The organism is Phytohabitans flavus, from assembly GCF_011764545.1.
Taxonomy (GTDB): Bacteria; Actinomycetota; Actinomycetes; order Mycobacteriales; family Micromonosporaceae; genus Phytohabitans; species Phytohabitans flavus.
In genome coordinates, this window is record NZ_AP022870.1 from 3,081,386 (window position 1) to 3,194,527 (window position 113,142).

Consider the following 113,142-nt stretch of genomic DNA (forward strand, 5'->3'; position numbering starts at 1 on the left):
GCGCTTCAGGATCTGGTACACGCAACGCGGATCCCGCAGCGTCTCGTCGCGGCGGTGGTCGCCCGCGGCCAACGGTGGTCCGTGCGACTCGTGCAGCAGCGGGCCCGCCGTCGCCCGCTGGTTGTTCGTGTCCGCCCCACCGGCGGTCAGCGTCGGCTGGCCCTCGTACTGCCACGTCGTCGAGTCGTAGGCGTGCCGGTCCGGCTTGAACCCGGAGAACAGCCCGTCGATGTCCTCCGCGTCCCGGAAGTCCTCGCTGATGATCGTGGCCGCGTTGGTGTACGCCAGCACGTACTCCCGGAAGTCGAGCTCGTTGGCGAGGATGTAGTTGACGATCCCGCCGAGGAACGCGATGTCGGTACCGGCCCGGATCGGCACGTACCGGTCCGCCAGGGCACTCGTCCGGGTAAACCGAGGGTCGACGTGGATGACCGTGGCGCCGCGGTCCTTGGCCTCCATGACCCACTGGAAGCCGACCGGGTGGCACTCGGCCATGTTCGAGCCCTGGATGATGATGCAGTCCGCGTTGGCGAGATCCTGCTGGAACGTCGTGGCGCCGCCGCGACCGAAGCTGGTCCCCAGACCGGGGACGGTGGCGGAGTGTCAAATCCGCGCCTGGTTCTCGATCTGTAGCGCCCCCAGCGCCGTGAAAAGCTTCTTGATCAGGTAGTTCTCTTCGTTGTCCAGCGTGGCGCCGCCGAGGCTGGCGAAGCCCAGGGTGCGATGGAGGGGACGGCCGTCGGAGTCGACGTCCTCCCAGGTCGCGTCGCGGGCCGCGATGACCCGGTCGGCGATCATGTCCATCGCGGTGGCGAGGTCGAGGTCCTCCCACTCGGTGCCATACGGCCGGCGGTACCGCACCTTCTGCTGCCGCAGCTCGCTGGTAACGAGGTTCTTGCTCGCCGCGCCCTTCGGGCACAGCCGGCCCCGCGAAATCGGGCTGTCCGGATCGCCCTCGATCTGGGTGACCTGGCCGTCCTTCACGTATACGCGCTGGCCGCAGCCGACCGCGCAGTACGGGCAGATGGACCGGGCCACCGAATCCGCCGTCTCGGTCCGCGCGGTCAGCTCCTTCGACCTGGCGGACTTCGCCGCGGCGCCGAGGCCGAGCGGGTCGCTGCCGGTGAGCTGTCGATAGACCGGCCAGCTCCCAAGCCAGGTGCGGACGCCCACGCAGATGACCGTACGCCGACCTGGGCATGGTTCAGGGTGATTTGCCGGCTAAACGATCTGGCGGCTACTGGCCGACCTTGACGCCCGGTTCGCCGGCCGGGAACTGGATCATCTGGCGCGTCTGGTGGCCCGGCACGTTCACGCCCCGCACGATGCCCATCGGCAGGATCACCCGGCCGAACGACGACTCCAGCAGCAGTGCGGTCGCGACGTACCAGGCGATCACCGCGGAGGCGATGAAGAGCCAGGCACCGGCGGTACGCCACGCCGAGATGTCCGCGAGCTGCCCGATCCCCTGGCACGTCGCGCCGGCCGCCAGCGCTATCAGTACCCCTGCGAGGCCGATATTCTTGCCCAGCGCGGCGAGCGACCCGGACCAGGTGATGGCGGCCAGCGCGACGAACCAGTAGCCGAGCGGGACGTTGGGCGTCGGCAGGGTCAGCTGACCGAGCGCGACAAGGAGGAAGAGCAGTCCGTAGGACAGCCAGAAGGCGCCCCAGATGCCGTGCATCGCCGTCGCCAGGCCGTCGCGGGCCCGGTAGGCCCACATCGTGGCGAGGATCTGCGCGAGCCCGCCGCTGAACGCGGCGAACGGGAACAGGAAGTTGGGCGTGTTGGTGTCGCCATACCAGCCCGCGAGGTTGGTGGCGACGGCGAACGTGGCCGCGGCGAAGCCGAACAGCCCCAGGATCGAGGGCGCGGCGACCGGCTGCAAGAAGATCTGCGAGCGGTTGCGCCAGAATTCGAACTCTCCGTTGTGGGTCATGGGATCAGCGAACTGGTGCGTCATGTGAGCTCCCCTCCGGCTGCGTTTCCGCCGGTCCGCCGGGCAGTAGACCCTGGCTACCCCTCCTCGCGGGCCCTACACAACGGCCCGGCGGTCGTCGGGCAGCCGCCGCGTCAGCCGCCGCCGGTCGAGCAGTTCGAGCAGCGGTACCGCCACCCGGCGGGTGGTACGCAACGCCTGGCGCGCCTCGCTCAGGGTGAAGGGTTGTGGGAGCGCGGCGAGCAGCTCGGCCGCCCGCTCTTCGGCCCCGGGCAGCAGCACCACCCCTTCGGTCACCCGCAGCAGCGTCCCGGCGCGCTCGGCCGCGGCGAGTTCGCGACGGCCCAGCCCGAGCGCCGCGAGCCGGGTGGCGTCGGGCGCCTGGAACGGCCGCGCGGCAAGCTCACGGGCGAGCGTGACGACCGCCGCCGCGACAGGTGCCGGCAGCGGTGGCGGTGCCGTCACGTCGACAACCCGCCCGTCCCGCACCGCGAGCGGGGCCGCCACCAGGGCCGATACGATCGCCCGATCGGGTACGCCGAGCAGGGCGCGCAGCGACTCGACGGTCGGGCCGGCCTCGATCGACACGTCCCGGCGGTGCTCGGCGACGGCCCCGGCGAGCCGGGCCCGGAGCCGCTCGGCAAGCGCCGGATCGACAAGCCAGTCGCCGGCGACGACCGCCTCGGCCGGCCCGCCGGCCCCGGTGGCGCGCAGCTCCACGACCCGCACGAAGCCCCGGCGACGCAGCACCGCCGCCGCGTCCGGTGGCCCGTCCGCGGCCCGGGCCAGCTCGCGGGCACGGGCGGCGGCCGCGAGCTGGCCCGGGCCAATGGCATCGGGTCGGTGTCCAGCACGGTGACCCGGCCGACCCCCTGGTGCCGTCCGGGGTCGCGGAGCAACGCCACGTCGCCGGCCGCGACAGGTACCGGATGGTCGAGGGTCAGCCGCGCCATGGCGCCGCCGAGCGGCCGGACCCGCACCGGCACCGCCGCCGATCCGAGGTGCAGCACAAGCGCGGAGGCCGCGCCGGCCAGGTCGCCGTCGACCCGGACGTCGACAAGTGCGCTGGCCGTCCACCCGGACGGGGTGAGCAGCGCGTCGCCGCGCCGCACCGCGGCCCGGTCCACGCCGCGCAGGTTCACCGCGACCCGGGCGACCGCCGGCACCTGGTCAGCGGGACGGCCGAGCGACTGAAGCCCGCGGATCCGCACCGGCCGGTCGCCGTGCCCCGCGGTGTGCAGGAGGAGCGTGTCACCGGTGCGCAGCACGCCGGCGCCGAGCGTGCCGGTGACGACAGTCCCGCTGCCCCGGATGGCGAACGACCTGTCCACCCAGAGCCGTACCGGCGCGCTGGTGTCCGGCACGGGTAGGCCACCGACCAGGTCCGAGAGCGCGGCGCGCAGCTCGTCGAGTCCCTGGCCGGTCGGCGCGCTCACAGGTACCCCCGCCAACCCGGCCAGCGTGGTCCCGGCCAGCCGGTCCCGTACGGCGCGCAGCACGGGCCCCGGGTCGGCCAGGTCGCTACGGGTGACGGCGAGCACCGCGTACCGCACGCCGAGCGCGTCGAGCGCGGCGACGTGTTCCGCGGTCTGCGGCATCCAGCCCTCGTCGGCGGCGACCACGAGCAGGGCGGCCGGTACCGGCCCGACGCCGGCCAGCATGTTCGGCACGAACCGCTCGTGGCCCGGCACGTCCACGAACGCGAGCTGGTCGCCAGCGGGCAGGGTGGTCCACGCGAAGCCGAGGTCGATCGTCATGCCCCGCCGGCGCTCCTCGGCCCACCGGTCCGGCTCCATCCCGGTCAGGGCCCGGACCAGCGTCGACTTGCCGTGGTCGACGTGTCCGGCGGTGGCGACCACGTACATCAGGCGAACCCGGCGGCAACGACGACCGCGGCGTACAGGGCGTCGTCGTCGGCCGGCCGTACGCAGCGCAGGTCGAGCAGGAGCGCGCCGTGCTCGACGCGTCCGACGACGGCCGGGGTACCGGTGCGCAGCGCCGCCGCGAGCTGCGGGGGCAACCGGACGGCGACGGACGGCAGGACCACCCCCGGCGCTCCCCCGCCCCCGACCACGCTGGCGCTTTCCCCGGTCACGGCCGCGACGCCGGCCTCGCGCAGCCGGTCGGCCAGCAGCTCGGCGCGGTCCCGCAACCCGGCGAGGTTGGCGTGCAGGGCGAGCGCGGTCGGTGTCGGCGGCCCGGTCAGGGTCGCCTCCAGAGCGGCCAGGGTCAGCTTGTCCACCCGCAGCGCGCGGGCCAGCGGATGGCGGCGCAGCGCCTCGACCGCGTCCCGCCGGCCGAGCAGCAGTCCGGCCTGCGGCCCGCCGAGCAGCTTGTCACCGCTGGCCGTGACGAGGGTCGCGCCGGCGGCGAGGGTGGTGGCCGCGTCCGGCTCGTCGGGCAGCAGCGGCTCGGGGGCCAGCAGCCCGGAGCCGATGTCCACCACGAGCGGTACACCGAGGCCGGCCAGCGCGCCGGCCGGTACCGCCGAGGTGAAGCCCTGTACCACGAAGTTCGACGGGTGGACCTTGAGCACGAAGCCCGTCTCCGGCCCCAGCGCCTCGGCGTAGTCGCGCGGCGTGGTCCGGTTGGTGGTACCGACCTCGCGCAACCGGGCACCTGTCGACCGGATGAGGTCCGGCAGCCGGAAGCCGTCGCCGATCTCGACAAGCTCCCCCCGGCTGACCACGATCTCGCGGCCGGCGGCTAGCGCGGTCGCGGCGAGCAGCAGTGCGGCGGCACCGTTGTTGACCACATGTACCGCCTCGGCGGCCGGTACCGCGCCGGCCAGCGCGGCGATCGCACCCCGCCCACGCCCGGCCCGCAGCCCGGTGGCCAGATCGAGCTCCACATCGGTGTGACCGGCGGCGGTACGCAGCGCGCCGACCGCCGCGGCGGAAAGCGCGGCCCGGCCGAGGTTCGTATGCAGCACCACGCCGGTCGCGTTGATCACCGGCCGCATCGACGCGGCCCCGTCCGGAAGCGCGGCGACGGCGGCGTCCGGCACCAGATCCGGTGCCAGCTCGCCGCGCCGGGCCTGCTCCTGGGCGGCGACCACCGCCGCCTTCACAGTGGAGCGGCCCAGCCGCTCGGCGGCGGCGACGAGCCGGGCGTCGGCGAGCACGAGATCGGTACGCGGCACCCTCCGCCGCGCGTCGCCGGCCTCCACCGCGTCAAGCACGCAGCGTACTCTAACCGCAACTCAGCGGAGGCGGACGGGAATCGAACCCGCCTGACCGAGGTCCTCGGCCACTACGGTTTTGAAGACCGCGGGGCGCACCAGCTACCCGAACGCCTCCCAGGCGCCGCGACAAGTCCTACCCTTTTCGGGGTGACTGTCGTAACACGTACCCGACTGACCCAGTATGCGCACGGCGGCGGATGTGCGTGCAAAATTCCGCCTTCTGAGCTGGAAGCCCTGGTCGCGGGCCTGACCACCGGCGGGCCGCTCGGGATCGGCGCGACCGGCACGGTGCTCGTCGGCCTGGACGACGGCGACGACGCGGCGGTGGTGCTCACCGAGGCGGGGGCCCTCGTCGCGACCACCGACTTCTTCACGCCGGTCGTGGACGACCCGTACGACTGGGGTCGGATCGCGGCCACCAACGCACTCTCCGATGTGTACGCGATGGGCGGCCGCCCGGTCGTGGCGCTCAACCTGCTGTGCTGGCCCCGGGATGTGCTCCCCGTCGAGCTCGCGCGGGAGGTGCTGCGCGGCGGCCTCGACGTCGCCGCCTCGGCCGGCTGCCACGTGGCCGGCGGCCACAGTGTGGACGATCCAGAGCCCAAGTACGGCATGGCGGTCACCGGTTTGGCCGACCCCGATCGGCTGCTGCGCAACGATGCCGGGCAGGCCGGCGTACCGCTGACGCTCACCAAGCCGCTCGGCATCGGCGTGCTCAACAGCCGGCACAAGGGCACCGGGGAGGTGTTCCCGCAGGCGGTCGACGCGATGACGACGCTGAACGCGGAAGCCTCCCGGGCGGCGCTCGACGCCGGCGCGGTCTGCGCGACCGACGTCACCGGCTTCGGGCTGCTCGGCCACCTCCACAAGCTCGCGAGGGCCAGCGGCGTCACCGCCGAGATCGAAGCGGCCGCGGTGCCCTATTTGGAGGGAGCCCGCGAGGCCCTGGCGGACGGGTACGTCAGCGGGGGTACGCGCCGCAACCTCGACTGGGTACGCCCGCACGCCGACCTCTACGCCATCGACGAGAACGAAGCGTTGCTACTCGCCGACGCGCAGACCTCCGGCGGGCTGCTGGTAGCCGGCGAACTGCCCGGCCACCCGGTGATCGGCCACCTGCTCCCGGCCCGCCCCGGAATCACGATCGCGGTCCGCTAGCGGGGCGATTGACAGACGCCGTTACTTGCCGCATCGTCGTCGTCATTGTCGGTGGCGCGGGAGGGGCACACCCTATGGCGGAACGGACGCACCAGTTTGTCATCGTCGGCGCCGGGCCGGCCGGCCTACAAGTCAGCTATTACCTCCATCGCGCCGGCGCCGACTACGTCACGCTGGAGCGCGAATCCTCCCCCGGCCAGTTCTTCGCCCGGTTTCCCCGGCATCGCAAGCTGATCTCGCTCAACAAGGTGCACACGACCAGCACCGACCCGGAGATCAAGCTGCGGTGGGACTGGAACTCGCTGCTCAACGACTCGCCCGACCTCCTGTTTCCCAAGTTCAGCAGCGACTACTTTCCCTTGGCCGACGACATGGTCCGCTATCTGGCCGAGTTCCAGCGGATCCACGGGCTGGACGTGCGCTACGACACGGACGTGCGGCGGATCGAGCGGGTCGACGGTGGTTTCGTGGTGCACACCGCCGACGGCGAGTGGCGCGCCCGGTGCCTTGTCGTGGCGACCGGCTGGGGACTGCCGTACGTGCCGCCCATCCGGGGCATCGAGCACGCGGTCGGGTACGAGGACATGTCCGTCGAGCCGAAGGACTACGCCGGTCAGCGGGTCCTCATCCTCGGCAAGGGAAACTCGGCGTTCGAGGCCGCCTCGTCGATGATCGGGCACGCCGCGATGGTGCATCTGGCCAGCCGGAAGCCGCTGCGCCTGGCCTGGAACACAAAGCACCCCGGCGACGTGCGCGGGCAGTATGGCGCACTGCTGGACAGCTACCAGTTCAAGACGCTGCACTCGGTGCTCGACTGCACGGTCGACGAGATCCGGCGGGTGGGCGATCTTTTCGAGGTCGACATCACGTACACCCACGCCCAGGGCGAGCGGGCGACGCTCGTGTACGAGTCCGTGTTGCGCTGCACCGGCTTCCGCATGGACACCTCGATCTTCGACGAGGCGTGCCGGCCGGAGCTCGTCCGCGACGACCGCATCCCGGGCTGCGCCCGAACTGGGAGTCGTCCAATGTGGACGACCTGTTCTTCGCCGGTACCATCGCGCAGGCGCGGGACGTGCGGCACGCCTCGTCGCCATTCATCGACGGCTTCCGGTACAACCTGCGCACGTTCACCGAGCTGCTGCGCGAGCGGTACGACGGGGTGTCGTTGCCGTACGAGCTCGTGCCGGCCGACGCGGGGGCGCTCACCACGCGGGTGCTCGACCGGGTCAACTGGAGCTCCGCGCTGTGGACGCAGTTCGAGTACCTCTGCGACGTCTACGTCCTGGACCCCGCCACCGGGCAGCTCCGCCTCTACAAGGACCTGCCGGAGGACTACGCGGTGTCCCGGTTCGCGGCGGAGCCGCACTACTACACGGTGGCGCTGCGCTGGGGCCGCGACGACTACGGCGACGTCTTCGCCATCGAGCGGCATCCGACGCCCGACCGGGCGCGGGAGAGCGCCTTCATCCACCCGGTGATCCGGCGGTACAAGGGCGCGGAGCTCGTCGAGGAGCAGCACCTGCTGGAGGACCTGCTGGCCGAGTGGCGCCGCCCGGACCGGCATATCGAGCCCTTGCGCGCGCTCTTCGACCGCGACCTGCCGTAACGCATCGCGGCTCAGCAGCGCAGCATCACCTCCGCCAAGGGCTTGCGCCGCAGGTCCGGGACCCGTGCGTCGTCGGCGGGGTAGCCCACCGGTATCACCAGGTTGGGCCGCTCCTCCGGTGGCCGCTCGCAGACCTCGTTGAGGAAGCGCATCGGGCTCGGCGTGTGCGTGAGCGTCGCCAGGCCGGCGTGGTGCAACGCGGCGAGCAGCAGACCGACCGCGATGCCCACCGACTCCTTGACGTAGTACGGCTTGGGGCTGTGCGGGCCCTGGTGCACCTCGAAGACGACGATCACGAGCGGGGCGGTCTCCAGGAACGGCTTGCGCCAGTCGGTGCCGATCGGTGCGATCGCGTCGAGCCACTCGGCGGTGGCACGGCGGTCGTAGAACTCGCGCTCCTCGGCCTCGGCGGCCTCGCGGAGCCGGCGTTTGCGCTCCGGGCTGCTGACCACGACGAACCGCCACGGCTGCACGTTGGCGCCGCTCGGCGCCGAGGCGGCCGCCCGGATGGCCGCGTCGATCACCGCGTCCGGCACCGGGTCGGGCGAGAAGTCGCGCACCGACCGGCGCTGGGCCATCCGCTCGGCGAACAGCTCGGTGGCCTGTACGGCCTCGACGGGCGGCATCCGGTCGGAGCGGACCGGGATCGTGGGCAGTGGCGCGACACCGGACACGGGACCCACCTCCACAAAGTGGTTGGGGTCCCATCATCGCCCCGGCCGGTCCGCCCTTTTTCCTCGTTCGTGCGGATCGACTTACGCGTTCGTGCGCTGTGCCGGGCTACCTCGGCGAGGTGTGCGCGACCAGGTGGTCCACCACGTCGGTGAGGCGGCCACGCTGCTCAGCGGCCCGGCGCTGCCGGGTCGCGCCGTCGCCGTCGGTGGCCAGCCGGCGCCGCCAGTCGGCGACCAGGTCGAGCTCGCCCAGGTCGGCCAGGACCGGCTCGGCGAGGCGCAGCAACTCGTCGGCCAGCTCGCCGGCGGGTCGCAGCTGTCCACTGTGTACGTCCACGCCGTGGCCGCCCAGCCCGTCGCGCGCGGCCCGCCAGTAGGCCAGCCGCATCAGCTCGGCCGCCACCACCGGACCCGGGTCGCCCCCGTCGACCGCCTGTCCGGCGACCACCACCAGGGCGCGCACCAGCGCCGCGAGCGCCGCCGACTCCTCTGCCGTGGTCGGCATGTCGGCGACGCGAACCTCCAATGTGGGCTGATGCGCGGAGAGCCGGATGTCCCAGAAGATCGTGCCCCGGTCGACGAGCGCGCCGGCGTCGAGCAACGTGCCGACAAACGCGTCGTACTGCTCGGCCGAGGAGAAGTACGGCGGCGGGCCGGCCACCGGCCAGCGCTGCCAGGTGACCGTGCGCCAGCTCGAATACCCGGTGTCCCGCTCGGCCCAGTACGGCGAGTTGGCGGCCAGCGCGATCAGCACCGGCAGGTGCGGCCGCAGGTGGTTACTGATCAGCACCGCCCGGTCCCGGTCGGGCATGTTCACGTGTACGTGCACCGCGCAGATGCCCAGCTCGTCGTGGAGCCCCCGGAACGTGGCCGTGCCGCGGTCCTGGCGGGGCCCCTCCGTGATCGGCGGCGGGATCACCTTGCCGAGCACCGGCGTGCCACTGGCGACCACCCGCAGGCCCTGCGCCTCCGCCGCCTCGGCCACCGCCACCCGCCCCTCCACTAGCTGGGCGTACAGGTCGGCGGCGGTGTCGCAGGGCTCCGACCGGGCCTCCAACTGAAGCTTGGTGATCTCGCCGCACACCCGCGAGCCGAGCCGCCCCTCGGCGCCACGCACCACGGCGGCCGCCGCCGGGACGGCCTCCCGGGTCGCCGCGTCGACGACGAAGAACTCCTCCTCGACGCCGAAGCGGATCGCTGATCCGGCGCCACCGCCCACACTGGACGGTGATTCGCCGGAGCGGATCGACAGTTCGGTGCCGCCCTCGATGCGCATGCGCGCGCCCTCCCGGTAGCCGTACCGGCCGCCGGAGCGCGGCCCACCGCTAGGGTATGCGGCGCCACTGCCGTGCCGGCTCGCGGCTGCCGGCTACCTGCCGGGCCCCGGCACCGGCTCGGCCAGCAGCCGTTCGATCAAGGCGGCGAGCAGGGCGGTACGGTCGGGCATCAGGCCCACGTCCACGTACTCGCCGCGGGCGTGCGCGCCGCCACCGACCCCGCCGAGCCCGTCCAATGTGGGCACTCCGAGCGCGGCGGTGAAGTTGGCGTCCGAGGCGCCAGGCGCGGGTACCCCGTCCGGCGGGGTGAGGCCGAGATCCTTCGCCGCGGCCTGGGCCAGCTCCAGCAGCGGAAGCGCGACGTCGGGGCTCATCGGGTAGCGGTTGACGCCGCCGTCGACGCTCAGCGTGGCACCCGGCGTCCGCGGCGCCAGCGCCCGGATCGCCGCGTCGACCCGGTCCAGCTCGGCCCGGGTCCAGGCGCGCACGTCGACGGCGAGGCTCGCGCTCTCGGGACGGTGTTCGTCGTCGTACCGGCGGCGAGCAGGGTCGGTGTCACGGTGGTACCGGCCGGTGCGCCGGCGCCCGACGCCCCGCCCAGCGCCGCCAGCGCGAGCACCTGGTGGGCAGCCTCCACTGTGGCGTTGACCCCGCGATGCGGCTCCACCCCGGCGTGGGCGGCGCGGCCATGCGCGGTGAGCCGGTACACCGAGCCGCCTTTGCGGGCCACCTTCAGGTGCCCCTCGGGCGTGCTCGGCTCGCCGACCAGCACCGCGCCGGAGCGGCGGGCCTGCTCCTCGATGAGCGACCGGGACGTGCCCGAGCCGCTCTCCTCGTCGCAGGTGAGCAGCAGGCCGACCCGCGAGGTGTCGGCGAGCAGGCCGAGCGCGGCCAGCATCTGCACGATGCCCGCCTTCATGTCGCAGACCCCGGGCCGGTCGCCACCGCGCCGGTCACCTGGAACGGCCACGACTCGATCGTGTGGGCCGGCCACACCGTGTCGAAGTGCGCGAGCAGCAGTACCGTCTGGTCGGTCGCCGGCCAGAGCAGGTGCGGCAGGCCATCGTGGACGATCCGCCGCGGCGGCCGGCCGAGCACCGCCTCGCCCCAGCCGGCGAGCAGTTCGGCGCAGGCGGCCAGGCGCCGGCGGTCACCCGGTGGCGACTCGTACGAGACAAGCTCCCGTAACCGTTCGACCATCGCGTCCGCACCGCTCTGAGCGGCCCGCCTCATCGCCAGATGTCGGCTCATATCGCGCCTCATTCACATCACGATCGCAGTCCGGGCCGGGGATCGGCGTCCGTGAACGTGCTGTCCACTGTGGACGATGCGCCGAACAAGAGAGCACGTTCGAAGTTGGACGGTGGCCGCGTGGCGCATAGATTGCGCATGCACGCGCGGACCTACTGGAGAGGGTGACCGATGGCGCACATCGATCTGGGTGTCGACGAGCGCGAGTTTCCCGGCATCACCGGGCCGATGACGTTCCGGCCGGAGACCGCGAAACCGCTCAACGAGCTGGCCGAGGTGCTGCTGCGCGGGCCGCACACGCTCAGCCCCGGCGAGCGTGAGCTGATCGCGGCGTACGTGTCCGGCCTGAACGAGTGCCGGTTCTGCTGCGCGTCGCACTCGGCGTTCGCCGCGGCGCAGCTCGACGGCGGGGCGAGCCTTGTCGACCACGTGCGCGCCGACCCGGACGGTGCGCCGATCTCCGCGAAGCTGAGGGCGCTGCTGCGGATCGCCGAGGCGGTACAGCAGGACGGCCGCAAGGTGACCACCGACCTCGTCGACGCCGCCCGTGCCGAGGGCGCCACCGACCTGGAGATCCACGACACGGTGCTGATCGCGGCCGCGTTCTGCATGTACAACCGGTACGTGGACGGGCTCGGCACGCTGGCCCCCGACAACGCCGAGCGGTACGAGCAGAGCGCCCGCCGCATCGTCGCGGTCGGCTACGTCAACTCCCTCACCGCCGCCTGACCCCCTCCGCGCGCCGCTGCTCTACCTCCCGGGGTGAGGACGCAGTCGGCGCAGGTGCCGCCGCCCGGGATGCGGTAGTAGAGGCAGCAGCTGCGGCGGACCAGGAAGCGGCGTGCGCGCGCCGGGTCGGGCTGGACAAGCGTGCCCGTCCCGGCCAGCGGTGGCTGGGCGAAGGCGTGCTCGACGATCGCGCCAGCCCGCTCGGCGTACGGACGGTCGGCGCCGGCGAGCACGCCCGCGGCTCCCGCCAGCGCGGAGGCGACGTTGCCCCACAGCACCTGCGGCGAGAGCCGGAAGCGGTCCCGGAAGACCGCGAGCAGGTCGCTGACCGGGCCGGCGACCGCGGAACGCACGAGCGCTTCGGCGACCGTCCGCGCGTCCAGCCCGCCGCACGGCAGCGCTTGGCCGCCTCGGTACGCGACCGGCAACGGTCCGGACGGCACCGGACGCCACCACAGGTCGTCGCGGCCGGCCAGCGGGAGCACGCCACCGGCGACCGCGGCCCCCAGCGGCGGCGACACGAGGCGCGAGACGATACCCAGGAACGTGATCGACGCGACCACCCGGACCGGCACGGCGTCCTCGCTGAGCCGGTATGTGGTCACGAGCGTGGACCGGGCCCCGGCGACCCGGCTGCCGGCGACGTCGCCGTCGAGCAGGTCGGCGAACGGTCGCCAGCCGGTTTCGCCGGCCCAGGCATCCCAGGCGAAGTACGGCCCGACCGCCCCGGCCGCCGCGAGCGCGGATCCGGCGGTGGCTGACGACACCGGGCGAGCCTAGCTCGCCATTCATCCGGTCGAGCCGGCCGGCCCGCGCGGGCCGGCCGGCTCCGGTCAGGGGTCAGCCCCGGGCGTGCCGCGCCGCCATCTGGGCGGCGGCGTTCTCGAACTCGGCCATCGCCGCCTTCTTCCAGGGCAGCGGCACCGGCTCGACCAAGGCCCGCTGCATCAGCCCGAGCCCGTCGGCGATGTCCACGCCCGCCGCCTGGAGCCACGGGAGCGGCATCGGCTCCAGCCGGTTGTTCTTGATGTCGGGGATGCCGACCTGGCGCAGCGTCACCCTCGACCCGCCGAGCTGGCGGGCCGCTCCCAGGAACGACTCCTCCGCTCGGGCGCGCAGCACCGCCGCCGTGCGGGGGTCGGCCCCGGCCGCCTGGACGAGCAGGCTGATGCCGGTGGTCGCCTGCTGGAGGTAGCCACGCTGGATGTCCTGCGGCAGCACCGGGTTGACGCCGTAGTCGATCGCGAGGTCGGTGAGGCAGCAGGGGTTCGGGTCGTACTCGACCGGGATGTCGAAGCAGTGCCACTCGATGATGTACCAGCCACCCGGCATCTGCTTGTAGAGCGGGAAGCAGTACGTGAGGTGGAGGCTGCTGGCCTGCGCCGGGCTCGGGGCCGCGACGGTGACCGAGCCGAGGCAGGCCACGAGGGCGACCAGCAGCAGCGCCATCCGGCGTGTCCAGCTGCGGCGTCGCGGCGTGGTGGCCGTGGTCGATTCCATTGATGTCCTTTCCGAAGTGGAGGCGGCCGGACGGCCGGGTGCCCCCTAGGCTCCGGATCGGGGTTCGGCTGGCGTCAAAACGGGATCAAAATCGAACTGTCGCTATGCCGACCGTCCGGTTCCTGGACGCTCCCGCTCTGCCTCAATATGCGCATGGCCCTAGCGACCCTTCCGGCGCTGCGCGACCGGCGCCGCCTCTTCGTGGCGGCCGCACCGGGTTTCGGCAAGTCCTGGCTGGTCCGGTCCTGGCTCGCCGACCAGCCGGTGACCTGGGCCGGCGCCGACTTCGACCCAGGATCGGTCGAGGGCTGGCTCGTCGTCGACGACCTGCCGGACCTGGACACGGCGGCCGCGCGGGCGCTGGCCGGCCGGATCGACACGCTCCACCCGGCCGTACGGGTGATCCTGCTGTCCCGGGCGCCGTGGCCGGGCCGGCTGCCGGCCGGCAGCGCGGCGCTCGACGCGCACGACCTGGCGCTGCCCGAGCCCGAGGTGGTCCAGCTCCTCTCGGCGGATTACGGAGTGGACGACCCGGACCTGGCCGCTGGCGTACACCGGCTCACGGCTGGCTGGCCGTCGCTTGTCCACCTCGCCGGCCGGCACCTGCGCGGCGGCGACCTGGCGAGCCTCTGCGCCCCGGGTGCCGCGCTGGACGCGTTCGTCGCCGAGCACGTGCTCGCGCACCTGCCCGTGGCGTCGCGGCGGCTGCTGCGCCGGCTCGCCGAGCTCGGCACCGCCTGTGAGGACCTGGTCGGCCGGCGGGACCACCGTACGCTGCGGGTGCTGGCGCAGACCGGCCTCGTGGTGCCGGCGCAGGCCCCGCCCGGCGCGTACGGGACGGCGCCGATGCCGCACTGGCTGCGTCCCGTGCCGGCGATCGCCGCGGTGATCGGGCGGCGTGATCCGCTGTCCGAGCCGATGCGCCGGCGGCTGCACGCCGACGCCGCCGACTGGTACACCGAGCGGCGGGTCTGGGGGCAGGCGGCGCGGTCGCGGTCGCTGGCCGCGGATCCGGCGGGCACGCTGGCGCTGCTGCGCGAGCACGGGTCGGCGATCGTCGCGGCCGGCGGCGCGGAGCTGGTCGTCGAGGCGTGCGCCGGGTTGGCGGCCACGGACGGCGACCTCGGCCTGCTGCGCGGCGAGGCACTCGCGGTCACCGGGCGCCTGGACGAGGCGCTGGCCGAGCTGACCCCGCTCGTGGCCGGCCGCTCCACTGTGGAACCGGGGCTGGCCTGGCGCCTCGGCATGGTCTACTACGCCCGCGCCGAGCACCGGGCGGCCTTCGAGGCGCTCGGGCGGGGGCGGATCGACCGCGCCGACACGGCCGACGAGGCGTTGCTGCTGTCCTGGACGGCGACGGCGCACTGGAGTGTTGGCGACGACGACGCCTGCCGGCAGTACGCGTGCCGTGCGCTGGCCGCCGCGTCCGCCGCCGGGGACGGCCGCGCGCTGGCCGCCGCGCACGTCGCGCTGGCACTGCGCGCCGCGCTCGCCGGGGACCGCGCCGGAAACGTCGAGCAGTACACGAAGGCGCTCGGGCACGCCGAGGCGGCGCGGGACGCGGTACAGGCCGCGCGGATCCGCGCCAACCTCGTGTCCCAGCTGCTGGAGGAGGCGCGCTATCCGGAGGCCCTCGCCGAGTCGGCCGAGGCGGTGGCCGCCGCCGAGGCCGCCGGCAATGGCACCGCCCTGCACGTCGCGCTGGTCAACCGCGCCGAGGCGCTGGCCCGCCTGGGCCGGCTCGACGAGGCCGAGCGCTGCGGCGAGCGGGCGCTCGCCATCAGCCAGCGCGCGGGTTCCGGCAAGGCGGCGTATGCGCTCACCGTCCTCGGCGACGTCCGCGCCTGTCGTGGACAGCGCAGCATGGCGCGCGCCGCGTACGAGGAGGCGGTGCGGGCGGCCGGCGCGGACGGGGTACGGCAGTGCTTCGTACCCGCCCTGTCCGGACTGGCCCGGCTCGTGGCGGTCGACGATCCACCCGCCGCACGGGTCCACGCCGAGAAGGCCGTTTCCCTCGCCAGCGGTCCGCTGGCCACCCGCGCGCTGCTCGCGGTGGGGTGGGTCGCCGTGGCCGCCGGCGACCGGGCCGCCGCCACCGACGCGGCCGACCGCGCCGAGCACTCGGCCCGGCTGCACCGCGACCGCGCCGGCCTCGCCGAGGCGCTGGAGCTGCGCGCGGGTACCACCGAACGGCCGTCCGCCCAGCGGATCGCCCTGGTCGAGGCGGCCAGGACCTGGCGTACCACCGGCGCCCGGCTCGACGCGGACCGCGTGGCGTACCAGCTCGGCCTGCTGCCGGGCGCGAGCGCCGAGGAGCGGCTCGCCGCGCGGGTGGCCCGGGGTGCGCTGGAGGCCGCCGGTGTCGTCGTCGCGCCGGCGGGCCTCGCCGCGCGGGCGCCGCATCTGGCGATCCGGGTGCTCGGGCGGTTCGAGGTGATCGTCAACGAGGTCCCGGTGCCGGCCTCGGCGTGGCGGTCGCGCAAGGCCCGGGACCTGCTGCGCATCCTCGTCGCACGCCGCGGGCGCCGGGTCGCGCGCGAGGAGCTCGCCGCCCTGCTGTGGCCCGACGATGACGACGACCTGCGCATCGCCCACCGGCTGTCGGTGGCCCTGTCCACACTGCGGTCCGTACTCGATCCGGACCGGCACTTCCCCGCGGACCACTACGTGTTCGCCGCGCCGGCGGCGCTCGCCGCCGACACCGCGCACCTGGACATCGACCTCGATGCCTTCCTTGGCGAGGCCGAGGTCGGGCACCGGCTGCACGAGCAGCGCCGGCCGGCCGAGGCGCGCGAGGTGCTGGCGGCGGCCGAGCGCCGCTACTCGGGCGACGTCTTCGAGGACGAACCGTATGACGACTGGGCCGTACCGGTGCGGGAGGAGGCGCGGGCGACGTACCTGCGGGTCACCCGGCTGCTGGCCACGCTGGCCGCCGAGCGGGGCGCCACCGACGAGGCGGTCGGCTACCTGCTGAAGATCCTGGCCCGGGACCCGTACGACGAGTCGTGCCACCTCGACGTGACCGACCTTCTCGAGCTGGCCGGCCGCCACGGCGAGGCGATGCGCGCCCGGGCACGGTACGAGGCGGCGATGCGCGAGCTCGGCCGCCCCACCGCCGCGGCCGGCTGAGCCCGTCTCACTTCGCGTCCGTGGCGAAGCCGACGATGTCGTCCAGCTGTGGCCGGTAGCCGTCGGAGGTGTCCACGACGAGCGTCGGCGCGTCCAGCGTTATCCACTCGAAGGAGTCGAGCGTCTGGCGACCCGAGGCGAGCGCGTCCAGCAGCTCCCGATCCGCGTGCGCGGCCCGGTGCGGGTCATGCGCGAGGCGCCAACGGATGCGGTCGTACGCGACGTAGGGCCGCGCCGTGCACTTGATGATCCGTAGCTCGGCCGACTCGCCCAGCTCGGTGAGCCCGGGCCGCCAGAGACGGTCCTGGTAGGCGGCTTCGGCCACAACGGTCACGCCCGCTTTGAGCAGCACGGACAGCATGCGGAAGAACACGTCGAGGGTGGCGTAGTCGAACGGATCCCCGGCCATGACGGTGTGGTGACCAGCGGCCAAGACCATGCCCTGCTTGATCTCGTCGCGCACCACGACCGGGCAGCCAAGGCGCCGCCCCAGGTCGTGGGCGAGCGTGGTCTTCCCGGTGCCGGGCGGCCCGCTCACCGCGACCAACTTAGGCAATCTCACCAGGATTCACGGAGTGCGGCGCTGGATCGTACGGCTGATGTCGCGGGACGAGACGATCCCGACGAGGTCGTTGTCCCTCATCACCAGCGCCCGCCCTTCCGCACACTCGTTCAGCCGGGGAAGCAGCTCGCTGACCGACTCGTCCGGTGTCGTGAGCGTGAGCTGGTCCTCGGGGCAGGCTACCTCCCGCAGGCTCGTGTCGCCGCGCCGTTCGGGCGGCACCTGCCGGACGCGGTCCAGGGACACCAACCCGACCGGACGGCCGTCCTCGGCGAGCGGGAAGGCGCTGTATCCGCGGCGCATCAGGTAGTGGTCGAGGAAGTCGGCGACGGACGTGTCCGGCGGTACGGTCTCGGGCTTCGGGGTCATCACGTCGCTCACCGGCACCTCGGACAGCGATTCGAGGGACCGAATCCGGTACTCCTCGATGCCGGCCGAGGCGACCATGAACCAGCCGAGCAACGCGACCCACAACCCGCTGAAGCCGAAACCCCTGAGCAGCTCGACAAGGCCGAGGGCGATCACCACGGTGCCCAGCCCCCGGCCGACCCAGGCAACGGTGAGCGTGGCCCCGGTCGGGTCACCGCGGTACTTCCACAGGGCCGCGTGGAGGATGCGGCCGCCGTCCAGCGGTGCCACCGGTACGAGGTTGAGGGCCGCTATGCCCAGGTTGATGACGGCGAGCCAGGTCAGGACGCCGGCCACCAACCCGGTCGAGCCGGCGAGCCGTAAGAGGGCCGCCGCGCCACCGAAGAGCGCGCCTACCGCCAGGCTCACCAGCGGGCCGGCGGCGGAGATCCGGGCCTCGGCACGCGGACTGGGCGTGCCGCCGGTTATGTTCGCCACGCCACCAAGCGCCCACAACGTGATCTGCCGGACCTCGAAACCCGCCCGCTTGGCGGCGAACACGTGCGACACCTCGTGCGTCACGAGGCCGGCAAGGAAGATCAGGGCGACGATGACGCCCGACGCGTCATATACCCAGTTCGCGTAGCCCGGATAGACGTCCGGCAGGGTGCCCTCAGCCAGTACCCCGGCGATGACCAGGACCAGGACCAGGACACTCCAGTTGACCCGGACCTGGACACCAGCGATGGTCCCGACCCGGGCACTAGCCATCGGCGATTTGCGCATCTCACCCTTCTCCGGTCGGCAGTGTCTACCCGCTCCGGATCGCACCAAACCGGACCGACCAGGCCGCCCGCCCGGCGGGCCGGCGGTTCAGCGCGAGCCGCCGCCGTCGAAGTGGGCGCGGGCGCGCTCCACGTCGGGCAGCGTGACGGTCGTCCAATGCAGTAATGCGTCGATGAGGTCTTGCAGCGACTTTCCCAGCAGCGTGATCCGGTACTCCACGGCGACCGGCCGCGTGCTTGTCACGACGCGCTCGACCATCCCATTGCGCTCCAGCCGCCGCAGGGTCGCCACGAGCGACTTCTGTGTCACGACGGGGATCGCGCGGCGAAGCTCGTTGAAGCGCGACGGCCTCTCGCACAGGGCGTCGAGTACCTGTAGCGACCACTTGTCCAGCACCTGGTCGAGCAGCTCACGGTGCCGCTCGGTGAGCGCGGTTTCGTTCATGACACCTAGTCTCGTTGAAGTTTCCTTCGGGCACCAGGTAGATGTTGGATACCTACTTCGCCGATGAAGGGACACCCCATGGCAGTGCAGCTGCTGACCCCGGAGGGCATGTTCGCCCCCGTTCCGTACCACCACGTCTCGATCAGCACAGGTACCCGTCACGTGCACGTGGCCGGCCAGATCGCACGCGACGCCGACGGCAAGCCCGTCGCGACGGGCGACCTCGCCGGCCAGGTCGCCCACGCGCTGCGCAACACGGCGCGCGGCCTAGCCGGCGCCGGGGCGAGCTTCGCCGACGTCGTACGCCTCCGGTTCTTCGTCACGCACTGGAGCCCGGACAAGTACCACGACTTCATCGCGGGCATCGAACGCGTCGCGGACGAGCTGGGCCTCCCGCAGCCGTTGCCGCCGCTGTCCGCGATCGGCGTCGACTACCTCTTCGAACCCGACGTGCTCGTCGAGGTCGAGGCCTACGCCGTGCTCGACTGACCCCCAGCCACCAACCGGCGCTTTAGCTGGTTTGTCCGCATGCCAGTCGGAGCACGCCAGCGATCGTGGTATTTAGCTGTCGCTATAACCACAGCTAAATACCACGATCTGCTGGATCGTGGCCGGGTGCGGCGCCGGTCGAGCGTTCACGATTCGACCGGCTCTGGTCGGTGCGCGGATGGGTGGGTCGCGGGCTCGCCGCCGGCCTTGCCGGCCGAGTTTGGTTGTGAAGCGCGGAGGGTGAGGCCGCGGGAGCAGCGGTCTGGACCACCGCGGACGTCGCGGTAGCTCAAGTCTCCATCATGGACGGAGAGACCGGCCCGGACTAGGCGGCGGCGGCGCTGGTGCTCTGGCGGACGACTAGCTGCGTGGCGAGCTCGATCCGGGGACGTCCGGTCGTTGCCCTTCGACGAGGCGCAGTAGGGTGCGGACCGCGGCGGCGCCCATCTCGTGCAGTGGTTGGCGGACCGTTGTCAGTGGCGGCGCGGTCCACTGGGCGAAGCTCCGGTCGTCGAAGCCGACGACGCTGATGTCGCCGGGCACCCGCAGCTCGCGCTGCCGCACCGCCTCCAGGACGCCGGTGGCCTGCTCGTCATTGCCGGCGAATACGGCCGTCGGCGGGTCGGCCAGCTCTAGCAGGGACCGCGCCGCCTCCAGGCCGCCGTCGTGCCGGAACTCCGCGTACCGCACCAGCTCGCCGTCGAGCGGAAGGCCGGCTGCCCGGAGGGCCGCGCGGTAGCCGGCGACGCGGGCGCGGGTGCACAGCAGCTGCTCGGGCCCGCCGATCGCGGCGATCCGGCGGTGGCCCAGCTCGATCAGGTGCTGGGTGGCGCTGTACCCGCCGGCCCAGTCGGTGACGCCGACCGACGGGACGTCGACCGGTGGATGGCTGACCCCGTCGACCACGACGTACGGCACCTTGCGGCGATCCAGCTCGGCGCGTTGCTCTCCGGTCAGCCCGCAGACCACGAGGATCACGCCCTGCGAGCCGCTGACCGGGAGCGAGTCGCTGCGCTGCTGGACCGTGGACAGGACCACGCCGTAGCCAGCGGTCGCGGCTATCTCCTCCACGCCGGCCATGACGCCCAGGCACCAGCCGCAGTCCACCTCGCTGATCACCAGCTCGATGAGCCCGCGCTGGTCGCGGCGATGGGTGGTACGCCGCCGGTAGCCTTGCTCCTCCAGCAGGCGCTGGACGACGACGCGGGTGCTCTCCGACACCTCGGTGTGGCCGTTCAGCACCCTCGACACGGTCGCGATGGAGACCCCGGCCGTACGAGCGATCTCGGCCAGGGTCACTCGCTCCCGTTGTGGCACTTTGGCAGCATACGCAGCCCGGCGACGACCACCCAACAGATTTCAGCCGTCCAGGTGGCTGACCAGGGCGGCCAGGAACTCCTCCGGCTGGTCCAGGTGCGGCGAGTGGGCCGCCTCCGTCAGCACCATCTCCTGGTACCGGCCGCCGGCCGCCGCGTACCGGTCGAGCACGGCCCGGGTCTGCCCGACCATCGGCTGCGGCGGGCAGGACTCGATACCGGGCCAACCCGGGATCGCGCCGATCGAGCCCAGGTACGCCAGGTCGTACAGGGAGGTGTCGGAGACGATGACGTCCTCCGCGCCGCGGATCCACAGCACGGGCGGCTTGGGGTCCACTTCGGACAGTCCGTCCAGCCGCAGGTGGGTCGGGGCCATGGTGTTGAGCACGCCGCGGTCGCCCGGCGCGAAGCCCGGCCAGATGTCGCTCGTCTTACCGGTACCGGGATAGTTGTCGTCACCCACCACAGTGGACAGCATCGACTCGACGTAGACGTCGATGAGGTCGGGTACCAGCGGTGGCTTGACGTAGTGCGCGAGCAGCACCTGGCGGGGCGAGAGCGGCGAGTCCTCGCCGCGGTCGCCGTCGGCCAGCCGGCTGACAAAGTCCGGGTTTGCCGCACCGCCACCGGAGCCCGCACCGTCCGGCGAGATCAGCTCGCCGTCGAGGCCGCGCGTACCGCCGAAGCCGTACGGCGACACCGGGTTGACCAGGATGAGCGAGGCCACCTGCTCCGGCCGGTCCAGCAGGTACTGCTCGACCACGCCACCGCCCATGCTCCAGCCCACGAGGTGTACCGGCGCCAGGTCGAGGGCCTGGACCAGCGCGGCCACGTCGTCCGCGAAGTCACGCAGCCCGCGGGTGGCGTCCACCGGCGCCTGGTCCGTGTCGCCGAAGCCGCGCAGGTCCAGCGCGAGCGGCCGGTACCGGTCCGGCAGCGCGAGCATCGTCTGCTGCCAGAACAGGCTGGACGAGACGTTGCCGTGTACGAACAGCACGGGCGGGCCGCTGCGGCCGTCGACCTCGAGGACGTTGACGGTCAGGCGCTCAGTCCGCACCCGCCGGGCGGACAGGCCAGGTAGCAATGTGGACACTTCAGATCACCCCAGGTTTTATGATGGCGGCGGCGACCTCGGTGGCGCCCGGGTCGTCGAGGACGATGGTGTAGTGGTTGGCGCCGGGGATCGTGCGGAGCGGGATCCGGTCCGCGATCGGTTCCGGGTCGCGGTAGAGGGCCGTCGGCTCGTCGAACATGCCACGTTCGGCCCGGAGGAAGACGGCGGGACGGCGTAACCGCTGCCACGCCTTGGCGGGCGCGTCGCCGAAGTTCAGGTCGATGTAGTCCTGCCGCATCGCGTCCGGCGACACGCGGCTGCGCAGCTCGGGCTCCATGCCGGTCAGATCGTAGTCCACATAGGACTCGATGGTGGCGGACCAGGTGTGGAAGGCGGGATGCGCCCGCCAGAAGTCGTGGTACGCGGCACGGTCGGCGAACCGCATGGTGAGCCGCCGAGCGGCCGCACCGAGCGCGGCGTCCAGCTGCTCCTCCGGTGTACCTTCCCCCGGTGCGGGCAGCGGCGGGCCACCGTCCACAAGCACCAGTCGGCTGACCCGGTCGGGGTAGAGGTCCGCGAGCACGAGTGCCACGAAGCCGCCCATCGAGTGTCCAGTGACGACGGTGCTCGACAGGCCGAGCGTGTCCAGCACCGCGAGGCAGTCGGCCGCGTGCCGCTCCATGCCGTACGGCCCGGGCAGCTCGGCACTACCACCCCGGCCGCGCAGGTCCACCGCGGCCAGCGTCCCGGCGCCGCCGAGCCGCTCGGCCACCACGGCCCACGACAGGTGGGAGGCGGTGATGCCGTGCACGGCCAGGACGACGGGAGCGCCGTCGCCCCACAGGCCGACCGTCAGGTCACCGCCGTCGACAGGTACCGAGATGCGGCGGTACCCGCTCATCGGGCGGTCCAGCCGCCGTCGAGCACCAGCGAGCTGCCGTTGACGAACGAGGCGGCGTCGGAGCACAGGTACAGGACCGCCTCGGCGACCTCGGCCGGCTCGATCAGCCGCTTGATGGCCGGCTCGGTCAGCATGATCTTCTCCACGACCTCGGACGGCGGGATGCCGTGCGTCGCCGCCTGGGCCGCGATCTGGTTCTCCACGAGCGGCGTGCGCACGTACGCGGGGCAGACGGTGTTGGACGTGACCCCGCGCGGGCCGCCCTCCAGCGCGAGCACCTTGGACAGCCCTTCGATGCCGTGCTTGGCGGTCACGTACGCGCTTTTGAACGCGGAGGCACGCAGCCCGTGCACGGACGAGATGTGGACGATGCGTCCCCAGCCCTTCTCGTACATGCCCGGCAGCAGCCGCTGGATGAGCAGGAACGGCGCCTCCACCATCAGGGTGAGCATGCGGTGGAACGTCTCCGGTGGGAACTGCTCGACCGGCGCCACGTGCTGGATGCCCGCGTTGTTCACCAGGATGTCCGCGGACACGTCCAGCTCGGCGAGCCGCGCCAGGTCCGTCAGGTCCACCACCAGGCCCTCGCCCGACCCGCCCAGGTCGGCCGCGACGTCGTGCACCCGCTCGTCGCGATCCACCAGCACGACCCGCGCACCCGCCGCGGCGAACGCCCGGGCACACGCGGCACCGATGCCGGAGGCGGCGCCGGTCACCAGCGCGGTCCGCCCGGACAGATCAACTTGCGCCATGAGCGGATCTTACGACCAGCCGCTGTGAACGCCCGGCGCCCAGGGACGGGTGCCGCGGTGCGATGACTTTCGGCCCTCGCCGGGGTTGTAGGTGTGACGAACCATCAACCCCAGGAGGACCGGACCACCATGCCGACCGACGAAGACCTGATCCGCGAGCTGATCGAGCGCTGGGCGGCCGCCGTACACGACGGCGACCTCGACGCGGTGACCGCCCACCACGCCGAGGACATCGTCATGTACGACGTGCCACCGCCGTACGAGGGTCTGCGTGGCCTGGACGCCTACCGGAAGGTGTGGCCGCCGTTCTTCGGCTGGCAGGCCGGGGGCGCGTCGTTCGAGATCGAGTCGCTGCACGTCACCGCCGGGCAGGACGTCGCCTTCGCGTACGCCCTGCTGCGCTGCGGCACCCCTGCCGACCTCGCGGCCAACCCCGGCAACCGCCTGCGGCTGACCCTCGGGCTACGCAAGCTCGGCGGCCAGTGGGTCGTCACCCACGAACACCACTCGTTCCCCACATCTGACCAGCTCAGCTCGCGGGGGCGCCGAACCACCGGGGCAGGTGGTCGAGCAGGTCCTGCTGATCGTCACCGGCCCACGCCACGTGGCCGTCGGGCCGCAGCAGCACGGCGGGTACGTCCAGCTCCTCGCTGACGTCGACGACGTGGTCGACGCGGTCCGCCCAGCCCGCCACCGAAAGCTGGCCGGTCTGGTCGAGCAGCAGGCCCCGGCCGGCGTGCGTCAGCTCGTACAGGCGTCCCCGCTTGAGCCGCACGTCCCGCATCCGCCGGCCGAGCAGCTCGTGGCCCTCGCCGAAGTCGTAACGGACCGCGAGCGCGGTGATCTTCTCGATCAGGTGCCGGTTCACGTCCTCGAAGTCCATCAGCTCCGACAACAGCCGGCGCACCGCCTGCGCCCCCGGCTCGGTGGATATCAGCTCCGCCTGCGCGCGAGTGTTGTCCAGCACATCGGCGGCGACCGGGTGCCGCTCGGTGTGGTAGCTGTCCAGCAGCCCTCCGGCGCCCAGCCGGCGATCTCGGCGGCGAGCTTCCAGCCGAGGTTGAACGCGTCCTGGATGCCGAGGTTCATCCCCTGCCCGCCCATCGGCGGGTGGATGTGCGCCGCGTCGCCCGCCAGCAGCACCCGGCCGACCCGGTAGCGCTCGGCCTGCCGGGTGGCGTCGCCGAAGCGGGACAGATGGCGAGGCGAGTGCACGCCGAAGTCGGTGCCGGCGTACACCCGTAGCTGTTGCTTGAACTCCTCGATGGTCGGCGGCGCCGTGCGATCCTCGGCCACCCCCTCGGCGGGAACGAGGACCCGGTACACCCCTCCCCTCCCCGAACGGCCCGAGGCCGAACCGCTTCTGGGTTTTGCGGACCTCGGCCACCACCGCGGCCACCGTCTCCTGTGGCGCGGTCACCTCCATCTCGCCCAGGAGCGTGTCGGCCGTGCTGGGCTCGCCGGGGAAGGCGACGCCGAGCAGCTTGCGTACCGTGCTGCGGCCGCCGTCGCACCCGACGAGGTAGCGCGAGCGCAGCCGCGTACCGTCGGCCAGCTCGGCGGTCACCCCGTCGCCGTCCTGGCTCAGCCCCACCAGCTCGCAGCCGCGCCGGATCTCGGTACCGAGCTCGGCGGCATGCTCGGCCAGCAGTCGGTCGCTGGTGGGCTGCGGCATGCCGAGGACGTAGCCGTGCGCGGTGTCCAGCCGCTCGGGCGCGGGCTTCTGGATCCCGGCGAAGAAACCGTGGAGCGGGTGCCGCTTGCCGTTCGCGAGGAACCGCTCCAGCAGACCGCGCTGGTCCATCACCTCGATGCTGCGCACGTGCAGGCCGAGCGAGCGGACGAACGCGGCCGGCTCCGCCTCCTTCTCCAGCACGAGCACCCCCACGCCGTGCAGCCGCAACTCGCTGGCCAACATCAGTCCGGTCGGTCCCCCGCCAGCGATGATCACGTCAAACATGAAACCCCATTGTTCGGCCGCCTGCGCCGCGCGATCCGGCGGTATTTCCGCAGGCTCCGGCTCCGGCCGACGATTCTGCGCCACGACCCGGGTCTTGCCGCAAGACCCGGGGTGCGGTATACGTTAGAAGTGGCGGGGAGTGCGTTCCCGCCTTTCGCGTCTCAGGCGCGTGAGGATGCGGAATGTGGGTTCGGCTCAGCACTGACAGCGTGCCGAAGACCGACCGGTTCGGCTGGTGGCACCAGATGACCACCACCACCCTGATCCCCACGATTCTGGCTACCGCGGACGCGACAAGCTTCGACGCCGACGCCGATGTCTTGGACCTGGGCGCGGGTCAACAAATAACCCGCATGACGTACCGGCCCGTCACCAGCCGGCGTACGCCCAGACTGATCCAGTGCAGCGACCCGGAGTACTACCAGCTGTCGCTCACCGTGTGCGGGCGAATGGGCCTGTCCCAGTCCCGCCGCGACACCACTCTGGCGGCCGGCGACCTGGCCTTCTACGACTCCTCCCGGCCTTTTCACGGGTGGACAGCCGCCGAGGACGGCAAGGTGGTCCACACCGTTGCCCATTTCCCCAGAAGTGCCGTGCCCGCGCGGCGGGATCTGCTGGAGGGCCTGACCGCCACGCGCATTCCTGGCGACACCGGCTTCGGTGGCCTCCTCGCCCACCTGCTCATGCAAGTCACGACTGACCCGGGCCAGTACCAGGCAGCAGATGCCGTCCGGCTCTCCGCCCTGCTGCTGGACCTGGTCGCCGCCACCGCGGCCCAACGCGCGGGCCGCGCCGAGTACGTCGGCGCGGAGACCCGCTGGCGTGCCTTGGCGGTGGGCATCGATGCCTTCATCCGTCGCCACCTGGGCGATCCCCACCTGACGCCCGCGCAGGTGGCCGCGGCGCACCACATCTCCGTCCGCACCCTCCACCGCCTCTTTCGGCAGCGCGGCACCACAGTGGCCGCGCACATCCGCCGCCAGCGCCTGGAGGCCGCCCGCCGCGATCTCACCGACCCCGCCCTGGGCGCCCTGCCCGTGCACGCCATCGGCGCCCGCTGGGGCTTTCCCCGCCCAGCTGATTTCGCCCGCGCATTTCGCACCGCCTACGGCATCCCGCCCGCGACTACCGCGAGCAGCAGCACTGACACACCGGTCGACGAAGGGGCGGTCGCGGGCGGGCGGTCGGGTGTACGAAGTGGACGGTAGGCTGCGCGTGGCGGTCCGCGCCAACCCCTCAAGAAGGATGTCACCCATGACCGACAGATCGTCGACCGACAGTGGGGCCTATCCCAAGATTGACGTTTCCGTGCCGCACTCGGCCCGGATCTGGAATTACTGGATGGGCGGCAAGGACAACTATGCCGCGGACCGCGCTGCCGGAGACGCCTACAAGGCGCAGTTTCCTGGCATCGTTCCTTTGGCGAAGCAGTCCCGGCAGTTTCTCATCCGCGCCGTCCGTCACCTGGCCGCGGAGGCGGGCGTCCGCCAGTTCCTCGATATCGGCACCGGCCTGCCCACCATGGAAAACACCCATGAGGTCGCCCAGCGCGCGGCCCCGGACTCCCGGATCGTCTACGTCGACAACGACCCGGCGGTGCTGGCGCACGCCCGCGCGCTGCTCGCCAACACCACCGACGAGGGCGTGACCGGCTACGTCGACGCCGACTTCCACAACCCGGACCAGATCGTGGCCGACGCCCATCACATTCTGAACTTCACCAGGCCGATCGCGGTCATGTTCATGGGGGTCCTGGGCCACGTCGCCGACTACGACGAGGTGCGCTCCATCGTGGCCCGGGTGATGGACGCCGTCCCCTCCGGCAGCTACCTCGTGCTGTGGGACAGCACCAACACGAGCGAGGGGTTCGACGAGGCGCAGGAGGGCTACGACGATACGGGGGCCGTCCCCTACGTGCTGCGCAGCCCGGACGAGGTGGCCGGCTGCTTCGAGGGCCTGGAGATGGTGGATCCGGGACTCGTGTCGATCTCGCTGTGGCGGCCGGACCCGGCCAACGGCGACGCCGTCGAGGCGGTAGACGGGTACGGCGCGGTGGCGCGCAAGCCCTGACGCCAGCCACCCCCACGCACAGGCCGCGCCCGCCCCAGTCCAGGTGACCGGGTGCGGGCGCATCGGCCTTTACCGCACGAGGTCGTAGCGCCAGTCGTTGCTGCGCATGAACTGCCCAGGCGGGTACTCGAAGTCTGTCTCGCCCATGAGCGCGAAGCCGGCCTTGCGGCAGACCGCGTTGGACGCCGCGTTCGCGACGCTGGGAAACGCGTGGAGCCACCGGTGGCGGGCATCCCCTGGGCCGCCGCGATGACCGCTCGCACGGCGGCGGTCGCGACGCCCCGACCCTGGAACTCCGGCAGCACGTTCCAGCCCGACTCGTACACCGGCTCTCCGTGCCACAGCCGGCTCCAGAACGCGACGCTGCCGGCGGCCTCGCCGCTGGCCAGCTCGATCCGGAACATCCGGCCGTCCTCCAGCGCGAGGTAGCGCTGATGCCGCGCCACAACCTCCTCGTCTGTCTCCGGACCCCCGACGTGCTCACGCATCCGCGGTGTGTTGATCCGGCGCAGTAGTGACAGGTCGTCAGCGGACCACGGCACAAGCCGGACGGTAGCTTCCCCATCGGATCACCGTCTCTCGCGTATGCCAGCGCGGCAACCCGAGCCGCGACGGTCGCTCCGCGGGAATTTTCGAAATTCGTCTCGCGGAGCTGTCGATTTCGCGGTGACCCGCTCGTGGGGAGTGCGTAGGAGCGATTTTCGACGGATGGAGCGCCACCCATGGAAACGACGACTGCCACCGCCGCCCCGGCCCGTGCCGGCCGCCGCGAGTGGATAGGGCTGGCCGTGCTGGCCCTCCCCACGCTACTGCTCGCGCTCGACACGAGCGTCCTCTACCTTGCCCTCCCCCAGGTCAGCGCCGATCTCGGCGCGGACGGCAACCAGACGCTGTGGATCCTGGACATCTACTCGTTCGTGCTGGCCGGCTTCCTGGTCACCATGGGCACGCTCGGCGACCGGATCGGGCGCCGCCGGCTGCTGCTGATCGGGGCGGCCGCGTTCGGCGGGGCGTCGATCCTCGCCGCGTACTCGACCAGCGCCGAGATGCTCATCGCCACCCGCGCGCTGCTCGGCCTGGCCGGCGCGACGCTGATGCCCTCGACGATGGCGCTGATCCGCAACATGTTCCCCGACCCGAAGCAGATGGGCACCGCGATCGGGGTCTGGTTCAGCTGCTTCATGGGCGGGATGGCGATCGGCCCGCTGGTGGGCGGCGCGATGCTGGAGCACTTCTGGTGGGGCTCGGCGTTCCTGCTCGGCGTGCCGTTCATGGCGTTGCTGCTGGTCGTCGGCCCGGTGCTGCTGCCGGAGTACCGCACGTCCGGCGCGGGCCGCCTCGACCTGGCCAGCGTCGGCCTGTCGCTGGCCGCGATCCTGCCGGCGATCTACGGCTTGAAGGAGCTGGCCCGGGGCGGCTGGGACCCGGTCGCCGCCGGCGCCGTCGTGGTCGGCCTCGCCGTCGGCGTCGTCTTCGTACGGCGCCAGGGCACCCTCGCCGACCCGCTGCTGGACCTGCGCCTCTTCGGGTACCGGGTGTTCCGCTCGGCGCTGAGCGTCTACCTGCTCACCGGTGTGGTGATGGCCGGCGTGTCGCTGATGTCGACCGTGTACCTCCAGTCGGTGCTGGAGCTGTCCACCCTGCGCGCCGGGCTCTGGCTGCTGCCGCACAACGTGGCCCTCGTCGCCGGCTTCCTGCTCGCGCCGCGGCTGGCCGCCCGCTTCCGGCAGGCGTACGTGATGGCGGCCGGCATGGTGTTCGCGGCCGCCGGGCTGGCGCTGCTCCTTCTGGTCGAGCCGGGCGACACCGCGCTGCTGGTGACCGGTCTGGTGCTCGCGCACGCCGGCATCTCGCTGCCGATGGCCCTGTCCGCCAACATCATCATCGGCGCGGCGCCGGCGGAGAAGGCCGGATCGGCGGCCTCGCTGATGGAGACCAGCGCCGAGTTCGGCATCGCGATGGGCGTGGCGACGCTGGGCACGCTCGGTACCGCGATGTACCGCGGCAGCTTCGAGGCCCCGGCGGCCGTGCCGGCGGATGCGGCCGAGGCGGCACGGGAGAGCATCACGGCGGCGGGTGGCGCGGCGGCGGGGCTGCCCCCGGCGCCGGCCGCCGAGCTGCTGCACGCGGCGCAGGCGGCGTTCACCTCCGGCCTGAACGTGGTGGGCGCGGTCGGTGCGGCCGTCTTCCTGGTCCTCGCCGTGATCGTGTACCGGGGCTCGCGCCCGGCCTGAGCGCGCGTGACCCGGTGGGACCGGCACCACACCCGAATAGAGTGCGGGTGTGGTGTCGGATCGGGGCAGAGGCGTTCGTAGAAGAAGTGAGCGGCCGCCCACGAGGGGCGCCCAAACCACAGGAGATGATCCGAGATGCAGTACCTGGTTTCCGTGATCTTCGACCAGCCTGGCCTCGCCACCCCGGACGAGGCGGCTGCGATCGACGTGTTCAACGACCAGCTTGTGGCCGAGGGCCACTGGGTCTTCGCCGGCGGCCTCGCGTCGCCCAGCACGGCCACCGTCATCGACAACCGGGGTGGTGAGGCGATGTTCACCGACGGGCCCTTCGTGGAGACGAAGGAGTTCATCGCCGGCTTTTGGATCATCGAGGCCGCTGACCTCGACGTGGCGCTCAAGCTCGCCGCGGAGGGCTCCAAGGCCTGCAACCGGAAGGTCGAGGTGCGGCCGTTCCTGTGAGCGCGGTCGACGTCCGGGAGGCGATCACCCAGGCACACACGCGGGAGTGGGCACGGGTGGTCGCCGCCCTGACCCGGCGTTTCGGTGACCTCGACATCGCCGAGGAGGCAGCGGCCGAGGCGTTCGCGACCGCCGTCGAGCGATGGCCGGCCGACGGGGTACCCCCCAACCCCGGCGCCTGGCTGACCACCACCGCAAGCCGCAAGGCCATCGACCGGATCCGGCGCGAGGACAAGCGTGACGACAAGCAGAAGGAGGCTCAGATGTTGTACGACGACGAGCCGCCCGAGCCGCTCGGCGCGATCGAGGACGAGCGGCTCCGGCTGATCTTCATCTGCTGTCACCCGGCGCTCGCGATGGAGACCCGCGTGGCGCTGACGCTGCGCATGGTCGGCGGTCTGACCGTGCCCGAGATCGCCCGTGCCTTCCTGGTGCAGGAGACCGCCATGGGGCAGCGGATCACCCGCGCGAAAGCCAAGATCAAGGCGGCTCGCATCCCTTACCGGGTGCCGTCCGCGGAAGACCTCCCGGGACGCGTCTCCGGCGTACTCTCCGTCCTCTTCCTGGTCTTCAACGAGGGCTACCTGGCGACCGGCCCGGACACCGATCCCGTACGTCCCGACCTGACCGGCGAGGCGATCCGGCTCACTCGCCTGATCCGTGCCCTCATGCCGCAGGACGGCGAGGTGGCCGGGCTGCTGGCGCTGATGCTCCTCACGGAGGCCCGCCGCGCCGCCCGGGTCTCGGCGAGCGGCGAGCTTGTCGCCCTCGCCGAGCAGGACCGCGGGGCCTGGGACGCGGCGCTGGTCGCCGAGGGTCATCGGCTGGTGCGCGAGCGCCTGGCCACGAAGGTGGCGCCGGGTCGCTACCAGATCCTCGCGGCGATCAACGCCGTGCACACCTCCGCCCGCGACGTGCGCGACACCGACTGGTCACAGGTCGTCGCCCTCTACGACCAGCTCGTCCGCCTCGACCGCTCGCCGATCGTCGCCCTCAACCGGGCCGTCGCGGTCGCCGAGCTCGACGGCCCGCAGGTGGCACTGTCGGCCGTCGACCGGCTCGAGGGCACGCTTGCCGGCTATCACGCCTACCACGCGACCCGCGCCGACCTGCTGCGCCGGCTGGGCCGCGGTCAGCAGGCGCGCGCGGCGTACGACAAAGCCATCGAGCTGGCGGGCAACACCGCCGAGACCGCCTACCTGAAACGCCGCCGCGACCAGCTCGGCTAGCGTTCGCAGCACGCGCACTCGAAGTGCTCACGGCTAACCGGTGACGTACTTGCCGATCGCGTCGACGTACTGCTGGGCGCTGGGCTCGGTGTAGACGTGGGGGGCTCCGATCGGCAGGCGTTCGGGGCACTCGGTGACCTCGCCGGCGATCTGCGCCTGGTGGATGAGCCGGCCGGTGCGCGTCTCATACACCTTCACGGTGAACTCGCCCCGGTACATCGGCAGCGGAATCGGGACCTTGACCAGCCCGGGCTGGCGCGGGTCGGTGTACTCGCAGGTGTCCACTGTGTTGTGCGCCCGCTCGTCCGCCTCCACGCAGGCGACGGCCTGCACCTCGGCTGGGTCGTTGGATCTCCACGCGCCGGAGAAAACGGCCTTGTTCTTCTCGTCGTGGATCACCTGCGGCTGGGCCCACCTGCCGCCTTGCCGCAGGTTGTAGTCCCTGGCGAACACCAATGTCGGACGCGGAGGTGTCTGTCCGTAGGACGGCGCGTCCGGAAACACCGTCCCGTCGCAGGCGGCCGAGAGTCCACTCACGGTCACCGGCAGGTCGCTCTTGGGCGGGCCGAGCGAGCGGACCACCTGCCAGGTCACCAGCGCGATCACCACCAAGCCTGCGCCGACGAACAGCACCCACTGCGTCGTGCGCCGGGGCTCTGCCGGCGGCCGCGCCGCGGCGAACGGCGCCTGCGGGGCCGCGGCCGCCTGGGCGGTGGCCCTCGTGTACACCTGCTGCGCCAGCGGGTCCAGCGTCGCCGGTCCGACGCCGGCCACAAGACTCGCCAGTGGCGGCGGCAGCTCGCGACCGGAGGCGAGCCGGCGCTCGATCAGCCCGGTCCAGTCCAGCGCGGCCGCGGCGAGGTTCGGATCGTTGCGGGCCAGCCGGCGCAACACGTCGCGTACCTCGTTGAACTCGTCCGCGCCGACATCGCTCAGGTATGCCCGCACCCCGTCGACCAAGCGGCCATCCGGGGTCCCGTCGTTCGGCTTCGCACCCCGCGCCAAAGCCTCGACGAGCCGGCAGGCGATGGTTGCGGACCAGGCCAACCGGACAGCTGGCTCCATAGAGAGAACCCCGCGTAGGTATCGACTCCCATGACACTATCGCGGCCAGCGGTGCGTATCCTTCCCGCGTGGGGCTGCGGTTCGAGACGCGTGTGTCCGACTCGCCGTGGGTCGACACGGTGTGGACCGCCGTACGGCAGATCGAACGCGCACGCGGTGCGATCGCCCTGGGCCTGGATCAGCCGACGACGTCGTAGATCAGCTTCACGATGCCGTTCGGGTAGGCCGCGGACTCCCGGAGGCTCAGCACCTGCTTGTCCTTGTCCGCCTGGCTGAACAGGCTCTTCCCGCCGCCGAGCAGCACGGGGAAGACGAGCAGGTTGTACCGGTCGATCAGGCGCGCGTGGGCAGTTCCTTGTAGGCGGCGTGGTCGTCCGAGTCGCGCCAGACCGGCGCGAACAGCTCGTAGCTCCGCCGGCCGAACAGCAGCGCCGTCGTCTCCTCGAGCTCCTCGCCCTTGAGCGCGAAGGCCTCCGGCAGGAACTCGACGTCATTGACCACCCAGCCGCCGCCGCGGTGCTCCTCACCGGGCCCACCGCCGGGTGAGTCCAGAACGCCGTCGAGCGAGACGAACCCGGTGTAGACCAGTTCACGCATGTGCTGTACTCCTGCTAGTCAGGCGACGAGATCGCTGCCCATGTTAGGGAGCGGTCACCGCGGCCGTCTTGTACAGAAACGACAGCGGTCTGGGTCATGGCTGCCGCTCCGGTGGGTGGGACAGTTCCTCGCGCCGCCGGCCGATCTCGATCCGGCCGCCACTGATCCGGGTGATGTCGGACCAGCGGACGATCAGCGAGCGCCCGGTCAGGCGACGCAGCAGCGGCGTCAACGGCCACGGGCCGCGCAGGTCCTCCCGCCGGGCGTAGCCGAGACGGTGGGCGATGCCGATGGGGCCGCACTCCAGGGCGGTGAGGCGATACCGCACCTTCGCGCCGGGCCGGTCGCCTGGCCGGGCCTCGAATCGCAGATCGCGGACCGTGCCGACCGGCTGCCCGTCGATGGCGTACACGGTCGCGCCGAGCAGGTCGGTGGCCCTCACGAGCCCGCTCCCGGTATCCGGCGGATGATGTGGTCCCGCGTCCAGTCCCGGAGCCGGTCGGCGTCGAGCTTGTCCCGGGAGACCTTGAGCCGCAACTGTAGGCGGTCGACGAAGTCGACGTGCTCGACGGGAATCCGGTTCGGGTAGGCGTCGTTGTTCGGCCGCAACCGCCGCCCGATCGCGGCCCACCACTCGCCGAGCCGGCCGCCGATGCGGGGGCCCAGGGCGGTCGGCCCGCACAGGAGCGCGGAAAGGTACGGCTCGCCGCCGTCGCCCGGCTCGGTCAGCTCCAGATCGTCGACCCGGCCCACCGTCGAGCCGTCGACGTCGAAGATCTGCCGGTCGAGCAGCAGTTCGTCGGCGGTGAACTCGCTCGGCGCCCGCATCACCGGCCAGCCTTCGCGACGAAGATCAGCGCGCGCATCACCGGCCGGCCTTCGCGACGAAGATCGGCGCCCGCGTCACTGGCCGGCCTTCGTGACGAAGATCAGCGGTAGCGCGGCGACCGAGATGACCGTCATGGCGAGGAGGAACACCACCGCGAGGCCGTTGATCCAGCGTCGGTTGACCCACCGGCCCATGTAGTTGCGGTCGTTCGCCACGATCAGGACCGGGAAGTAGGTCAGCGGGACGGCGGCGGCGCCGAGCACGACGGAGACGATCGTGACGGTGATCGGATCGATGCCGCTCAGGATGAACGCCGTGGCGACGACCACCCCGCACAGGCAGACAAGGTGAAACCGGGGGCGTACAGGGGCGGCCGGTCCTTGCCCCACCCCACCCGAAGTACTGGGCGACGCTGTAGCCGACGGAGAGCGTGCACTCCACACCGGCGGCGAATACCGCGGCGGCGAAGCCGATCAGGGCGAGCACCAGGCCGACCGGCCCGAGTGCCTGGGCGACCGGCAGGGCCACCTGGCCGAGGTGGTTGACGTCGATCTGCGCCGGTTGCAGCACCACGAACGCGGCCGCCATGATCGCGAGGGTCAGCAGGCCGCCGAGGGGAAGCCGATCAGGGCGTTCAGCCGCATCTCGCGGACGTTCTTCGCGGTCCAGTGTTCCTCCCGGCCGCCGGTGGCGAAGAACACCACCTGGTAGGGGACGATGCAGGCGCCGACCAGCGATATCGCGTAGAAGAAGTACATCGGGTGCCCTTCCTTCGGGGGTACCCAGGGATGCGTGATGCCACCTCCGAGTGCGCGCCAGTCGGTGGGCAGGGCGAAGATGGCCACGACGAAAACGAGGAGGGTAAGCCCGAGCAGCCCGAACACGTTCTCGATCAGCGAGAACCGCCATCGCCACACAACAAGCCAGATCGACAGGCCGACGAACGGCACCCACACCAGGTAGTTCACTCCGGTCACAAGTTGGAGGACGAGCGCCAGCCCGCCGATCTCGGCCGCCAGGGTCAAAACGGCCAGCAGTACGAACGCGACGAGGTTGAGCAACGCCGTACGCACCCCGAGGCGTTCGCGGATGGCGTGGAAGACAGGTCGCCGGGCCACCGCCGCCACCCGGCCGGCCATCTCGCCGTACAGCGTCATGCCGATCGTCCCGACGATGATCGCCCAGGTCAGTGACATGCCGAACCGCGCCCCGGTGATTCCGCTGGTGACCAGGTTTCCGATGTCGACGAAGCCACCGATGGACGTCATGATGCCCAGGCTCAGCAGGAAGACTCGCCTCATCCGGCGGCCTGCTGGATCTCACTTACCTGTTGAGCCGGCCCTGCCAGACCGGCGAGCCCCGCCCGTAGGGCCTCGCGATCCTCGCGCCGGACCGCGATCCGCACGGCCCGCAGGGCGTCGACGGCGTCCTGGAAGGGTTGCCGCACCCGCTCGTACAGCGCGAGCGAGTCCGAGGTGGGCGGCTGGCGGGTGAAGAGGGCGGTCGTGGCGTCGTCCGCGTCCGACTCGGCCTGGCTCACGACCACGTTCGTCAGAGCGAGGATCGCCTTGTGGTCGAGTTGCAGCCGCCCGGCGAGATCGGTCGTGGCGATGGCGGAGGACAACTGCCCGGCCGTGTAGACCACCCTGTCGCGGTACCCGTGAGCGGTCAGGGTCGGACCGACGCACCCGCTGGTCACGACCAAGACCAGGGCGAGCACCGCCAGGGGGCCCGCGCGGCTACGGACCGTATCCACCACCACATCGGTACGCTACTGATCCAGGAGTCCGCCCGAAGTCGTTTCGCCCCGCCCCACCCCGCGCGGGCGAGGCCTAGCCGCGCTCGGCGCTCAGCTGCTGCCACTCTCTGGGGCTCACGCCGTAGGCGGCCCTGAACCGGCGGGCGAAGTGCCTCGCGTCCTTGAAGCCCCAGGTATGGGCGACCTTGCCGACGGATCCGGCGCTGGAGGGTATCCGGGCGAGCTCCGTGCGCGCGCCCTCGAGGCGTCCTCGCATGACCCACTCCGCCAGGTGCTCGCCGTGTTGGGCGAATGCCGCGTACACCGTGCGTTCCGAGACCGCGTGCGCCGCCGCGAGCCGTGCCGCGCTCAGATCGCGGTCGCGCTGGTGCTGCCGGATGAAGGCGGTCAGCCGCAGGAAGAGGGTCCCGTTGCCGGCTTCGGTGGTCCACTGGCCCTGCTGGGTGGCGGTGGAGGCGATCAACGCGCGGACCAGGTCCGTCGTGGCGGACCCGAGCATGGAAAGCGCGGGGCCGGGCGGCATCGCGTCGATGATCGCCGGCAGGTCCTGGAGGTGGCGTCGCGTCATCGCGTACAACGGGCTGGCCGGCAGCCGCGGGATGGCCGAGCGCACCGTATCCACGCTGAGCCCGAGCTGCGCGTAGTCGATGACGACGGCCTGGAGCACGGACGGTGCGGCGACGAGGAAGTCGTACGGCGAGGTCAGGTCGACGAGCTGGAGGTCGCCGATGCGATCCCCGCCCGGCAGGTCACGGTGCTTGAGGCGCACCGAGCCGGCGCGCGGCAGTCCCAGCGATATCCGCTCGGGGTTGTCCGAACGAAGGTGCTTGCCGGTCCTTGTCAACCGATGCCCGCCCGACACATGCTGGAGAAGGTCGGCACCGGGGCCGAGGTCCCACCGGCTGATGCGCGACCGGGCGCCGGGCGACGCCGACACGCTGGCGGGCGCCAAGGCGGTGGAGAGCGCCGCGCAGACCGCGTCGGCCCGCTCACCCCACGGCAGCTCGGTGGTGTCGAGGAGAACGGCCATGTCGCGCCTCCATCCATGCCGCCTTGAGCCTAGGGCAGGGCGGGAAGCCTGCACACTGGGACCCATATCCGCACGCTCAGACCCGCGGGAGCGCGCCCGCGGGAATTAGATTCCGGGCACCGGACCTTCAAGGGGGTCGCCGTGCTGGTTCTCGACACGCATTCACTGCCCGAGGGCGAGCGGGCCGAGGCATTCCAGGCCACGGTCAGCGCCAACTGTTCCATCAGCATGGCCTCGTTCGAGGACGCCGGCACGATCCAGGCGCGGATGACCGTCTCCGACTTCGGTCCGGCGAAGGTGTTCAACATCGACGCGTCGGGCACGACGCTGCGGCGTACGCCCCGCATAGCCAGGGCGGTGACCGAGTCGTCGATCGTGCTGGCCCTTCCGATGCGCACGGACAACCACATGACGTGGGCGCGCGAAGAGCGCTTGTTCGGGCCGCGCGACCTCATCCTGGTCGACCTCTCGCAGCCGTACGTGTACGGCTGGACGGGCAACGGCGCCTCCTACGCCCTCCACGTCGACGTGGACCACCTGGGCCTGCCCCGGGACATGATCCACGCCGCCGCCCGGGAGCTGCGGGGCAGCCCGCTCTACGACCTCGTACGCGACCACGTCGCGCGAGTGACGGCGCAGGCGGAGACGCTGGCCGGCAGTCCGGGAGCGGCTGAGCTGGGCGCCGCCTCGGCCGAGCTGATGCGTGCCCTGGTCGTCTCAGCGGCGAGCGACGGCCGCCGGCTGCGCGAGGCCATGGAGTCCTCGCTACAAGCGCGGGTCCAGGCCTACGTCCGCAACAACCTGCGGGATCCGAGCCTGACCCCGGCGAGCATCGCCGCGGCGAACGCCATCTCCGTGCGGGCGCTCTACAAGATGTACGAGGCGATGGGCCAGAGTCTGGAACAGTCGATCATCGAGCAGCGCCTCCAGGGTGCCCGTACCGACCTCACCGCCTCCCGCCAGCGCTACAGCTCCATCGCCGCGGTCGCCCGCGCCTGGGGCTTCTCCAACCCGAGCTTCTTCTCCAGCAGGTTCCGCACGGCCTTCGGCGTCACGCCCCGGCAGCTGGTGGCGATGCGGTCGGTCACAGCCGACTGAGACCGGCGTCGCGGTGCACGCAGGCGGCAGAACTGTGCGCCCGCAGCACACTTCCGCCCCCGTAGCGGTGCGACAGTGCTCGCCGTACGGGCCGTGAAGGAGGGTCGGTGTGATGGTGCGGGTGGATGGCCAGCCGCCGGTGATGCACGGCCGTGACCGCGAGCTCGCCGTGGTGGCGGATCTCCTGAGCGATGCCCGCGCCGCCCGGGGCGCCGCGCTTGTCGTACGCGGGCATGCCGGGATGGGCAAGACGATGCTGCTCTCCGCGACCCGGCGCATCGCCGCCGACGCCGGCATGATGGTGCTCCAGACGAACGGCGCCGAAGCCGAGGCGGCGCTCCCGTTCGCCGGGCTGCACCAGCTCCTGGTCCCGCTGCTGGGCGACCTGCCGGCCCTGACGCCACGGCTGCAACGCACGCTGCGCGGCGCCTTCGGCGAGGAGGACGCCCGCCCGGACCTGTTCTCCGTCGGCCTCGCGGTGCTGGAGCTGCTCGGCGACCGCGCCGCGCGTACGCCGCTGCTCATCCTGGCCGAGGACGCGCACTGGCTGGACCCGGAGACCTTGGACGTGCTGGTCTTCGTGGCCCGGCGGCTGACGGTGGAGCCGATCGCGGCGGTGATGGCGGTCCGGGCCCAGCACACCGGCGTCCTGGCCCGCACCGGCCTGAGCCAGCTGTACCTCGGCGAGCTCGACGACGAGTCCGCGCTGCGCGTGCTCGGCGACCACGCGCCCGAGCTGCCCCCGGTCCTGCGCGGACGGATCCTGGCGGAGGCGGCCGGAAACCCACTCGCACTCGTGGAACTCCCCCGCCTTGTCACAGCCGACGCCGGCACCGGCCTGCCGGAGCTGCTGCCGCTCAACGAGCGCCTGGAGACGGCGTTCACCGACCGGTTCGCGCAGCTGCCGGCCGCGACCCGGGCGGTCATGGCGGTGTTCTCCGCCGACGCCGGCTGCCCACTGCCGGCGCTGCTGTCCGTCGCGGGCGCGCTGACCGGCACCGAGGTCACCGCCGCCGCCATCCAGCCGGCCATCGACGCCGGACTGCTACAGGTCCAGGCACAGCGGCTGCGCTTCCGCCACCCGCTCGTGCGTTCCGGGGTGTACCGCTCGGTCGGCGACATCGCCCGGCTCACCATCCACTCCGCGCTCGCCGGCGCCCTCCCCGGCGACCCGGACCGGCAGGCCTGGCACCGCAGCGCGGCGACCCTCGGCGCCGACGAGACAGTCAGCGGCGAGCTGGAGGCGACGGCCGGACGAGCCCTGGAGCGCGGCGCCCTCGGGGCCGCCGTCACCGGCCTCGACCGCGCGGCGGAGCTCACCGGTGACCCGGCCCGGCGCTCGTCGCTGTTGCTGCGCGCCGCCGACCTGGCCGCGCAGCTGCACGACCGGCGCATCGCCGCGCAACTGATCGCGAAGACCGACCCCGAGCAGGGCGACGCCGCCGGCCGTGGGCGGCTCGCGCTGGTCCGCGACATCGTGGAGCCCGGCGACGTACGCGACACCGCCCGGATCGAGATGCTCTGCGACCTCGCGCTGGATGCCCACGTGGCGGGCGCTACCGATCTGGCCGCGGCGCTGTGCTGGCGGGCCGCGTCACGCTGCTGGTGGGCCTGCCTGCCGCCGGAGATCGGGGCCCAGGTCACCACCGTCCTCGGCAAGCTCGACCTCGCCGACGACGACCCCCGGACACTCGCGATCGGGGCGTACGCCCAACCGGACGTGTTCGGCCCGGATGTCCTGCGGCAGCTCCCCACGCTGATCCCGGACCGCACCGACATCGACGGCATGCGGTACCTGGGCGAGGCGGCCCTGATTCTCGGCGACTTCGTCACCGGCTCGTCGTTCATGGCCACCGTGGCCGCCGGGTACCGCGCCCAGGGACGCGGGGCGCTGCTGGCGCGCACCCTCTCGTCCGCCGGCTTCGTCCGGCTCTGGCTCGGCTACTGGCCGGCGGTGCGGGCGGACACGGAGGAGGCCGAGGCGCTCGCGGAGGAGACCGGCGAGCACTTCTGGGTCGTCGCCGCCCGGGCCAGCCGGGCGCTGCACGAGGCGATGAGCGGCAACAGCGACGCGGCGATCCGGCTCGCCGACGCGGTGCTCGCCAGCCCGCTGGTAGCCGGCGTGCGGTTCGCCGCCGAGGCCGCCCAGCACGCCCGTGGTGTCGCGGCGAACGCCGCCGGACGCCACGACGAGGCCCTCGACACCCTGCTGCGCGTCTTCGACCCGGCGGACCCGACCCACCACCTCGACATGTCCGGGTGGGCGCTGCCCGACCTGGCGGACGCGGCGGTCCGCTCGGGCCGGCAGCGGGACATCGAGGAGATCGTCAGCCGGGCCCGGGAGCGGGCCGCGCGCTTCCCCTCGCCGATGTTGCACCGCTCGCTCGCCTACACGACCGCCGTTTTAGCCGCCGACGAGGACGCCGGTACAGCGTTCGAGCACGCCTTCGCCATGGACCTCACCGACTGGCCGGTGCATCGAGCCCGGTTGCACCTGGCGTACGGCACATGGCTGCGCCGGCGCAAGCACATCCTCGACTCCCGGGGGCCGCTGCGCATGGCCCGGGACGGCTTCGACGCGCTCGGCGCGCACGCCTGGGGCCAGCTCGCCCGGGAAGAGCTACGCGCCGCCGGTGAGGACAGCGCCGGCCGGACCGTGACCTCGGGTGACCGGCTGACCGCCCAGGAACTCCAGACGGCGATACTGGCGGCGGCCGGACTCAGCAACCGCGAGATCGGCCAGCGGCTGTTCCTGTCACACCGTACGGTCAGCTCGCATCTCTACCGCATCTATCCGAAATTGGGTATCAGCGGTCGTGCCCAGCTCCGTACGGCGCTCGACGCACTGCGGCAACGGCAGTAAACCTACGGATGCGCTCCAGGAGCGGGGCCGCACATCCTGACCTACGCCCCGCCCCGCGTACCTGAGGACAAGCCCTGTGAAGGACGTACGAGTAACGCACATCGGCGGCCCCACCACGCTCATCGAGGTGGCCGGCTGGCGGATTCTCACCGATCCGACCTTTGACCCGCCTGGCCACCGCTACGCGTTCGGCTGGGGAACCAGCTCACGCAAGCTGAGCGGCCCCGCGCTCGCCGCCGCCGACGTCGAACCCGTCGACGCGGTCCTGCTCAGCCACGAACACCACGCCGACAACCTGGACGGCGCCGGCAGGAAGCTCCTCGCCAGGGCACCGGTGGTCGTCACCACCCGGGCGGGAGCGCGTCGCCTCGACGGCCGGGCACGCGGGCTCCGCCCGTGGGCGACGACCGAGCTCACCGCACCCGGCAAGCCCAGCATCACGGTCACCGCGACCCCGTGCCGGCACGGTCCGCCGCTGAGCCGGCCGGTCGCCGGACCGGTCATCGGCTTCGCGCTCCGCTGGGAGACGCAGGAGCACGGCGTCTTCTGGATCACCGGTGACACGGTGCTCTTCCGGGGCGTCCGGGAGGTGCCCGAGCGCATGACGGTCGACACCGTACTGCTGCACCTGGGCGCCGTGCGGTTTCCGCTAACCGGGCGGCTGCACTACAGCCTGACCGCGGCGGAAGCCGTCGAGCTGTGCCGGCTCGTACAGCCGCGCACCATCATCCCGGTGCACTACGAAGGCTGGTCGCACTTCACCCAGGGGCGCGACGCGGTGGCCGAGGCATTCGCGGCGACGCCGGACAACCTCGGTCAACGCCTGCACTGGCTCCCCCTGCCCAGCCAGGGTACTGCCGGCTGACGCACGCGGCGGGGACAGTCAAAGTACGGATTCGACGGCGGCCCACCTCCGGCAGATTGGTCGGCGCGTACAGCACCTCGAACCACTCCAACGGAAGGTCCACCATGGCCACCACGCGCCGTACCATCATCGCCGGTTCTGCCGCTGTCGCGGCCGGAGCGCTCGCCGGGCTGCCGGCGGCGACGTCCGCGGCAGCCACCCCGGCCCGCTCGCACAGCCCGATCAAGCCCACCGTCGTGCTCGTGCACGGCGCGTTCGCCGACGCCTCCGGCTGGAACGACGTCGCCCGCATCCTGCAGTGCGACGGCTACCGCGTCATCGCCCCCGCCAACCCGCTGCGCAGCGTCTCCGCCGACTCCGGGTACCTCGCCAGCATCCTCGCCACCTTGGACGGCCCGCTTGTCCTCGTCGGCCACTCGTACGGCGGGATGGTCATCACCAACGCCGCGCTGAACAACGCCAAGGTCAAGGCGCTCGTGTACGTCGCCGCGTTCGCCCCCGACCAGGGCGAGACGCTGCAGGGCCTCCAGCTCATGTACCCGGGCACGAAGCTCGACCAGAACGCGCTGGACCTGCGCCAGTACCCCACGCCGGACGGCGGCAGCTACGACGGCTACGTGAAGGCCGACCGCTTCCGCGAGGTCTTCGCCGGCGACCTGCCCAGGGGCACCACGGATCTCATGGCGGCCACCCAGCGTCCCGGCGACGTGCACACGCTCGGCGAGCCGTCGGGCGTGCCGGCGTGGAAGACCATCCCGTCCTGGTACCTCGTCGCCCGCAACGACAACCTCATCCCGGCCGCCGCCCAGCGGTTCATGGCCCGCCGGGCCGGCGCGCGCACCACCGAGGTGAACGCCTCGCACGTGGCGATGATCTCCCAGCCGCGCGTCACCGCGGACGTCATCAAGTCCGCCGCGCGCTGAGAGGACCAACCGTCATGTACGTCACCAGCAACGGCGCCGAGATCTTCTACAAGGACTGGGGTACCGGCCGGCCCGTGGTGCTGTCCCACGGTTGGCCGCTGAACTCGGACAGCTGGGAGGCGCAGCAGCTGTTCCTCGCCGAGAACGGCTACCGGGCCATCGCGCACGACCGGCGCGGACACGGTCGCTCCACGCAGACGTGGGACGGCAACGAGATGGACACCTACGCCGACGACCTGGCGGCCGTGATCGAGGCGCTGGACCTGCGCGACGCCACGCTGGTCGGCTTCTCCACCGGTGGCGGTGAAGTGGCCCGCTACCTGGGCCGGCACGGCACTTCCCGGATCGCGCAGGTGGTCCTCGTCTCGGCGGTACCGCCGTTCATGCTCCAGACCCCGGACAACCCGGATGGCGTACCGGTGGAGGTCTTCGACTCGATCCGGGCCGGATCGCTCGCGGACCGTTCGCAGACCTACCGCGACCTCGCCGACGGGCCGTTCTTCGGCAACAACCGCCCCGGGGCGAACGTCTCGCAGGGCATCCGGGACGCGTTCTGGCTCCAGAGCATGGCCGCCGGGCACCGCAACGCCTACGAGTGCATCGCCGCGTTCTCCGCCACCGACTTCCGCGGTGACCTGGACGCCATCGACGTGCCCACCCTTGTCATCCACGGCGACGACGACCAGGTCGTCCCGTACGCGGTGGGTGGCCAGGCCTCCGCCGCCCGCGTCAAGGGCGCCCGGCTGGTCACGTACCCGGATGCCCCGCACGGGATCACCGACACGCACCGGGAGCAGCTCGGCCAGGACCTGCTCGCCTTCCTGAAGGAGTACGACGCATGAGCACGATCGTCCTGATCCACGGACTGTGGGTCACCCCGCGCAGCTGGGAGCAGTGGGTCCCGTACTACGAGGCGAAGGGCCACACCGTGCTGACCCCGGCGTACCCCGGCTTCGAGGTCGAGGTCGAGGCGCTGCGCGCGGACCCCAGCCCGATCGCGACCGTCACCGTCCCGGAGACCGTCGCCCACCTGGAGAAGATCATCACCGCGCTGCCCGAAAAGCCCATCCTCATGGGCCACTCCTTCGGCGGCACGCTCACTCAGCTCCTGCTCGACCGGGGACACGGCGCCGCCGGCGTGGTCATCGACTCCGCGCCGCCGGAGGGCATCCACGTCACCCCGCCGTCGCAGATCAGGTCGCTGTTCCCGATCCTGAACAACCCGGCCAAGCGACACCAGGCCGTCGGGTTTACCCACGAGCAGTGGCACTACGCCTTCACGAACACACTGTCCGAAGAGGACTCGCGGGCGGCGTACGACCGGTACGCGATCCCGGCGCCGGGCAGCTGGGTCTGGGCCTACGGGCTGCTGGCCAACTTCACCCCCGGCAAGCAGGAGACGTGGGTCAACTTCCACAACGAAGACCGGGCACCGCTGCTGTTCGTCGCCGGCGGCGCCGACCACATCATGCCGCCGTCGGTAAACAAGTCGAACGCCCACCACTACAAGGGCAAAACCACCATCACCGAGTACCGCGAGCTGCCCGGCCGCTCGCACTGGACCTGCGCCGAGCCCGGCTGGGAGCAGGTCGCGGACACCGCCCTCGACTGGGCGCTCGCAAACGCCCGGTGAAGCCGGTGCCGCCCAGCGCCCACGGGGCGCTGGGCGGCCTCGCGACATTTGTCCAAGACTGATGGCCGGCAGGCCGTGCATCATCGCCTGCATGAGGGAGTCGATGCATGTGGTCCGCGACGGGTCGCGGGAGGCGCCGGTGCTGTTGCTCATCCACGGCTCGGGGTTCTCCAGCGGCACATGGAAGCCGGTGGTACCGGCGCTCGCCGAGCATCACCACGTCGTCCGGGTCGACCTGCCGGGCTGTGGCCAGTCCCCGCCCGCGCCGTCGTACGACGTACCCGCGCAGGCCAGACGCGTGGCGGCGATGCTCGACGACCTCGGCCTCCGGCCCGCCGCGGTGGTCGGGCACTCCAGCGGCGGCTACGTCGCCACCGCGCTCGCCGAGCAGTGCCCCGACCTGGTGCGGTCGCTCGTGCTGATCAGCACCGGCCCGAGTCCCGACGCGTTCCTTCCGCAGCCGTTCATCCTTCGGGTCCTGCTGGCCCCGCCGCTCGGCCCGCTGATCTGGTCGAGGCGTTCGGACGCGATGATCCGCAAGGGGATAAGCGCGACGTGTGCCCGCCCGGTGGACATCCCGGACGACGTGGTCGCCGAGCTACGGCCCACCACCTACCGCACGCTCAGGTCGGTGCTGCGCCAGAACACCGCGTACATCACCGAGCAGAGCGTGCCCGCGCGCCTCGCCGCCCTCAAGGTCCCCCTACTCGCGATCTTCGGCGCGGCCGACCCTCGCTGGGAGCCGTCGTCGGTGCACCAGTACGAGGCGGTGCCGAACGCGCGCGTGGAGCTGCTGCCCGGCGTCGGGCACATACCCGCCTTCGAAGCCCCCGAGGCGACCAGTGAACTGCTGCTGGACTTCACGGCAGCGGGTCGCTGACCCGCCGCCCCGTCACCCCTCATGCACCGCTATCGTGGCTTTCTCTGGAAGCAAATTCGAATAATCCCTAGATCGACGAATATGACTGGTGGTCTTGGCGGCAGCACGAGACAATTATTAGGTGGACGAGGACACGTTAGCCCAGCTCGCCGCCCTTGCGGCCAAATGTGCTGACGCCTCGGTCTGGCCCCTTTCCGACGATGCGCTCGTTGATTGTCTGGACACCATTCACCAGATCACACAAACGCTCACTGCCGCGCAATCGCATTTGATTCGAGAAATCGATGGGCGGGGTTTGCCGGTCGCGCGGCACGCGTCGAGCACGCCGGTGTGGTTGCGGGAGCATCTGCGGGTCAGTGTGCATGCGGCGAAGCGGATGGTCGAGCTGGCCCGTGCTGTGGATGAGCGGCCGGCTCTCGACGCCGCTTTGGTCGCCGGTGTGGTGAATGCCGAGCAGGCGGCTGTGGTGGCCGCTGCGATCCGGGACCTGCCTGTCGATCCCGGTTTGGTCGACCGGGCTGAGGCGGTGCTGATCGGTCAGGCGCAGCAGTTCGAGCCGGCCATCCTGCGCAAGGCCGGCGAGCGGGTCCTCGCGCACGTGGCACCCGAGCTCGCCGACGCCCGCGATGCCGCAGCGTTGCGGCGGCAGGAAGCTCGGGCGTGGCAGACGCGGGCGTTCCAGCTGACCCGGCTCGGTGATGGACGCGTGCGGGTGACCGGTTGGTTGGACGAGGTCGGCGCCGCCACCGTCAACGCCGCCCTGGACCCGCTGTGCGCCCCGCACCGTGACGGCGACGAGCCGCGCACACCCGCGCAGCGGCGAGCTGACGCGTTGGTCGCCGTGTGTGACCTGGCCACCCGCACCGAGCAGTTGCCGGACAGTGGTGGGCAGCGGCCGCACGTCGTCGTTACCGTCCCCTTCGCCGCGCTGCGCGAGCAGGTCGAGGCCGGCACGCTGGACACCGGCGGCCGGATCAGCCCCGCCCAGGTCCGTCAGCTGGCCTGCGACGCGCAGATCATCCCCGCCGTGCTCGGCGGCGACGGCCAGGTCCTGGACCTGGGACGGACCCGCCGGCTCATCACCGGGCCGCTGCGACGAGCGCTGGAGCTACGCGACCGAGGATGCGCATTTCCGGGCTGTGACCGGCCGCCCCGCTGGTGTCACGGCCACCACATCCGCGCCTGGACCGAGTCCGGACCAACCTCCCTGGACAACAGCGTCCTACTCTGCGGCTACCACCACCGCATCATCCACAGCGGACAGTGGACCGTCCGGCTCGCGGCCGATGGGCTACCGGAGTTCATCCCGCCCAGCCACGTTGACCCGCACCGAGAGCCTCGCCGCAACCGCTACCACCACCGAACGTGACACCCACGCGTCCAACCGACCCTGCGGCGGCAATTTGTGCCTGGGCCGCGCGGAGCGGCACCGCCATCCGGGTGAGCGTGTCGACCTCGGACATTGACCGCGACGGACACCGCGGGTAGCTCGCATCTCCGTCGTGGAATAGAGCCCCCGAAAGCTCTATATAGACTTGTGGCGTGCTGTCGACCGGTGCACGACGCGGCTGGGCGTGGTCGGACGTGGACATCGCGGTCCCCCGGCCGTCGGGTCGGCTGCCGGGGATCAGAATGGCTGGGTTCAGCCAACGTGTCCCCGCATTCGTCGACATCACCATGGTCGCGCACCCGTCCGTCACCCTGCTCGTCGATCTGAGCGAGGCGGCGGGCCTCGCCTACGACACCCAGGCCCGGCACCAGCGCGGCAGCGCCGTCGTCGGGCTCCTGCCCGGCGATCTCCGGGTGACCGGACGCGGGATCGGCGACTGCCTCCAGATCCGGCTGGAGCCGGCCGCGGCGGCAGCGGTGCTCGGCGCCTCGGCCGAGCTGAGCGGGACGACGGTAGCGCTCGAAGACGTCTGGGGCCGTGACGCCGACCGAGCCGAGGACAGGCTGCGCGCCGCCACCTCATGGCGCGAGCGGTTCACGATCGTCGAGGAGATCCTCGGCCGGCGCTTGGCGGCCCGGCCACCGGTCGACCCGGAGGTCGGGTACACCTGGCGGCGGACGCTCGCCAGCCGAGGGCGGGTGCGGGTCGAATGCCTGGCGGACGAGGTGGGCTGGAGCCGCAAGCGCCTGTGGTCCCGCTTCCGCTCGCAGCTCGGCATCACACCCAAACGCGCCGCCCGACTGGTGCGCTTCGACAACGCCGCCCACCTGCTCGCCGCCGGCCGCACCCCCGCCGACGTCGCCACCCGGAGCGGCTACGTCGACCAGTCCCACCTCCACCGCGAGGTCAAGGCGTTCACCGGGCGCACGCCCACGGATCTCGCCGTCGCGCCATGGCTCGCCATCGACCACGTCGCGTGGCCGGACTGATCAGCGCTCCGGGTCGAGGTGGCTGCGCTCGCCCTCGTGGTCGAGGATGCAGAGGACCTCGGCCGGCCCGCCGTGCGCGCCGAACGCGTGCGGGACCATCGTGGAAAACTCGGCCGCCTCGTTCGTACCGACCAGGATCGTGCGCTCGCCGAGGCGCAGCTCGATCGTGCCGGACAGCACGGTAAACCAGTCGCGCCCCGGATGTACCCGCAGGTCTTTTGGCACCTCGCGGGTGACCCGCAGCTTGGCGACGGTCTGGTTGCTGTCGCGGGACAGCAGCCAGGTGGTGATGCCGCGTGCGTCGTCGCAGTGCGGGCGGATGACCACGTCGTCGTCGGCGTCGGACTCGACGAGCTGGTCCAGCGTCGTGCCCAGCACCCGGGCGATCGTGACCATCTGGTCCAGGGCGACGCGGCGGTGGCCGGTCTCGATCCGGCTGAGCGTGGAAGGGCTGATCAGGCAGCGGCGGGCCAGCTCGTCCAGCGACAAGCCGCGGGCCACCCGCAGCCCGCGGATCCGCTGCCGGACCAGGGCCTCGAGGTCACCGTCTTGCTTCATACGCAAGATACTATGCCAGGCGGGCAAAGCATGACTACCGTTGCCGCATGGCACACGACCACATGATCGAGCTGCTCGACCTTGACGCCGAGGTCCTGCACGAGTACTTCCGCGACGTGATCGGCTGGGTCGCCCGCGAGGCCGCCGACCACCCCCGCGTCGTCGACCTGGGGGCCGGCAGCGGTACCGGCTCCCTCGCGCTCGCCAGGGAGCTGCCCGGCTCCACGGTCACCGCGGTGGACATCACCCCGGAGATGCTGGCCCATCTGCGCAGTCGGGCCGATGCCGCTGGGCTGGGCGACCGGATCCGTACCGTCGAGGCCGACCTGGACCAGCCCTGGCCCGACTTCGGTCCGGTCGACGTGATCTGGGCCGCCTTCTCGATGCACCACATGGCCGATCCCGCGAAAGCGCTCGCCTCGGCGTTCGGCGCGCTGCGGCCGGGCGGGCTGCTGGTGATCGCCGAGCTGGATTCGTTCCCGCGCTTCCTGGCCGGTACTCCGGACGAGGCCGTGGAGCTGCGCGGTCACGCCGAATCGGCGAAGCGCCGGCACGAGGCGGGCCTGCACATGCACGAAAACTGGGGTGACCGGATGAGGCACACCGGCTTCACGCCGGTGACCGAGCGCCGCTTCGACATCGACCTGCGGCCGCCACTGCCGGCGGCGGCCACGAGGTACGCCGCGGTCTCCCTGAGCCGGATGCGCCACGGGCTGGAGGACCGGCTGCCGCCGTCCGACCTCGCCGCCCTGGACAAGATCGTGGCAGGACTGGCCGGCCGCGACGACCTCAGCGTCTGCACCGAACGGACCGTCTGGCTGGCCGTTCGCGGATGAGCAGTCCGGGTCGCCACACGTGGGCGACCCGGACCCATTCACTGCTACTTCAGCGCGTACGCCCGGATGATGGTCTGCTCGACCTTGTTGCCGGCGCTGTCCACAGCGGACGCCTTCAGTGATACATAGCCGGCGCCGTGCGGATGCTGGAGCAACGCGACCCGCTCCAGCCCTGAGCCGGCGACCGGCACCGCGCGCCAGGTCGCACCGTCGTCGTACGAGGCCTCGACCCGCAGATCGCGCAACGCCCCGAACTCGGCGCCCGCCTGGCGCTGCACATAGACGGGTATGGCGAAGGGCCGCCCCGCCGGTGCCCGGTTTTGGACACGTTGAACAGCCGCCGGTCCCACCGTGCCCGAGGCCACGAGCGGCGCCGCGTCGCTCGGGACCACGTACAGGTCACCACGGTCTCGATGGCGCATGAACCGGACGTGGTCGCGGCCCTTGCCACGCCGCTCGGTCACCACCTCAGCTCGCCCGCCGTCCACCCGCACCAGCAGCCGATCAACGGCGTCATCAGAGCGATCTGGTTCGGCGGTACAGCACCGCCGCGATCTGGTTCCGTGGTACAGCACCGCCGCGACACGCCGACACACCATGTGGTGTTGGAGTTTCCATCGGACTCCCATATATGGTGTCGACCTGCCAGAGCGCCGCGTACCGACCCGGTGCGCGGCGGTCGAAGGCCGCGTGGGACGGCCGACGCCACCAGCCGGTCCGGGCGGCTCGCCGCGCGGTGACCGGTGGCGTCTCCCCGCGCGTCCGCCGGCCTCTGGATGTGGCTGCGAGGAGGGGGAACATGCAGGTCCGGAAGCGTAACGGCGACACCGAGCCGGTGGACGTCAACAAGATCGTCAGAGCGGTGGAGCGGTGGGTCGCCGACCTGGACGAGGTGGATCCGCTGCGGGTGGCGACCAGGACGATCAGCGGGCTGTACGACGGGGCCACCACCGCGGAGCTGGACCGGCTTTCGATCCAGACCGCCGCCGAGCTGATCGGTGAGGAGCCACAGTACTCACGGCTGGCGGCCCGGCTGCTGGCGTCCTACGTGGACAAAGAAGTGCGCGGCCAGGGGGTGGCGAGCTTCAGCCAGTGCGTCCGGTACGCGCACGGCCTCGGCCTGATCGGTGACGATGTCGCGGCCTTCGTGGCCCGCAACGCGCGCAAGCTCGACGACGCCGTCGACCCCGCCGGTGACCTGCGGTTCGAGTACTTCGGGCTGCGCACGGTGGCGGATCGCTACCTGCTGCGCCACCCGGAGATCCGGCTGGTGGTGGAGACGCCGCAGTACTGGCTGCTGCGGGTCGCGTGCGGGCTGTCCCGTACGCCTGCCGAGGCGATCGGCTTCTACCGGCTGATGTCGAGCCTGGCATACCTGCCGAGCTCACCGACGCTGTTCAACTCCGGTACCCGGCACACGCAGATGTCGTCGTGCTTCCTGGTCGACTCGCCCCGCGACGAGCTGGACTCGATCTACGAGCGCTACCACCAGGTGGCGCGCCTGTCGAAGTTTTCCGGCGGCATCGGCATCTCCTGGACCCGGGTGCGCGGCCGGGGTGCGCTGATCCGCGGTACCAACGGTAAGTCGAACGGGATCGTGCCGTTCCTCAAGACGCTCGACGCCGGGGTCGCGGCGGTCAACCAGGGCGGCCGGCGCAAGGGCGCGGCCTGCGTCTACCTCGAGCCGTGGCACCCGGACATCGAGGAGTTCCTCGAGCTGCGGGACAACACCGGCGAGGAGTCGCGGCGGACGCACAACCTCAACCTGGCCAACTGGATCCCGGACGAGTTCATGCGGCGTGTGGAGGCCGACGGCGACTGGTCGCTCGTCGACCCGTCGGACGCGCCTGACCTGCCGGACCTGTGGGGCGAGGACTTCGACGAGGCGTACCGCGTCGCGGAGAAGAAAGCCGTCAAGACGGTCAAGGCCCGGGACCTGTACGGGCGGATGATGCGCACGCTCGCCCAGACCGGCAACGGGTGGATAACGTTCAAGGACGCCTCGAACCGGCTCTCCAACCAGACCGGTGCACCGGGCAACACGATCCACCTGTCGAACCTGTGCACCGAGATCCTCGAAGTCAACAGCGACGCCGAGACCGCGGTGTGCAACCTCGGCTCGATCAACCTCGGCGCGCATCTAACCGCGGACGGCATCGATTGGGACAAGCTGCGCCAGACGGTCGCGACCGCGGTGGTGTTCCTGGACCGGGTCATCGACCTGAACTACTACCCGAGCGCGCAGGCGGCGGCCTCGAACCCGCGGTGGCGGCCGGTCGGCCTCGGGCTGATGGGCTTGCAGGACGCGTTCTTCGCGCTGCGGCTGCCGTTCGACTCCGTGCCGGCGCGGGAGCTGTCGACCCGCGTACAGGAGGAGATCCTGCTGACCGCGCTGGAGACCTCCGCCGGCCTCGCCGAGGAGCACGGGGCGCATCCGGCGTACGGCGAGACCCGAGCCGCGGGTGGCGAGCTGCACCCGGACCTGTGGGGCGTGGAGCCGACCCAGCGGGACCGGTGGGCCGCCGTCCGGGAGCGGATCGCCGCAAACGGCCTGCGCAACTCCCTGCTCGTGGCGGTCGCACCGACCGCGACGATCGCGTCGATCGCCGGCTGCTACGAGTGCATCGAGCCGCAGGTGTCCAACCTGTTCAAGCGCGAGACGATGTCGGGCGAGTTCCTTCAGATCAACACCTATCTGGTACGGGAGCTGAAGGCGCGCGGACTGTGGACCGCGCCGATCCGGGAGCAGATCAAGCGGGCCGAGGGCTCGGTGCAGGGCATCGCCGACCTGCCCGGCGACGTACGCGAGCTGTTCCGGACCGCGTGGGAGCTGCCGCAGCGGGCACTGATCGACCTCGCCGCCGCGCGGGCGCCCTATGTGGACCAGTCCCAGTCGCTCAACCTGTTCATGAGTGCCCCGACGATCGGCAAGCTCTCCTCGATGTACCTGCATGCCTGGAAGTCCGGGCTGAAGACCACCTATTACCTGCGGTCGCGGCCCGCGACGCGGATCCAGCAGGCCACCGTCGCGGTGGTCGCCCCCACGGACGCCGTGGCCTGCTCCCTTGAGAACCCCGAATCCTGCGAGGCGTGCCAGTGATGTTGCTTGACCCAGGCATGGACCTGACCCTGCGGCCGATGCGCTATCCGCGGTTCTTCGAGCGGTTCAAGGACGCGATCAAGAACACCTGGACGGTCGAGGAGGTCGACCTGCACTCCGACCTCGCCGACCTGGCAAGGCTCTCACCGGCCGAGCAGCACCTGGTCAGCCGGCTTGTCGCGTTCTTCGCCACCGGCGACACCATCGTGGCGAACAACCTGGTGCTGAACCTGTACCAGCACGTGAACTCCCCCGAGGGGCGCCTTTACCTGTCGCGGCAGCTGTTCGAGGAGGCCGTGCACGTCCAGTTCTATTTGAACCTGCTGGACACCTACGTGCCCGACGAGCGGCAGCGGTTCGACGCGTTCGCCGCGGTGGAGAACATCCCGTCGATCGCACGCAAGGCCGAGTTCTGCTTCAAGTGGATCGACTCGGTCTTCGAGCTGCGGGAGCTGAAGACCCGGGAGGACCGGCGGGCGTTCCTGCTCAACCTGATCTGCTTTGCCGCCTGCATCGAGGGCCTGTTCTTCTACGGCGCCTTCGCATACGTGTACTTCCTGCGCTCCCGCGGCCTGCTGCACGGCCTCGCCTCGGGCACGAACTGGGTGTTCCGCGACGAGTCGATGCACATGGCGTTCGCGTTCGACGTGGTGGAGACCGTGCGCCGCGAGGAGCCGGACCTCTTCGACGAGCGGATGCGCCGCGAGGTCATTGACATGCTGGCCGAGGCCGTCGAGTGCGAGGTCCAGTTCGCCGAAGACCTACTCGGGCAGGGTGTGTCCGGCATGTCCCTGGCCGACATGCGCGAGTACCTCCAGCACGTCGCCGACCGGCGGCTGGCCATGCTCGGCATCCAGCCGATCTACGAGAGCAAGAACCCGTTCGCGTTCATGGAGTTGCAGGACGTGCAGGAGCTGTCCAACTTCTTCGAGCGGCGGGTCTCGGCGTACCAGGTGGGTGTGACCGGCACGGTCAGCTTCGACGACGACTTCTGACGTCAGCGCGGGTCCTGGCCGAGTCCCTCGGTGAAGGCGGCCAGGATCCGGTCGGCGGCCACCGCCGGTGTGAGGCTGCCGTCCAGCACCTCGCGCTCGATCCGCGGGCTCAATGCCGAGACCGCGGGATCGGTACGCAGGCGGTCGAGCAGGTTCCGGCGCACCGTGGCCCAGATCCAGTCGATCTGCTGGCTTCGGCGGCGCCGGTCCAGCTCGCCCGAGGCGGCGAGCGTGTCCTGGTGGCGGACCAGGTGCTGCCATACGTCGTCCAGGCCGGTGCCGTCCAGCGCGCTACAGGTGACGACCGGTGGCTGCCAGGCGCCGTCGGACCCGCGCAGCAGCCGGAGGGCTCCGCCCAGCTCGCGTGCGGCCCGGCGGGCGTCCGCGGCGTGCGGGCCGTCGGCCTTGTTCACGGCGATCACGTCGGCGATTTCGAGCACGCCCTTCTTGATGCCCTGTAGCTGGTCGCCGGTGCGGGCGAGGGCGAGCAGCAGGAAGGTGTCGACCATGTCGGCGACCGTGGTCTCCGACTGCCCGACGCCGACCGTCTCCACGATCACGACGTCGTAGCCGGCGGCTTCGACGACCACGATGGCCTCGCGGGTGGCGTTCGCGACTCCGCCGAGCGTGCCGGCGGTCGGGGACGGGCGGACGAACGCCTGTGGATCGACGGCCAGCCGTGACATCCGGGTCTTGTCGCCGAGGATGCTGCCGCCGGTACGGGTGGAGGACGGGTCGACGGCCAGGACCGCCACCCGGTGACCGGCGGCGGTGAGCTGGCTGCCGAGCGCGTCGACGAAGGTGGACTTGCCGACACCCGGTACCCCCGTGACGCCGATCCGCCGGGTGCCGGTCGGGGCCGGACCGAGGGCGACAAGCAGGCGCTGGGCCAGCGCACGGTGGTCGGGCCTCGTCGACTCGACAAGCGTGATCGCGCGCCCGATCCAGGCCCGCGAACCCGATCGCACTCCGGCGGCGTACTCCTCGACGTCGACAGCGCGACCGACGGTCATGTGGCCGGGTGGCCGAGCCGGTCAGACAGCTGGGCCAGCAGGTCGAGCGCCGCGTCCGCGATCACGGTACCGGGCGGGAAGATGGCGGCGGCACCAGCGGCCTTCAGGGCCTCGAAGTCGCCGGGCGGTATCACTCCCCCGACGATGACCATGATGTCGTCGCGGCCGAGGGCGGCGAGCTCGTCCCGTAGGGCCGGCACGAGCGTCAGGTGCCCGGCGGCGAGGCTGGAGACGCCGACGATGTGCACGTCGGCCTCGACGGCCTGCCGAGCCACCTCGCCCGGAGTCTGGAAGAGCGGCCCGACGTCGACGTCGAAGCCGAGGTCGGCGAAGGCTGTCGCGATGACCTTCTGACCTCGGTCGTGCCCGTCCTGCCCCATCTTGGCGACGAGGATGCGCGGCTGGCGCCCTTCGGCGGCGGCGAAAGCGGCGGCGGCCGCACGCACCTTGTCGATGTTGGTACTCGGGCCGGCCTCGTCGCGGTACACACCGGTGAGCGTACGGATGCGGGCCGCGTGCCGGCCGTACACCTTCTCCAGCGCGTCGGAGATCTCGCCGACGGTCGCCTTCGCCCGCGCGGCGTCGATGGCCGTGGCGAGCAGGTTCTGCTCCAGGCCCGGCCCGCGCGAACCGTCCAGCGCCGCGCCGGCGGCCCGGGTGAGCGCGTCCAGCGCGGCGGCGCAGGCCGGCTCGTCACGTTCGGCGCGGAGGCGGCGCAGCTTCTCCACCTGCTGGGCCCGGACCGCGCCGTTGTCCACCTTCAGCACGTCGATCGGCTGGTCGGCGTCGGGACGGTACTTGTTGACGCCGATCACCGGCTGCCGGCCGGAGTCGATCCGGGCCTGGGTACGGGCGGCGGCCTCCTCGACGCGGAGCTTGGGGATGCCCTCGTCGATCGCGCGGGCCATCCCGCCGGCGGCCTCGACCTCGGTGATGTGCTCCCACGCCCGCGTCGCCAGATCGTGGGTGAGCCGCTCGACGTATGCGCTGCCGCCCCAGGGGTCGATCGCCCGGGTGGTACCCGACTCCTGCTGGAGCACGAGCTGCGTGTTTCGGGCGATCCGGGCGGAGAAGTCGGTGGGCAGGGCGAGGGCCTCGTCCAGCGCGTTCGTGTGCAGCGACTGGGTGTGCCCCTGGGTGGCGGCCATCGCCTCGACGCAGGTGCGTACCACGTTGTTGAAGACGTCCTGCGCGGTCAGCGACCAGCCGGAGGTCTGGCAGTGCGCCCGCAGGCTCAGCGACTTCGGGTTCGTCGCCCCGAACTCGCGGACCAGCCGGGCCCAGAGCAGCCGGGCCGCGCGCAGCTTGGCGACCTCCATGAAGAAGTTCATGCCGATCGCCCAGAAGAACGACAGCCGGGGCGCGAACGAGTCGATGGAAAGACCGGCGTCGCGGCCGGCGCGCAGGTACTCCACACCGTCCGCGAGCGTGTAGGCGAGCTCCAGGTCGGCGGTCGCCCCCGCTTCCTGGATGTGGTAGCCGGAGATGGAGATCGAGTTGAAGCGCGGCATCTTCTGCGAGGTGTACGCGAAGATGTCGGAGATGATCCGCATCGACGGCTGCGGCGGGTAGATGTACGTGTTGCGGACCATGAACTCTTTGAGGATGTCGTTCTGGATGGTCCCGGACAGCTGCTCCGGTGCCACCCCTGCTCCTCGGCGGCCACGATGTAGAGCGCCAGCACGGGCAGCACCGCGCCGTTCATGGTCATCGACACGCTCATCCGGTCCAGCGGGATGCCGTCGAAGAGCTGCCGCATGTCGTAGATGGAGTCGATGGCCACGCCGGCCATGCCCACGTCGCCGGCCACCCGCGGGTGGTCCGAGTCGTACCCCCGGTGTGTGGGCAGGTCGAACGCGATCGACAGCCCCTTCTGCCCGCCGGCGAGGTTGCGCCGGTAGAACGCGTTCGACTCCTCGGCCGTCGAGAACCCGGCGTACTGGCGGATGGTCCACGGCTGCGTGGTGTACATCGTCGGGTACGGCCCGCGCAGGAACGGCGCGATGCCCGGAAGGGTGTCCAGGAACTCGAGGTCCGCGAGATCGCCGCCCGTGTACAGCGGCGGGACCGTGATCCCCTCCGGCGTCTGCCAGGCGAACTCGTCGGCGTCCTTGCCGGTCTCGGCCTGGACCGCGGCGTTCCACCGGGAGATGTCGGTGACGGCGGTCGCCTCGCCGAGCACCGCCGACGAGAAGTCCGGGATCATCACGGCACCTCCAAGTCGCGCAACGTCGTCTCCAGCACCTCGACCGCGTCGCACCCGCTGTACAGATAGCTGTCCACACCGTCGTACCCACCCGGCCGCCCGGCCAGCCAGATCCGGCGCGCACCGGCGGCGGCCAGCGCGGCGGCGGCCGGCGCCGCGCCATCCGCGTACACCCGGTCGGACGAGCACAGGCAGGCGACCGGCGCGCCGCTGGCGGCGAACGCCTCGGCGGTATCAGCGGCGCCGGTCACGGTGGCGATGCCGCCGGCGGCGAAAAGGTTCGCGGCGAACGTGGCCCGCGCCGTGTACGCCGCGGCCGGTCCCAGCGTCCCCAGGAACACCGTGGGCCGGCTGCCGGTCGCGGCGGTGTACGCGTCGCTGCGGTCCCGCAGCCGCTCGAACGCCTCCGCGTAGTGGTGCCGCGGCAGGCCACGCGGCGCAGCGGCGGCCACCTCGGCAGGCGCTCGGGCAGGCGCTCGTCCAGGTGGGGGAACTCGCTGACGCCCGTGATCGGGTCACGCCGGTGGGCGACCCCCTCGGCCCGCCGCTCCCAGGTCTGCGCGAGCCGGTCTGCGACAAGCCCGCCGGCGAGCGCCGTGGCCATCCCGCCGGCCCGCTCGATCTCGGTGAACCAGTCCCAGGCCGCCTGGGCGGTGTCCTCGGTGAGCCGCTCGACGTACCAGGAGCCACCGGCCGGGTCGACGACCCGGCCCACGTGTGCCTCCTCCAGCAGCAGCGCCTGGGTGTTGCGGGCGATCCGCCGGGAGAAGCCGTCGGGCAGGCCCAGCCGCTCGTCGAACGGCCGTACCGTCACCGCGTCCGCGCCGCCGACGCCCGCCGCGAAACACGCGAGGGTGCCGCGCAGCATGTTGACCCACGGGTCGCGGGCGGTCATCATCGCCGCCGAGGTGACCGCGTGCTGCCGCTGCGCCCCGGCGTCCGGGACACCGCACAGCTCGGCGACTCTGGACCAGACCCGGCGGGCCGCGCGCAGCTTCGCGATCGTGCCGAACTGGTCGGCCGTGGCCGCGTACCGGAATTCCAGCTGGCCGAACGCGGTCGCGACGTCTATCCCCGCGTCGGTCAACGCCCGCAGGTAGGCCACTCCCGCCGCCACGGCGCAGCCAAGCTCCTGCGCGTCGCCGCCGCCCGCCTCGTGGTAGACGGTCGCATCCACCGTGACCGCCCGCAGCCGTGGATATCCCGCCGCGCACCGGCGAGCCAGCGCCGCGATCGCGGGCAGCTCCACCGGCGGCCGGTCACCGGTCCGCGCGGACCAGCCCAGCGGGTCCAGGCCCAGGTTTCCGGAGATCTCGGGGGCCGCGACGCCGCTACCCTCCGTCAGGGCAAACCAGGCATCCGCGGCCGCCAACGCGCCGCCGCCGGCGTCCAGCACCACCCCGACCAGGTCGAGGTAGACCCCGTCGAGCGCCTCCGGCAGCGCCTCGACGGCGAGCGCGCCCTCGCCGAGCGCCAGCCACAGGGAGGTGGCGCCGTTTTCCAGGTCGGCGCGGATCGCCTCGTTCGTGAGCTTCGGATCGGGGTCGGCGTGCCACTGCCGTACGTCCCAGCCCGCCACCACCGAGCCGGACGCCCGCCCACCTCTCGTGAACGGGAACAGGCCCGGCAGGCCGGTCTCGGGCACAGCCTCGGCGCGGGTGTGCAGCGGCGCCGACCGTACGCCGTCGTAGCTCGTCGTCGTCAGCAGCTCGTCGACCGCGTCCAGGGTCGCGTGCTCGCCCGCCGCGCCGGTCTTCTGGAGCACCCCCAGCGCCGCCCGCCGCCACTGCTCGGCCGTCGCGGCTGGAAAGTCCACGGCACGCGGAAACCCGATGGACGACATGGACGCATCCTAGGCAGACAACACTAAGGATTTACCTAGAGTCCACTCTCTCTGTGACGGCATCCACCTCACACCGGCCGAACCGGGTTTGTGGGGCCTCGTAACCATCGGTGCCGAAAGGGCGTGACGGCCACGTAACTCCAGGCTCCTACCGTCGGCGTGCCTGGGCGAACGGACACGCGGAGGGTGGCGCCGGTGGGCGACGGCAGCACGCAGGCCCGCACGGCGTGTTCCTACTGCGGGGTCGGCTGCGGGATGCTGCTCACGGTCGGCGCGGGCCCGGACGGGCGCCGCCGGGTGTTGAGCGTCGCCGGCGACCGCGCGCATCCGGCGAACGGCGGCCGGCTCTGCACCAAGGGCGCGACAAGTGCGGACATGCTGGCCGCGCCGGGCCGGCTGGCGACGGCCAGGGTGCGGGCCGAGCGCGGCGCCGCACCGGCCGACATGGCGGTCGACGATGCGATCTCGTACACTGCGCGGCGGCTGCGGCGGATCGTCGACGAACACGGGCCGGACGCGGTCGCGTTCTACGTGTCCGGGCAGATGACGCTCGAAGCGCAGTACCTGGCGAACAAGCTCGCCAAGGGCTTCGTCGGCACCAACCAGATCGAGTCGAACTCGCGGCTGTGCATGGCGAGCGCCGGCTCCGGCTACAAGCTGTCGCTGGGCGCGGACGGCCCGCCCGGCTCGTACGACGACTTCGACCACGCCGACGTCTTCCTGGTCATCGGCGCGAACATGGCCGACTGCCACCCCATCCTGTTCCTGCGCCTGCTGGACCGGCTCAAGGCCGGCGCGAAGCTGATCGTGGTGGACCCGCGCCGCAACGCCACCGCCGACAAGGCCGACCTGTACCTGCCGATCCGGCCCGGCACCGACCTGGCACTGCTCAACGGCCTGCTGCACCTGCTGGTCGCGGACGGGCGCATCGACGAGGAGTTCATCGACGCGTACACCGAGGGCTGGCCGGCGATGCCGGACTTCCTGGCCGACTATCCGCTGGACCGGGTCGCGGAGATCACCGGCCTGCGGGAGGCGGACATCCGCCGCGCCGCCGAGTGGATCGGCACCGCGAAGAACTGGATGAGCTGCTGGACGATGGGCCTCAACCAGAGCACCCACGGCACCTGGAACACCAACGCCTTGTGCAACCTGCACCTGGCCACCGGCGCGATCTGCCGGAGCGGCAGCGGACCGTTCTCGCTCACCGGGCAGCCGAACGCGATGGGCGGCCGCGAGATGGGCTACATGGGCCCCGGCCTGCCCGGACAGCGGTCAGTGCTGGTCGAGCGGGACCGCGCGTTCACGGAAGAGGCGTGGGGCCTGCCGGCCGGCACGCTGCGTACCGAGGTCGGGCGGGGCACGGTCGACATGTTCGCCCGGATGGCCGCCGGCGAGATCAAGGCGTGCTGGATCATCTGCACCAACCCGGTCGCCTCGGTCGGCAACCGCCGGACCGTCATCGAAGGCTTGGAGGCGGCCGAGCTCGTCATCACCCAGGACGCCTACGCCGACACCGAGACCAACGCGTACGCCGACATCATGCTGCCGGCGGCGATGTGGTCCGAGACCGACGGCGTCATGATCAACTCCGAGCGCAACCTCACGCTGGCCCGGCAGGTGCAGGACCCGCCCGGACAGGCGCTGCCCGACTGGGCGCTGATCGCGCGGGTTGCCGCGGAGATGGGGTACGCCGAGGCGTTCGACTACGCCACCGCCGAGGACGTCTTCGCCGAGGTCAAACGCTTCTGGAACCCGCAGACCGGGTACGACCTGCGGGGCGTGACGTACGAGCGGTTGCGCGCCAACCCGGTGCAGTGGCCCGCACCGCCCGGCGCCGGTGACCGCAACCCGATCCGGTACCGCGCCGGCGACGGTCTCGTGTTTCCGACCGCGTCGGGCCGGGCGGTCTTCCACGCCCGGCCGCACATGCCGCCGAAGGAGATGCCCGACGACGACTACCCGTTCCTGCTGAATACGGGCCGGCTGCCGCACCAGTGGCACACGCTGACGAAGACCGGGAAGGTCGCCAAGCTCAACCGGCTCAACCCGGGCCCGTTCGTGGAGCTCCACCCGCGGGACGCCGAGCGCCTCGGTGTCGTCGACGGCGACCAGGTCGAGATCGGCTCGCGCCGCGGCCGGGCGGTCCTGCCCGCCGTCGTCACCGACCGGGTGCGCCCCGGCGACCTGTTCGCGCCGTTCCACTGGAACGACATCTTCGGCGAGTACCTGGCCGTCAACGCGGTCACGAACGACGCGGTCGACCCGATCTCCTTCCAACCGGAGCTGAAGGCGTGCGCGGTCACGCTGACGAAGGTCGCAGCACCGGCGCCCGAAGCCGCTGCGGGCCCGGAAGGCTCGCTGGCCGCGCTACTCAAGGTCGAGGACATCGGGCCGCCTGCGTTCACCGAGCCGGAGCGCTACTACCTGGCCGGGTTCCTCGCCGCGCTGCCCAGCGTTGTGGAAGGCGTCCCGGCGCTGCCGCCCTCCGCCCCGCTCGATCCGGCCCGCGCGCTGTGGGTCAACGGCCTCCTCGCCGGCATGTACTCGCGGGCCGTGGCCTCGCCCGCTGCTCCCCACCGGGTCGGCCGATCCACGTGCTGTGGGCCTCGCAGACCGGCAACGCCGAGGAGTTCGCCGCCACCGTCGCCCGCCGCCTTGTCGACGCCGGCTGGCAGCCGGCCGTACGCAGCATGGCCGACCCGCCCGCGGACGTCCTTGCCCACCCGGGCGACCTGCTCGTGGTCACCAGCACGTTCGGGGACGGCGACGCACCGGACAACGGCGCCGACTTCTGGCAGGCGCTCCAGCAGCCCGACCCGCCCCGCCTGGACGGCCGCCGCTACGCGGTCCTGGCCTTCGGCGACTCCAGCTACGCGGACTTCTGCGGCCACGGCCGCCGCCTCGACGACCGGCTCGGTGAGCTCGGCGCGGTACGGCTGGCGCCCCGCGTGGACTGCGAACCCGACTACCACGACGCCGCCCACGGCTGGCTCGACCGCGTGCTGGCCGCGCTCGCGACGCCGCCACCCGCGACCTCCCGCGCGCACCGGCCGGACCGCCGACCCGGGCGAGGCCGCTGCTCGCCCGGCTCACCCGCAACCGGTTGCTTACCGGCTCCGGGTCGGCGAAGGAGGTCCGCGAGTTCACGTTCGACACGGACGGTGGGGCGCTCGCGTACCAGACCGGCGACGCGCTCGGCGTCTGGCCGACGAACTGCCCCGACGTGGTCACCGAATGGCTCAAGGTCACGGGGCTGCGGCCGGACGAGCGGGTCGAGGTGACCGGCCACGGCACGATGTCGCTGGCCGAGGCGCTGCACGACCGCCTCGACATCACCCGGATCGGCCCGGACCTGCTGCGGTTCGTCGCCGAACGTACCGCCGACCCGCACCTCAAGGCCCTGTTGCGGCCGGACAACACCGGCGAGCTGGCCAAATGGACCTGGGGTCGGCAAGCGGTCGACGTGATCAGCGAACACCCGGTGCGGGCCACCGCCGGCGAGTGGGCCAGCGTGCTCAAACGGCTCCAGCCCCGGCTGTACTCGATCTCCTCCACCCCGCTGACCAACCCCACGAGGTCAGCGTGACCGTCTCCGTAGTCCGCTTCGACAACCACCAAGGCCGCACCCGCAAAGGCGTCTGCTCCACCTTCCTCGCCGACGCCGACCCCGACCGCCCGGTACCGGTGTTCGTCCAGCAGAGCCCGCATTTCCGGCCGCCCGCCGACGACACACCCATGATCATGATCGGGCCGGGCACCGGTGTCGCCCCGTTCCTGGCCTTCCTCCGCGAACGAGCGGCACGCGGCGCCCGCGGCGCCAACTGGCTGTTCTTCGGCGAGCAACGCCGGGCCACCGACTACTACTACGCCGACGAGCTGACCACGCTGCGCGAACGAGGCGTCCTCCGCCGGCTCGACCTCGCCTTCTCCCGCGACCAGCGCAACAAGGTGTACGTCCAGGACCGCATCCGCGAGCACGGCGCCCACCTGTGGGGCTGGCTACAGGACGGCGCGTACCTCTACGTATGCGGCGACGCCACCCGCATGGCCAAGGACGTCGACCAGGCGCTGCGCGACGTCGCCGCCGCCCACGGCCAGCTCACCCCGACGCCGCGGCCGCCTACGTCAAGCAACTCGCCGCCGACAAGCGCTACCGCCGCGACGTCTACTGAGCGGAGGCTTACAGGCCGGCACCGCCCGTCGCGTCGATCACCCGGCTGTTCTGGGAGCGCGGCTACGAGGCCACCTCCATCGGCGAGCTGACCGAGGCGATGGGCATCAGGCCGGGCAGCTTGTATGTGGCCTTCGGTGACAAGAAGTCCCTGTTCCAGGAGGTCGTGCGCAGCTACGGTCGCTCACCGGTCGGCGCGTTCGTGGGCGTCGCCCTGGCGGAGGAGACCACGGCCTACGACGCGTTCGCCCGCATCCTGCGGGAGGCGGCGGCCATCTACCCCGACCCCTCCCACCCGGCCGGCTGCCTGACGATCAGCGCGGCCACCAATGTCACCCCCAGGACGCCGAGGTCGCCACGTACCTGCGCGACCTGCGCAACGAAAACCTGGCCACCCTCGAAGCCCGCCTACGGACAGCGCGGCAGACCGGCGAGCTACCCGCTAGCGCCGACCCCCGCTCGCTGGCCGCCTACATCGCCGCGGTCATCCAGGGCATGTCGCAGCGCGCCCGCGACGGAGCCACGGCCGCCGAGCTGACCAAACCGCCGAGCTAGCCCTCACCGCATGGCCCACGGCACAACCCTGACCAATCAGATCTGAGCTACCGCGACGCCCGCGGTGGTCCAGACCGCTGCTCCCGCGGCCTCACCCTCCGCGCTACACAATCCAAACCCGCGCCGGCGGCGGGCAGCGGGACAGGCAAGCCCGCGCCCGAGGAACTGTCGCGGCTGCGTCTGGCAGATCGTGGTACGGAACGGCCGTCCCAGGGGCGCCTCGGTACCACGATCTATTCCAAGGAGCGACTGTCGCGCGCTGCAGTGGGCGATGTCGGGGAGAGTGGCCACTCGGGGTCGTGGAGCGCGGAGGGTGAGGCCGCGGGAGCGACGGTCCGGACCACCGCGGACATCGCGGTAGCTCGGATCTCTGTCCTATGTGGTGGGTTGCCGGGCGCCTTCGGTGGTGGGCACGGGGAGGGCCAGAGTCGCGGCGTCATGGCGCGGTTCGTGCGTCGGCGATCCGCACCAGGCGGGGTACGGCCGAGAAGCCGACCCACAGCGTCGCGGTCGCGATCCCGATGGCGCCGGCCGCCATGGCGGCCCATGCCCCGGCGTGGCTGGCCACCACGCCGCCGACCGCGGCGCCCACCGGCATGGCGCCCCACGAGATGAGCCTGTACGCGGCGTTGACCCGGCCCCGCAACCGCTCCGGCACGGCCGTCTGCCGCAGGCTGACCGCGTGCACGTTGGCGATGCCGATGCCGATGCCCATCACGACGAAGACGGCGCACAGCAGCGCCAGCGCCGCAGCGCCGGCGTGCCCCAGCAGCAGGACCCCGACCGGTGCCGTGTTGCCCAGGATCAGCGTGACGAGCAGGACCCGCCCGTAGCCGAACCGCCCAGCGACCCGCGAGCCGAACCACGCGCCGATGAACGAGCCGACCCCACCGGCGGTGAACACGAGTCCGATCGTCGCGGCGCCCATGCCGAGGCCGCGCACGGCATAGAGCATCAGACCGAGAATGAACATCTCGTTGAACAGGTTGAACGTGGTCGCCTCACCCAGCAGCGCGCGCACATAGCGGTTGCCCAACGCCACGCGCAGCCCCGCCACGGTCTCCCGCCATCGCCCACCCGCCGGTACCGGCTGGATCTCGGCGTCGTCGGCTCGCGCTGCCTGCTCGATGCGGATCCGGCGCAGGCTGAGCGCCGAGATGAGGAAGGCGACCGCGTTGACCGCCACCGCCACCGGCGCCGTGGCCGCCTGGACGATCAGCCCGGCCATGCCGCGTCCGCCGATCTCGTTGGCGGACTGGGTGGCGGCGATCTTGCCGTTCGCGTCGACGAGCTGATCGGTGCGCACCAGGCTGGGCAGGAACGCGAAGTCGGCGATCTGGTAGAGGACGGTAAGGATCCCTGCCGCGAAGACGACGACGTAAAGCCATTCGACCCGGGCGACACCGCACCAGACCCCGAGCGGGATGAGGGCGATCAGCGCGAATCGGCCGAGGTCGGCGCCCACCATGAACCGCAGGCGCCATCGGTGGTGCCGGTCGACGAGTACCCCAGCGGCAGCGTGGCCAGCAGGAACGGCAGGAACTGCGCGACCCTCAGCAGGCCGACCTCGGCGGCGCTCGCGGACAGCGTGACAAGGGCCAGCAGCGGCAGGGCCAGCTCGGCGACCTCCGAGCCGAACGACGACACGGCGGAACCGAGCCACAGCCGCCGGAAGTCGCGGTTGGACCACGCGGTATCCGTCCTCGGCTGAGCGACAGCCTCCGTAACCTGTGTCACGCTCAAGGAGGTTACGGTAACCTCGCTGACCGCTCAAGACGGTTATGCTCGGCGGGTGGCAGCGTCGAGTTCGAGTGCCCCCGGGCGTCTGGAGACGGTTCGCCGGTTCGTCAACACCCGCGACATCGAGGCGGGCACCGACGCGACCGCGACCCCTCCCGACCTGTCCAGGTGGCTGCGGGAGGCCGAGCTTCTCGACGCGCGCACCGAGGTCACGGCAGCTCAGGTGCGGCAGGCCAGCACCCTGCGGGAGGCGCTGCGCGAGGCCCTCGTCGCCAACCATTCGGGCGGCCCGATACCGCCGGACACCATCGCGGTCCTCAACCAGGTCGCCGCGCGGGCGCAGGTCACGCTATCGATCACGGCGGACCTGGGATGGGTTGCCCGACCGCGGGCAGGCGGCGTCGAGGGCGCGCTCGGTACGCTCGTCACGATCGTCGCCGATGCCATGACGGACGCGACCTGGGCACGACTGAAGATCTGCATAAACGACACCTGCCGCTGGGCGTTCTACGATCACTCGCGCGCGCGATCCGGCAAGTGGTGCTCGATGCGGGTGTGCGGCAATCGGGCCAAACAGCAGACCTGGCGCGCCCGCCGGGAGCCCTAGCCAGGAGGCAGGGTCCAGGCAAGACTGTACGGGTGGATGCTGCCGACCTGCGCGCGCTCCAGGCGCCCTTGAAAGAGAAGTACCGCACGGACCCCGACACGGCGGTGACGCCGCTGCACGCCAGCGGCGACTTCTCCGCCGACGGCATCACCGCCGTCGTTACGAGCTGGGCCGGTCCGGTGCGGGCCGGGCTGCACCCCGCGACCGGCGGTGACGGCTCGGACTCCTGCTCGGGCGACATGCTTCTCCAAGCGGTGCTCGCCTGCGCGGGCGTGACGATGCGCAGCGTCGCCACGGTGATGGACATCGAGATCCGGAGCGCCGCACTGCGCGCGGACGCGATGTTCGACGCCCGCGGCACGCTCGGCGTCTCCCGCGAAACACCGGTCGGCATCCAACAACTCGTCATCACCGCCGAGCTCGACACCGACGCCGACGACACCACATTGGCCAAGCTCGGCCAGCTCACCGAGCGCTACTGCGTCGTGGGCCAGAGCCTGGCCGAGCCGCCGCGGTTCGTCGTCCGCCGAGCCGCCTAGCGAGCTTTGGAGTCGGGGTGGCCTCGGCGGCCTGTCGCGGATAAAGGTCCAAACCCAAGGAAATTGAGCTACCGCGACGTTCGTCGTGGTCCAGACCGTCGCTCCCGCGGCCTCACCCTCCGCCGTTGGGCAAGCTCACCCCCGGGTCGTGATAGGCCGACAGCGACCTTCGCTGCCGGGTCCGCGGGGTCGAGCGCTAGGCGGCGGTCAAAAGTTGAAGATGAAGCTGCGGAGAAATGCTCCCAGGCCGAGGTAGGCGTCTCGGCGGGTCTCTCGGAGCACTTGTAGGCGGGTGCGCTCGCGGACGTCGGAGCGCACGCCGTCCGGCCGGCTGCGGACGAGCCTCTCCATGGCGGCGGCCCGCACGAGCGCCGCGCCCACCGCGACGGCGGTCCCGCCGATCACCAAGTGGAGGCCCAGTCCGTCCGGGCGCACCAGCAGCACCACGACGCCGGTGGCGGCCACGAGCCATGCGATGTGGCAGGCCGGCGCGCTGAACGCCGCCCACCACCACGCCCGGCGCAGGCGCAGCTCGTCCAGCTCACGCTTGTTCAGCTCACGCTTGTTCAGTGCATTCCGGTCCGCAGCCCCATAGGCCCACGGTATGTAGCTACCGCAACACGCTGCGGCTCAGCGGCTGGTCAGCACCCGCACGTCCCACTCCCCCAGCTCGAGTTCGCCGCTGATCGGTTCACCGGTCAACAGATCGACGGCGTCGAAGGGGACCGGCACGGTCGCTGCGCTCGCGGACCAGTTGTGGAGGAACCACGCCCGGCGCCCGTCCGCCAGCCCGGCGCTGGTGACGTGCACGGGATCGGTGGCGGGAAAGCCGGAAACCGGCGCCGGCGTGGCCCAGCGGGCGACCGCCTCCGCGAGGGCCGGAGAAGGCACCGTCCCCACGTACGTGATCCGGCCGGCTCCACAGGCGACAGTCGTCACCGCCGGCCAGCGCCCGTAGTGCGGATGGTCGTAGACGGCCAGCGGCGTCGCGCCGGCGCAGCGCAGCCCCTCGACCCAGGCCCTCCCGGCCGCGTCCGGCGGCAGCGCGAGCGGCGACCCCTCGGCGGCCCGCACGGGCAGTGCGGCGACGTTCGCGTACTCGTCGTAGGTCAGCCCCGCCGCCTCCGCGAGCCGTCCGGGCGCTGCCACGGCCCGGATCCGGCCGTCGCTGTCCGCGTAGCCCGTCCGCGGGCCGAGTACGAGATGCCCACCCGCCACCGCGTAGTCACGGAGCTTGTCGAGCGTGGCGTCGTCGGCGACGTACAGGCCGGCGGCCACCACGACGGGGTAGGCGCTCAGGTCGCCGCCGTGCACGAACCGTGCCTGCGCGCCCGCCGCCCACCAGCCACGGTAGGAGGCGGACGTGATCCGCTCGTAGGCGGCGCGGTCCGGCCCACCGTCCACTCCGGACAATGGTGGCGCGAACTCGAAGGCCCATTTGGACGGTAGCGAGTGGACGAACGCCACGTCGGCGTCCGGCCGCAGCCCGTCGAGCGCGTCGCCGGCCGCGGCCAGGTCACGGCCGAGCGCGGCCACCTGCTCGTACACCCGGCCGGGCACGAGGCTGTGCGGCAGGATCCCGCCCCAGTAGGCCTCCGGGCCGTGGTGCAGCGTGTGCCAGTGCCAGTACTGCACCGAACGGGCACCGCGCGCGGCCAGCGCCCAGCCGACCTGGCGCCACTGCCCGTCGTACCCCGGCTGGTTGAGCCACGCCGGCCCGACGGACGTCGCGTTCGTCTCGGTCACGAGGTAGGGCGCCTGCCGGGTGGACCAGGCGCGGTCCGCGTTGTAGTACAGCGACCAGGTGCCCGACGGCGGCCAGTCGAGGCTCCCCTCGGTGCCGGCCGCGAGCCCGTCCTGCGCCGCGTAGTAGATGTTGGCGGAGGCGATGTCCAGGCCGGCCGCGACCGCCTCGTCGTCCATTGCGGGACGGGCGTAGTCGATGCAGGTCGTGACGAACTGATCCGTGCGCGCGTACTCCCGCACGATCCCCGCCTGCCAGCCGATGAACTCGGCGGTCAGCCGGGCCTGGAAGCGCCGCCAGGCCAGGTCGTACTGCGGCACGAGGTTGCCGTCCGGCGGCCACAGCTCGTCCCACCGCGCGAGCCGATGGGACCAGTGGGTCAGCCCCCAGCGGTCGTTGAGCGTGTCCACGTCGCCGTACTCGGCGCGCAGCTCCTCGACGAAGCGGGCGAACACGTGTCCATTGTGGAGCAGGTACAGGCCCGGCTCGTTGTCCACCTGGTACCCGACGACCGCCGGATGCGATGCGTACCGGGACACGACGCGGCGGATGACCCGCTCGGCGTGGAAGAGGTACGCGGGGTGGTTGAAGTCGACCTCCTGCCGGGCACCCCACGGCATCCGCCGGCCGGTGGCCGTCTCGGCGGCGATCTCCGGCACCTTGCGCTGGAGCCACGGCGGCACCGCGTACGTGGGGGTGCCGAGCACCACGCCGATCCCCGCGCGTGCGCGCCGTCGAGCACCGGGGCGAGCCAGTCCACATCAAACTCGCCGTCCCGTGGCTCCCATGTGGACCAGACCGACTCGCCGACCCGGATCACCGTGAAGCCGGCGTCGCGCATCAGGTCCAGGTCGGTGTCGAGCCGTTCGACCGGCATGTACTCGGTGTAGAACGCGGCTCCGAAATCGACCATCGGTGGCTATCCCTTCAGCGCGCCGGAGAGCAGAGCGTCCTCCATGCGGCGGCGCAGCAGCAGGTACGCGGCGTACACCGGCAGCAGGGTGATGACCGTGCCGGCGGTGAGCAGCCCGTACTGGGCGGAGACGTTGGTGACGAGCGTGGGCAGCGCCACCTGCGCGGTGCGGATGTCCGCGGACGGTCCGGCGACGACAAGCGCGATGAGGTACTCGTTCCAGATGTTGATGAAGTTGAGCAGCAGCACGGTGGAGACCGCGGGCATGGCGAGCGGCAGGTAGATGCGGGCCAGCGCCTGCAACGGGCCGGCGCCGTCCAGCCGCGCGCTGTCGTCCAGCTCCCGCGGGATCGCCCGCATGTACTGGGTCAGCAGCACGACCGCGAGGGGGATCGACGTGCCGACGTAGTACAGGACGAGGAAGGTACGGGTCTGGTAGAGGCCGAGCGAGATGGCCAGCAGCACGGTCGGTACGAGCGCGGCGAAGCCGGGGATGAGGAAGCCGAGCGCCATCGACCGCTCGATCAGCCGGCCGATCCAGCCCTCGTCACGGGACAGCGCGTACGCGGCCGGTACGACGACGGCGACCATCAGGATCTCGGCCGCGCCGGTGACGATCGCGGAGTTGAGCAGCGCGGGCCGAGCGAGACGAACTCCCAGGCGTCCCGGTAGTTCTGCCAGAGCCACTTGCTGGGCAGGCCGAAGGCGCTGGAGAAGATCTCGGTGTTGTCCTTCAGCGACGACACGAGCAGGTAGTAGAGGGGCAGTGCGAGCAGGGCCGCGTAGAGCCACACGAGGACGTGGCTGACGAGCATGCCCGGACCGGTCTTGCGGCGTACGCTCATGTCCTGCTCCGAAGGCCGAGGCGGATGAGGACGGTACCGGCCAGGCCGAGGACGAAGAGGATGACCCCGACCGCCTGGCTGTACCCGATGTCGGACTGCTGGAACGCCTTGCTCCACACCAGGAACGACAGTGTGAACGAGCTGGTGCCCGGGCCGCCCCGGGTCAGCAGCAGCACGGTGGTGGCGGAGAGGAAGAGCGTCCACAGGTATTGCAGCATCGCGACCACGCCGACGAAGCCGCGCACCATGCCGAAGGCGACGTACCACATGGTGCGCCAGTTGCCGCAGCCGTCCAGTTTGGACGCGTCGATGACCTCGGTGGGCAGGGCGGTCAGCTGGGCGCTGAAAAGGACGGCGAGGAAGCCGACCCCGGCCCACAGGTCGGTCGCCATGATGACCGGCAGCACCGTGTCCGGGTTGGCCAGCCAGTTGTTGCGCAGCCCGTCCAGGCCGAGGCCGCCAAGACCCTGGTTGACGAGTCCGTCCGGGGCGAGGATGGCGTAGAAGATCATCGCCTTGGTGGCCACCGACAGCAGCGCCGAGGTGAAGAAGAGGATGCGCAGCAGGCCGGCCAGCGGCGGGCGGAGGAAGAGGTAGTAGCCGAGCATGAAGCCGAGTACCACCATGACCGGGACGACGATGCCGACCTGGATCGCGGTGTTCTTCGCCGACGTCCAGAAGACGTCGTCGGTAAGGACGGTGCTGAAGTTGTCCAGCCCGACGAGGTGTCGCGGCGCGATGAGCGTGGAGGCGTCGGTCAGGCTGAAGAAGAAGACGCTGACCAGCGGCCCGACCAGGAACACCAGGTACCAGACGAAGGCCGGCACGGCGAGCAGCACGGCCGCGCGCCGCACGACCGCCGCCCGCCGGCGCGGCGGTGCCGGCGGGAGGGGACCGGTCGCCCGACCCTCCCGCCGCACCAGTTGCCCCATGGCGGTCACCGGCTAGCCCTTGTACGTCTTGTCGAACGTGCCGCAGATGTCGGTCGCCGACTTTCCGGCGGTGAACGCCACCGCCGCGTCCCGGATCACACTCTGGCTCAGGCTGCCCGGGACATACCGGTCGGGCAGGACGGCGTAGTCGACCGCGGTCGGCAGCTCGCCCTGCGCGGCCTTCAGCAGCGGCTGGTCGTCCGGGAGGGTGGACGCGTCCGCCTTCAACGCCATGATCATCGAGGCGTCCTTGACGAAGGTGGCGACGGTCTCCGGCCGGTACATGTACTCGACGAACTTGCGCACCGCGTCGAGCTTCTTCGCGCCGTTCTGGCTGACCCAGAAGCCGTTGGAGGTGCCCTCGTACGCGGTGGGCTTGGCGAAGGTGGCGCCGGACGGCAGCGGCATGCCGCCGAGCGCGATGTCGCCAACCATCTCCTTGGGCACCTGGGCGAACTCCCACGTGCCGGCCGGCATCATCGCCGCCTTCTTGCCGAAGAAGTCGGCCACCATGCTCTGCGCCGTGAAGCCCTCGGCGTTGTCGCCGAACACCTTGGCGTCGCGCAGCGAGGTGAACAGCTCGATGCCCTTCATCAGCGACGGGTTGCCGCACCAGCCGCCCTTGGCGAACGCCTCTTTGGCCGCGTCGGCGCTGAGGTACGACTGGATGATCTGGAAGAAGAGCTTCTGCCCGGTCCAGTCGTTGCCGCCGACGGCCATCGGCTGGATGCCGGCCGCCCGGAGCTTCGTCGCGGCGTCGAGCAGCTGGTCCACAGTGGCCGGTGGATCGGTGATGCCCGCCTTGGCCAGCAGCGTCTTGTTGTACCAGATCGGCCACTGGTAGCCCTCGAACGGGAAGCCCTGCATCTTGCCGTCCGCGCGGGTCCACTCGTCGATGGCGCCCGCGGTGAGGCGGTCGCGCAGGCCCCACTCGTCCACGTAGGACTCGACCGGCACGACGACGCTGTTGTCGATCCAGGTGAGCGGCTTGTCGACCGGGTTGATGTGTACGATATCCGCCTGCTTCCCGGCCGCGACCGAGGTCTCGAAGACGGTCGGCAGGTCTTCACCGGCGGTGTCGACCTGGACCTGGATGCCGGTCTCCGTGGTGAAGCCCTCAATGACCGACCGCAGCACCTGGCCGCCTGCGGAGCTGGCCGCGGCCGGGGTGAGCAGGGTGAGCGAGGTGGAGTCGCCGCTCTCGTCGTCGCCCGAGCAGGCGGCGGCGGAGGTGACCAGCAACAACGGTATGAGCAGGGCGGCGATGCGCCGCGACGCGAGCTTCATTGTCAACTCCGATGTCCTTCGTGGATGGTCGCGTCGCCGTGGCGGACGATCGCGCCCTGTTCGCGTAGCTGGTCGCGCAGGCGGGCAACGTCGACCTTGCGGACGTCGCCGTGCGCCACCGCGGACGCCGCGGCCAGCCCGGCCGCGTGCCCCATCGCCATGCACTGCGCCATGGAGCGCACCGACGCCTGCGCGTCGTGGGTCGCCGAGAAGCAGCGGCCGGCCACCAGGACGTTGGTGGCGTCCCTCGGCAGGAGCGTGCGGTACGGGATGCCGACGGTGCCGCCGCCCGGGATGTACTCCCACGCGGTGTCGGTGCCCTCCCGGTGGTCCTCGATGGGCGCACCGCACAGCCCGATCTGGTCCTCGAACTCCACCGCCCCGAGCACGTCCTCCCGGTCCAGCCGGTAGTCGCCGTACACGCGGCGGGTCTCCCGCACGCCGATCTGGCTGCTGAACGAGGCCAGGCTCGCCGACTCGTAGCCGGGCACCCGGTCGCGCAGGAAACGCACATACTCCAGGGCCTGCTCGCGTCCCTCGATCTCGCGGGCGCTGAGCAGGAGCGGGTCGGTCGCGTTGACCACTGTGGACCCGCGGGTCTCGTACGACGGCAACCGCGTCATGATCGTCGCGGTCATGCCGTCCACCGGCGTGATGTGGTCGCTGCCCTCCAGCCTCGGCAGCCGGTACTCACCGGAGGCCGCGGCCTCCCGCATCAATCGCTTGATCTCGGCCCGGGGCGTCGCGATCCGGCGCGCCAGGTCGACGTTGACCATCTTGAACGTGGTGGTGAGGGTCTGCGCCGGTGCCTCGGCACCGGCGAGCTCGTATCCGATGCCGGCGTGGTGACAGAGGTCCGCGTCGCCGGAGGCGTCGACGAAGACCTTCGCGCGCACCTCGTACGCCCCCTGCTTGGTGGCGACCGTGGCCGCGCGCACCTCGCCGCCGCCGGCCCGCGCGGCGAAGAGCTTGGCGTGCAGGAGGGCCCGCACGCCGGCCGCCGAGGCCAGCCGCTCCCAGACCACCTTCAGGTGGTCCGGGTGGTACGTGATGCCGGTGCCGGCGCCGAACGTGTTGGGCCGGGAGACCACCGGCCCGAGCGCGCGGAGCCCGGCCAGCACGTCGTCGCCGATGCCACCGACCACTTTGCGCGTCGGCGAACCGGGCGTGAAGAACCCGTAGAACGTGTCCAGGACGGCCGTGCTGGTGCCGCCGAGGAAGCCGTTGTTCTCCACCAGGAGGACGTCGGCCCCGGCCCGGCCCGCGGCGATCGCGGCCGACGCGCCGGCCGAACCGGCGCCGACGACGACGACATCCGCCGTGATCACGTGGGTCGAACCCGACATCGACGCTCCCCAACGATTGGTATGGCGATTGGCATGATTGGTCTCGCCCGGAACCATACGACAGCCCACACCCTTGGTCAACAACTTGTTTCCAGTCTGTTGCGCAGCCACATAATCGCTGCTCTTGACGGGCGGAGCCACGGCGGCGTAGCGTCCTGCACCGACACGCGATAAGTCGAATTGGTCTGCCATCTGAGGGGTGCGGGTGCTTACGCGCTTGGCTCAGCAGCTCGCCGCGACGCTGGAGGCACAGATTCTGGACGGCCGGTGGCGGGTGGGTGAGCGGCTCCCGGCAGAGCGCGACCTGGCCCGCCAGCACGAGGTCAGCCGCTCCACGATGCGCGAGGCACTCGACGAGCTGGAGCGCACCGGGCTGATCCTGCGCCACCAGGGGCGCGGCACGTTCGTCGCGCCGCGCCGGCTGGAGCAGTCACTGCTCGGGCACTTCTCCATCGTCGAGTCGCTACGCGCGTCCGGCCGCGCGGTCTCCACCCGGGTGCTCGCCGAGCGAGCCGGTCCGCCGTCCCCGTCCATCGCCCGCGAGCTGGGCTGTGCGGACGGCGACGCGGTGCTGGAGATCGAGCGGCTCCGCCTCGCCGATCGCGTGCCGTTCATGCTCGAGCGCACCTGGCTGCCGCTCGCCCAGGCGCCCGGTCTGGACACTGTGGACCTCTCGGATCGCAGCCTCTACGAGGTGCTCCGCACGGAGTACGGGATCGTGCTGGAGCGCGCGGTGGAGTCGTTCGAGCCGGTGCTCCTCACCGCCGAGGAGGCCAAGCTGCTCGACTACCCGCCCGGGTCGCCGTCCCTGCTGCTGCTGCGCACCACGTACGACGCGCGCGGCGTCGCGATCGAGTGCGCCCGCGCGCTGCTCCGCGCCGACCTGGTGCGGCCGCTGGTGGAGCGCAAGGTGCACGAGCCGGTGCGGTACTAGCGATGCCCGCGATCGTCACCGTGCTGGGCGAAATCGACCCGGCCACGCTCGGCCCGACCGACTGCCACGAGCACCTGCTGATCCGCGGCGGCCTGCCGATCGTGCTGGAGCCCGACTTCAGGCTCGACTCGGTCGACGCGGCCGTGGCCGAGGTGGGCGACTTCCAGGCCGCCGGTGGCGCCGCGCTTGTCGACTGCATGCCGCTCGGCGTGGGCCGCGACGCGCGCGGGCTCGTCGAGGTCGCCGAGCGCACCGGCGCCACCGTCGTCGCCACGACCGGCTTCCACCGCGACCTCTACTACGCCGCCGACCACTGGGTGCGGACGTACGACGCGGAGCGGATCGCCGACCTCATGGTGGCCGAGCACACCGAGGGGATGGAGGTCTCCGGCTACGGCGGTCCGTTCGTCGAGCGGATCGCCGCCCGCCCGGGTGCCATCAAGCTTGCGTTCAGCGGGCCGGAGCCGACGCCGACCGAGCGCAAGCTGGCCGCCGCCGTCGGCATGGCGCAGCGCCGCACCGGCCTTCCGGTGGTCACCCACACCGACGACGAGCGCTCCGCCGCGCTCCAGCTGTCCATCCTGGACGGGTACGGTGTGCCGCCCTCGTCCGTCGTGTTCGGACACATGGACCGGCACACCGGCGTGGCCGGGCTTGCCGAGGTCTGCCGGACCGGCGCCACCGTCTGCCTGGACTGGCTCGGCCGGCACGACCGCCGCCCGGACTCGTACGTCGCCGACCTGGCCGCCGGCCTCGCCGCCGAGGGCTGCCTGGACGGGGTCGTGCTGGGGCAGGACCTGGCCCGTCGCGGCTACTGGCGGGCGTATGGCGGCGGCCCTGGCCTGGCCAACCTCGTCGCCACCTTCCCCGCCCTGCTCCGGAAGGCCGGGCTGACCGACGACCACATCAGACAGTTGCTCGTGGACAACCCACGCCGCGTACTCACCAGGTTGGAGCCTTCGTGACTCTTCGCTACCCGCAGATCGCCCGCGAGATCATCGACAAGATCGAGCGGACCCAGGAGGAGCCGATCCGGGCCGCGGCCGACCTCTTCGCCGACCGCATCGCCAAGGGCGGGCTCGTGCACCTCTTCGGCGCCGGCCACTCCCGCATGGGCGTGGAGGAGATCTTCCCGCGGATAGGCTCGATCGTCGGCTACCACCCGATCGTCGAGATGTCGCTGAGCTACTACACAAACGTGGTCGGCACGATGGGGCTCGCCCAGTCCTTGTTCCTGGAGCGGGTCGACGGCTTCGGCGAGGTGCTGCTGGACAACTACGTCTTCGACGCCGAGCGGGATGCCGCGCTGGTCATCTCCTCCACCGGCATCAACAACGTGCCCGTGGAGGTGGCGCTCGGCCTGAAGAAGCGCGGCCTGACGATCGCCGCCATCACCAGCGTCGCGCACTCCTCCTCTGTGGACTCGCGGCACCCCAGCGGCAAGCACCTCTACGAGGTCGCCGACATCGTCGTCGACAACTGCACGCCGGCCGGCGACGCGGCCATCCACGTGGAGGGAGCCGACTTCCCGGTCTCCCCCACGTCCACATTGGCCACCGTGACGATCGTCCACAGCATCAACCACCTGCTCGCCGAAGGGCTCGTCGCACGCGGGGTCAAGCCGCTGGTGCTGGGCAGCCCGCACTTCGCCGACCAAGAGACCGCCCGGCGCAACCTCGCCGAGTACTACGCCGAGTTCCGCCGCCGTACCGCCCGGCCGGGGTCTGACCATGCGCGCTGGCCCGGTCCTCGGCGTAGACGTCGGCACGAGCTCCACCAAGGCCGTCCTCTTCGACCCCGAGGCGGGCGTGCTCGGCACCGGCGCCGGCGCCCACCCGGTGGACACGCCCCACCCCGGCCACGCCGAGCAGGACCCCGAGGACTGGTACGGATCGGTGCGCCTCGCCGTCCGTACCGCCCTCGCCGTCGCCGGCGTACCCGGTGACGCGGTCACCGCGCTCGCCGTGAGCGGGCAGGGCGCCGCGCTCGTCGCGCTCGACGAGGCCGGAAAGCCGCTGCGGCCGGCCATCATCCACCTCGATCAGCGTGCCGAAGCCGAGGCGGCCGCGCTCGCGCAGAGCCCTCTGGGTGCGGACATCCGCCGGGCGCACGGCGCGGCGGTCGGCGCCTGGAACGCGGGCGCGAAGATCTCCTGGCTGCGCCGGCACGAGCCGGAGAGCGCCACGGCCGCGACCTACACGTCGGCCAGCGGCTTCGTCCTGCGCCGACTGACCGGTCAGTCATGGCAGAGCCACAGCGACGCCGGCATCTCCGACCTGTACGACCTGGCCGGCCGCCGCTGGTCCCCGGCCGCGCTGGAGGCGCTCGATCTGGCGCCGGACCGGCTGCCCGCGCTCGCCGCCGGCACCAGCGCGCTCGGCCCGCTCACCCCGGCGGCCGCCGCCGACCTCGGCCTGCGCAGCCGGTGCGCGGTGGTCGCGGGCGGCGAGGACACGTCGAGCGCCGCGCTCGCCGCCGGCGTCACCGGGTCCGCGCGGGGCTTCCTCAGCATGGGTACCGCCGCCGTCCTCGGCGTCGCCCTACGTCGCGATCTGGGCGGGTCCACCGCTCTGCTCCGCTTCCCGCACGTGCTGGACGGGCTCGACCTGCTCTCCGGATCGACGGCCACGGTCGGCGCGGCGCTCGCCTGGCTCGGTGACCTGCTCGATCGCACCCCGCAGGAGTTGCTCGACCTGGCCGCCGCCGCACCGCCGGGCGCGGACGGCGTCGACTTCCTGCCGCATCTGGCCGGCTCGCTGCACCCGGTCGACGACCCGGCCGCGCGCGGCGCGTTCACCGGCCTGTCGCTGGCCAGCTCGCCGGGTGCGCTGGCCCGCGCGGTCGTCGAGGGCACGGCGGCGGCGATCAGCGACAACCTCGCGGCGGCCCGGGACGCCGGCGCCGAGCCGGACGAGCTGGCCGCGGTCGGCGGGCCGACCCGCTCGCCGCTGTGGTGCCAGGCGGTCGCCGACGCCACCGGGCTGCCGGTCGCGCTCTGCGGGCCGGACGGTGCCCCGCTCGGCGACGCCTTCCTGGCCGCCGCCGAGTCGGACGCGGAGGCTGCCGCCCTTGCCGCGGCGCATGTCCAGATCAGGCGCCGCTACGAGCCGTCCCCGGACGGGGCCGAGGCGGCTACGGCTCGCCGAGCCCGGCTCGACCGCGTCTACCAGGCCACTGTGGAGCGTTGAGATGCCGTCACATGCCGTCGTCACCGGGGGCGCGTCCGGGATCGGCGCGGCCACCTGCGCCGCGCTGCTCGACGCCGGTTGGGCCGTCACAAGCCTCGACCTGCGGCCCAGCGCCGACGGCCGGGCGCGCTCGGCGGTCGCCGACGTGACCGACGCCGCTGGGCTCGCCGACGCGATCGCGGACGCCGCCGCCGAGGGGCGGGGCATCCAGGCGCTGGTCTGCGCCGCCGGCGTCTCCGGCAGCGCGCTGGGCGACGGCCCGGTCGACACCGTGAGCGCGGCGGCGTTCGACGCGGTCGTCGGTGTCAACCTGCGCGGCGCGTTCCTCACCGTCGGCGCCGCCTGGCCGCACCTGGCCGCCGCGGGCGGCGCCGCCGTGGTCACGGTCTCCAGCGTGCTCGGGCTGACCGGCGGTGGCGGCCCGTTCCGCAGCCACGCGTACATCACGGCGAAGGGCGGGCTCCTGTCCTTCACCAAGGCGCTCGCCGCGTACGGGCGGCCGGCCGGCGTGCGGGCCAACTGCGTGGCGCCCGGCGTGGTGCGCACCCCGTTCGCCCAGCGGGTCAGCGACGACCCGGCCCTGCTCGCGTACGTCACCGCGAAGCAGCCGCTCACCGGCGGCCCAATCGATCCCGGCGACATCGGTGGGCTCATCGCGTTTCTCGTCGGCCCGGACAGCCGGGCCATCACCGGACAGACCATCGCCGCCGACGGGGCTGGCGGCTCGACGCCGAAGGATGGCGCGAATGACGTTGCACCTGACCCTGGACATCCATAGTGGACACGCCGCGCTAACCCCGGAGGGCGACCCGGCACCCGTGTGGGAAGGGACGCTCTACCCGGCCTTCTGGGTGACCACCGGTGGCGGCGAGCCGCGGCTCGTCACGGTGACCGGCACCCGGACGGACGGTGACTCGGTGGAGCTCGACCTCGGCGGCTTCGGCAGCGGGCGGGCCGTGTGGCGGGTGAGCGAGACCCGGCTCGACCTGGCCGAGCTGGAGGTCGAGTTCGACGACCCGCAGACGTCCATCGTGGACATGTTCTTCGGCGTACGCCCGCTCAGCGAGGGCGAGCGGGACGCCGCGCCGGACCTGTCGCTGCCGTTCTGGCCGGACTGGCGGGCGGCCGGATTCTGCGTGCCGAGCGGCCGCCCCGCACCCGCGCAGAGCTTCTTCCGCCGCTGGGACCTCGGGCACGCCCGGCTGCCGCTCGGCATGTTCGGGCCGGCGATGGGCTCCCCGTACGCGGCCGCGTTCCCCCGCCCGCTCTGGGCCGCGGCGCTCGGCGACGACCGAGGCTGGGTGGTCGCCGGCGCCGGCGAGGTACCGGACGCGGCGATGACCTTCGACGTGCGGTCGACGTCGGCGGCGCTGCGCTGGCGGTACCGGGAGGACCTGTGGGGTGCGCCCGGGCCGCGCCGGCGCTGGACCGACCCGCTCCGCCTCACCTGGGCCGGCACCGCCTGGGACGCGTACGCCGCCTACTTCGCCTCCTTCGAGGTACGGCCGTCCACAGCGGACCGCGCCGCGGCGAGCGTCTGGAACACCTGGGGCGACTTCCGCAACGGCCACTTCCGGCTGCCCGAGGTCGCCGACGCGGCCGCCGACCTCGCCGCCGACGTGCTGGTGCTGGACGACCACTGGGAGAGCATGGTCTCCAGCGGCAAGCCGCACACCGGGCGGTTCCCGGACTTCGACGCCGACCTCGCGTACGCCCGCAAGCTCGGGCTGCGGCTGGGCTTCTGGCAGTCGGTCGGCTGGATCGACGACCCGGCCGCGGTCGGCCTCACCGACGAAGACCTGCTCCGCGGCGCCGACGGCCGCCCCCGCCGGGCCAACTGGGCGCTCGATCCGCGCGACCCGGCCCAGCATTGGTGCCTCGACCCAAGCTCGGCCCGTACCCGCGCGTTTCTGGTCCAGCGGACTCGGGAGCTCGTTCAGGCGTACGACCCGGCGATCCTCAAGCTCGACTTCGGGTACGGGCTGCCCGGACCGGACGTGGCCGCCCCACCGACCCGGCGCTGCGCGGCGAGCGGCTCGGCCACGAGCTGTACCGCATCGTGAGCGAAGCGGCCCGGGAGGCGAAGCCGGACATCGCGATCCTGCTGTACGGCATCCACCCGCTGCACCTCGCGCACGCCGACATCCTGGCCATGGACGACATGGGCGACCACGGCCGGCCCGAGGCGGAGGGGCACCGCCACTGGAGCGTCTGGGCCGCGCTGGCCGCCGGTACGGGTCGCGCCGTCAACGGCTCCAGCGGCTACTTCTGGTCCGACGACGTGGAGATCCTGCTCGACTCCGCGGTGCTCGGCCAGGCCGGCGCGGTGCTGCCGCTGCTCGCCGCCAGCGACGAGGCGACGCCCCGGCGGCTGGCCGTGCGCCGGGCGCTCAACCGCTGGTGCCGCCGTACGGTCCAGTGGCGTCCACTGTGGCTGGACTCGGACCTCGGCTCCCTCGACACCCCGCCGCGGGTACGCTCCTGGGCCGCCTCGAAGACGACCGCCTCACCGCCCTGTGCCTGCGCGACGAGAGCGGCGGGGCCAACGGATACGACCACAGTGGACGGTGGGCGGTCATCGCCCAGGGCGACGCGGACCTGCACAGCGGTACCGTCGCCGTGATCCCGGTCGACGCGGGCACCTCGCCCTCCCCGAGCCACCGCGCCCGCCCGGGTCGAGCCGGACACCGGCTGGCACTGGGACGGGCAGCGGTGTGTGCTCACCGCGACAGAAGCCGACCTCGACGGCGGCCTGGAAGGATGGCTGATCCGCGATGACCGCTGACGCGACCGTCGCCCGCCCGGCCCTGCGCCTCGACGGCGACGTGTGGCTGGGCGCCAACTACTGGTCCCGCACCGGGGGGCCGTTTATGTGGCGCACCTACGACGGCGCGGTCGTCCGGGAGGAGCTGCGGATACTGCGCGACCACGGGGTGACGCTGACCCGGTCGTTCTTCTTCTGGCCTGACTTCCAGCCGGCGCCGGACACCATCGACGAGGAGTTCGTCGCGCGGTGGCGGGACTTCCTGCGCGCCAGCGAGGAGTTGGGCGTGGCGACCGTGCCGACGTTCCTGGTCGGGCACATGTCCGGCGAAGACTGGGACGTGCCGTGGCGGGGCGGGCGCGACCTCTACCGGGACGGGTTCATGCTCGGGCAGCAGGCCTGGTTCATCCGGGAGATGGTGCGGCGCACCGTCGACTCCCCGGCCGTCGCCGGGTGGCTCATCTCCAACGAGTTCACCAACTACGCCGGGCCGTCCGATCCGGACTACGTACGGGCCTGGGGCTGGTGTGCGTCAACGCCGTACGGGCCGGCGGCTCCACCCTCCCGGTCTCGCTCGGCGACGGTGCCTGGACGATGGAGCTGACCGCCCGGGACAACGGCTTCCGGCTGCGGCGCCAGCACGACATCGTCGACTTCGTCGGCCCGCACAGCTACCCGATGGGCGACGACCAGGTCCGCATCCACTTCGCCGCCGCCGTCGCATGTGAACTGTCGCATTTCGACAAGCCGGTACTCCTGGAGGAGTTCGGCGTGCCCAACGTGCTGTCGTCAGATCCCAACGCCGGGCACCTCTACCGCCAGTCGCTGCACAACTCCCTGCTCGCCGGTGCCACCGGCTGGATCGCCTGGAACAACACCGACTTCGACCTGCCCACCGTCGACCCGTACCGGCACCACCCGTTCGAGCTGGGCTTCGGCCTGACCCGACCGGACGGCACGCCGAAGGCCGCGCTGCGCGAGCTGGCCGACTTCCGGCGCGTGCTGGACGCCGTCGACCTCCCTGGGTGCACCCGGCCACCCACCTCCACCGCGATCCTGCTTCCGTCCTACATGGATCAGCACCCGAGGGTGCCGGCCGGCGACCGCGAGGTGATCCCGGCGATCACCGCACACGCGTACGTCGCCGCGAAGGTCGCCGACCTCGCCCCGGCGATCCTCCGCGAGCTGGACGACCCGGAGCGGTCCAGCCTTGTGCTGGTGCCGTCCAACAAGCTGCTCACCGCCCCCGCGTTCAACCGGCTCCTCGACTGGGCGGCGGCCGGCAGCCACGTGTACCTCTCCTGGTTCGTCGGCGCCAGTGGCGCACACCGCGGCGCCTGGTGGCCGGACGTGGAGGCGGTGGCAGGGATGCCGCACACGCTCAGGTACGGCCTGCTCGAACCGGTCGACGACGTCGTGACCTGGCAGTTCGAGCGCCCGCTGGGTGACCTGCCCGCCGGCACGCGGCTGGAGTTCCCGTTCGCCGGCACCGACCAGGCCCGCGGCATGCTCCCGCTGGACGAAGCGGCCGCGACCGACGGCGAGGTGCTGGCGCGGGACAACCGAGGCCGCCCCGCACTCGTGCGCCGCCGCGTGGGCACCGGCGCCGTGTACCTGTCCACGTATGCGGTCGAGTACTTCGGCTCCGCACGCCCGCATGCCCACCGCGACGACCAGGTCCACCGCCTGTACCGCGCCCTGGCGGCCGAGGCAGGCGTGTCCCCGGAGGTCAGTGTGGACGACCCACGGGTCTATGTGGACGGACTCGTACACACCTCCGGCCGCCGCTACATCTGGCTGGTCAACCTCAGCCCCGACGAGGTGACCGCCCACTGCGCGACGCCGCCAGGCTGGCGCCTGAAGGACGTGCTCTCCGGCGCCGACCGCACGGACGGCGTCGCCCTCTCGCCCTTCGGGTAGCCACGGTCGAGATCGAGGGCGGTAGCGCCCTCGCATAACCACCCGCTCGAGTCGCCCACGCGAGTTTGCTCCGCTTCCCTACGGGAAGCGCGCCCGCCGCGACAGCGACCCTCGACACATACGCCGATCATGGCCTACGGCCGTCCCCCAGCGTCCGTGGTGAGAAATTGCCCCTGGAGAGGCTGTCGCAAAATCGCCAGATTCGCATGAAGTGAGGGTCGCGTTGACCCTCACTGGCCGCCGTTCGGCGGCCAGCGGCGGACACAGCCGTGTTTTTCTACGCACACGCTGTAGTCGGGCAATTTTGCAACAGGCTCTGGAGGGGCAATTTTTCGACACGGACGACCAGAGCACCCACCCCTCCGACGGTGCCGGCCACCCACGACCTTCACCCCGATCGACGTGCCGGGAGCGAAGCACGCAGCGATCGAGAGAACCACTGGTCAAGATTTCGCCTCTCCATCAGGCAATGAGTCAGCGGACACCATTGTGGACGGAGGTTCGAGATGTGAGCTACCGCGACGTCCGTTGTGGTCCGGGCCGTTGCTCCCGCGGCCTCACCCTCCGCGACACACAACCTCACCGGCGGCCGGCGGCGCGGGCAGGCCCGCGACCGCGGCAATGAGCGCGACCGCCCCGGCGGGGTTGGATTGTGAATCGCGGAGGGTGAGGCCGCGGGAGCAGCGGTCTGGACCACGGCGGACGCCGCGGTAGCTCAAATCTCTATCAGTCTCTGACAGCGCTGCGACTCCTGATGAAGGAGGTGCGGCTGTTCTTCGGCGGGTGACCGGGCACGGCTGGCTTTGGCTTGTGTTTCGTCCGGCCGAGACGAGGGGAACCACACCATGATCGAGCAGGACGAACTGGCACCGGGCTGCGTGAGAGCCCGCCCGGGCGGCGAGAAACGGGGGTAGCTATGGCTTTCATCACCACGAAGGACGGCACCGACATTTACTACAAGGACTGGGGTTCTGGTCCGGCCGTCACGTTTTCGCATGGGTGGCCGTTGAACGCGGACGCGTGGGACGGTCAGTTGCTGTTTCTGGCGCAGAGCGGGTTTCGCGTCGTGGCCCACGACCGGCGGGGGCACGGCCGCTCGGGTCAGTCGTCTGATGGCAACGACATGAACGGGTACGCGGCCGACCTGGCGGCGCTGATCGAGGCACTCGACCTCAACAACGTCACCCTGGTCGGGCACTCGACCGGTGGTGGTGAGGTGGCCCGCTACATCGGGCGCTACGGGACCGGTCGGGTGGCCAAGGCGGTGCTGATGTCCGCCGTGCCGCCGATCATGCTCCAGTCGCCGGACAACCCGGAAGGGCTGCCGATGCAGGTCTTCGACCAGATGCGGGCGCAACTGTTCGCCGACCGGTCGCAGTTCTACCAGGATCTGGCGCAGATGTTCTACGGGGCGAACCGGCCCGGGGCCAAGGTTTCCAAGGGCATCCTGGACCAGTTCTGGCTCTGGAGCATGCAGTCCGGGGAGAAGAACGCGTACGACAGCATCAAAGCCTTCTCCGAGACCGATTTTCGGGACGACCTGGCGAAGTTCGACATCCCCACGCTGGTGATGCATGGGGAGGACGACCAGATCGTCCCGGTCAAGGACTCCGCGCACAAGACGGCGCAGATGGTCGCGGGGCCCAGGAGATCTACTACCCAGGGGCGCCGCACGGGATGACCGCCACCATTCAGGACCAGATCAACAACGACCTGCTCGACTTCCTGAAGAGCTGACCGCCGCGCGACGAGCGGGCGTCAGTGACGGTCCGCCGGCTTGCGCGCGAGGATGAGCCGGCACCGTGGGCTGCCGTCCCGGTGCCGGCCCAGGCCGGTCACGGCGACGGTCGTCACGGTGAATCCGGCCGCTGTCAGGTCGTCGCGGAGCGCGGGCAGCGGGTGGTGCGGTAGTACATGACGAACGGCGGGCGCCACACCGCGTTGCGGACCCGCATGGCCACGTCGAATCCGAGCGTGGCCCAGTACCCGACCGAGGTGACGGACAGCGGCGCGCCGATCGGGAAGGTGAAGAGCCCGCCGGGACGCAGCGCGCGGTACACCCCGTCGAAAAGCGCGGGCCGCTCGGCGGGCAGGAAGTGGCCGAGCGCCCCGAAGGTGACCGCGAGGTCGAAGCCGTCGGCGAAAGGCAGGGCCCGGGCGTCCGCCCGCACCCATGTGGCATCCGGGTGCGCGCCCCGCGCCTGCGCGAGCATGCCGGCGCTGAAGTCGACGCCCGTGATCCGTCCCTGGCACAGGCGCGTGAGGACCCGCATGCCCGCGCCGGTACCGCAGCACACGTCCAGCCCTTGGCTGAACGGCCCGAATCCGGACAGCGCGTCGGCGGTCGCGCCGAGAATGGTCTCCGGGGTGCGAAAGGGCGTGTAGTCGAACTTCGGAGCCAGGAGGTCGTAACCTCGCTCGACCGAGGACAACGCCTGGACGCACAGCTCACGCAGAGACGGGCCTTGAGCCGAGAACACCCCCGAGGGTACTCGCCCGACCGCGGCCCTGCCGGCCAAGCGCCGCCGGCGCTCCGCGATCGAACAATGGAGATTTGAGCTACCGCGATGTCCGCGGTGGTCCGGACCGTTGCTCCCGCGGCCTCACCCGCCGCGGTTCACAATCCAACCCCAACCTGCGGCTGGCAGGGCTGTGGCCAGCCACGTTGTCGTTCTGACCAGGTGTGGATCTTGGCAATCGAAAGGTCATTTCCGAACCGTCCACTGTTCGCTCTACCGCTCTAGCTTGTGCCTCATGAACCTCCGCGCAAGACTGATTACGCTCTCCACGCTTGTCACGCTCTCCACCCTTGGCGCCATGGCTGCCGTGGCTCCCGCGGTGGCCGGTCCGCAGGACCGTAAGCTCTCGCCCTCCGCGGCGGTGCCTGAGCCGATCGTCGTCGATGCCGCTCCCGCGCGGGTGACGTACTCCCGGCAGGCCAAGTCGCAGTGGCAGCTGACGAAGTTCGACCCCGTTGGAAACTCGATCCTCGCCACGCACCGCTCCAGCGGGATCACGATCGCGATCGACTACGACGACCCTGCCGACGACAGGCACGCTTCCGGGATCTCGCCCGACACCGGGTGCGGCCCGATGGAGGGTGAGTTCTGGGGCTCGGTCACCCCGCTGCTCTACCCGATCCTCGAGCCGGAAAAGCACGTCATCGAAAGGGTCCGGGTGGAGATCGACGGTGCTGAGTTGCACGTCCGTATGTCCGGCGGCGCCTACGACATGGTCTCCCCGGGCGCCGGGGACGAGACGCTGTTCATGAACGCCGTGCTGACGGTCGAGCAGGGGCAGCTTCGCGCTCGTACCAGGGGCCTGCACTACGTCCTGCCGTCCAAGGACCCGGGCACGACCGTCGACCTGACGCTGGCAGATGGCTCCAAGCTCAGCCGCACGTTCACGATGGCGACCCCGACCGGACGGGAGTACGTCGACAACGTGCGCGCCGTCCGGGTGGCCGACGGCCGCTACGGAAACTTCTCCTGGAAGACGGATATCCAGCGGCTTCAGTTCGACCTCAACACCAACCCGTTGCTCAACGTCTTCGAGATCGACGCCGACCACGCGCTGAAGGACCGCGGCCAGCGCGTCGTCACGAACAACTTCACGTTCGCGGCGGACTGCCGCTGACGCCCTCAGCGCCGCCCCGTCGCCCTTCGACCCGATCAGCTCTCATGGGTCGAAGGGCGACGTCCCCCTCCCCGGAGCCGCCATTCCCCGCCGGAGGCGAAAGTCAGGCCGGCACGGTGACGGCCCGGCCGGTCGTGACCGACTCGTAGTAGGCGTCGATCACCTGCTGTACGTGCAGTGCCGTCGGCGCGGTCACCGCCGCCCGCAGCGGCGCCCCGTCGCGCAGTGCGGCGACGAAGTGTGCGGCCTCGGCGTCGTAGCTGGTCCGCGGAGTCACCACGGCCCGCCATCCGGTCAGGCCCGGCGGCGCGGCGGTGGGCTCCCAACCTTCCGGCCCGCGCGCGCTAGTCGTCACCAGCTCGTACCGGTCGTAGAAAACGCTCAGCGTCCCGGTCGTGCCGTGGAACGAGTACCGCAGCGGGGTTGGGCCGACCTGCCCCCAGCGGGTGTCGATCGCGGCCAGCGCACCGCCCTCGTGCTGCACGATCGCCGCGGTGTTGTCTTCGATGTCGGCCGGGATCTCCGGGTTGACCGTCGTGGCGAAGCCGCTGATCCGGCCGACCGGGCCGAGGTAGGTGACAAGGGTCGTCAGCAGGTAGCCGGCCTGGTCCACAAAGGAGCCACCGCCGCCGCGCGACCGGTCGGTCAGCCACGCGGTGAAGTCGTCCGAAACCCCCGTCGCCTTGAGCCCGGCGTGACCGGCGAGGCCGCGCGCGAACTGCACAGTGCCGATCAGGCCGTCCCGGACGAGCTGCCCCACCTCGTCGAAGAGCGGGTCGAACGCGGTGTGGAAGGCACACATCAGCAGGCCGCCGGTACGCCCGACCGCGTCGGCGATGACGGCGGCCTGCTCGCCGGTGGCGGCCAGTGGCTTGTCCTGGTAGACGGCGATGCCGCGCTCCAGGGCGGCGACCGCGATGCTTGGTTTGGCGGCGTTCTCGGCGCAGACCAGGATGGCGTCCAGCCGCTCGGCGGCCATCATGGCCTCCGGGTCCTGGTGCTCGCCGACGCCTGGCACGGCCTCGACGGCACGCCGTCGCAGAGCTTCGATGGGCTCTGCGACGGCGACGACCTCGACCGCGGGCAACGCTCGCAGCGCGCCGACCAGCGACCACACGTGGTCGCTGGTCAGCCCCGCCACGCCGATCCGGACCGGCCGCGGATCAGCCATGGATCAGCGCGCCGTCCCGCACGGCCTTGTCGAACTTGGCCGGGGTGAACGACGTCTTCAGCTCGACGGCCTGGCCGGTCAGGCTTGTCTCCTCGGCGGCGAGCATGATTTCCAGGCCGTGCCGGGCGATGTCGAGGGTCAGCTCGTTCGGCCGGGTGCCGCGGACCACGTCGACGAGGTGCTCGACGATGAGGGCGCGCTTGAGGTTGTTGACGTGCTGCTGGGCAAACTGGAGGTCGCGAATGTCCACATCGAACCAACCCCGGGTGCCACGCTCGTTGTCGACCCGGTAGACCTCGAGCTGCTGACCCTCGGTCTCGTTGAGGTTGCGCCACATGTTGAGCACCCCCTCCCGACCGAAAATCTCCATCCGCGGCGACTTGGCGGCCCACACGTTGTACGTGCCGTCGATGACGCAGAAGACCGAGTCGCCGAAGTCGAGCAGGACGAGGTTGTTGTCGTTGGCGGTGACCGGGAATGTCAGCCCGGCCACCGGGCCCGACGGGACGGTCCGGGTCGCCTCGGTGATGCCGAAGAACCCGAACACGCGCTTGGCCGGCCGGTTCAGGATGCCGAGCACCTCGTGCATGCTGTACACCCCGATGTCGAACATCGGGCCGGAGCCCTTCTGGTAGAACCAGCTCGGGTCGGTCGGCCAGGCGCCGGCGGCGGGACCCGGGCCGGAGCTGCGGTGCCGGACGAAGCACACCTGGCCGATGGTGTTCGCGGCGAGCAGGCGGCGGGCCTCGCGCCGGGTCGGGTACAGCATGTTGGGCGGCGCGCAGACCACGGTGAGCCCCTTGGCGTCGGCCGCCTCGGCCAGCGCGTCGGCCTCGTCGATGGTGACCGCGACGGGCTTTTCGGTCGTCAGGTGCTTGCCCGCCTGGAGGATCTTCAGCGAGGTCTCCCCGTGCACGGGGATCGGGGTGAGGTTGACGACCGCGTCGAAGTCACCGTAGTCAAGCATGTCGTCCAGGTTGGTGAACGCCTTGGGGATGCCGAACCTCGCCGCGGCGTCCTTCGCCTTCTCCTCGACCGGGTCGGCGACCGCGGTGACGACCGCCTTGTCGGGGATGTGGTGCAGGTTTGGCAGGACGCCGTTCGGCTGGATCGCGATGTTTCCCGCACCGAGGACCGCGATCTTCATGGGATCCATCTAGTTCGACTTCCTCTCGTCGATTGTGGACAGCGAGGCCGGCGCCGTTGCCGGCGGAAGAGGGGGTACGACGCTCATCCCTTGACCGCCCCGACCGCCGCGCCGCTGGCGAGGTAGCGGCGGATGAGCACGAAGAAGATCATCACGGGTAGTGCGAAAATCGTGCTCGCGGTCATGGTGCCGCCCCAGTCGGTGCCGTTCTGGCTGGTGAACTGTTGCAGGGCACCGGGCAGGGTCTTCATCGACTCCTGCTGTAGGAACGTCATGGCGAGCAGGAGCTCGTTCCACGAGGTGATGAACGCGAAGATGGCGCTCACCGCCACCCCGGGAAGCGCCAGCGGGAAGATGATGTGGACAAGTGCCTGGAAGCGGTTGGCGCCGTCGACAAGCGCCGCCTCGTCCAGCTCCTTGGGGATCCCGGCGAGGAAGCCGCGGATGAGCCACACCGACAGCGCGAGCGCGAGCGCGGTGTGCGCGATGATGACGCCGGTGTACGTGTTGAGCAGTCCCGTCGTGCGGTACGCCGCGAAGAGCGGGATGACGACGACGATCGCCGGCAGCATCTGCACCACGAGCAGTGCCACGGCGATGACCGACTTCGCCGGCATGGCGAAGCGGGACAGCGCGTAGGCGGCCATCATCCCGAGGACCACCGAGCAGAGCGTGGCACCGCCCGCGATGATCACCGAGTTCAGCAGCTGGTGGCCGATCTCGCCCTTGAGCAGGGTGGTGTACCGGGACAGCGTCGGGTCGAACGTCCAGAACCGCGGCGTGACGGTGAAGATCTCCGACTCGGGTTTGATCGACGTCAGGATCATCCAGTAGAAGGGAAAGATGCTGACCAGCCCGATCGCGATGGCTACGAGGCTGAGGAGAAGCCGGCCCACGGCCCGCTTCGCGAGCTGAGCACGCCGGCCGGGATAGTTGCGGCGCCCGACAGCACTCGTCCTCACTTCGGTGCGGGCAGCCGTCATGGTTTGCTCGCTCATCCGGCCTCCTCCCGTTGCAGCCGTACGTAAAAGGCCGTGACGACCGCGAGCACCGCGAAGGTCAGCATCGCCAGCGCCGATCCCATGCCGCCGTCGAGGAAGGCGAACGCCTCCAGGTACGTGAGCAGCGACAGGATCTCGGTCGAGTGGTTCGGGCCCCGGGCGGAACGGTCATGACATAGATGTGGTCGAACGCTTGGAACGCCTGGATCGTCGCGAGCACGAAGAGCACGACGATCACCGGTCGCATCACCGGCACCTTGATTCGCAGCAGCACCTTGAACGCCGACGCCCCGTCCAGCCGAGCGGCTTCGACGATGTCGCCCGGGACCGACTTCAGCGCGGCGAGCATCGCGATCGTCAGGAACGGGATCTTCGCCCAGATGATCGCCACCGCGACGACGAACAGTGCGGAGGTTCCGTTGTTGAACCAGCCGTACCCGTCGAACATGCCCAGCCCGAGTGAGCTGAGTAGCCAGTTCACCACGCCGTACTGCGAGTCGAAGGCCCATTTCCACAGGATCGCCGCGGAGACTCGCGGCATCGCCCAGGGCAGCACCACGAGGATGGTCAGCAGCTTCATTCCGGGTAGGCCGGAGTTGAGTACCAGCGCGATGAGCAGCGAAGCCACCATCGAGCCGATGACGGTCACCGCGGTCAGGACGACCGTGCGGACGAAGGCGGCCTGGGTCTGACCGTCGGTAACCATCTCGACGTAGTTGTCCAGTCCGACCCAGGCGCCGGTACGCAGCCCTCGTCCCTCGTGCAGCGACAGCCAAATGGTCCGCACGAAGGGGTACCCGATGACCAGCGCGATGCCCACCATCGTGGGGGCCATCAACAGCCACGGGATGATCTTGAGCTGCAACCGGCGCCTGGACGCCGCCTCAACGGTCACTTGCCGAACGCCTCGGTGATTTCGGTGTTGAGCTTGTCCATCGTCGAGTTGAGGTCGGACTTGCCACCCATCAGCGCCTGCATCGCGTTGACGAGCGCGCCGCTACCCTCGACCTTGCCCCAGCTCGGGTCCGCCGGTACATAGCGGGTGTGCTTGGCCTGGTCCCCGAACGGCTTGAAGAGCGGGTCGGCGAAGGAGCCCGACGTCTGTTCCTCCTGGATGCCGGCGAGCGACGCGGGAAGCATGCCGATGCCCCGGGTGTAGCCGGTGACGTTGGCCGGCTCGGCCATGTGCCGTACCAGCGCCCGCGCGTTCTCCTGGTCCTTGCAGTCGTTGAACACCACGAGGTTGCTGCCACCGGCGAATGTGTCGTTGTTGCCGCCCGGGCCCGTCGGCAGTTCGACGACGCCGACCTTCTCCTTCAGGTCCGGAGACTGGGCGAGCATCGACTTGAGCTGGAAGCTCGCGTAGATGCCCATGGCCACCTTGCCGAGCGCGAAGGCCTTGGTGCCGTCGGCGGCGACCCAGTTGGCCGCGTCCGGCGGCGACAGCTTGTCGGTCGTCAGCAGCTTGGCGTACCAGTCGAAGGCCGCCTTGGCCTCCGGCGTGTTCATCGTCGCCTTGTAGGAGTCGCCCTCCTTGACGGCGATGTCACCGCCCCAGTTCCACACCAGCGGCACGTACTGCCAGATCTCGCCGCCCATGATGCCGAAGCCGGCGATCCCCTCGCCCTTGTTGTCCTCGTTGAGCTTCTTGGCGGCCGTCGCGACCTCTTCCCACGTCTTCGGCACCTGCACGCCGCTCTTCTCGAGCAGATCCTTGCGGTACACGAAGGCGCGGTTGCCGACGTTGTACGGGTAGCCGTAGACCTTGCCGTCCATGGTCGCACTGTCCACCATGGACCCCACAAACCGTTGCTTGGCCTCGTCGAGCTTGAGGTCGGCCTCGGCCAGTGCGCCCATGCTGGAGAACTCAGGCGTCCAGGTGTTGCCCAGCTGGGCCACGCACGGCGGGGCGCCACCGGCCACCGCGGTCAGGTACTGCTGATGCGTGTCGGCACCGCCGACGAACCGCAGGTTGATCTTGACGCCCGTATGCGCTGTCTCGAAGTCCGTCATTACCTTCTGGATTACCGGCTGTAGCTCGGTGCCCGGGTCGTTGAACCAGACATCGAGCGTGCTCTCCCCGGACGATCCGGAATCCCCGGAGCATCCAGCGACCGCACCCATCACGCCGACCATCGCCGCCGCTATGCCCAACTTCCAGCGAGCCATGGGTTTCCTCCCAACTTCGCCGTCGCGGTCTCTGACTATGTAGTTGGTGCCGGTCTGCTATCTGCTTGCCTGGCTGCCAGACAAGTTCCCTCATCCTGGACCTGGCGAGGAGGTTGCGCAAGGGGTCTGACCCCTCACGATCCGGCTAGCTCCTCGCGAAGCTCCACATAGACCGCGTGCCGTACCGGGTCCGGCTCGACGACGGTCGCGCCTGCGCTCGGGTCGTGGTCGATCGCCTCGCCGAGGCCGGCGAACCCGAGGCGTGCCAGCCCGACGAGTCCCAGATCGGTGTCGGCGGCTACGGTGAGCGGCCGCCCGAGCGCGTCGGCCAGTAGCCCGGCGAACCTCGCATCGGCGGCGCCACCGCCGCAGAGCAGTACCTCGTCCACAGGTCTTCGGGTGAGGATGCGGCCGACAGAATCGCCCACCCAGACCGCGACGCCGTCCATGACCGCGCGGGCCACGTCGGCGCGGTTCGCCGCCAACGACAGCCCTTTCAGGTCGCCCTGGCCGACCACCGCCTCGCGGCTGCCGGCCGCACGCAACGCGCGCGGCACGAACCGCACGCCATGCGCGTCCGGTGGCGCCGCCGCGGCCTGTTCGAGCAGATCGGTGACTTCGCCGGGCGGTCCACCGAAGACGCCGGCCGCCCACTCCAGCACCGCGCCACTGCCCACCGCGACCGCGAGGCAGGCGACGTCGCGCAGCTCGGCAAGCGCCGCCGCGTCGGCGAAACCGCCGTACGCCGCCGACGTCCCGGCGTAGAGCACACCACGCCCGGGGAACGCCGCCTGGGCACCAAGGCACACCACGAGCCAGTCGCCGCTGCCGGTGACCACCGGCGTACCGGCGCGCAGCCCGGTCTCCCGCGCGGCCTTCACCGTCACCGTCCCGGCGACCGCGTCCGGTGCCAGCAGCGGCACGGGTTGGGCGCCCAGCCGGGCCAGCAACGCGGCCGCGGCGGGCGACTGGAGGCCCGCACCGCCGGCGTCGTACGGGTCGGTGCCGAGCAGCCCGGTGAGCCGGTACCGCAAGTAGTCCTTGACCGGGACGGCGGCCCTTAACCGTCCCTCGCCGAGCTCGGCCCAGGCAGCGAGCCGGGCCAGCGCGGCCCGGCCACCGGGCGAACCGGCGTCGAACTCCGCCTCGCGGGGGACACCGCGCCGGTCGCCGGGCAGAAGCACCGTTCCCGAACCGCCATCGGCGAGCACCGGGACGAGAGTGTGCATGAAGCTGGTGACGGCGACGACCCGTACCGGGGTCAGGTCGCCCAGGCCGGCGATCGCCGCGCGGACAGAGCGCCACCACTGCTCCGGCGAACCTGTCACGCCGCCGGCCGGGCCACGCCGGCTCGGCGTCGGGGTTCGCGAGCGCGCCCGCACCCGGCCGCGACCGTCGACCAGAGCCACCTTTACCGAGGTGGTGCCCTGGTCGACGACCAGCGCCACGGGCGCGGACCCCGCGCTCATGTCTCTTCGCCGCCGGACGTGACCATCACCTTGACCGCCCCGGCGTCGCGGTCGGCCAGCGCGCGGAAGCCGTCCGGCAGCCGGGCCAGCGGAAGGCGATGGGTAATCAGCGCCGCCGCGTCTACCGCGCCCGCGACGAGCAGGTCACGCGCGCGCCGGAAGTCGGGCACGCCGTCGACGCAGGCGCCGTAGCTGTTCGACCAACGCACCGCGGCCTCGCGCTGGTAGGCCAGATGCGGGTCGAAACTCGGCGCCGTGGGGTAGACGCCGAGCACCACGACGTCGCCGCCGGGCGCGACGAGCCGCAGCGACTCGGCGAGCGAGTCACCGCTGCCGGCGGCGTCGAAGACCACCGGGAAGGTCCCCACGGCCTCGTCGCGGGCGTGCCGGCCGGCGGCGGTCGAGGTGTCCCAGGTGGTACTGGCGGCACCGGCGCGCAACGCCACGTCGAGCGTTGCCGCGCGGTGGCCGAGCAGGCTCACCGGATGCCCGGCGGCCCCGGCGACCTGGCCCAGGGTCTGGCCGATCGCCCCGCTCCCGAGCACCGCGACGGGCGCACCCGGCCGGAGCGTCACGAGGTGCAGCGCGTGGACGCCACAGGCGTAGCAGTCCAGCAGGGCGGCTTCGGCCAGGCCGACGTGGTCAGGCAACGGGTGGAGCTGGCTGGCCGGAGCCTTGTCGTACTCGGCGAACCCGCGGCTGTGCACGTGTACGCGGTTGCGCATCCCCCGCTCGGCGCACAGGTACCCTCGGCCGGCCCGGCACAGCGCGCAGCGGCCGCAGCTGAGCAGGTGGATCGGCTCGACCGCGACCCGATCACCCACGGCGAACCCGGTGACCCCCTCCCCCAGCGCGGCGATCCGGCCGCTCAGCTCGTGGCCGTCACCGTCCGGGCTCGCCGGATCGTGCTGCCACGGACCGAGCCCTCGGTAGGCGAGCAGGTCGCTGCCACAGATGCCGGCCGCGGCGACCTCGACAAGCACCTCGTCGTCCGCGAGCACCGGCACGGGTACCCGCGTGATCCGGATGTCGGTACCGCCGTGGAACACGGCGGCCGCCATCGTCGCCCCAGCCGGACCGGTCATAGAGCCACGTTGAGGTGCTTGGCCGCGGCGTCCACCGAGGCACCGCCGTGCACGATCTCGACGAGTGCCTCGACCATGAGGTCGGGCCGCTCGGCTTCGACGATGTTGCGGCCGTAGACGACGCCGCGCGCGCCGGCCGCGACCGCGTCGTGCGCCAGCTGCAACGCGTGACGCGGGGTGGGCTTGACCGGTCCGCCGAGCGCCAGCAGCGGCACCGGGCAGCTGCTCACCACGCCGGCGAACTCCTCGACCGTACCGACGTACTGCGCCTTGACGAAGTCGGCGCCGGCCTCGGCCGAGATCCGCGCGCCGTTGGCAACGTTGGTCACGGTGTGCGCCTCAGTGTTGGCGAAACTGACCGGGATCGGCTCCGCCATCAGCGGCATCCCCCACCTGTCGGCCTCGGCGGCCAGCTCGCGCAGCTCGCCGAGCACGGTCCGGTCCGGGTTGCCCGGGAAGACCTTCAGCTCCAGCGCGTCGGCGCCGTACCGCACCGCCTGCTCGACGCCGTAGCCGGCCGACGGGATCTCGCTGTCGAGCGCGAGGATCAGGCCGCGCCCGCCGAGCTCGCCGGCGGTGGCGCGGGCGAAGCCGATGCCGGCGAGGACCGCGTCGATGCCGCCGTCGACGAGCCGGCGGACCGCCGCTCGGGCATCGCCCAGGCCGGGCTTGACGCCGTACTTGAGGCCGGCGTCCAGCGCCGCGACCACGGCTCGGCCGTCCGGTGCGAACACGTGGTGCATCCGGCGCCTCGGCCAGGCCGGCAGGTGCTCGGGAAAGGTGTACGAACCCGTCAATGTCATGTGCTGTTCCCTCGGTCGGTTGGCCTGCTCAAGCGACGATGAGCGACTTCAGGCCGGTCTGCGCCGCCGTCGTCTCGAACGCCTTGGTGATGTCCGTGAGGTCGAACCGGTGGCTGACCAGCGGAGCGATGTCGACCACGCCGAACCTCAGCAGCCGCAGCGCGGTACTGAAGTCGTGCGGGATGAAGTCGTGGCTTCCGTTGATCTGCACCTGGTCGTAGTGCGGGATGTCGGGGTTCACCGCGATGGTGCCCTTGGGATGGGTGCCGGCGAACAGGTTGACCGTCGCGTCCTTGGCCGCCATCGTCAGCGCCGTCTGGATGACCGACGGGATGCCGACGGTCACGATCACCGCGTCCGGCCCGTACCCGTCGGTCAGCTCGCGGATCTCGGCCGCACCGCCGTCGTCGTCGCCGGCCACCACGACGTCGCGGGCGCCGCACGTGCGGGCGGCGTCGAGCCGGCCGGCGAGCCGGTCGAGCACGATCACCCGGGCACCACGGCTGGCCGCGACCTGGGTGTGCAGCAGCCCGATCGGGCCGGCACCGACGACGAGTACGTCGGCACCCAGCTCCACCGGGATCGCGCGGTGGGCGTTGAGCACGCAGGCGAGCGGCTCGCAGAAGCTCGCCGCCTCGAACGACACCGCGTCCGGCAGCCGCCGCAACTGCCGCAGCGGCATCGCGGTGAAGTCGGCGAAGCCGGCGATCGGGTACGAGATCACGTTCTCGCAGAAGTTGGCCGCGCCGCGCTGGCACTGCCGGCAGACGCCGCACACCCCGCGCCAGTCGACCGCGACCCGGTCGCCGACCGCCCACGGCTCGGGCGAGTCCGGACCGAGCGCCTCGATGACGCCGGCGATCTCGTGACCCGGTGTCCACGGCGCCTTGGTGGCCTTGACGCCGGTGTAGCTGCGAATGTCGCTCGGGCACACGCCGGAGGCGTGGATCCGTACCAGGGCCTCACCGGCTTTCGGGCTGGGGTCGGGGACCTCTTCGACCCGCAGGTCGCCCTCTCCGTACAACCGGGCCGCTCTCACCGCATCGGTTCCTTCCGCTTCGCTGTCTCGCTGTGGTCGCGGGCGGTCATGCCCGCGAAATCGTGATTTCTGAACGGGTGTCGAGGCCGAGCAGTGCGCGCGCGTTCGCGCCGAGCCCGGCCACGCCGCCGACCTCGGCGAACGTGTCCAGCCGCCGGAGCTCCTCGCGGACGTCCGCTTCGTCGACGAACGGGTAGTCGGTGCCCAGCACCACCCGGTCGGCGGGTGCGACGTTGAGCAGGGCGCCGAGCCCCGCCCCGCTGCCCGACAGCGCCGAGTCGTAGCGCAGCCGGGCCATCGTCGCGATCACGCCGTCGATCCGCGCCAGCTCGGGGAGCGGCTCAGCGATCTCCAGCCGGCGCGAGATGTAGGGCAGCACACCGCCGCAGTGCGAAAAGATCCAAGAGATCCGCGGGTACCTGTCGACGGCACCCGAGAGCATCAGGTTCATCAGCGACCGGCTCGTGTCGAAGACGTACTCCAGCAACGACGGGCGCAGCTGGATGGCACCCTCGGCCCACCACGGCGGCAGCGTCGGGTGGACGTGCACGATCGCATCCATCGCGTCGAGCTCGGCGAGCAGCGGGTCGAAGGCCGGGTCGCCCAGGTAGCGGCCGCCGTAGTTGGACAGCAGGCTGACGCCCGCGAAGCCGGCCACCCCGGCGAGCCGCTGCACCTCGGCGACCGCGGCGACCGCCGAGGGCAGCGGCACCGCGGCGAACGCGAGGAACCGCCCGCCCGCGCCGAGGACCAGATCGGCCAGCTCGTCGTTCGTGTCCCGTACCAGAGCGGTGGTGAAATCCTGGTCGCCGAAGTAGTAGCCCGGCGAGGCGGTGGAGACGGCGGCGACCGCGATGCCGAGAGCGTCCATCGCCGCCAGTGACCGGGCCCGGTCCCAGGTGGGAAACGGGATCCCGGGCTGGGCTTGCACGCCGATCGCGGTGAGCCGCTCGGCGTAGCTCGTCGAGATGGCGTGCTGGTGGAGGTCGACCGGTCCCGGCGGAAACACCGTCATAGCGCGCGTACCTCGCGGATCACGCGCAGCTGGTCCTCGGGGCCGCCGCCTTCGTGCCCGTTGAACTCCCACACCGTCATCCGCTTGTCGCCGGCGTAGTCGTTGTGCACCGCGAACACGGTCGACGGCGGCGCGACGAGGTCGGCGAGGCCGACACAGAAGGAGGCCGGGCACCGCCCTCGGCGGGCGAAGTACACGGCGTCGAAGTAGCCCAGCGTGGCGAACGCCCGATCCGCCTTGGTGCGGTGCATCGCGAGCCAGCGCTTCAGCTCGCCGAGCGGCCCCTGCTCGGTCACCCGCAGCGCCCGGCGGAACGCGGACAGGAAGGTGACGTGCGGCGCGAGCCACGCCAGGTCGTCGCGGAGGCCGCCGACCACGACCGACAGCGCACCACCCTGGCTGCGTCCGGTCGCGACGATCCGGTCGGGGTCGATACCGTCGACGCCCTTGGCGACGTCGACGAACCTGTACGCGTCGACGTAGAGCCGCCGGTAGTAGTACCGGTCGGCGTCCAGGATGCCGCGGGTCAGGTGGCCGGGGTTCGCCGGCGGCGTCTCCGCCGGGTCCGGCGTATCCCCGGTCCGCCAGCTGCTGCCCTGCCCGCGGGTGTCCATGATGAAGTGGGCGAACCCGGCCGAGGCGTACGCCAGCGACTCGACCGGCAGCCCGCGCCCACCGCCGTAGCCGATGTACTCCACGACCGCGGGCAGCGGCCCGGCGGCCCCGGCCGGTTTGATCAGCCAACCTTTCACCCGCGCGCCGTCGTAGCCGCCGAACTCGACGTCGAAGACGTCCAGGGTCGTGAGCTCTTGGTCTACCTTGGTGATCCTCGCGTCCAGCGGAAACGCCGCCTGCTCCGCCAGCGTGCGCCGCCAGAACTCGTCGAAGTCGGCCGGCTCGGGCTCCTCGTAGTGGAATTGGCGCAGCTCGGCGAGGGGCAGGTCGACATGCATCTCAGGCGAGCTCCGCGTAGGCGCGGTAGTTGGCCGAACCGGGTCCGGCCGCGCGGTTCTTCAGCAGCGCCGGGCTGCTGTACACCGCCGAGCTCGGCTCGTAGTCGGGCAGCGGCGGCCGCTCGGTCTGCTCGGCCTCGGCGATGAACTCGAGCACCCCGGCCAGGAACGCCGGCAGGTCGTTGGGCAGCTGTGCGGTGAGCAGCTTGCCGTCGCGGACCACGGGCTCGTCGAGCCAGATCGCCCCCGCGTGCCGTACGTCGTCCTTGATGGTGGCCACCGACGTGGCCCGGCGGCCCTTGACGACATCGGCGGTGGCGAGCAGCCATCCGGCGTGGCAGATCGCGGCGACCGGCTTCTCCTCGGCCACGCTCGCCTTGACGAAGTCGACCATCGCCTTGTTGCGCCGCAGGTACTCCGGAGAGAACCCGCCGGGCACCACAACGGCGTCGAAGTGCTCCGGTGTGACCTCGTCGATCGCCACCTCGGCGACCGCGGGGTACCCGAGCTTGCTCGCGTAGACCTCGCCCCGGACAGGCCCGACGATCACGACGGTCGCGCCGGCCTCCCTCAGCCGGAGCACCGGGTACCACAGCTCCAGCTCCTGGTACAGGTTTTCGCACAGTACAGCCACGCGGGCCTGGGAAACGTCCACGGTTGACCTGCTCTCTGCTACGCGGCGACGGGGTCGGGTACATCGATCGAGAAGATCCGGCGCGGGTTGTCCACCATGATCTTCTTAAGCTGTTCGTCGGTGACGCCTTTGGACTTCAGCCGAGGGACCCAGCTCGTGAACATGTAGCTCAGGTCGACCTTCTCGTTGAGCAGCTGCGGGTCGATCTCGGTGACGCCGGCGCGGGGGTTCATGAACCACCGGTCGAACGACAGCGTGATCTGGTCGCCGTAGCCCGCGTCGAACAGCTCGACCAAGGCGACGGCCATCGCCTCGTCAAGCTCCTCCGCGCTGCTGATCCGCCACGGGATGCCGACGTGGTCGAGCTGCACGTTGGCACCCATGTCGAGCACCTCGCGCATCGCACCGAGCTGCGGCGGTACGAACGCGTGCCCCAGGATCACCTTGCCCGGATCCATCCCCTCTTCGACGAGGATCTCCAGCTGCTCGCGGAGCGGGTTGGTGACGTCGAAGTCCATCGGGTCGATGTGGGTGTTGATCGCGCAGCCGACCTGGGTCGCCGCGTGGGCGGCCGCGCGGATCACGCGGTCCTCGATCTCGTGGATGTGGCGGCCGTTGGGGCCGAGCGGGCTCGGCTTGGGCGTGACGCTCTCCTGGCCGGTGGCAATCTTTATCGCGCCCGCCTTGTACGGCGTCTTGTGCCAGGCGAACACCATGCCGACGGTGAGGTCGCTGACGAAGAAGTCGGTCAGTTCCTCCACCGTCTGCCGCCGCCAGTAGTACGGGATGCCCATCCGCTCGGGGAAGAAGCCGGTGATGGCGATGACGTTCATGCCGGTCTTCACCGCGACGTCGGCCATGAACTTCGGGTACCGCCCCACCTCCGGCGGGGTCATGTCGACGATCGTCCCGTAGCCGTGGTTCTCCTTGCCCCGGCGGACCTGCTTGGCGACGAAGTCGACCGCCGCGTCGTAGTCCAGGGCCGCCCGGGGATCGAGCTCGGCGCCCGGGTAGCCGTAGAGCAGGTGCTCGTGCGACAGCATCAGCCCGGACTGTTCGGCCGGAACGTCGCCCAGCACGGTACGCAAGACCTTCATGCCCTCACCTCACTGGGACAGATCGGAAACCAGGGCACGCATCAGCTCCGGTAGCGCGTCGGCCGAAGCGAACCGCCGCGCACCGGCTGCCGCGATCTCGCCGGCGGTTCCGATGGTGTAGATCGGTTTGGCATCCGCCTCGGCCGCGCGCAGCAACGCCGTCTGCGCGTCGGAGAGCGCGGGGACCCCGGTCACCGTGCCTGCGACGACAACCGCGTCGAACCGGCTCGGCTCGGTGTCCTGGCCGACCGGAATCAGCGGGTAGCCGAGATGGCTGTCGACTCCCGAGGGGGCGGAGGTCACGACGGCGACGTCGGCCCCGGCCTCGCGCGCCCGCAGCACCGGGTACCACAGCTCGAGTTCCTGATACCCCTCACCGGCGAGCACGGCGATGGTCCTTCCGGTCAGCGACATGCGCTACTCCTCAGCGGGTTTGGAAGTCCGGTTGTCCACTTGCCTGACAAGTTATCGAGCCGGCGCGCCGGGGCGCAAGGGATCACTCGGCGGCGAGGACGGCACAACCGGCCTCGGCACAGGCCAGATCCACCGACGGCGCCGCTCCGCTCACGCCGACCGCGCCGATCACCTGGCCGCCCACCCGGATCGGCAAACCGCCGGGCAGCACCAGAATCCGGCCGCCCGCGGCATTGGCCATCCCCCAGTCCGCTCCGCCGGGCGCGGTGGCCTCGGCCCAGTTGTGGCTGGGCGCACCGAACGCCACCGCCGTGTACGCCTTGTCGACGGCGAGGCGGAACGCGACCGCGTTGGCGCCGTCCATCCTGGCGACCGCGACGGGATCGCCGGCCGGATCGGTCACCACGACCGCCATGGCGACCTGTCGGCCGGTGGCCTCGTCGATGACGGCCGCGACCACGCGCTGCGCGGTCTCGTAGTCGATTGTCGTGATCTGTCGAGACATGGGAAACCTTTCAGGAGGCCAGCAGGCCGCCGTCGACGACGAAGGACTGCCCGGTGATGTAGCCCGCCTCGCGCGACGCGAGGAACGCCATCAGGCCGGCGACGTCGTCGGGCTGCCCGAGGACGCCGCGCGGGATCCGTGCCACGAGATCGCGCTCGGCCTGAGCCCGGTCCTGGCCGACCCGCGCCCAGTACGGGTCGTTGAACGGCGTGTCGATCCAGCCCGGACACACGCAGTTGACGGAGACGCCGGCCGGTCCGAGCGCCACGGCGAGCGACCGCACCAGGGCGACGAGTCCGCCCTTGGAGGCCGCGTACGCGAACGATCCGCCACCACCGCGAAACGCCGCCGTGGACCCGGTCAGCACCACCCTCCCCGCACCCGATGCCGCCAGATGCGGGGCGGCGGACTGGGTGACGAGAAAGGGCGCGCGCAGGTTCAACGCCATGGTGCGGTCCCACTCGTCGACCGTGAAGTCGGCGAGTTCACGCTCGACGAGCAGGCCCGCGCAGACTACAACGGCGGTCAGCTCTCCGGTCAAGGCGAGCGCGGCGGACACCGAGGCGGCGGCGCCGTCGACGGCGGAGAGATCGGCACGCGAGATCGAGTACCGGTCCGATGGCTGGTCTGCCAACCCTTCGCGCGCGGCGTCGTCGGCGATGTCGCTGACGTGGACATGCCACCCAGCGCTCAGGAGGCGGCGCGCGACCGCGCGACCGATCCCCGTTGCTCCGCCTGCCACCAGGGCTGTCGGCATACGTCGTCTCCGTCCATCTCGGCGCTTGACCGGTTGTCTGGCTACCAGACATCGTGCTTAGATTGCCCGGCACTCGCAAGGGCCATCGTCCACTTGTCTGACAACCTGATGGCCTGGCATTCTGCAGAGAGGATGTCCGTGACCGCATCGCACTCGTTCCCGCACTACCGGGTCAGCGGACCACCACGCGAGCGGGGCCGGACCTACGGAGCCGTGGCGCGACGCGAGATCGAGAGTTCGATGGCCGGCTACGCCCGGGTCTTCGACCACTACCAGGGCTGGTCGTGGCCGGAGGTCCAGCGAAGGGCCCGCGGCTTCCTGCCGGTCATCACCGACTTCTCCCCCGCGATCGCCGAAGAGCTCGCCGGGATCGCCGAAGGCGCCAACGTCGAGATCGAGGATGTGGTGGCGCTCAACACACGCAGCGAGATGATGTTCGGCAGCGGCAGCTCGATCGAGGCGCTGGAGTGCACCTCCTTCTGCCTCACGCCGGAAGCGACGCGGACCCGCACGCACATCGCCGGCCAGAACTGGGACTGGATCTCGCACGCGCGGCAGACCTCGGTGGTGCTGGAGGTGCACCGCGACGACGCCCCGGACTTCATGACGGTCGTCGAGGCCGGCCTGCTGGCGAAGGTGGGCTTCAACTCCGCCGGGGTCGGGCTGTGCACCAACACACTGATCAGCAGCCACTCCGAGGGCGCCACCGCCGTGCCGTACCACGTGCTGCTCCGGTCGGTGCTGGACAGCGACTCGGGCCGGCGAGCGGCCGACCGGATCACCGATGCGGACCGGGCGATCTCCGCCAACTACCTCATATTCGACCGGGACGGCTTCTGCGTCGACATCGAGACCACGCCGGTGGCCGGTGGCTTCCAGCGACTGTCACCGACCGGCGGTGTGTTGACGCACGCCAACCACTTCCTGACCGCCGAACTAACCGAACGCGACGTCTACCTCGAACGCAAGAAGCACACCATTGATCGTTTGCGGGCGATCGACCAGCATCTGCGCGGACGGCGCGAGCACACGATCGACTCACTCAAAGCCACGCTGGCGGACCACACATTCGAGCCGAACAGCGTATGTCAGCACCCCAACGCGAGCATGCCGGAGCCCGAGCGAACCTGTACTGTCGCGGGCATCATAATCGATGTCGAAGAGGGGGCACTACACGTCGCGCCGGGCAATCCGTGCACGACGCCGTGGTCGAAATACCATATTGGAATGTAGCTGTATCGGGCGCACTGAGTGGAGCGGGACATTGCTGTCAGACAACCAGACCGGTACGGTGCTGCCGTGACCATCAGGCCAGTGCAGCAGCGCCGCGCGTCGGAGGTAGTCCGCGCACAGCTCATCGAGCTGATCGAGACCGGCCACTACGCGGTCAACGACCGCCTCCCCTCGGAGGCGGAGCTGGCACAGTCGTTCTCGGTCAGCCGATCGGTCATCCGCGAAGCGCTGTACAGCCTCAACGCCCTCGGCCTGACCCGCTCGCACGCCGGCAAGGGCACCTTCGTCGCCTCCGCCCACCTCAGCTCCCGGCTGCTCATGGGTCGATACCTGCCGGCGCAGCTGGGCGAGATCCGTCGCGCGCTGGAGGTCCCCTCGGCCCGGTTGGCGGCCGAGCGGCGCACCGCGGCAGACCTGAAGAAGCTGCGGCTGCTCGTGCAGAGGTTCGGCGCGACGCCCGAGGCGAGCAAGCGGATCGAGATCGACGCCGACCTGCACCTCGGCATCGCGGCCGCGACGCGCAACCCGCTCTTCGAGCTCCTGGTCGGTGACCTGCGGCAGGTGCTACAGGACCAGGCGTTGACATTGAGCAAGATCGAAGGACGCGCCCAGCAGGCCGACGCCGAGCACCAGCGCATCATCGAGGCGATCGAGGCCGGCGACGGCGCCGCCGCGGCCGCCGCCATGGAGGCCCACCTTGACTCGGTCGCGGCCCTGTCCGAGGACGGCGCCTCCGCCCGCAAGTCCCGCCGCGCACGCTAGGCACCGCTGGAGTCGGGGTCGCCTCGGCCGCGTGTCCTGGACAAAGATCCAAAACCAGGGACATTGAGCTACCGCGACGTCCGTCGTGGTCCGGACCGTCGCTCCCGCAGCCTCACCCTCCGCGGTCCACGATCGAACCCCGGCCGGCATCGCGGTCCGGCGGGACAGCGACGTCGCACCCCCGAAGCCGCGCCCACCAAGGGCGTCCCCGCCCGCTAACCGCGCCGCTCGCCGAGCGCAATCGCCGAGCCGCCCGACCGGCCGTCAACAGTCCGTCCACTGTGTCCGTCCACAAAGGCAGCTGCCTTCCCGGACCATCCGCTGCGGCTCGACCCCAACTGCGCGTGGACGGCAAAGACCTCGCACCTCCGCTGTGCGCAACCAACGCCGGCCGGCCTGCCCGGCGACGAGTCCAGGCCGGGTCGCTCGCGCGCGCATGCGGTTCAGCGGATCGTGGTACTTCGCTGTTGCTCCAGCGACAGCCAAGTACCACGATCCGCTGCTGCCTGCCGACCTGCCCGGCGCTTCCTCTAGGGAAGCAGAGCGAACGCGCATTCAAGCTCGGCGCTGCCGTCCGAGGTGATCTCGCTGGTGATCGTTCGCCCGATAGCTACGCGACACGCCGGCGATGCCGCAGTTTCTTGAGTGACGATCACCAGATCCCGGCGCGAGGACAGCGGGCTCGTCGGGCTTTGGGGAGACTTGTTGCTGCCAGAGCAACCACAGGTTTCCCCAAACGCAGCCGCCGCGTGCTGCGGGCTTCGGGCCGCGGCCTCACCGCCGGGCGTGCGGGGCGGCGGTTTGGGTTGTCTAGCGCGGAGGGTGAGGCCGCGGGAGCAGCGGTCTGGACCACCGCGGAGGTCGCGGTAGCTCAAGTCTCTGTCGGGGAACCGCAAAGGGCGATCGCGAAGGGACCGTGCCTTCCGCACCTCGGCCTACGCCCGCGGCGGCGTCGGTGGACGTGGCCGCCGGGGCTGGGTGGGTCAGGCTTCGGGGGCGAAGATCATGATGCCCAGGCACATCTCGTCGCTGGTGCCTTCGCCCCACACGACGTAGCGCGACGGGAGGGTGCGCAGCTGCGGGAGTTGCTGGCGCAAGGTGGCGTCGTGGGTGCAGGTGACGCGGACCGTGTCTTCCCTGTGGACGGTGACGGGTTTGGGCAGGGTGACGAGCGCCTGGTTGTCGAAGTTGTAGCGCGGCACGTCGAGTACCGTCCGGGCCTGCGGCGTGTCGGGGTTGATCTCGACCTTGATCGAGCGCCCCAGCATGTGCATGTGGCCGCCGGCCAGGTGGATGGTGCCGGGCCGGGTGATCGGCTGGTCGCAGTGCTGGGTGCTGCCGGGTGCCGGCGTGCCGCCGTCGCACCTCTGGCTGAGCCACCGCGCCATCCCCGCGGACTGGCCGCCGAAACGACGCCCGACGTCGGCGATCGCGGCCTCGCGGTCGCAGAGCGGATCGGTGGCGCCGGGTTCGCAGGGCAGTTCGACGGGCGCCATCGCCAGGGTGGTCTCCAAGCCGGTCAGTGGCGCGCCGCCGTCCGCGAGGCGCATTTCGATGCCGGACTGGTCCGCGGCCGGCCGCCCGTCCGCGACGCCGAGCAGGTTGTAGTGGATCTGCATGACCAGCTTGCTGCCCGGTGGCATGCGGAAGCCGAAACCGTCCGGCATCAGCGTCTCGCCAGTGCCCGGCGCCCAGCTCGCCACCCAGGCGGTCTGGCCCGGCACGCCGCTGTCGCCGAAACAGGTCCAGCCCTGGCCGGGCGAACTCGCGTCGACCTGCTTGGCGTCGTCGGCCTGTTCGGCGCTGAGCCGATAGAAGATCGCGTGGTGCAGGAGGTTGGCGTTCTGCGGCAGGAAGCGGCTACCGGTCAGGTAGGCGGCCTCGGTCAGTCCCGGGTCGACGAGGAAGCAGCGGTAGTCGTCGGTACCGCCGTTCGGCGGCGACGGGGTGTAGGGCTCGGGAAGTGCCAGGTCGACGGTCCGCTCGCCAGCGCGTAGCGGCGCGGCCGGTGCCGCCGAGGTCGTGGGGTGCGAGCCGTGCGGGCCCGCACTGGCGGCGTCCGGGATGCCGGTGGGTGGCGGCGCCGGGTCGGAAGCACACGCCGTGACGATCAGCACCGCGAGGAGTGTCGTCGCGGCGGTACGCGGAAACCTCATCACACCTCCCATACCCCGACATCAGAACATGACTCGTTGTGAAGTGGCTGAGAACGGGCCCCTCCGGTGCGGGGTTGGCCGGCGGGCGGGTGTGTTTCGATGAGCTGGTGCCTGATCGCCGACCTGCCCTGGACCGTGACGTCATCGTGCGTACCGCGCTGGCGGTGATCGACCGCGACGGGGTGGCCGGGCTGACGATGCGGAAGTTCGGCGCGGAACTCGGCGTGGACCCGATGGCGGTGTACTACTACCTGCCGGACAAGGGCGCCCTCTTCGACGCGGTGGTCGAGGCGGTGCACGACGAGGTCGGCGAGCTGCTGGTCGAGGAAGGGGCGACGTGGCAGTCGCTCGTGTGGGAGACGTTCCAGCGCACCCGGCGCGTGCTGCTGCGACATCCGCACACGATCCCGCTGGTGGGGACGCGGCCGGTGCTGTCGCCGAGGATGCTGGCGCGAGCCGACCGGCTGATCGCCGCGCTGGTGGAGGTCGGCCTCACCGCCGCGACGGCGTTGAACATCGTCGCCTGCGCCCGCTCGTACACCGTCGGATATCTGCTCGTGGAGGCCGGCGTGCCGGCGGGGCCGCCGGTGGGCGCGGGCGTGGCCGACGCGGACGTGATGGTGGCCTACCCGTCACTGGCGGCGGGCATGGCACAGGGGTACGACCCGGACCGCCAGTTTGGCATGGGCCTACGCGCCCTCCTGGACGGCTTTCCCGCCGGATAGCCTAGGCGACCCGCATGGTGCCCATCATCATCATGTCTTCGTGTTCGAGGTTGTGGCAGTGGAACACGTAGCGGCCCGGATAGTCCTGAAACGGGATGATGATCTCGGCGGGCTCGCCGGGTAGCAGGTCGATGGTGTCTTTCCAGCCGTGGTCGCTCCGGCGCGGTCCGCTGGTGCCGCGGGAGAGCACCTGGAAGTGGCTCAGGTGCAGATGGATCGGGTGGTGCAGATCGCCGACGAGCTGCCAGATCTCCGTGGTGCCGAGCTTGGGGTCGGCGTGGACCCGGTCGGGCTGGAACGGCTCGCCGTTGACGAGCCAGCGATGCGCGCCGCCGGTGTCCCGCGACTGGAAGACCATGCGGCGGGTGCGGACCGCGTCGGTGTGGCGCAGCGTCGAGTGGTCGCCGGAGAGGCGATCGGGTACGCGGGTGCCGTCCTCGACCTTGTCGCCGACCTCGAACCGCATGACGTGTGCGGTGTTGCCGGTGCCGAAGTCGTTGGTGAGGACGACGTTCTGCCCGGGTCTCCACCGTCCGAAGTCGACGATCACGTCCATCCGTTCGGCCGGTGCGAGGTCGACGCTGTCGTGCCTGATCGGCGACGGGAGCAGCCCGCCGTCCGAGCCGATCTGGACGAACGCCCGGTCGTCGGGCGGGGGCGGGTCGAGGCGGAGCCGGTAGCGCCGGGCGTTGGAGCCGTTGAGCAGGCGCAGGCGGTAGCGGGCGCCGTCCACTGTGGTCGTCGGCCACGGGAGGCCGTTGACCAGGATTGTGTCGCCGAGCACGCCGGCCTGGTACGGCGGGCGCACGCCAGGGTTGTCGAGCAGGTCGTCGGTGTTGCTGGGGTAGAGCAGTGTGCCGTCGTGGTCGAACGCGCGGTCGGCGATCATCAGCGGCAGGTCGCGGGCGCCTCGGGGCAGCGGGAGTGCCTGCTCCTCCTCGTCGGTCACCAGGTGGAAGCCGGCCAGGCCGCGCCACACCGCCGGGCCGGTGAAATCCATGCGATGGTCGTGGTACCAGAGCGTCGCGGCGGGCTGGTTCATCGGGTACACGTACTCGCGCCGCCCCACGGCGGTCCGGCCGCCGTTGTGTCCACTATGGTCGGCCATCGGCTCCGGCAGCAGCAGGTCCGTCGGGTACCCGTCGTGCTCGGCCGGCGTGTGACCGCCGTGCAGGTGCACCACGGTCGGCACCGGCAGCGCGTTGCGGTGGGTCACCACGACCGGCCGGCCGCGACGGCTCCGCAGGGTCGGGCCGGGAAAGATGCCCTCGTACCCCCAGATGGGCGTCGAGACCCCGCCGAGGATGTCGACCTGCCCGGGTCGCTGAGTGATCTCGAATCTGTCCACATCGGACCCTACTGGCACCGGTCGCAGCTCGGGCGGCACCGTCAGCCGCCGCGTGAACGGTGCCGGCAACGGCCGCCGGCTCTCCAGCAGCGTGCCGGTCGACGAGGAGCCACCAATGCCTCGGACGAAGGGGATGGCCAGCCCGAACGCACCAGCGGCCGCACCCACCCCCGCCAACACGCGGCGCCGGGTCACGTGCCCGCTCATCCGTCTGCCTTCGGCGAGGCCCGCCACGCCCAGATCGCCACACCCGTCGCCGCCATCACGATCGCCACCCCCAATGGGATGTGTACGGTGAGGATCCGCGCGAAGCCGAGCTGGTTCTGCACCGTGGTCATCCCGAGCAGGCCAGCCGCGAACACCACCGGCCACCACGCGCGCCGCCCCCACAGCGGGATGGGCAGGGCCACGGCGATGCCGAGGATCAGCAGCATGTCGATGATCGCGGCGTTGTTCTGGTGGCCCAGCAGTGACGAATACGTGCCGGACAAGAACTGCCCAGCGAGGATCGACTGGAGGTAGCTCAGCCCAGCGACAAGCGTCGCGATGGCCCGGTACGGCCAGAGGAACCAGCCCACGTCCCGCCGCTTCCGCCTGACAGCGGCCGCCTGCCCAGTCAAAATGCGCCCCCGAGTGTCCCGTCCGTCCCTTTCTACAACGTAGAACGGCACCCCGAACGGCCGCAACCCCCTCGCGTTGCGCGCTCGCTCGGGTAACCGCTATAACTGGTTTCACCATCAGAGGAGGCAACGACATGGGCGTAAGGCACATCAACCCCGAGGGACTGCACCGCAGCCCCGCCTTCAGCCAGGCCGTCGTGGTCGAGCAGCCGGCGAAGACGATCTACATCGGCGGGCAGAACGGCGTCGACGCGGACGGCAAGGTCGTCGGTCCCACGGTCGGGGAGCAGGCGACGCAGGCGTTTCGAAACCTCGCGACCATCCTGGAAAGCGAGGGCGCGAGCCTGGCGAACATCGTGCACTGGACCATCGCCGTGGTCGACGGCCACGCCTTCGACGAGGGTGTGGCCGCCTTCCAGCAGGTGTGGAACCCGGCCGACCCGCCGCCGGCCATCACGGTCCACGTGGTGGCCGGCCTTGGCCCGGGGTTCCTCGTCGAGATCGACGCGGTCGCCGTCGTGTGACGCGACTCCCTCTCAGACGCCCGGCCGCTTGGCGCGCCAGCGGCCCACACCACCGAGGGCCAGGTCGATCAGCAGGAACGCGGCCAGGGTGACGCCGAGTAGTGGCAGCGCCCAGCCCACCGCCACCGCGACAAGCAGCACGGCCACCGCGACCAACGGGTGGGTTTCGCGCCACGCGCCGCGGGCTGGTGGCGCGCCCACCGGCGCGGAGCGGTCGGCGCGGGTGGGGCGGCGCTGCCACCACATCCGGTACCCCACACGATCACGCACAGCAGCCCGATCGCGAGGGCGGCGAGCAGGAGCTGGTTGACGATCCCGAAGAGGAATCCCATGTGGAACGCGACGCCCAGCTTGGACAGCTGAGCCAGCACCGGCCAGTCGGCGAACCTGGAGTGCGCGACCACCGTGCCGGTCGCCGGGTCGACGGCGGCGCGGTCCCAGCCGTACGGCCAGGCGGGATCGTCCTCGACCACGGTCCACGCCGTGCCTGGCTCGGCCGGCGGGCTCACCTCGACCTTCCCGTCCACCCCGGCCTCGCGGGCGATCAGCGTCACCCGGTCCACATCGGACACGTCGAAGTCGGCGGCCCCGCTCGCGCCGCCCTCGTGGTGGCCGCCGCCGTCGCTGGTGCCGCCACCCGTGCTCCCGCCCGGGAGCGCGGTGTCCAAAGTGGGTCTGTGCGAGTCGAACCCCTCCTGGAGGATGTCGAAGTTGCCGCCCGCGTACCGCGACCAGGTCAGCCCGGTCGCGGAGAGCGCGAGCAGCCCGATCGCCAGCCAGACACCGGTCGCCGCGTGCCACGAGCGGGTACGGCGTACGCCCACGTTCGCGGCGAGGTCGGGCAGGACGGTACGGCGGAGCTTGTCCCGGCCGGTCCACTGTCGACGCAGCCACAGGAACAGTCCACCCAGGACGACAAGCCACAGCCAGCTCGCCGCCAGCTCGGAGTAGTGCCGACCGACGACGCCGAGGTGCAGGTTGCGGTGCAGATCGTCCAGCCACGTCTGGAGCGGCGTCTCCCCGAACCACGTCGTCAGCGTGCCGCGCACCTCGTTCGTGTACGGGTCGACGTAGACGGTGTGCTGCTTCTCCCCCAGCTCGGGCAGGTTGAAGACGACCTTGGTGGTGTCGGTCGCCGTCACCGGCGGGATCACGGAGGCGAAGTCGCCCTCCGGGTGGGCGCCACGAGCGGCGGTCACCTGCTCGGCGAGCGGGCGGGCCGGTGCGGCCCCGACATCGACGCGCAGCTCGTCGGCATAGACGAGACCGTCCAACTGCGGACTGAACACGAATGCCAGCCCGGTCAGCGCCGCCACCACCAGAAACGGCGCGACAAGGACGCCGGCGTAGAAGTGCAGCCGCAGCACCAGCGGCCCGATCGACCTACGCCGCGCCGTCGGCTTTGGTCGGGGCGGATCGGCGACCGCGGGCGGCGTCTCGGAGTTCGTGATGGTCGACAAGGGAGGGCCTCCAGGGGAAAGGGTCCGCAGGGGACAGCGAAATAGTCGGCCGCCACCGCGATTTGGTTCCCCGGATGCTCCATCGATGTCTCTGCATTTTTCTGGGCACGGCTCGGGAACTTCTCGGCCCTCTCGTACGACTACTTCGCGGGAGGCGTGTGTTACCGATGTCTTACGTGGTCCCGTTTGGTAGTGACGGCGTTGTCGCCCGCTGGGTGGAATTGGCACCATCGCCGATCTGCCAAGGAAGGGCATCACGCATGGATTCCACCCGCTCAGACATCCGTAGACCGGGTCGCCGGACCGCGAGCCTGGTCACGGCGGTCCTCACGCTGGGCGCGACCCTGTTCCTGCCCGCGCCGGCCACCGCCGCCGTGTCACCGCCGCACGCGCCGGTGGGCCCATTTCTGCGGTCCTCCGGCCTGACGTCCCCGCAGCCCTGCTCCAGTGGCAGCCGGGTGTCGAGGAGTCTGACGCCGATCCTCGGGGTCAGCAAGGGCACTCCCGCCTACAACGCTGACCGCCCCAACCTCGCGGCGACCTTCGAGGTGGCATCGCTGGGACAGTCGTTGGTCAGCGCCACCGTTGCCTTCGACGCGTCGCTGGCCACCTATCAGGTTCCCGCAGGTGTCCTCGGCGAGGGCACCTACCAATTCCGGGTGCGGGCAGTGGACGGTGGCACGGTCTCGGAGTGGCTGCCGTGGTGCACGTTCACCGTTCAGACGGTGAACGTGCCGGCGCCGCGCGTACCCACCAGCCTTCGGGTCTCCGCCGATCCGTATGCCGGCTTCCAGTTCTGCGGCACGACGAGTGTCCCGGTCATCTCCAGCGAGGGCGGGCCGACGTTCGCGGCGAGTCCGGGTACGTACATCTCGAACCCGAACCTGGTCGGCAGGTTCGAAATCGCCCGTCCGGGCCGGGAGTCCCTGATCCAGGTCGGAAACCTGTACGGGGTCGGCGTTCCGGCCCAGTCGTTCACGCCGGGACGTATCAGTTCCGGGTCCGGGCCGAGGACGGGAACGCGGTATCGGCCTGGTCGCCGTGGTGTGACTTCGTCGCACAGTAGACATCGGTTCCGGTGTGTTGGCGCGGAGGCGGGCGGTCAGCCAGTGCGCCGCTTGCCCGTCTTCGCGTCGCCGGCATTTCGCTTAGCGCGACGAGCGGTCTCGCGCTGCTTGGAGGCCCCGAGCGTCACCTGCTCCCCCGCGGGCACCTTGCCTTGTTCGCGGGCGTCCCGCGCACGCTGGCGGCGCTGGATGTTGTCGCCTTCCATCTCCTTCGCTCCCATACCGCTGGGTGCCCACGCGCCGCCGCCTCAACCCTCACGTTCTTGAGACAAGGTATTTGCCCCGGTCCGCGCCAGTCGCAGGCCGTATGCTCCCGCGGGCATCGCGCAGGTCGGCGGCTCGCTAGCGCTCGCCGAGATCCCCGACCTCCGCTGCCGGGTCCGCGCTTCCAAGCCCAACCCCGACGGCCAGCGCCCTCCGGGCACGTGCCTGCCGTTGGACGGACCCTCCGCCCAACCGCCGAGCCAGGCCAAAGGCTGGCCGGAACGCGGACCCGGCAGCGAAGGCCGCAGTCGGCCGACCACGACCCAGGGGTGAGCTTGCCCAACCGCGAAGGGCAAGGCCGCGGGAGCAACGGTCCGGACCACGACGAACATCGCGGTAGCTCAATATCCTTGGGTTTGGATCTTTGTCCGCGACAAAGACACCCACCGCACTCCAGACTAGGGGGCGGCGGGGAGGTGGACGACGAAGCGGCAGCCGTTGGGGATGTTGTGCGCGTCGACGCGGCCACCGTGCGCTTCGACGAGTCCGCGCACGATCGCCAGCCCGAGCCCGCCGACCGCGCCGTCGATGCCGCGCGGGGTCCGGGCGCGCTCGCCGCGGAACGCGATGTCGAACACCCGCGGCAGGTCGGCCTCGGGGATCCCCCGCAGGTGTCGGCGACGGCCAGCCAGGCGCCGTCGGTGCCGCTGCCACCGCTGACCCATACCGTGCCGTCCTCCGGGGTGTACCGCACGGCGTTGAGGAGGAGGTTGGCCACCACGCGGGTCAGCTCCGGCTCGCTGGCCCGTACCGCGGGCCAGTCCGACTCCGTCGCGACCAGCTGGATCCGGCGCGCGTCGGCGATCGGGGCGGTGGCCGCGACCGCGTCGGAGACCACGTCGCCGAGCGGCACCGTGGACGGCGAGAGCCGCAGGGCGCCGGCGTTGATGCGGGATAGCTCGAAAAGGTCGTCGACGAGCTGGGTCATGCGGTCGGTCTCCACCCGGATTCGCCGGTGGTACTCGGCCACGCCGGCCGGATCGGATACCACCCGGTCCTCGAGGGCCTCCGCCATCGCCCGCAGTCCGGCCAGCGGGGTACGCAGGTCGTGCGAGACCCACGCGACGAGGTCGCGGCGCCCCTTCTCCAGGTGCCTCTCCCGCTCGCGGGCCTGTGCGGCCCAGACCGCGGTGGCGGCGAGCCGGCGCCCGAAGAGCCAGCCGACCGCGACGCTGACCGCCGCGCCGGCGGCCACGGTGATCAGCACCACCTGCATGTCGTGGGTGGACAGGAACATGGCTCGGGCGATGACCACGATGCCGGCTACCACGCTGCCGACGGTCACCGCGATGAGCACCCAGATGTGCGCCATGATGGTCTGGCCGCGCAGCAGCCGTAGCGCGGCCGCCCCGAGGCCGCCGACCGCGAGCGCGCCGACCAGCGCCGCGCCGAAGATCAACAGCAGGTCGCGCACGTCAACCCACCGGCTCGTACCGGTAGCCGACGCCCCACACGGTGACGATCCGCCTCGGCCTGGCCGGGTCGTCCTCGACCTTCTCCCGCAGCCGTCGCACGTGGACGGTCACTGTGGACTGATCGCCGATATGCCAGCCCCACACCCGCTCCAGCAGGTCCGCCCGGCGGAACGCCTGTCCGGGGTGGCGCATGAGGAAGGCGAGCAGGTCGAACTCCCGTACCGTCAAGGTGAGCTCGGCCTCGCGTAGCCGCGCGACGCGACGCACCTCGTCGACCACCAGGTCGCCGTCACGCAGTGGCGCGGCGGACGGTGCCGCGTCGGCGCCGGCCCGGCGCAGCACCGACTGTACGCGCAGCACAAGCTCGCGCGGCGAGAAGGGCTTCGTGACGTAGTCGTCCGCGCCGAGCTGGAGGCCGAGCACCCGATCGGCCTCCTCGCCGAGCGCGGTGAGCATGACGATCGGGACGCCGTCCGGGCGGGTGCGCAGCCGGCGGCAGACCTCGAGCCCGTCGATCCCCGGCAGCATCAGGTCGAGCACCACCAGGTCGGGCATCTCCCGGGCGACGACGGCCAGTGCGGCAGCGCCGTCCGCCGCCATGCTGACGTCGTAGCCGGCCCGCCGCAGGTACCGGCACACCACGTCGCTGACCGTGGGATCGTCGTCGACTACGAGTACCCGCTGCCCCATCGTCCACAGGCTAGCCCGCCCGGCGGCGGAAGATTATTTCGAAAGCCTTACGGTACGCGGCCCCGGACGGGCGTAGCCCCGCTCGCCAGGGGCGGGGCCACGCTGTTGGTTGGTGATCGTGGGGTGGGCGGCGGTCAGGCCGCCGCGGTGGCTGTGCCGCTGCCGCGACTGGCGGCCGGGCGGCTGGTCGGGGCGAGCAGCGGGCGCCCGGCGATGAGGACGTCGTAGACGAACACCGCGAGGATGCCACCGACCAGCGGACCGACGGCGTAGATCCACAGGTCGGCCCAGTGGGTGGTGCCGCCGCCGAACGCGAGCGACACCTCGACGCCGAACGTGCGGGCGAAGTTGGCCGAGGCGCCGGTGATCGGGGCCAGGGCCAGGATCGCCGTGCCGTACGCGAGGCCGACACCGAGCCCGGCCAGGCCGCGCTCCATCCGTTCCTCGGTGATCAGCGTGTAGTACGCGAGCACCACGAGGAACGCGGCGAGTGCCTCGACGACGAGCGCGACCACCACGGTCGCGCTGCCCGCCACGACGGTGCCGCCCAGGCCGGCGTCGACGCCGCCGCCACCGTAGGTGCCCCAGGCGAGCAGGCCGGCGAGGACGCCGCCGACCACTTGGGCGAGTACATAGCCCGGCACGTCGGTCCACGCGAACCGGCCACGGACGGCCAGGGCGATGGTGACGGTCGGGTTGACGTGTGCGCCGGAAACACCGGCGAAGATCCAGACAGCCAGCGCGAGCCCGAAAGCATAGGCCGCGGCAATGCCGATGGATCCTCCAGTCGCCGCGAGCGTGGCGGCGACACCGAAGTACACCAGGAGCAGGGTGCCCAGTGCCTCAGCTGACAGGCGCTGGACGAGGTTTGGACTCATTCTGGTCCACCTCCAAATAGGACGGAAGCGCCGTCGATAGATGGGATAGTTACAATCGTTACACGCTCCGTGAACTTTTAGGGGTACTGCG

At 71.4% G+C, this 113,142-nt stretch carries 106 protein-coding genes, 1 tRNA gene and 12 pseudogenes (1 of these 119 running past the window's edge); 47 read left to right on the forward strand and 72 right to left on the reverse strand.

The window, feature by feature from the left end:
- The 6 genes from fdh to Pflav_RS13440 form a co-directional block, all read right to left on the reverse strand.
- Positions 1–1,173, reverse strand: partial view of a formate dehydrogenase gene (fdh, locus tag Pflav_RS13420; RefSeq protein ID WP_173036475.1) — the 5' portion only. The gene continues 2,094 nt to the left of window position 1, outside the view; the window shows 1,173 of its 3,267 coding nt (coding positions 1–1,173); it begins with the start codon at positions 1,171–1,173; the stop codon falls past the left edge of the window.
- Positions 1,174–1,237: 64 nt separating this feature from the next.
- Positions 1,238–1,963 (reverse strand): acetate uptake transporter family protein, encoded by a 726-nt coding sequence (locus tag Pflav_RS13425; protein ID WP_197938427.1) that lies wholly within the window; start codon positions 1,961–1,963, stop codon positions 1,238–1,240.
- 72 nt (positions 1,964–2,035) lie between these two features.
- Complete coding sequence (locus tag Pflav_RS49275) at positions 2,036–2,446, reverse strand: SelB domain-containing protein (RefSeq protein WP_232071343.1); 411 nt, start codon at positions 2,444–2,446, stop codon at positions 2,036–2,038.
- On the reverse strand, positions 2,401–3,804 hold the full coding sequence (selB, locus tag Pflav_RS13430) for a selenocysteine-specific translation elongation factor (protein WP_232071345.1): 1,404 nt from the start codon (positions 3,802–3,804) through the stop codon (positions 2,401–2,403). Before selB ends, Pflav_RS49275 begins: the two co-directional genes overlap by 46 nt.
- On the reverse strand, positions 3,804–5,120 hold the full coding sequence (selA, locus tag Pflav_RS13435; protein ID WP_415624318.1) for an L-seryl-tRNA(Sec) selenium transferase: 1,317 nt from the start codon (positions 5,118–5,120) through the stop codon (positions 3,804–3,806). Before selA ends, selB begins: the two co-directional genes overlap by 1 nt.
- A gap of 24 nt (positions 5,121–5,144) precedes the next feature.
- Positions 5,145–5,238: transfer RNA gene (locus Pflav_RS13440), tRNA-Sec, on the reverse strand.
- A gap of 32 nt (positions 5,239–5,270) precedes the next feature.
- On the opposite strand from Pflav_RS13440, the gene selD reads away from it, so the two are divergent.
- The 3 genes and pseudogenes from selD to Pflav_RS45390 all read left to right on the forward strand — a co-directional run bounded on the left by selD (position 5,271) and on the right by Pflav_RS45390 (position 7,890).
- Positions 5,271–6,281, forward strand: a complete 1,011-nt coding sequence (selD, locus tag Pflav_RS13445) for a selenide, water dikinase SelD (RefSeq protein ID WP_173036476.1) — start codon at positions 5,271–5,273, stop codon at positions 6,279–6,281.
- Positions 6,282–6,355: 74 nt separating this feature from the next.
- Positions 6,356–7,186, forward strand: a pseudogene (locus tag Pflav_RS45385) (NAD(P)-binding domain-containing protein); the annotation flags it as partial.
- A 125-nt stretch (positions 7,187–7,311) separates the two neighbouring features.
- Positions 7,312–7,890: a hypothetical protein gene (locus Pflav_RS45390; protein WP_232072826.1), complete on the forward strand. Its 579-nt coding sequence runs from the start codon at positions 7,312–7,314 to the stop codon at positions 7,888–7,890.
- 11 nt (positions 7,891–7,901) lie between these two features.
- On the opposite strand, the gene Pflav_RS13455 is transcribed toward Pflav_RS45390, so the two are convergent.
- The 5 genes from Pflav_RS13455 to Pflav_RS45405 form a co-directional block, all read right to left on the reverse strand.
- Complete coding sequence (locus tag Pflav_RS13455) at positions 7,902–8,516, reverse strand: nitroreductase family protein (RefSeq protein ID WP_173042415.1); 615 nt, start codon at positions 8,514–8,516, stop codon at positions 7,902–7,904.
- Between the two features lie 154 nt (positions 8,517–8,670).
- Entirely contained in the window at positions 8,671–9,840 is a 1,170-nt protein-coding gene (locus tag Pflav_RS13460; protein ID WP_173036477.1) for a carboxylate-amine ligase, read from the reverse strand.
- Between the two features lie 93 nt (positions 9,841–9,933).
- On the reverse strand, positions 9,934–10,329 hold the full coding sequence (locus Pflav_RS45395; protein ID WP_232071347.1) for a M20/M25/M40 family metallo-hydrolase: 396 nt from the start codon (positions 10,327–10,329) through the stop codon (positions 9,934–9,936).
- Positions 10,245–10,811 carry a M20/M25/M40 family metallo-hydrolase gene (locus Pflav_RS48670; protein ID WP_232071349.1) on the reverse strand — a complete coding sequence of 189 codons (567 nt, stop codon included), beginning with the start codon at positions 10,809–10,811 and terminating at the stop codon, positions 10,245–10,247. The genes Pflav_RS45395 and Pflav_RS48670 overlap by 85 nt, the downstream gene beginning before the upstream one ends.
- Positions 10,757–11,092, reverse strand: a complete 336-nt coding sequence (locus Pflav_RS45405; protein WP_232071351.1) for a zinc-binding metallopeptidase family protein — start codon at positions 11,090–11,092, stop codon at positions 10,757–10,759. The genes Pflav_RS48670 and Pflav_RS45405 overlap by 55 nt, the downstream gene beginning before the upstream one ends.
- A gap of 171 nt (positions 11,093–11,263) precedes the next feature.
- Here Pflav_RS45405 and Pflav_RS13470 point away from each other — a divergent pair, with 171 nt between their 5' ends.
- Positions 11,264–11,821, forward strand: coding sequence for a carboxymuconolactone decarboxylase family protein (locus tag Pflav_RS13470; RefSeq protein WP_173036478.1), 558 nt, complete (start codon positions 11,264–11,266; stop codon positions 11,819–11,821).
- Here the strand turns inward: Pflav_RS13470 and Pflav_RS13475 are convergent.
- Both Pflav_RS13475 and Pflav_RS13480 read right to left on the reverse strand, forming a co-directional pair.
- Positions 11,794–12,588, reverse strand: coding sequence for a (2Fe-2S)-binding protein (locus Pflav_RS13475; RefSeq protein WP_173036479.1), 795 nt, complete (start codon positions 12,586–12,588; stop codon positions 11,794–11,796). The genes Pflav_RS13470 and Pflav_RS13475 overlap by 28 nt on opposite strands.
- Positions 12,589–12,661: 73 nt before the next feature.
- Entirely contained in the window at positions 12,662–13,321 is a 660-nt protein-coding gene (locus Pflav_RS13480; RefSeq protein WP_173036480.1) for a hypothetical protein, read from the reverse strand.
- 153 nt (positions 13,322–13,474) lie between these two features.
- Between Pflav_RS13480 and Pflav_RS13485 the strand changes: the two genes are divergently transcribed.
- On the forward strand, positions 13,475–16,450 hold the full coding sequence (locus Pflav_RS13485; RefSeq protein ID WP_173036481.1) for a BTAD domain-containing putative transcriptional regulator: 2,976 nt from the start codon (positions 13,475–13,477) through the stop codon (positions 16,448–16,450).
- A gap of 7 nt (positions 16,451–16,457) precedes the next feature.
- Here the strand turns inward: Pflav_RS13485 and Pflav_RS13490 are convergent, their stop codons facing one another.
- From Pflav_RS13490 to Pflav_RS13500, 3 genes are all read right to left on the reverse strand, one after another.
- A complete protein-coding gene (locus Pflav_RS13490; RefSeq protein WP_197938428.1) occupies positions 16,458–16,988 on the reverse strand; it encodes a P-loop nucleotide/nucleoside kinase family protein in 531 nt (176 codons plus the stop codon).
- Positions 16,989–17,018: 30 nt separating this feature from the next.
- Entirely contained in the window at positions 17,019–18,131 is a 1,113-nt protein-coding gene (locus tag Pflav_RS13495; RefSeq protein WP_173042416.1) for a site-2 protease family protein, read from the reverse strand.
- Between the two features lie 102 nt (positions 18,132–18,233).
- The gene (locus Pflav_RS13500; RefSeq protein WP_173036483.1) at positions 18,234–18,590 is read right to left on the reverse strand and encodes a winged helix-turn-helix transcriptional regulator; all 357 of its coding nucleotides are present in this window, start codon (positions 18,588–18,590) and stop codon (positions 18,234–18,236) included.
- 78 nt (positions 18,591–18,668) lie between these two features.
- Here Pflav_RS13500 and Pflav_RS13505 point away from each other — a divergent pair, with 78 nt between their 5' ends.
- Positions 18,669–19,079: a RidA family protein gene (locus Pflav_RS13505; protein ID WP_173036484.1), complete on the forward strand. Its 411-nt coding sequence runs from the start codon at positions 18,669–18,671 to the stop codon at positions 19,077–19,079.
- 360 nt (positions 19,080–19,439) lie between these two features.
- Here Pflav_RS13505 and Pflav_RS13510 read toward each other — a convergent pair whose 3' ends face one another.
- From Pflav_RS13510 to Pflav_RS13525, 4 genes are read right to left on the reverse strand one after another with little or no spacing between them, the layout of a single operon-like run.
- Entirely contained in the window at positions 19,440–20,396 is a 957-nt protein-coding gene (locus Pflav_RS13510; RefSeq protein WP_332107757.1) for a LacI family DNA-binding transcriptional regulator, read from the reverse strand.
- 42 nt (positions 20,397–20,438) lie between these two features.
- Positions 20,439–21,488, reverse strand: a complete 1,050-nt coding sequence (locus Pflav_RS13515) for an alpha/beta hydrolase (protein WP_173036485.1) — start codon at positions 21,486–21,488, stop codon at positions 20,439–20,441.
- 1 nt (position 21,489) lies between these two features.
- Positions 21,490–22,350, reverse strand: a complete 861-nt coding sequence (locus Pflav_RS13520; protein ID WP_173036486.1) for an alpha/beta hydrolase — start codon at positions 22,348–22,350, stop codon at positions 21,490–21,492.
- Positions 22,347–23,102 (reverse strand): 3-hydroxybutyrate dehydrogenase, encoded by a 756-nt coding sequence (locus Pflav_RS13525; RefSeq protein ID WP_173036487.1) that lies wholly within the window; start codon positions 23,100–23,102, stop codon positions 22,347–22,349. The genes Pflav_RS13520 and Pflav_RS13525 overlap by 4 nt, the downstream gene beginning before the upstream one ends.
- 129 nt (positions 23,103–23,231) lie before the next feature.
- Between Pflav_RS13525 and Pflav_RS13530 the strand changes: the two are divergent.
- Positions 23,232–23,627 (forward strand): annotated as a pseudogene (locus Pflav_RS13530) (nuclear transport factor 2 family protein); the annotation flags it as partial.
- A gap of 4 nt (positions 23,628–23,631) precedes the next feature.
- Here the strand turns inward: Pflav_RS13530 and rox are convergent.
- Positions 23,632–25,062: pseudogene (gene rox / locus Pflav_RS13535) on the reverse strand (rifampin monooxygenase).
- 182 nt (positions 25,063–25,244) lie between these two features.
- Between rox and Pflav_RS13540 the strand changes: the two are divergent.
- Together Pflav_RS13540 and Pflav_RS13545 are read left to right on the forward strand one after the other, a co-directional pair.
- Complete coding sequence (locus Pflav_RS13540; protein ID WP_173036488.1) at positions 25,245–26,270, forward strand: helix-turn-helix domain-containing protein; 1,026 nt, start codon at positions 25,245–25,247, stop codon at positions 26,268–26,270.
- A gap of 46 nt (positions 26,271–26,316) precedes the next feature.
- Complete coding sequence (locus tag Pflav_RS13545) at positions 26,317–27,132, forward strand: SAM-dependent methyltransferase (protein WP_173036489.1); 816 nt, start codon at positions 26,317–26,319, stop codon at positions 27,130–27,132.
- A gap of 290 nt (positions 27,133–27,422) precedes the next feature.
- Here Pflav_RS13545 and Pflav_RS45410 read toward each other — a convergent pair.
- Positions 27,423–27,674, reverse strand: a pseudogene (locus Pflav_RS45410) (GNAT family N-acetyltransferase); the annotation flags it as partial.
- A gap of 180 nt (positions 27,675–27,854) precedes the next feature.
- Here Pflav_RS45410 and Pflav_RS13555 point away from each other — a divergent pair.
- The 3 genes from Pflav_RS13555 (at position 27,855) to Pflav_RS13565 (ending at position 31,054) form a co-directional block, all read left to right on the forward strand.
- Entirely contained in the window at positions 27,855–29,366 is a 1,512-nt protein-coding gene (locus Pflav_RS13555; protein ID WP_173036490.1) for an MFS transporter, read from the forward strand.
- Positions 29,367–29,501: 135 nt separating this feature from the next.
- A complete protein-coding gene (locus Pflav_RS13560; RefSeq protein ID WP_173036491.1) occupies positions 29,502–29,825 on the forward strand; it encodes a YciI family protein in 324 nt (107 codons plus the stop codon).
- Complete coding sequence (locus Pflav_RS13565; protein ID WP_173036492.1) at positions 29,822–31,054, forward strand: RNA polymerase sigma factor; 1,233 nt, start codon at positions 29,822–29,824, stop codon at positions 31,052–31,054. Before Pflav_RS13560 ends, Pflav_RS13565 begins: the two co-directional genes overlap by 4 nt.
- A gap of 33 nt (positions 31,055–31,087) precedes the next feature.
- Here Pflav_RS13565 and Pflav_RS13570 read toward each other — a convergent pair whose 3' ends face one another.
- On the reverse strand, positions 31,088–32,119 hold the full coding sequence (locus Pflav_RS13570; protein ID WP_173036493.1) for a hypothetical protein: 1,032 nt from the start codon (positions 32,117–32,119) through the stop codon (positions 31,088–31,090).
- 68 nt (positions 32,120–32,187) lie between these two features.
- On the opposite strand from Pflav_RS13570, the gene Pflav_RS47375 reads away from it, so the two are divergent.
- The gene (locus Pflav_RS47375; protein ID WP_269474498.1) at positions 32,188–32,316 is read left to right on the forward strand and encodes a hypothetical protein; all 129 of its coding nucleotides are present in this window, start codon (positions 32,188–32,190) and stop codon (positions 32,314–32,316) included.
- Here Pflav_RS47375 and Pflav_RS13575 read toward each other — a convergent pair.
- From Pflav_RS13575 to Pflav_RS13600, 7 genes and pseudogenes are all read right to left on the reverse strand, one after another.
- Positions 32,298–32,716: pseudogene (locus Pflav_RS13575) on the reverse strand (dihydrofolate reductase family protein). The gene Pflav_RS47375 and the pseudogene Pflav_RS13575 sit on opposite strands and share 19 nt — an antisense overlap.
- A gap of 94 nt (positions 32,717–32,810) precedes the next feature.
- Positions 32,811–33,158 (reverse strand): PRC-barrel domain-containing protein, encoded by a 348-nt coding sequence (locus Pflav_RS13580; protein WP_173036494.1) that lies wholly within the window; start codon positions 33,156–33,158, stop codon positions 32,811–32,813.
- On the reverse strand, positions 33,155–33,544 hold the full coding sequence (locus Pflav_RS13585; RefSeq protein WP_173036495.1) for a hypothetical protein: 390 nt from the start codon (positions 33,542–33,544) through the stop codon (positions 33,155–33,157). Before Pflav_RS13585 ends, Pflav_RS13580 begins: the two co-directional genes overlap by 4 nt.
- A gap of 75 nt (positions 33,545–33,619) precedes the next feature.
- Entirely contained in the window at positions 33,620–33,874 is a 255-nt protein-coding gene (locus Pflav_RS45415) for a hypothetical protein (protein WP_232071353.1), read from the reverse strand.
- 270 nt (positions 33,875–34,144) lie between these two features.
- The gene (locus Pflav_RS45420) at positions 34,145–34,846 is read right to left on the reverse strand and encodes an NRAMP family divalent metal transporter (RefSeq protein WP_232071356.1); all 702 of its coding nucleotides are present in this window, start codon (positions 34,844–34,846) and stop codon (positions 34,145–34,147) included.
- The gene (locus Pflav_RS13595; protein ID WP_173036496.1) at positions 34,843–35,301 is read right to left on the reverse strand and encodes a hypothetical protein; all 459 of its coding nucleotides are present in this window, start codon (positions 35,299–35,301) and stop codon (positions 34,843–34,845) included. The genes Pflav_RS45420 and Pflav_RS13595 overlap by 4 nt, the downstream gene beginning before the upstream one ends.
- A 76-nt stretch (positions 35,302–35,377) precedes the next feature.
- Complete coding sequence (locus Pflav_RS13600) at positions 35,378–36,334, reverse strand: AraC family transcriptional regulator (protein ID WP_173036497.1); 957 nt, start codon at positions 36,332–36,334, stop codon at positions 35,378–35,380.
- 141 nt (positions 36,335–36,475) lie between these two features.
- Here Pflav_RS13600 and Pflav_RS13605 point away from each other — a divergent pair, with 141 nt between their 5' ends.
- The 9 genes from Pflav_RS13605 (at position 36,476) to Pflav_RS13645 (ending at position 46,975) form a co-directional block, all read left to right on the forward strand.
- Positions 36,476–37,432 (forward strand): AraC-like ligand-binding domain-containing protein, encoded by a 957-nt coding sequence (locus Pflav_RS13605; RefSeq protein WP_173036498.1) that lies wholly within the window; start codon positions 36,476–36,478, stop codon positions 37,430–37,432.
- A 112-nt stretch (positions 37,433–37,544) separates the two neighbouring features.
- Positions 37,545–40,295, forward strand: a complete 2,751-nt coding sequence (locus tag Pflav_RS13610) for an ATP-binding protein (protein WP_173036499.1) — start codon at positions 37,545–37,547, stop codon at positions 40,293–40,295.
- Between the two features lie 76 nt (positions 40,296–40,371).
- On the forward strand, positions 40,372–41,160 hold the full coding sequence (locus Pflav_RS13615; RefSeq protein WP_173036500.1) for an MBL fold metallo-hydrolase: 789 nt from the start codon (positions 40,372–40,374) through the stop codon (positions 41,158–41,160).
- Positions 41,161–41,264: 104 nt separating this feature from the next.
- Complete coding sequence (locus Pflav_RS13620) at positions 41,265–42,083, forward strand: alpha/beta fold hydrolase (protein ID WP_173036501.1); 819 nt, start codon at positions 41,265–41,267, stop codon at positions 42,081–42,083.
- A gap of 14 nt (positions 42,084–42,097) precedes the next feature.
- Positions 42,098–42,925, forward strand: coding sequence for an alpha/beta fold hydrolase (locus tag Pflav_RS13625; protein ID WP_173036502.1), 828 nt, complete (start codon positions 42,098–42,100; stop codon positions 42,923–42,925).
- Positions 42,922–43,716, forward strand: coding sequence for an alpha/beta hydrolase (locus tag Pflav_RS13630; RefSeq protein ID WP_173036503.1), 795 nt, complete (start codon positions 42,922–42,924; stop codon positions 43,714–43,716). The genes Pflav_RS13625 and Pflav_RS13630 overlap by 4 nt, the downstream gene beginning before the upstream one ends.
- Positions 43,717–43,807: 91 nt before the next feature.
- Positions 43,808–44,596, forward strand: a complete 789-nt coding sequence (locus Pflav_RS13635; protein WP_232071358.1) for an alpha/beta fold hydrolase — start codon at positions 43,808–43,810, stop codon at positions 44,594–44,596.
- Positions 44,597–44,717: 121 nt separating this feature from the next.
- Positions 44,718–45,965, forward strand: a complete 1,248-nt coding sequence (locus Pflav_RS13640; RefSeq protein WP_173036504.1) for an HNH endonuclease signature motif containing protein — start codon at positions 44,718–44,720, stop codon at positions 45,963–45,965.
- 173 nt (positions 45,966–46,138) lie between these two features.
- The gene (locus Pflav_RS13645) at positions 46,139–46,975 is read left to right on the forward strand and encodes a helix-turn-helix domain-containing protein (RefSeq protein WP_232071360.1); all 837 of its coding nucleotides are present in this window, start codon (positions 46,139–46,141) and stop codon (positions 46,973–46,975) included.
- Here the strand turns inward: Pflav_RS13645 and Pflav_RS13650 are convergent, their stop codons facing one another.
- A complete protein-coding gene (locus Pflav_RS13650) occupies positions 46,976–47,533 on the reverse strand; it encodes a helix-turn-helix domain-containing protein (protein WP_173036505.1) in 558 nt (185 codons plus the stop codon).
- A gap of 47 nt (positions 47,534–47,580) precedes the next feature.
- On the opposite strand from Pflav_RS13650, the gene Pflav_RS13655 reads away from it, so the two are divergent.
- Entirely contained in the window at positions 47,581–48,369 is a 789-nt protein-coding gene (locus Pflav_RS13655; protein WP_173036506.1) for a class I SAM-dependent methyltransferase, read from the forward strand.
- A 44-nt stretch (positions 48,370–48,413) separates the two neighbouring features.
- Here Pflav_RS13655 and Pflav_RS13660 read toward each other — a convergent pair whose 3' ends face one another.
- A complete protein-coding gene (locus Pflav_RS13660) occupies positions 48,414–48,833 on the reverse strand; it encodes a hypothetical protein (protein ID WP_197938430.1) in 420 nt (139 codons plus the stop codon).
- A gap of 335 nt (positions 48,834–49,168) precedes the next feature.
- Between Pflav_RS13660 and Pflav_RS13665 the strand changes: the two genes are divergently transcribed.
- Positions 49,169–51,469, forward strand: a complete 2,301-nt coding sequence (locus Pflav_RS13665; protein WP_173036507.1) for a ribonucleoside-diphosphate reductase subunit alpha — start codon at positions 49,169–49,171, stop codon at positions 51,467–51,469.
- Complete coding sequence (locus tag Pflav_RS13670) at positions 51,469–52,464, forward strand: ribonucleotide-diphosphate reductase subunit beta (RefSeq protein ID WP_173036508.1); 996 nt, start codon at positions 51,469–51,471, stop codon at positions 52,462–52,464. Before Pflav_RS13665 ends, Pflav_RS13670 begins: the two co-directional genes overlap by 1 nt.
- A 2-nt stretch (positions 52,465–52,466) precedes the next feature.
- On the opposite strand, the gene meaB is transcribed toward Pflav_RS13670, so the two are convergent.
- The 4 genes and pseudogenes from meaB to Pflav_RS13685 form a co-directional block, all read right to left on the reverse strand.
- Entirely contained in the window at positions 52,467–53,477 is a 1,011-nt protein-coding gene (gene meaB, locus Pflav_RS13675; protein WP_173036509.1) for a methylmalonyl Co-A mutase-associated GTPase MeaB, read from the reverse strand.
- Positions 53,474–55,683: pseudogene (gene scpA / locus Pflav_RS13680) on the reverse strand (methylmalonyl-CoA mutase). Before scpA ends, meaB begins: the two are co-directional and overlap by 4 nt.
- Positions 55,683–55,934, reverse strand: a complete 252-nt coding sequence (locus Pflav_RS43550; protein WP_197938432.1) for a hypothetical protein — start codon at positions 55,932–55,934, stop codon at positions 55,683–55,685. The pseudogene scpA and the gene Pflav_RS43550 overlap by 1 nt, the downstream one beginning before the upstream one ends.
- On the reverse strand, positions 55,931–57,526 hold the full coding sequence (locus Pflav_RS13685; protein ID WP_197938434.1) for a methylmalonyl-CoA mutase subunit beta: 1,596 nt from the start codon (positions 57,524–57,526) through the stop codon (positions 55,931–55,933). The genes Pflav_RS43550 and Pflav_RS13685 overlap by 4 nt, the downstream gene beginning before the upstream one ends.
- A gap of 255 nt (positions 57,527–57,781) precedes the next feature.
- Here Pflav_RS13685 and Pflav_RS45430 point away from each other — a divergent pair.
- The 5 genes and pseudogenes from Pflav_RS45430 to Pflav_RS48675 form a co-directional block, all read left to right on the forward strand.
- Positions 57,782–59,767: pseudogene (locus tag Pflav_RS45430) on the forward strand (molybdopterin oxidoreductase family protein); the annotation flags it as partial.
- Between the two features lie 356 nt (positions 59,768–60,123).
- Positions 60,124–60,453 (forward strand): annotated as a pseudogene (locus Pflav_RS45435) (flavodoxin domain-containing protein); the annotation flags it as partial.
- A gap of 179 nt (positions 60,454–60,632) precedes the next feature.
- Positions 60,633–61,115, forward strand: coding sequence for a flavodoxin domain-containing protein (locus tag Pflav_RS45440; RefSeq protein WP_232072670.1), 483 nt, complete (start codon positions 60,633–60,635; stop codon positions 61,113–61,115).
- 215 nt (positions 61,116–61,330) lie between these two features.
- Positions 61,331–61,792, forward strand: a pseudogene (locus Pflav_RS45445) (hypothetical protein); the annotation flags it as partial.
- A 295-nt stretch (positions 61,793–62,087) separates the two neighbouring features.
- On the forward strand, positions 62,088–62,255 hold the full coding sequence (locus Pflav_RS48675; protein ID WP_415624380.1) for a TetR family transcriptional regulator C-terminal domain-containing protein: 168 nt from the start codon (positions 62,088–62,090) through the stop codon (positions 62,253–62,255).
- Positions 62,256–62,691: 436 nt separating this feature from the next.
- On the opposite strand, the gene Pflav_RS13700 is transcribed toward Pflav_RS48675, so the two are convergent.
- Together Pflav_RS13700 and Pflav_RS45450 are read right to left on the reverse strand one after the other, a co-directional pair.
- Positions 62,692–63,723 carry an MFS transporter gene (locus Pflav_RS13700; RefSeq protein ID WP_232071366.1) on the reverse strand — a complete coding sequence of 344 codons (1,032 nt, stop codon included), beginning with the start codon at positions 63,721–63,723 and terminating at the stop codon, positions 62,692–62,694.
- Positions 63,690–63,992, reverse strand: a complete 303-nt coding sequence (locus tag Pflav_RS45450; RefSeq protein WP_232071368.1) for an MFS transporter — start codon at positions 63,990–63,992, stop codon at positions 63,690–63,692. The genes Pflav_RS13700 and Pflav_RS45450 overlap by 34 nt, the downstream gene beginning before the upstream one ends.
- Positions 63,993–64,047: 55 nt before the next feature.
- Here Pflav_RS45450 and Pflav_RS13705 point away from each other — a divergent pair, with 55 nt between their 5' ends.
- Both Pflav_RS13705 and Pflav_RS13710 read left to right on the forward strand, forming a co-directional pair.
- Complete coding sequence (locus Pflav_RS13705; RefSeq protein WP_173036511.1) at positions 64,048–64,602, forward strand: CGNR zinc finger domain-containing protein; 555 nt, start codon at positions 64,048–64,050, stop codon at positions 64,600–64,602.
- 32 nt (positions 64,603–64,634) lie between these two features.
- The gene (locus Pflav_RS13710) at positions 64,635–65,141 is read left to right on the forward strand and encodes an OsmC family protein (RefSeq protein WP_173036512.1); all 507 of its coding nucleotides are present in this window, start codon (positions 64,635–64,637) and stop codon (positions 65,139–65,141) included.
- A 207-nt stretch (positions 65,142–65,348) separates the two neighbouring features.
- On the opposite strand, the gene Pflav_RS13715 is transcribed toward Pflav_RS13710, so the two are convergent.
- From Pflav_RS13715 to Pflav_RS13740, 8 genes and pseudogenes are all read right to left on the reverse strand, one after another.
- Positions 65,349–65,606, reverse strand: a complete 258-nt coding sequence (locus Pflav_RS13715) for a hypothetical protein (protein ID WP_173036513.1) — start codon at positions 65,604–65,606, stop codon at positions 65,349–65,351.
- Between the two features lie 165 nt (positions 65,607–65,771).
- Positions 65,772–66,701, reverse strand: coding sequence for a beta-galactosidase (locus Pflav_RS48680; protein WP_415624381.1), 930 nt, complete (start codon positions 66,699–66,701; stop codon positions 65,772–65,774).
- Positions 66,702–66,710: 9 nt separating this feature from the next.
- Positions 66,711–67,798, reverse strand: a pseudogene (locus Pflav_RS48685) (beta-galactosidase); the annotation flags it as partial.
- A 6-nt stretch (positions 67,799–67,804) separates the two neighbouring features.
- Entirely contained in the window at positions 67,805–68,389 is a 585-nt protein-coding gene (locus Pflav_RS13725) for a carbohydrate ABC transporter permease (protein WP_232071372.1), read from the reverse strand.
- Complete coding sequence (locus tag Pflav_RS45455; RefSeq protein ID WP_232071374.1) at positions 68,389–68,643, reverse strand: hypothetical protein; 255 nt, start codon at positions 68,641–68,643, stop codon at positions 68,389–68,391. The genes Pflav_RS13725 and Pflav_RS45455 overlap by 1 nt, the downstream gene beginning before the upstream one ends.
- Entirely contained in the window at positions 68,640–69,575 is a 936-nt protein-coding gene (locus Pflav_RS13730; protein ID WP_173036514.1) for a carbohydrate ABC transporter permease, read from the reverse strand. The genes Pflav_RS45455 and Pflav_RS13730 overlap by 4 nt, the downstream gene beginning before the upstream one ends.
- Before the next feature lie 12 nt (positions 69,576–69,587).
- The gene (locus Pflav_RS13735; protein WP_173036515.1) at positions 69,588–70,862 is read right to left on the reverse strand and encodes an ABC transporter substrate-binding protein; all 1,275 of its coding nucleotides are present in this window, start codon (positions 70,860–70,862) and stop codon (positions 69,588–69,590) included.
- 2 nt (positions 70,863–70,864) lie between these two features.
- Positions 70,865–72,208, reverse strand: a complete 1,344-nt coding sequence (locus tag Pflav_RS13740) for an FAD-dependent oxidoreductase (protein ID WP_173036516.1) — start codon at positions 72,206–72,208, stop codon at positions 70,865–70,867.
- A 199-nt stretch (positions 72,209–72,407) separates the two neighbouring features.
- Here Pflav_RS13740 and Pflav_RS13745 point away from each other — a divergent pair, with 199 nt between their 5' ends.
- From Pflav_RS13745 to Pflav_RS13780, 10 genes and pseudogenes are all read left to right on the forward strand, one after another.
- Positions 72,408–73,142 carry a GntR family transcriptional regulator gene (locus tag Pflav_RS13745; RefSeq protein ID WP_173036517.1) on the forward strand — a complete coding sequence of 245 codons (735 nt, stop codon included), beginning with the start codon at positions 72,408–72,410 and terminating at the stop codon, positions 73,140–73,142.
- Between the two features lie 2 nt (positions 73,143–73,144).
- Entirely contained in the window at positions 73,145–74,107 is a 963-nt protein-coding gene (locus tag Pflav_RS13750; protein ID WP_173036518.1) for a phosphotriesterase family protein, read from the forward strand.
- Positions 74,104–74,838 (forward strand): annotated as a pseudogene (locus tag Pflav_RS45460) (sugar isomerase domain-containing protein); the annotation flags it as partial. The gene Pflav_RS13750 and the pseudogene Pflav_RS45460, both read left to right, overlap by 4 nt.
- A 34-nt stretch (positions 74,839–74,872) precedes the next feature.
- Complete coding sequence (locus tag Pflav_RS13755) at positions 74,873–76,330, forward strand: xylulokinase (RefSeq protein ID WP_173036519.1); 1,458 nt, start codon at positions 74,873–74,875, stop codon at positions 76,328–76,330.
- Between the two features lies 1 nt (position 76,331).
- Entirely contained in the window at positions 76,332–77,108 is a 777-nt protein-coding gene (locus tag Pflav_RS13760) for an SDR family NAD(P)-dependent oxidoreductase (RefSeq protein ID WP_173036520.1), read from the forward strand.
- Entirely contained in the window at positions 77,077–78,393 is a 1,317-nt protein-coding gene (locus Pflav_RS13765; protein WP_173036521.1) for a hypothetical protein, read from the forward strand. The genes Pflav_RS13760 and Pflav_RS13765 overlap by 32 nt, the downstream gene beginning before the upstream one ends.
- Positions 78,390–78,953 carry a hypothetical protein gene (locus Pflav_RS13770; RefSeq protein WP_173036522.1) on the forward strand — a complete coding sequence of 188 codons (564 nt, stop codon included), beginning with the start codon at positions 78,390–78,392 and terminating at the stop codon, positions 78,951–78,953. Before Pflav_RS13765 ends, Pflav_RS13770 begins: the two co-directional genes overlap by 4 nt.
- Before the next feature lie 151 nt (positions 78,954–79,104).
- Positions 79,105–79,698 (forward strand): glycoside hydrolase 5 family protein, encoded by a 594-nt coding sequence (locus Pflav_RS43555; protein WP_197938445.1) that lies wholly within the window; start codon positions 79,105–79,107, stop codon positions 79,696–79,698.
- Positions 79,620–81,014, forward strand: coding sequence for a glycoside hydrolase 5 family protein (locus Pflav_RS13775; protein WP_197938447.1), 1,395 nt, complete (start codon positions 79,620–79,622; stop codon positions 81,012–81,014). The genes Pflav_RS43555 and Pflav_RS13775 overlap by 79 nt, the downstream gene beginning before the upstream one ends.
- Positions 81,015–81,930: 916 nt before the next feature.
- Entirely contained in the window at positions 81,931–82,695 is a 765-nt protein-coding gene (locus Pflav_RS13780; RefSeq protein ID WP_232071376.1) for an alpha/beta fold hydrolase, read from the forward strand.
- Between the two features lie 190 nt (positions 82,696–82,885).
- Here the strand turns inward: Pflav_RS13780 and Pflav_RS13785 are convergent, their stop codons facing one another.
- The gene (locus Pflav_RS13785; protein WP_232071378.1) at positions 82,886–83,494 is read right to left on the reverse strand and encodes a class I SAM-dependent methyltransferase; all 609 of its coding nucleotides are present in this window, start codon (positions 83,492–83,494) and stop codon (positions 82,886–82,888) included.
- A 274-nt stretch (positions 83,495–83,768) separates the two neighbouring features.
- On the opposite strand from Pflav_RS13785, the gene Pflav_RS13790 reads away from it, so the two are divergent.
- Complete coding sequence (locus Pflav_RS13790; protein WP_173036523.1) at positions 83,769–84,650, forward strand: hypothetical protein; 882 nt, start codon at positions 83,769–83,771, stop codon at positions 84,648–84,650.
- 103 nt (positions 84,651–84,753) lie between these two features.
- Here the strand turns inward: Pflav_RS13790 and Pflav_RS13795 are convergent, their stop codons facing one another.
- The 16 genes from Pflav_RS13795 to Pflav_RS13870 form a co-directional block, all read right to left on the reverse strand.
- The gene (locus tag Pflav_RS13795; RefSeq protein ID WP_173036524.1) at positions 84,754–85,821 is read right to left on the reverse strand and encodes a Gfo/Idh/MocA family protein; all 1,068 of its coding nucleotides are present in this window, start codon (positions 85,819–85,821) and stop codon (positions 84,754–84,756) included.
- Positions 85,814–86,968 carry a Gfo/Idh/MocA family protein gene (locus Pflav_RS13800; RefSeq protein WP_197938449.1) on the reverse strand — a complete coding sequence of 385 codons (1,155 nt, stop codon included), beginning with the start codon at positions 86,966–86,968 and terminating at the stop codon, positions 85,814–85,816. Before Pflav_RS13800 ends, Pflav_RS13795 begins: the two co-directional genes overlap by 8 nt.
- Before the next feature lie 83 nt (positions 86,969–87,051).
- Positions 87,052–87,966, reverse strand: coding sequence for a carbohydrate ABC transporter permease (locus Pflav_RS13805; protein WP_173036526.1), 915 nt, complete (start codon positions 87,964–87,966; stop codon positions 87,052–87,054).
- Positions 87,967–88,027: 61 nt separating this feature from the next.
- Positions 88,028–88,864, reverse strand: a complete 837-nt coding sequence (locus Pflav_RS13810) for a carbohydrate ABC transporter permease (protein ID WP_173036527.1) — start codon at positions 88,862–88,864, stop codon at positions 88,028–88,030.
- Positions 88,861–90,138, reverse strand: a complete 1,278-nt coding sequence (locus Pflav_RS13815) for an extracellular solute-binding protein (protein WP_173036528.1) — start codon at positions 90,136–90,138, stop codon at positions 88,861–88,863. The genes Pflav_RS13810 and Pflav_RS13815 overlap by 4 nt, the downstream gene beginning before the upstream one ends.
- A 134-nt stretch (positions 90,139–90,272) precedes the next feature.
- Positions 90,273–91,607: a xylulokinase gene (locus tag Pflav_RS13820; protein ID WP_173036529.1), complete on the reverse strand. Its 1,335-nt coding sequence runs from the start codon at positions 91,605–91,607 to the stop codon at positions 90,273–90,275.
- On the reverse strand, positions 91,604–92,692 hold the full coding sequence (locus Pflav_RS13825) for a zinc-dependent alcohol dehydrogenase (protein ID WP_173036530.1): 1,089 nt from the start codon (positions 92,690–92,692) through the stop codon (positions 91,604–91,606). Before Pflav_RS13825 ends, Pflav_RS13820 begins: the two co-directional genes overlap by 4 nt.
- Positions 92,689–93,495: a class I fructose-bisphosphate aldolase gene (locus Pflav_RS13830; RefSeq protein WP_173036531.1), complete on the reverse strand. Its 807-nt coding sequence runs from the start codon at positions 93,493–93,495 to the stop codon at positions 92,689–92,691. The genes Pflav_RS13825 and Pflav_RS13830 overlap by 4 nt, the downstream gene beginning before the upstream one ends.
- A gap of 28 nt (positions 93,496–93,523) precedes the next feature.
- Complete coding sequence (locus Pflav_RS13835; RefSeq protein ID WP_173036532.1) at positions 93,524–94,534, reverse strand: zinc-dependent alcohol dehydrogenase; 1,011 nt, start codon at positions 94,532–94,534, stop codon at positions 93,524–93,526.
- Between the two features lie 46 nt (positions 94,535–94,580).
- Positions 94,581–95,549 carry an amidohydrolase family protein gene (locus Pflav_RS13840; protein WP_173036533.1) on the reverse strand — a complete coding sequence of 323 codons (969 nt, stop codon included), beginning with the start codon at positions 95,547–95,549 and terminating at the stop codon, positions 94,581–94,583.
- A complete protein-coding gene (locus Pflav_RS13845; protein WP_173036534.1) occupies positions 95,546–96,502 on the reverse strand; it encodes an acetylxylan esterase in 957 nt (318 codons plus the stop codon). Before Pflav_RS13845 ends, Pflav_RS13840 begins: the two co-directional genes overlap by 4 nt.
- A gap of 1 nt (position 96,503) precedes the next feature.
- The gene (locus Pflav_RS13850) at positions 96,504–97,157 is read right to left on the reverse strand and encodes a type 1 glutamine amidotransferase domain-containing protein (RefSeq protein WP_232071380.1); all 654 of its coding nucleotides are present in this window, start codon (positions 97,155–97,157) and stop codon (positions 96,504–96,506) included.
- A gap of 17 nt (positions 97,158–97,174) precedes the next feature.
- On the reverse strand, positions 97,175–98,233 hold the full coding sequence (locus tag Pflav_RS13855) for a phosphotriesterase family protein (RefSeq protein ID WP_173036535.1): 1,059 nt from the start codon (positions 98,231–98,233) through the stop codon (positions 97,175–97,177).
- 9 nt (positions 98,234–98,242) lie between these two features.
- On the reverse strand, positions 98,243–98,647 hold the full coding sequence (locus Pflav_RS13860) for a DJ-1/PfpI family protein (RefSeq protein WP_173036536.1): 405 nt from the start codon (positions 98,645–98,647) through the stop codon (positions 98,243–98,245).
- A gap of 82 nt (positions 98,648–98,729) precedes the next feature.
- A complete protein-coding gene (locus Pflav_RS13865) occupies positions 98,730–99,152 on the reverse strand; it encodes a GlcG/HbpS family heme-binding protein (RefSeq protein WP_173036537.1) in 423 nt (140 codons plus the stop codon).
- A 10-nt stretch (positions 99,153–99,162) separates the two neighbouring features.
- Positions 99,163–99,909 (reverse strand): SDR family NAD(P)-dependent oxidoreductase, encoded by a 747-nt coding sequence (locus Pflav_RS13870; RefSeq protein ID WP_173036538.1) that lies wholly within the window; start codon positions 99,907–99,909, stop codon positions 99,163–99,165.
- A gap of 138 nt (positions 99,910–100,047) precedes the next feature.
- Here Pflav_RS13870 and Pflav_RS13875 point away from each other — a divergent pair, with 138 nt between their 5' ends.
- Both Pflav_RS13875 and Pflav_RS13880 read left to right on the forward strand, forming a co-directional pair.
- Positions 100,048–101,142: a C45 family autoproteolytic acyltransferase/hydolase gene (locus Pflav_RS13875; RefSeq protein ID WP_173036539.1), complete on the forward strand. Its 1,095-nt coding sequence runs from the start codon at positions 100,048–100,050 to the stop codon at positions 101,140–101,142.
- Between the two features lie 66 nt (positions 101,143–101,208).
- The gene (locus Pflav_RS13880) at positions 101,209–101,904 is read left to right on the forward strand and encodes a FadR/GntR family transcriptional regulator (protein ID WP_173036540.1); all 696 of its coding nucleotides are present in this window, start codon (positions 101,209–101,211) and stop codon (positions 101,902–101,904) included.
- Positions 101,905–102,887: 983 nt separating this feature from the next.
- Here the strand turns inward: Pflav_RS13880 and Pflav_RS13885 are convergent.
- Complete coding sequence (locus tag Pflav_RS13885) at positions 102,888–104,060, reverse strand: monooxygenase (protein WP_173036541.1); 1,173 nt, start codon at positions 104,058–104,060, stop codon at positions 102,888–102,890.
- Between the two features lie 107 nt (positions 104,061–104,167).
- Between Pflav_RS13885 and Pflav_RS13890 the strand changes: the two genes are divergently transcribed.
- Positions 104,168–104,785: a TetR/AcrR family transcriptional regulator gene (locus Pflav_RS13890; protein ID WP_173036542.1), complete on the forward strand. Its 618-nt coding sequence runs from the start codon at positions 104,168–104,170 to the stop codon at positions 104,783–104,785.
- Between the two features lies 1 nt (position 104,786).
- On the opposite strand, the gene Pflav_RS13895 is transcribed toward Pflav_RS13890, so the two are convergent.
- The gene (locus Pflav_RS13895) at positions 104,787–106,340 is read right to left on the reverse strand and encodes a multicopper oxidase family protein (protein WP_173036543.1); all 1,554 of its coding nucleotides are present in this window, start codon (positions 106,338–106,340) and stop codon (positions 104,787–104,789) included.
- Positions 106,337–106,711, reverse strand: a complete 375-nt coding sequence (locus tag Pflav_RS13900) for a hypothetical protein (RefSeq protein ID WP_173036544.1) — start codon at positions 106,709–106,711, stop codon at positions 106,337–106,339. Before Pflav_RS13900 ends, Pflav_RS13895 begins: the two co-directional genes overlap by 4 nt.
- A 176-nt stretch (positions 106,712–106,887) precedes the next feature.
- Between Pflav_RS13900 and Pflav_RS13905 the strand changes: the two genes are divergently transcribed.
- Positions 106,888–107,277 (forward strand): RidA family protein, encoded by a 390-nt coding sequence (locus tag Pflav_RS13905; protein ID WP_173036545.1) that lies wholly within the window; start codon positions 106,888–106,890, stop codon positions 107,275–107,277.
- A 68-nt stretch (positions 107,278–107,345) separates the two neighbouring features.
- Here the strand turns inward: Pflav_RS13905 and Pflav_RS13910 are convergent, their stop codons facing one another.
- From Pflav_RS13910 to Pflav_RS13935, 6 genes and pseudogenes are all read right to left on the reverse strand, one after another.
- A complete protein-coding gene (locus tag Pflav_RS13910) occupies positions 107,346–108,737 on the reverse strand; it encodes a PepSY-associated TM helix domain-containing protein (RefSeq protein ID WP_232071382.1) in 1,392 nt (463 codons plus the stop codon).
- A gap of 718 nt (positions 108,738–109,455) precedes the next feature.
- Entirely contained in the window at positions 109,456–109,716 is a 261-nt protein-coding gene (locus tag Pflav_RS13915; protein ID WP_173036546.1) for a hypothetical protein, read from the reverse strand.
- 123 nt (positions 109,717–109,839) lie between these two features.
- A complete protein-coding gene (locus Pflav_RS13920) occupies positions 109,840–110,010 on the reverse strand; it encodes a hypothetical protein (protein WP_173036547.1) in 171 nt (56 codons plus the stop codon).
- 456 nt (positions 110,011–110,466) lie between these two features.
- Positions 110,467–111,482: pseudogene (locus Pflav_RS13925) on the reverse strand (sensor histidine kinase).
- 1 nt (position 111,483) lies between these two features.
- Complete coding sequence (locus Pflav_RS13930; RefSeq protein WP_173036548.1) at positions 111,484–112,173, reverse strand: response regulator transcription factor; 690 nt, start codon at positions 112,171–112,173, stop codon at positions 111,484–111,486.
- A 134-nt stretch (positions 112,174–112,307) separates the two neighbouring features.
- Positions 112,308–113,051 (reverse strand): MIP/aquaporin family protein, encoded by a 744-nt coding sequence (locus Pflav_RS13935; protein ID WP_173036549.1) that lies wholly within the window; start codon positions 113,049–113,051, stop codon positions 112,308–112,310.
- Between the last annotated feature and the right edge of the window lie 91 nt (positions 113,052–113,142).

Bases quoted from the DNA above. Each gene is read 5' to 3' on its own strand.
- Pflav_RS13485 (WP_173036481.1), top strand. From the start codon at position 13,475: ATGGCCCTAGCGACCCTTCCGGCGCTGCGCGACCGGCGCCGCCTCTTC.
- Pflav_RS13760 (WP_173036520.1), top strand. From the start codon at position 76,332: ATGCCGTCACATGCCGTCGTCACCGGGGGCGCGTCCGGGATCGGCGCG.
- Pflav_RS13755 (WP_173036519.1), top strand. From the start codon at position 74,873: ATGCGCGCTGGCCCGGTCCTCGGCGTAGACGTCGGCACGAGCTCCACC.
- Pflav_RS13545 (WP_173036489.1), top strand. From the start codon at position 26,317: ATGACCGACAGATCGTCGACCGACAGTGGGGCCTATCCCAAGATTGAC.
- Pflav_RS13865 (WP_173036537.1), bottom strand. From the start codon at position 99,152: ATGTCTCGACAGATCACGACAATCGACTACGAGACCGCGCAGCGCGTG.
- Pflav_RS13930 (WP_173036548.1), bottom strand. From the start codon at position 112,173: ATGGGGCAGCGGGTACTCGTAGTCGACGACGATCCCACGGTCAGCGAC.
- Pflav_RS13860 (WP_173036536.1), bottom strand. From the start codon at position 98,647: ATGTCGCTGACCGGAAGGACCATCGCCGTGCTCGCCGGTGAGGGGTAT.
- Pflav_RS13920 (WP_173036547.1), bottom strand. From the start codon at position 110,010: ATGGAAGGCGACAACATCCAGCGCCGCCAGCGTGCGCGGGACGCCCGC.
- Pflav_RS13460 (WP_173036477.1), bottom strand. From the start codon at position 9,840: ATGCGCATCGAGGGCGGCACCGAACTGTCGATCCGCTCCGGCGAATCA.
- Pflav_RS13870 (WP_173036538.1), bottom strand. From the start codon at position 99,909: ATGCCGACAGCCCTGGTGGCAGGCGGAGCAACGGGGATCGGTCGCGCG.
- meaB (WP_173036509.1), bottom strand. From the start codon at position 53,477: ATGACCGTCGGTCGCGCTGTCGACGTCGAGGAGTACGCCGCCGGAGTG.
- Pflav_RS13525 (WP_173036487.1), bottom strand. From the start codon at position 23,102: ATGGCGCAAGTTGATCTGTCCGGGCGGACCGCGCTGGTGACCGGCGCC.
- Pflav_RS13815 (WP_173036528.1), bottom strand. From the start codon at position 90,138: ATGGCTCGCTGGAAGTTGGGCATAGCGGCGGCGATGGTCGGCGTGATG.
- Pflav_RS13935 (WP_173036549.1), bottom strand. From the start codon at position 113,051: ATGAGTCCAAACCTCGTCCAGCGCCTGTCAGCTGAGGCACTGGGCACC.
- Pflav_RS13480 (WP_173036480.1), bottom strand. From the start codon at position 13,321: ATGGAATCGACCACGGCCACCACGCCGCGACGCCGCAGCTGGACACGC.
- Pflav_RS13505 (WP_173036484.1), top strand. From the start codon at position 18,669: ATGGCAGTGCAGCTGCTGACCCCGGAGGGCATGTTCGCCCCCGTTCCG.
- Pflav_RS13520 (WP_173036486.1), bottom strand. From the start codon at position 22,350: ATGAGCGGGTACCGCCGCATCTCGGTACCTGTCGACGGCGGTGACCTG.
- Pflav_RS13470 (WP_173036478.1), top strand. From the start codon at position 11,264: ATGGCGCACATCGATCTGGGTGTCGACGAGCGCGAGTTTCCCGGCATC.
- Pflav_RS13855 (WP_173036535.1), bottom strand. From the start codon at position 98,233: ATGAAGGTCTTGCGTACCGTGCTGGGCGACGTTCCGGCCGAACAGTCC.
- Pflav_RS13625 (WP_173036502.1), top strand. From the start codon at position 42,098: ATGTACGTCACCAGCAACGGCGCCGAGATCTTCTACAAGGACTGGGGT.
- Pflav_RS13790 (WP_173036523.1), top strand. From the start codon at position 83,769: ATGAACCTCCGCGCAAGACTGATTACGCTCTCCACGCTTGTCACGCTC.
- Pflav_RS43555 (WP_197938445.1), top strand. From the start codon at position 79,105: ATGACCGCTGACGCGACCGTCGCCCGCCCGGCCCTGCGCCTCGACGGC.
- Pflav_RS13685 (WP_197938434.1), bottom strand. From the start codon at position 57,526: ATGTCGTCCATCGGGTTTCCGCGTGCCGTGGACTTTCCAGCCGCGACG.
- Pflav_RS13630 (WP_173036503.1), top strand. From the start codon at position 42,922: ATGAGCACGATCGTCCTGATCCACGGACTGTGGGTCACCCCGCGCAGC.
- Pflav_RS13425 (WP_197938427.1), bottom strand. From the start codon at position 1,963: ATGACGCACCAGTTCGCTGATCCCATGACCCACAACGGAGAGTTCGAA.
- Pflav_RS13895 (WP_173036543.1), bottom strand. From the start codon at position 106,340: ATGAGCGGGCACGTGACCCGGCGCCGCGTGTTGGCGGGGGTGGGTGCG.
- Pflav_RS13670 (WP_173036508.1), top strand. From the start codon at position 51,469: ATGTTGCTTGACCCAGGCATGGACCTGACCCTGCGGCCGATGCGCTAT.
- Pflav_RS13555 (WP_173036490.1), top strand. From the start codon at position 27,855: ATGGAAACGACGACTGCCACCGCCGCCCCGGCCCGTGCCGGCCGCCGC.
- Pflav_RS13655 (WP_173036506.1), top strand. From the start codon at position 47,581: ATGGCACACGACCACATGATCGAGCTGCTCGACCTTGACGCCGAGGTC.
- Pflav_RS13740 (WP_173036516.1), bottom strand. From the start codon at position 72,208: ATGTCGGGTTCGACCCACGTGATCACGGCGGATGTCGTCGTCGTCGGC.
- Pflav_RS13635 (WP_232071358.1), top strand. From the start codon at position 43,808: ATGAGGGAGTCGATGCATGTGGTCCGCGACGGGTCGCGGGAGGCGCCG.
- Pflav_RS13610 (WP_173036499.1), top strand. From the start codon at position 37,545: ATGGTGCGGGTGGATGGCCAGCCGCCGGTGATGCACGGCCGTGACCGC.
- Pflav_RS13585 (WP_173036495.1), bottom strand. From the start codon at position 33,544: ATGCGGGCGCCGAGCGAGTTCACCGCCGACGAACTGCTGCTCGACCGG.
- Pflav_RS13795 (WP_173036524.1), bottom strand. From the start codon at position 85,821: ATGGCTGATCCGCGGCCGGTCCGGATCGGCGTGGCGGGGCTGACCAGC.
- Pflav_RS13805 (WP_173036526.1), bottom strand. From the start codon at position 87,966: ATGAGCGAGCAAACCATGACGGCTGCCCGCACCGAAGTGAGGACGAGT.
- Pflav_RS13780 (WP_232071376.1), top strand. From the start codon at position 81,931: ATGGCTTTCATCACCACGAAGGACGGCACCGACATTTACTACAAGGAC.
- Pflav_RS13840 (WP_173036533.1), bottom strand. From the start codon at position 95,549: ATGACGGTGTTTCCGCCGGGACCGGTCGACCTCCACCAGCACGCCATC.
- Pflav_RS13750 (WP_173036518.1), top strand. From the start codon at position 73,145: ATGCCCGCGATCGTCACCGTGCTGGGCGAAATCGACCCGGCCACGCTC.
- Pflav_RS13885 (WP_173036541.1), bottom strand. From the start codon at position 104,060: ATGAGGTTTCCGCGTACCGCCGCGACGACACTCCTCGCGGTGCTGATC.
- Pflav_RS13455 (WP_173042415.1), bottom strand. From the start codon at position 8,516: ATGCCGCCCGTCGAGGCCGTACAGGCCACCGAGCTGTTCGCCGAGCGG.
- Pflav_RS13650 (WP_173036505.1), bottom strand. From the start codon at position 47,533: ATGAAGCAAGACGGTGACCTCGAGGCCCTGGTCCGGCAGCGGATCCGC.
- Pflav_RS13725 (WP_232071372.1), bottom strand. From the start codon at position 68,389: ATGGTCGCCGTCGTCGTACCGGCCGCGTACGCGCTGTCCCGTGACGAG.
- Pflav_RS13700 (WP_232071366.1), bottom strand. From the start codon at position 63,723: ATGGTGGGCGCCGACCTCGGCCGATTCGCGCTGATCGCCCTCATCCCG.
- Pflav_RS13620 (WP_173036501.1), top strand. From the start codon at position 41,265: ATGGCCACCACGCGCCGTACCATCATCGCCGGTTCTGCCGCTGTCGCG.
- Pflav_RS45405 (WP_232071351.1), bottom strand. From the start codon at position 11,092: ATGAGCCGACATCTGGCGATGAGGCGGGCCGCTCAGAGCGGTGCGGAC.
- Pflav_RS13665 (WP_173036507.1), top strand. From the start codon at position 49,169: ATGCAGGTCCGGAAGCGTAACGGCGACACCGAGCCGGTGGACGTCAAC.
- Pflav_RS13500 (WP_173036483.1), bottom strand. From the start codon at position 18,590: ATGAACGAAACCGCGCTCACCGAGCGGCACCGTGAGCTGCTCGACCAG.
- selB (WP_232071345.1), bottom strand. From the start codon at position 3,804: ATGTACGTGGTCGCCACCGCCGGACACGTCGACCACGGCAAGTCGACG.
- Pflav_RS45420 (WP_232071356.1), bottom strand. From the start codon at position 34,846: ATGAGGCGAGTCTTCCTGCTGAGCCTGGGCATCATGACGTCCATCGGT.
- Pflav_RS13825 (WP_173036530.1), bottom strand. From the start codon at position 92,692: ATGACCGGTCCGGCTGGGGCGACGATGGCGGCCGCCGTGTTCCACGGC.
- Pflav_RS13830 (WP_173036531.1), bottom strand. From the start codon at position 93,495: ATGACATTGACGGGTTCGTACACCTTTCCCGAGCACCTGCCGGCCTGG.
- Pflav_RS13560 (WP_173036491.1), top strand. From the start codon at position 29,502: ATGCAGTACCTGGTTTCCGTGATCTTCGACCAGCCTGGCCTCGCCACC.
- Pflav_RS13540 (WP_173036488.1), top strand. From the start codon at position 25,245: ATGTGGGTTCGGCTCAGCACTGACAGCGTGCCGAAGACCGACCGGTTC.
- Pflav_RS13820 (WP_173036529.1), bottom strand. From the start codon at position 91,607: ATGAGCGCGGGGTCCGCGCCCGTGGCGCTGGTCGTCGACCAGGGCACC.
- Pflav_RS13765 (WP_173036521.1), top strand. From the start codon at position 77,077: ATGACGTTGCACCTGACCCTGGACATCCATAGTGGACACGCCGCGCTA.
- Pflav_RS13845 (WP_173036534.1), bottom strand. From the start codon at position 96,502: ATGCATGTCGACCTGCCCCTCGCCGAGCTGCGCCAATTCCACTACGAG.
- Pflav_RS13905 (WP_173036545.1), top strand. From the start codon at position 106,888: ATGGGCGTAAGGCACATCAACCCCGAGGGACTGCACCGCAGCCCCGCC.
- Pflav_RS13735 (WP_173036515.1), bottom strand. From the start codon at position 70,862: ATGAAGCTCGCGTCGCGGCGCATCGCCGCCCTGCTCATACCGTTGTTG.
- Pflav_RS13600 (WP_173036497.1), bottom strand. From the start codon at position 36,334: ATGGCCGTTCTCCTCGACACCACCGAGCTGCCGTGGGGTGAGCGGGCC.
- Pflav_RS13495 (WP_173042416.1), bottom strand. From the start codon at position 18,131: ATGGCTAGTGCCCGGGTCGGGACCATCGCTGGTGTCCAGGTCCGGGTC.
- Pflav_RS13800 (WP_197938449.1), bottom strand. From the start codon at position 86,968: ATGAAGATCGCGGTCCTCGGTGCGGGAAACATCGCGATCCAGCCGAAC.
- Pflav_RS13730 (WP_173036514.1), bottom strand. From the start codon at position 69,575: ATGGGGCAACTGGTGCGGCGGGAGGGTCGGGCGACCGGTCCCCTCCCG.
- Pflav_RS13570 (WP_173036493.1), bottom strand. From the start codon at position 32,119: ATGGAGCCAGCTGTCCGGTTGGCCTGGTCCGCAACCATCGCCTGCCGG.
- Pflav_RS45455 (WP_232071374.1), bottom strand. From the start codon at position 68,643: ATGAGCGTACGCCGCAAGACCGGTCCGGGCATGCTCGTCAGCCACGTC.